General features: G+C 75.3%; 79 protein-coding genes. 29 read left to right on the top strand and 50 right to left on the bottom strand.

What is annotated here, in order from left to right:
- The first annotated feature begins 149 nt into the window (after positions 1-149).
- From ACI78S_RS18170 to ACI78S_RS18185, 4 genes are all read left to right on the top strand, one after another.
- Positions 150-1,085: a carbohydrate ABC transporter permease gene (locus tag ACI78S_RS18170; protein WP_456975882.1), complete on the top strand. Its 936-nt coding sequence runs from the start codon at positions 150-152 to the stop codon at positions 1,083-1,085.
- Complete coding sequence (locus ACI78S_RS18175) at positions 1,082-1,909, top strand: carbohydrate ABC transporter permease (protein WP_456975884.1); 828 nt, start codon at positions 1,082-1,084, stop codon at positions 1,907-1,909. Before ACI78S_RS18170 ends, ACI78S_RS18175 begins: the two co-directional genes overlap by 4 nt.
- A 111-nt stretch (positions 1,910-2,020) precedes the next feature.
- Positions 2,021-4,600, top strand: a complete 2,580-nt coding sequence (locus ACI78S_RS18180; RefSeq protein ID WP_456975886.1) for a glycoside hydrolase family 78 protein — start codon at positions 2,021-2,023, stop codon at positions 4,598-4,600.
- Positions 4,597-4,851, top strand: coding sequence for a hypothetical protein (locus tag ACI78S_RS18185; RefSeq protein ID WP_456975888.1), 255 nt, complete (start codon positions 4,597-4,599; stop codon positions 4,849-4,851). Before ACI78S_RS18180 ends, ACI78S_RS18185 begins: the two co-directional genes overlap by 4 nt.
- Before the next feature lie 15 nt (positions 4,852-4,866).
- Here the strand turns inward: ACI78S_RS18185 and ACI78S_RS18190 are convergent, their stop codons facing one another.
- From ACI78S_RS18190 to ACI78S_RS18200, 3 genes are all read right to left on the bottom strand, one after another.
- A complete protein-coding gene (locus ACI78S_RS18190; protein WP_456975890.1) occupies positions 4,867-6,030 on the bottom strand; it encodes a LacI family DNA-binding transcriptional regulator in 1,164 nt (387 codons plus the stop codon).
- A gap of 174 nt (positions 6,031-6,204) precedes the next feature.
- Positions 6,205-6,906: a GAF domain-containing protein gene (locus ACI78S_RS18195; RefSeq protein WP_456975892.1), complete on the bottom strand. Its 702-nt coding sequence runs from the start codon at positions 6,904-6,906 to the stop codon at positions 6,205-6,207.
- 28 nt (positions 6,907-6,934) lie between these two features.
- Positions 6,935-8,233 (bottom strand): HupE/UreJ family protein, encoded by a 1,299-nt coding sequence (locus ACI78S_RS18200; protein WP_456975893.1) that lies wholly within the window; start codon positions 8,231-8,233, stop codon positions 6,935-6,937.
- Positions 8,234-8,409: 176 nt separating this feature from the next.
- Between ACI78S_RS18200 and ACI78S_RS18205 the strand changes: the two genes are divergently transcribed.
- Positions 8,410-8,985 (top strand): hypothetical protein, encoded by a 576-nt coding sequence (locus tag ACI78S_RS18205; protein ID WP_456975895.1) that lies wholly within the window; start codon positions 8,410-8,412, stop codon positions 8,983-8,985.
- Between the two features lie 12 nt (positions 8,986-8,997).
- On the opposite strand, the gene ACI78S_RS18210 is transcribed toward ACI78S_RS18205, so the two are convergent.
- Positions 8,998-9,252 (bottom strand): hypothetical protein, encoded by a 255-nt coding sequence (locus ACI78S_RS18210; protein WP_456975897.1) that lies wholly within the window; start codon positions 9,250-9,252, stop codon positions 8,998-9,000.
- Between the two features lie 287 nt (positions 9,253-9,539).
- Here ACI78S_RS18210 and ACI78S_RS18215 point away from each other — a divergent pair, with 287 nt between their 5' ends.
- Both ACI78S_RS18215 and ACI78S_RS18220 read left to right on the top strand, forming a co-directional pair.
- A complete protein-coding gene (locus ACI78S_RS18215; protein ID WP_456975899.1) occupies positions 9,540-10,823 on the top strand; it encodes a 3-deoxy-7-phosphoheptulonate synthase in 1,284 nt (427 codons plus the stop codon).
- Positions 10,824-10,900: 77 nt separating this feature from the next.
- On the top strand, positions 10,901-11,113 hold the full coding sequence (locus ACI78S_RS18220; RefSeq protein ID WP_456975901.1) for a hypothetical protein: 213 nt from the start codon (positions 10,901-10,903) through the stop codon (positions 11,111-11,113).
- 98 nt (positions 11,114-11,211) lie between these two features.
- Here ACI78S_RS18220 and ACI78S_RS18225 read toward each other — a convergent pair whose 3' ends face one another.
- The 6 genes from ACI78S_RS18225 to ACI78S_RS18250 form a co-directional block, all read right to left on the bottom strand.
- A complete protein-coding gene (locus tag ACI78S_RS18225) occupies positions 11,212-12,834 on the bottom strand; it encodes a fibronectin type III domain-containing protein (protein ID WP_456975903.1) in 1,623 nt (540 codons plus the stop codon).
- Positions 12,835-12,973: 139 nt separating this feature from the next.
- On the bottom strand, positions 12,974-13,624 hold the full coding sequence (locus tag ACI78S_RS18230) for a hypothetical protein (protein ID WP_456975905.1): 651 nt from the start codon (positions 13,622-13,624) through the stop codon (positions 12,974-12,976).
- 8 nt (positions 13,625-13,632) lie between these two features.
- Entirely contained in the window at positions 13,633-15,618 is a 1,986-nt protein-coding gene (locus ACI78S_RS18235) for a multicopper oxidase domain-containing protein (RefSeq protein WP_456975907.1), read from the bottom strand.
- Positions 15,619-16,004: 386 nt separating this feature from the next.
- A complete protein-coding gene (locus ACI78S_RS18240; RefSeq protein WP_456975909.1) occupies positions 16,005-17,528 on the bottom strand; it encodes a glycosyl hydrolase family 28-related protein in 1,524 nt (507 codons plus the stop codon).
- A gap of 172 nt (positions 17,529-17,700) precedes the next feature.
- On the bottom strand, positions 17,701-19,251 hold the full coding sequence (locus ACI78S_RS18245; protein WP_456975912.1) for a glycosyl hydrolase family 28-related protein: 1,551 nt from the start codon (positions 19,249-19,251) through the stop codon (positions 17,701-17,703).
- 41 nt (positions 19,252-19,292) lie between these two features.
- A complete protein-coding gene (locus ACI78S_RS18250) occupies positions 19,293-20,819 on the bottom strand; it encodes a sugar transferase (protein ID WP_456975914.1) in 1,527 nt (508 codons plus the stop codon).
- A gap of 146 nt (positions 20,820-20,965) precedes the next feature.
- Here ACI78S_RS18250 and ACI78S_RS18255 point away from each other — a divergent pair, with 146 nt between their 5' ends.
- Together ACI78S_RS18255 and ACI78S_RS18260 are read left to right on the top strand one after the other, a co-directional pair.
- The gene (locus ACI78S_RS18255) at positions 20,966-21,889 is read left to right on the top strand and encodes a sulfotransferase family protein (protein WP_456975916.1); all 924 of its coding nucleotides are present in this window, start codon (positions 20,966-20,968) and stop codon (positions 21,887-21,889) included.
- The gene (locus ACI78S_RS18260; RefSeq protein WP_456975918.1) at positions 21,886-23,082 is read left to right on the top strand and encodes a glycosyltransferase; all 1,197 of its coding nucleotides are present in this window, start codon (positions 21,886-21,888) and stop codon (positions 23,080-23,082) included. Before ACI78S_RS18255 ends, ACI78S_RS18260 begins: the two co-directional genes overlap by 4 nt.
- Here the strand turns inward: ACI78S_RS18260 and ACI78S_RS18265 are convergent.
- Genes ACI78S_RS18265 through ACI78S_RS18280 form a run of 4 tightly spaced genes read right to left on the bottom strand, consistent with a single transcriptional unit; the run spans position 23,045 to position 27,949 of the window.
- Positions 23,045-24,214 (bottom strand): glycosyltransferase family 4 protein, encoded by a 1,170-nt coding sequence (locus ACI78S_RS18265; protein ID WP_456975920.1) that lies wholly within the window; start codon positions 24,212-24,214, stop codon positions 23,045-23,047. The two genes, ACI78S_RS18260 and ACI78S_RS18265, sit on opposite strands and share 38 nt — an antisense overlap.
- Positions 24,211-25,137: a sulfotransferase family protein gene (locus ACI78S_RS18270; RefSeq protein ID WP_456975922.1), complete on the bottom strand. Its 927-nt coding sequence runs from the start codon at positions 25,135-25,137 to the stop codon at positions 24,211-24,213. The genes ACI78S_RS18265 and ACI78S_RS18270 overlap by 4 nt, the downstream gene beginning before the upstream one ends.
- Positions 25,137-26,540 carry a lipopolysaccharide biosynthesis protein gene (locus tag ACI78S_RS18275; RefSeq protein WP_456975924.1) on the bottom strand — a complete coding sequence of 468 codons (1,404 nt, stop codon included), beginning with the start codon at positions 26,538-26,540 and terminating at the stop codon, positions 25,137-25,139. Before ACI78S_RS18275 ends, ACI78S_RS18270 begins: the two co-directional genes overlap by 1 nt.
- Positions 26,537-27,949, bottom strand: coding sequence for a hypothetical protein (locus tag ACI78S_RS18280; protein ID WP_456975926.1), 1,413 nt, complete (start codon positions 27,947-27,949; stop codon positions 26,537-26,539). The genes ACI78S_RS18275 and ACI78S_RS18280 overlap by 4 nt, the downstream gene beginning before the upstream one ends.
- Before the next feature lie 170 nt (positions 27,950-28,119).
- Between ACI78S_RS18280 and ACI78S_RS18285 the strand changes: the two genes are divergently transcribed.
- Both ACI78S_RS18285 and ACI78S_RS18290 read left to right on the top strand, forming a co-directional pair.
- A complete protein-coding gene (locus tag ACI78S_RS18285; RefSeq protein WP_456975928.1) occupies positions 28,120-28,971 on the top strand; it encodes a hypothetical protein in 852 nt (283 codons plus the stop codon).
- 46 nt (positions 28,972-29,017) lie between these two features.
- Positions 29,018-29,941: a hypothetical protein gene (locus ACI78S_RS18290; protein WP_456975930.1), complete on the top strand. Its 924-nt coding sequence runs from the start codon at positions 29,018-29,020 to the stop codon at positions 29,939-29,941.
- Between the two features lie 12 nt (positions 29,942-29,953).
- On the opposite strand, the gene ACI78S_RS18295 is transcribed toward ACI78S_RS18290, so the two are convergent.
- From ACI78S_RS18295 to wrbA, 5 genes are all read right to left on the bottom strand, one after another.
- Positions 29,954-30,907: a UDP-glucuronic acid decarboxylase family protein gene (locus tag ACI78S_RS18295; protein WP_456975932.1), complete on the bottom strand. Its 954-nt coding sequence runs from the start codon at positions 30,905-30,907 to the stop codon at positions 29,954-29,956.
- Between the two features lie 13 nt (positions 30,908-30,920).
- The gene (locus tag ACI78S_RS18300; RefSeq protein ID WP_456975934.1) at positions 30,921-32,627 is read right to left on the bottom strand and encodes a peroxidase family protein; all 1,707 of its coding nucleotides are present in this window, start codon (positions 32,625-32,627) and stop codon (positions 30,921-30,923) included.
- A 183-nt stretch (positions 32,628-32,810) separates the two neighbouring features.
- The gene (gene katG / locus ACI78S_RS18305) at positions 32,811-35,009 is read right to left on the bottom strand and encodes a catalase/peroxidase HPI (RefSeq protein WP_456975936.1); all 2,199 of its coding nucleotides are present in this window, start codon (positions 35,007-35,009) and stop codon (positions 32,811-32,813) included.
- On the bottom strand, positions 35,002-35,493 hold the full coding sequence (locus tag ACI78S_RS18310; RefSeq protein ID WP_456975938.1) for a Fur family transcriptional regulator: 492 nt from the start codon (positions 35,491-35,493) through the stop codon (positions 35,002-35,004). The genes katG and ACI78S_RS18310 overlap by 8 nt, the downstream gene beginning before the upstream one ends.
- A 263-nt stretch (positions 35,494-35,756) precedes the next feature.
- On the bottom strand, positions 35,757-36,401 hold the full coding sequence (gene wrbA / locus ACI78S_RS18315) for an NAD(P)H:quinone oxidoreductase (protein ID WP_456975940.1): 645 nt from the start codon (positions 36,399-36,401) through the stop codon (positions 35,757-35,759).
- A 130-nt stretch (positions 36,402-36,531) separates the two neighbouring features.
- Here wrbA and ACI78S_RS18320 point away from each other — a divergent pair, with 130 nt between their 5' ends.
- Positions 36,532-39,462: a BTAD domain-containing putative transcriptional regulator gene (locus tag ACI78S_RS18320; RefSeq protein WP_456975942.1), complete on the top strand. Its 2,931-nt coding sequence runs from the start codon at positions 36,532-36,534 to the stop codon at positions 39,460-39,462.
- Positions 39,459-39,950 carry a GNAT family N-acetyltransferase gene (locus tag ACI78S_RS18325; RefSeq protein WP_456975944.1) on the top strand — a complete coding sequence of 164 codons (492 nt, stop codon included), beginning with the start codon at positions 39,459-39,461 and terminating at the stop codon, positions 39,948-39,950. The genes ACI78S_RS18320 and ACI78S_RS18325 overlap by 4 nt, the downstream gene beginning before the upstream one ends.
- A gap of 6 nt (positions 39,951-39,956) precedes the next feature.
- Here the strand turns inward: ACI78S_RS18325 and ACI78S_RS18330 are convergent, their stop codons facing one another.
- The 7 genes from ACI78S_RS18330 to ACI78S_RS18360 all read right to left on the bottom strand — a co-directional run bounded on the left by ACI78S_RS18330 (position 39,957) and on the right by ACI78S_RS18360 (position 47,874).
- On the bottom strand, positions 39,957-41,312 hold the full coding sequence (locus tag ACI78S_RS18330; protein WP_456975946.1) for an MDR family MFS transporter: 1,356 nt from the start codon (positions 41,310-41,312) through the stop codon (positions 39,957-39,959).
- 181 nt (positions 41,313-41,493) lie between these two features.
- Entirely contained in the window at positions 41,494-42,438 is a 945-nt protein-coding gene (locus ACI78S_RS18335) for a helix-turn-helix domain-containing protein (RefSeq protein ID WP_456975948.1), read from the bottom strand.
- A gap of 69 nt (positions 42,439-42,507) precedes the next feature.
- The gene (locus tag ACI78S_RS18340; RefSeq protein ID WP_456975950.1) at positions 42,508-43,233 is read right to left on the bottom strand and encodes an SDR family NAD(P)-dependent oxidoreductase; all 726 of its coding nucleotides are present in this window, start codon (positions 43,231-43,233) and stop codon (positions 42,508-42,510) included.
- A complete protein-coding gene (locus ACI78S_RS18345) occupies positions 43,230-44,354 on the bottom strand; it encodes an alcohol dehydrogenase catalytic domain-containing protein (RefSeq protein ID WP_456975952.1) in 1,125 nt (374 codons plus the stop codon). The genes ACI78S_RS18340 and ACI78S_RS18345 overlap by 4 nt, the downstream gene beginning before the upstream one ends.
- The gene (locus ACI78S_RS18350; protein WP_456975954.1) at positions 44,351-45,652 is read right to left on the bottom strand and encodes an MFS transporter; all 1,302 of its coding nucleotides are present in this window, start codon (positions 45,650-45,652) and stop codon (positions 44,351-44,353) included. Before ACI78S_RS18350 ends, ACI78S_RS18345 begins: the two co-directional genes overlap by 4 nt.
- Before the next feature lie 25 nt (positions 45,653-45,677).
- Positions 45,678-46,211, bottom strand: a complete 534-nt coding sequence (locus ACI78S_RS18355; protein WP_456975956.1) for a 2,4'-dihydroxyacetophenone dioxygenase family protein — start codon at positions 46,209-46,211, stop codon at positions 45,678-45,680.
- A gap of 127 nt (positions 46,212-46,338) precedes the next feature.
- Positions 46,339-47,874, bottom strand: a complete 1,536-nt coding sequence (locus ACI78S_RS18360; RefSeq protein ID WP_456975958.1) for an LLM class flavin-dependent oxidoreductase — start codon at positions 47,872-47,874, stop codon at positions 46,339-46,341.
- Between the two features lie 72 nt (positions 47,875-47,946).
- Here ACI78S_RS18360 and ACI78S_RS18365 point away from each other — a divergent pair, with 72 nt between their 5' ends.
- Positions 47,947-48,444, top strand: coding sequence for a MarR family winged helix-turn-helix transcriptional regulator (locus ACI78S_RS18365; RefSeq protein WP_456975960.1), 498 nt, complete (start codon positions 47,947-47,949; stop codon positions 48,442-48,444).
- On the opposite strand, the gene ACI78S_RS18370 is transcribed toward ACI78S_RS18365, so the two are convergent.
- From ACI78S_RS18370 to paaA, 10 genes are all read right to left on the bottom strand, one after another.
- Entirely contained in the window at positions 48,441-49,184 is a 744-nt protein-coding gene (locus tag ACI78S_RS18370) for an MBL fold metallo-hydrolase (RefSeq protein WP_456975962.1), read from the bottom strand. The genes ACI78S_RS18365 and ACI78S_RS18370 overlap by 4 nt on opposite strands.
- Before the next feature lie 5 nt (positions 49,185-49,189).
- Complete coding sequence (gene fahA, locus ACI78S_RS18375) at positions 49,190-50,386, bottom strand: fumarylacetoacetase (RefSeq protein ID WP_456975964.1); 1,197 nt, start codon at positions 50,384-50,386, stop codon at positions 49,190-49,192.
- Between the two features lie 85 nt (positions 50,387-50,471).
- Positions 50,472-51,677: a homogentisate 1,2-dioxygenase gene (locus tag ACI78S_RS18380; protein ID WP_456975966.1), complete on the bottom strand. Its 1,206-nt coding sequence runs from the start codon at positions 51,675-51,677 to the stop codon at positions 50,472-50,474.
- An 85-nt stretch (positions 51,678-51,762) separates the two neighbouring features.
- On the bottom strand, positions 51,763-54,285 hold the full coding sequence (locus ACI78S_RS18385; RefSeq protein WP_456975968.1) for an FAD-dependent monooxygenase: 2,523 nt from the start codon (positions 54,283-54,285) through the stop codon (positions 51,763-51,765).
- 9 nt (positions 54,286-54,294) lie between these two features.
- Positions 54,295-55,635, bottom strand: coding sequence for a cytochrome P450 (locus tag ACI78S_RS18390; protein WP_456975970.1), 1,341 nt, complete (start codon positions 55,633-55,635; stop codon positions 54,295-54,297).
- A 6-nt stretch (positions 55,636-55,641) separates the two neighbouring features.
- The gene (gene paaE / locus ACI78S_RS18395) at positions 55,642-56,724 is read right to left on the bottom strand and encodes a 1,2-phenylacetyl-CoA epoxidase subunit PaaE (protein WP_456975972.1); all 1,083 of its coding nucleotides are present in this window, start codon (positions 56,722-56,724) and stop codon (positions 55,642-55,644) included.
- A gap of 5 nt (positions 56,725-56,729) precedes the next feature.
- Complete coding sequence (paaD, locus tag ACI78S_RS18400) at positions 56,730-57,242, bottom strand: 1,2-phenylacetyl-CoA epoxidase subunit PaaD (protein WP_456975974.1); 513 nt, start codon at positions 57,240-57,242, stop codon at positions 56,730-56,732.
- On the bottom strand, positions 57,239-58,147 hold the full coding sequence (gene paaC / locus ACI78S_RS18405) for a 1,2-phenylacetyl-CoA epoxidase subunit PaaC (RefSeq protein WP_456975976.1): 909 nt from the start codon (positions 58,145-58,147) through the stop codon (positions 57,239-57,241). Before paaC ends, paaD begins: the two co-directional genes overlap by 4 nt.
- Positions 58,148-58,218: 71 nt before the next feature.
- Complete coding sequence (gene paaB, locus ACI78S_RS18410; RefSeq protein WP_456975978.1) at positions 58,219-58,584, bottom strand: 1,2-phenylacetyl-CoA epoxidase subunit PaaB; 366 nt, start codon at positions 58,582-58,584, stop codon at positions 58,219-58,221.
- Positions 58,581-59,537: a 1,2-phenylacetyl-CoA epoxidase subunit PaaA gene (gene paaA, locus ACI78S_RS18415; protein ID WP_456975980.1), complete on the bottom strand. Its 957-nt coding sequence runs from the start codon at positions 59,535-59,537 to the stop codon at positions 58,581-58,583. The genes paaB and paaA overlap by 4 nt, the downstream gene beginning before the upstream one ends.
- Positions 59,538-59,739: 202 nt before the next feature.
- On the opposite strand from paaA, the gene paaK reads away from it, so the two are divergent.
- The 3 genes from paaK to paaZ are packed head-to-tail and all read left to right on the top strand — an operon-like array spanning position 59,740 to position 63,816.
- On the top strand, positions 59,740-61,095 hold the full coding sequence (paaK, locus tag ACI78S_RS18420) for a phenylacetate--CoA ligase PaaK (protein ID WP_456975982.1): 1,356 nt from the start codon (positions 59,740-59,742) through the stop codon (positions 61,093-61,095).
- On the top strand, positions 61,092-61,691 hold the full coding sequence (locus ACI78S_RS18425) for a TetR family transcriptional regulator (protein ID WP_456975984.1): 600 nt from the start codon (positions 61,092-61,094) through the stop codon (positions 61,689-61,691). Before paaK ends, ACI78S_RS18425 begins: the two co-directional genes overlap by 4 nt.
- Positions 61,692-61,737: 46 nt before the next feature.
- Positions 61,738-63,816: a phenylacetic acid degradation bifunctional protein PaaZ gene (gene paaZ / locus ACI78S_RS18430; RefSeq protein WP_456975986.1), complete on the top strand. Its 2,079-nt coding sequence runs from the start codon at positions 61,738-61,740 to the stop codon at positions 63,814-63,816.
- On the opposite strand, the gene ACI78S_RS18435 is transcribed toward paaZ, so the two are convergent.
- Positions 63,809-64,249 carry an ATP-binding protein gene (locus tag ACI78S_RS18435; protein WP_456975988.1) on the bottom strand — a complete coding sequence of 147 codons (441 nt, stop codon included), beginning with the start codon at positions 64,247-64,249 and terminating at the stop codon, positions 63,809-63,811. The two genes, paaZ and ACI78S_RS18435, sit on opposite strands and share 8 nt — an antisense overlap.
- Entirely contained in the window at positions 64,246-66,396 is a 2,151-nt protein-coding gene (locus ACI78S_RS18440; protein WP_456975990.1) for a SpoIIE family protein phosphatase, read from the bottom strand. The genes ACI78S_RS18435 and ACI78S_RS18440 overlap by 4 nt, the downstream gene beginning before the upstream one ends.
- A gap of 148 nt (positions 66,397-66,544) precedes the next feature.
- Here ACI78S_RS18440 and ACI78S_RS18445 point away from each other — a divergent pair, with 148 nt between their 5' ends.
- Both ACI78S_RS18445 and ACI78S_RS18450 read left to right on the top strand, forming a co-directional pair.
- Positions 66,545-67,129: a hypothetical protein gene (locus ACI78S_RS18445; protein WP_456975992.1), complete on the top strand. Its 585-nt coding sequence runs from the start codon at positions 66,545-66,547 to the stop codon at positions 67,127-67,129.
- 89 nt (positions 67,130-67,218) lie between these two features.
- Positions 67,219-69,009, top strand: coding sequence for a feruloyl-CoA synthase (locus ACI78S_RS18450; protein ID WP_456975994.1), 1,791 nt, complete (start codon positions 67,219-67,221; stop codon positions 69,007-69,009).
- 6 nt (positions 69,010-69,015) lie between these two features.
- On the opposite strand, the gene ACI78S_RS18455 is transcribed toward ACI78S_RS18450, so the two are convergent.
- A complete protein-coding gene (locus ACI78S_RS18455) occupies positions 69,016-69,591 on the bottom strand; it encodes a TetR/AcrR family transcriptional regulator (protein WP_456975996.1) in 576 nt (191 codons plus the stop codon).
- Positions 69,592-69,657: 66 nt separating this feature from the next.
- Here ACI78S_RS18455 and ACI78S_RS18460 point away from each other — a divergent pair, with 66 nt between their 5' ends.
- Entirely contained in the window at positions 69,658-71,181 is a 1,524-nt protein-coding gene (locus ACI78S_RS18460) for an MFS transporter (protein WP_456975998.1), read from the top strand.
- Here the strand turns inward: ACI78S_RS18460 and ACI78S_RS18465 are convergent, their stop codons facing one another.
- Positions 71,182-71,796: a TetR/AcrR family transcriptional regulator gene (locus tag ACI78S_RS18465; protein ID WP_456976000.1), complete on the bottom strand. Its 615-nt coding sequence runs from the start codon at positions 71,794-71,796 to the stop codon at positions 71,182-71,184.
- A gap of 130 nt (positions 71,797-71,926) precedes the next feature.
- Between ACI78S_RS18465 and ACI78S_RS18470 the strand changes: the two genes are divergently transcribed.
- Both ACI78S_RS18470 and ACI78S_RS18475 read left to right on the top strand, forming a co-directional pair.
- The gene (locus ACI78S_RS18470) at positions 71,927-73,420 is read left to right on the top strand and encodes an APC family permease (RefSeq protein ID WP_456976002.1); all 1,494 of its coding nucleotides are present in this window, start codon (positions 71,927-71,929) and stop codon (positions 73,418-73,420) included.
- On the top strand, positions 73,417-75,027 hold the full coding sequence (locus tag ACI78S_RS18475; RefSeq protein ID WP_456976004.1) for an amidohydrolase: 1,611 nt from the start codon (positions 73,417-73,419) through the stop codon (positions 75,025-75,027). The genes ACI78S_RS18470 and ACI78S_RS18475 overlap by 4 nt, the downstream gene beginning before the upstream one ends.
- A gap of 740 nt (positions 75,028-75,767) precedes the next feature.
- Here ACI78S_RS18475 and ACI78S_RS18480 read toward each other — a convergent pair.
- From ACI78S_RS18480 to ACI78S_RS18515, 8 genes are all read right to left on the bottom strand, one after another.
- Complete coding sequence (locus ACI78S_RS18480; protein WP_456976036.1) at positions 75,768-75,932, bottom strand: hypothetical protein; 165 nt, start codon at positions 75,930-75,932, stop codon at positions 75,768-75,770.
- 71 nt (positions 75,933-76,003) lie between these two features.
- A complete protein-coding gene (locus ACI78S_RS18485; protein ID WP_456976006.1) occupies positions 76,004-76,357 on the bottom strand; it encodes an MGMT family protein in 354 nt (117 codons plus the stop codon).
- Positions 76,358-76,362: 5 nt separating this feature from the next.
- Positions 76,363-76,944 carry a TIGR03086 family metal-binding protein gene (locus ACI78S_RS18490; RefSeq protein WP_456976007.1) on the bottom strand — a complete coding sequence of 194 codons (582 nt, stop codon included), beginning with the start codon at positions 76,942-76,944 and terminating at the stop codon, positions 76,363-76,365.
- Positions 76,945-77,013: 69 nt separating this feature from the next.
- Positions 77,014-78,174 (bottom strand): adenylyltransferase/sulfurtransferase MoeZ, encoded by a 1,161-nt coding sequence (gene moeZ, locus ACI78S_RS18495; RefSeq protein WP_456976009.1) that lies wholly within the window; start codon positions 78,172-78,174, stop codon positions 77,014-77,016.
- Positions 78,175-78,279: 105 nt separating this feature from the next.
- The gene (locus ACI78S_RS18500; protein WP_456976011.1) at positions 78,280-79,905 is read right to left on the bottom strand and encodes a hypothetical protein; all 1,626 of its coding nucleotides are present in this window, start codon (positions 79,903-79,905) and stop codon (positions 78,280-78,282) included.
- A complete protein-coding gene (locus ACI78S_RS18505; RefSeq protein WP_456976013.1) occupies positions 79,902-80,804 on the bottom strand; it encodes an ATP-binding cassette domain-containing protein in 903 nt (300 codons plus the stop codon). The genes ACI78S_RS18500 and ACI78S_RS18505 overlap by 4 nt, the downstream gene beginning before the upstream one ends.
- Positions 80,805-80,911: 107 nt before the next feature.
- The gene (locus tag ACI78S_RS18510; RefSeq protein ID WP_456976014.1) at positions 80,912-81,766 is read right to left on the bottom strand and encodes a DUF3152 domain-containing protein; all 855 of its coding nucleotides are present in this window, start codon (positions 81,764-81,766) and stop codon (positions 80,912-80,914) included.
- Between the two features lie 260 nt (positions 81,767-82,026).
- Positions 82,027-83,010, bottom strand: a complete 984-nt coding sequence (locus ACI78S_RS18515; protein ID WP_456976016.1) for an alpha/beta fold hydrolase — start codon at positions 83,008-83,010, stop codon at positions 82,027-82,029.
- A gap of 71 nt (positions 83,011-83,081) precedes the next feature.
- Between ACI78S_RS18515 and ACI78S_RS18520 the strand changes: the two genes are divergently transcribed.
- Both ACI78S_RS18520 and ACI78S_RS18525 read left to right on the top strand, forming a co-directional pair.
- Positions 83,082-83,711 carry a TetR/AcrR family transcriptional regulator gene (locus ACI78S_RS18520; protein ID WP_456976018.1) on the top strand — a complete coding sequence of 210 codons (630 nt, stop codon included), beginning with the start codon at positions 83,082-83,084 and terminating at the stop codon, positions 83,709-83,711.
- 93 nt (positions 83,712-83,804) lie between these two features.
- A complete protein-coding gene (locus ACI78S_RS18525) occupies positions 83,805-84,041 on the top strand; it encodes a DUF3107 domain-containing protein (protein WP_456976020.1) in 237 nt (78 codons plus the stop codon).
- Between the two features lie 151 nt (positions 84,042-84,192).
- Here the strand turns inward: ACI78S_RS18525 and ACI78S_RS18530 are convergent, their stop codons facing one another.
- Entirely contained in the window at positions 84,193-84,843 is a 651-nt protein-coding gene (locus tag ACI78S_RS18530) for a ferritin-like fold-containing protein (RefSeq protein WP_456976022.1), read from the bottom strand.
- A gap of 467 nt (positions 84,844-85,310) precedes the next feature.
- On the opposite strand from ACI78S_RS18530, the gene ACI78S_RS18535 reads away from it, so the two are divergent.
- From ACI78S_RS18535 to ACI78S_RS18550, 4 genes are read left to right on the top strand one after another with little or no spacing between them, the layout of a single operon-like run.
- Positions 85,311-86,780: a DEAD/DEAH box helicase gene (locus tag ACI78S_RS18535; protein WP_456976034.1), complete on the top strand. Its 1,470-nt coding sequence runs from the start codon at positions 85,311-85,313 to the stop codon at positions 86,778-86,780.
- A gap of 8 nt (positions 86,781-86,788) precedes the next feature.
- Entirely contained in the window at positions 86,789-87,943 is a 1,155-nt protein-coding gene (locus ACI78S_RS18540) for an outer membrane protein assembly factor BamB family protein (RefSeq protein WP_456976024.1), read from the top strand.
- Positions 87,944-87,986: 43 nt separating this feature from the next.
- Positions 87,987-88,916: an alpha/beta fold hydrolase gene (locus tag ACI78S_RS18545; RefSeq protein ID WP_456976026.1), complete on the top strand. Its 930-nt coding sequence runs from the start codon at positions 87,987-87,989 to the stop codon at positions 88,914-88,916.
- Positions 88,913-89,758, top strand: coding sequence for an oxygenase MpaB family protein (locus tag ACI78S_RS18550; protein WP_456976028.1), 846 nt, complete (start codon positions 88,913-88,915; stop codon positions 89,756-89,758). Before ACI78S_RS18545 ends, ACI78S_RS18550 begins: the two co-directional genes overlap by 4 nt.
- Here the strand turns inward: ACI78S_RS18550 and ACI78S_RS18555 are convergent.
- Positions 89,737-90,621, bottom strand: coding sequence for a LysR family transcriptional regulator ArgP (locus ACI78S_RS18555; RefSeq protein WP_456976030.1), 885 nt, complete (start codon positions 90,619-90,621; stop codon positions 89,737-89,739). The two genes, ACI78S_RS18550 and ACI78S_RS18555, sit on opposite strands and share 22 nt — an antisense overlap.
- Before the next feature lie 70 nt (positions 90,622-90,691).
- Between ACI78S_RS18555 and ACI78S_RS18560 the strand changes: the two genes are divergently transcribed.
- On the top strand, positions 90,692-91,321 hold the full coding sequence (locus ACI78S_RS18560) for a LysE/ArgO family amino acid transporter (protein ID WP_456976032.1): 630 nt from the start codon (positions 90,692-90,694) through the stop codon (positions 91,319-91,321).
- The last annotated feature ends 123 nt before the right edge of the window (positions 91,322-91,444 follow it).

Genomic DNA, 91,444 nt, shown 5'->3' on the forward strand with positions numbered 1-91,444 from the left:
CCCCCCCCCCCCCCCCCCCCCCCCCCCCCCCCCCCCCCCCCCCCCCCCCCCCCCCCCCCCCCCCCCCCCGCCCCCGCCCCCCCCGCCGCCCCCCCCCCCCGCCCCCCCCCCCCCCCCCCCCCCCCCCCCCCGGGCTCGGGGGAGCCTCCATGGCCACAGCGATCCGCACCGCGGGCACCGAGCATGCGCCCGCCACCGGCGAGGGCAAGCGCCTGCGAGCGAGGGGGCGGGCGAAGAACCCCTACCCCTTCTGGTTCTACCTGCCGGCGGGCGTCGTCTACGGGGTCCTGTTCCTCGTGCCGACCGTCATCGCCTTCTACTTCAGCCTCACCCGGTGGGGTCTGTTCTCGCAGGAGTTCATCGGCTTCGACAACTTCGCCCAGTTCTTCCGTGAGCCGGCGCTGGTCACCGGCCTCAAGAACTCCCTGATCTACGGCGTGGTCACCTCGGCGCTCAAGGTGGTCCTCGGCATGCTGCTGGCGGTCCTGCTGACCTCGCAGATCATCGCCCGCGGCTGGCTGCGCTCGGTGATCTTCTTCCCGGTCCTGGTGAGCACGATCGGCGTCGGGCTGACGTTCGTGGTCCTCATGGACCCGCAGGACGGCATGATCAACGAGGCGCTGGCGGCCATCGGCATCGACGGCCCCGACTGGCTCACCGACCCGGGCCTCGCGTTGTACTCGGTCGCCCTGGTGGACGTCTGGAAGGGCGTCGGCCTCGCCACGGTCATCTACATCGCCGGCATCGTGTCGATCCCGCGGGACTACTTCGAGGCGGCCGAGATGGACGGCGCCGGACCGTTCCAACGGTTCCGGCACATCATCCTGCCGCTGGCCCGCCCGGCCACGGTCACGGTGATCATCCTGTCGCTGATCGGCGGGCTGCGGTCGTTCGACCTCATCTGGGCGATGACCCGCGGTGGACCCGGCTTCAGCTCCGACGTCATCGCCTCGGTCATCTACAAGCAGTACCAGGCCGGCTTCTACGGCCTGTCGACCGCCGGCAACGTCGTCCTCTTCCTGGCGGTGTCGCTGATCATCGTGCCGCTGTTCTGGTGGCTGAACCGGAAGACGGTGGAGCTGTGAGGCACGCGTCGCGCTACTGGCTCGGCGGAGCGGCGCTGCTCGTCACCGCCGTGGTCTTCCTCGTCCCGTTCGCCTTCATCCTGCTGACCGCGTTCAAGGACCAGCAGCAGTCGTCGCGGCTGGACTTCTCCTGGCCGGCGTCGAACAACCTCGTCTCCAACGTCGTCGAGGTCGTGCAGGCGCGCGACTACATGCTGCTGACCGCCTTCTTCAACAGCACGGTCCTCACCGTCGCCAGCGTGGCCGGCATGGTGGTCCTCGGCGCGATGGTGGCCTACGTCCTCCAGCGCCGGCTCACCCGCTGGAACCGGGTGGTCGAGCTCCTGGTGCTCTCCGGGCTGATCATCCCGCCGGCGGTGGTGCCGACCATCTGGGTGCTGCAGGAGATCGGCCTGTTCCGCACGCTGCCGGGGCTGATCCTGGTGGAGATCGCCTACGGGCTCTCCTTCACCATCCTGCTGTTCCGGGCGTTCATCTCGACCATCCCGCGCGACCTCGACGAGGCGGCGGTCCTGGACGGCGCCGGCCCGCTGCGGGTGTTCTTCCAGGTCATCTTCCCGCTCCTGCGCTCGGTCGCGGTGACGGTGATCGTCGTGCAGTCGGTGTTCGTGTTCAACGACTTCGTCAACCCGCTGTACTTCCTGCCCGGTGACGAGAACGCCACCGTGCAGCTCACCCTGTTCAACTTCCAGAGCCAGTTCACGCAGCAGTACAACCTGCTGTTCACCGACATCCTGCTGATCACGATCCCGCCGCTGATCCTGTTCGTCTTCTTCAACCGGCGAATCGTCGAAGGCATGACCGCGGGCGCCGTCAAGGGCTGACCCCGCGGCCCCCGAACCGCTGCGCCGACGAGGCGCGGCTCGACGGCCGGCGTCGCTGCGCCGTGCCGTGAGCTCCTCACGCAGTCCCCGACTCCTCGAGAAAGGCCCCGCATGCCGACGACCGTCACCGTCTCCGCACCGCGCTTCGAGCACCACCGGGAGGCGCTGGGCATCGGGGAGGCGGAGCCGCGCCTGTCCTTCCGGGTGCAGGCCCCGGCCGACTGGCGGCAGCAGGCGTACGAGGTCGAGACGACGTCCGAGTCCGGCCGCTGGTCCAGCGGCCGGATCCCGGGCGCCGAAAGCGTCCTCGTCCCGTGGCCGGCCACGCCGCTCGCCTCCCGGGAACGGCGGCTCGTCCGCGTGCGGGTCTGGGGGGCGGAGCAGCAGCCCTCCGCGTGGGGTGAGGCCGCGTCCGTGGAGGCGGGCCTGCTCCACGCCGGCGACTGGGTGGCCGAGGCCGTCTCGCCGGCCTGGCCGGAGGACCGGGACGGTGACAACCCGCCACCCCTGCTGCGCACCACGTTCACCGTCCGCGGCGAGGTCGAGCGGGCCCGGCTGTACGTGACCGCGCACGGTCTCTACGAGGTCGAGCTGAACGGGAGCCGGGTGGGGGACGAGGCCCTGGCGCCCGGCTGGACCAGCTACGCGCACCGGCTGCGCTACGCCACCCACGACGTCACCGCGTCGCTCCTGCCGGGGGAGAACGCAGTGGGGGCGTGGCTGGCCGACGGCTGGTTCCGCGGGCGCTTCGGCATCCACGGAGGGACCCGCAACCTCTACGGGGACCACGTGGCGCTGCTGGCGCAGCTGGAGATCCGCTACACCGACGGCAGCACGCAGACCGTCGCCACCGGGCCCGGCTGGCGCGCCGCCCTCGGGCCGATCACCTCCTCCGGCCTGTACGAGGGTGAGCGGTACGACGCCCGCCAGGAGCTCGACGGCTGGTCCTGCCCCGGCTTCGACGACGCGGGCTGGTCGGGCGTGACGACGGTCGCGCGCGACCCGGCCACGCTGGTCGCCCCGCTCGGGCCACCGGTCCGCTGCACCGACGAGCTGCGGCCGGTGTCGATCACCCGGTCGCCGTCGGGCGCCACGATCGTCGACTTCGGCCAGAACATCGCCGGACGGCTGCGCATCCGGGTCTGCGGCGCCGCCGGCACGACCGTGCGGATCCGGCACGCGGAGGTCCTCCAGGACGGCGAGCTGTACACCCGGCCGCTGCGCACCGCCTCCGCCACCGACGAGTACACGCTGCGGGGCGAGGGGGTGGAGACGTGGGAGCCGCGGTTCACGTTCCACGGGTTCCGCTACGCGGAGATCACCGGCTGGCCCGGCGAACCGGGACCGGAGGACGTGGTCGCCCGCGTGCACCACACCGACATGGCCCGGACCGGTTGGTTCGAGTGCTCCGACCCGCTGATCAACCGGCTCCACGAGAACGTGGTCTGGAGCATGCGGGGCAACTTCGTCGACGTCCCGACCGACTGCCCCCAGCGCGACGAGCGGCTCGGCTGGACCGGTGACCTCCAGGTCTTCGCGCCCACCGCGACCTTCCTCTACGACTGCGCCGGCATGGTGAGCTCCTGGCTGCGCGACGTCGCCGCCGAGCAGTACCCGGACGGGACGGTCCCCTGGTACGTGCCCGAGGTGCCGGGCGGGGAGTGGACGCCGGCCAACCCGGGCGCCGTCTGGGGCGACGTGGCGGTGCTGACCCCGGCCGTGCTGTACGAGCGCTTCGGGGACACCGGCGTGCTGCGGGCGCAGTACGCCAGCGCCAAGGCGTGGGTGGACTGCGTGGCCGCCCGGGCCGGCGACGACGGGCTGTGGGACGAGGGCATGCAGCTGGGCGACTGGCTGGACCCGACTGCACCCCCGGAGGACCCCGCGGCGGCCCGGACCGACCGGTACCTGGTGGCCACCGCGTACCACGCCTGGTCTGCCCTCCACCTCAGCCGCATCGCGGGCCTCCTGGGCGAGTCGGAGGACGAGAAGCGTTACGGCGAGATGGCCGCGCGGGTGGCCACCGCCTTCGCCGCCGAGTACGTCACGCCCACCGGCCGCGTGGTCAGCGACGCCCAGACCGCCTACGCGCTGGCGCTCGTGTTCGACCTCCTCCCCTCGTCCGCGCAGCGGGAGCGGGCCGGGCGGCGGCTCGCCGAACTGGTGGCCGAGAGCGGCAACCGCATCGCCACCGGCTTCGCCGGCACGCCGCTGATCACCGACGCCCTCAGCTCCGTGGGCAGGGACGACGTCGCCTACGCCCTGCTGACCGAGCGCGGCTGCCCGTCGTGGCTGTACCCGGTGACCCAGGGCGCCACGACGATCTGGGAGCGCTGGGACAGCCTGCTGCCCGACGGGACGGTCAACCCGGGGGAGATGACCTCGTTCAACCACTACGCCCTCGGCGCCGTCGCGGACTGGCTGCACCGGGTGGTGGCGGGTCTCGCCCCGGAGGAGCCGGGCTACCGGCGGATCCTGGTCCGCCCCCGTCCCGGCGCCGGCCTGACCAGCGCCCGGGCCAGGCACGAGACGCCCTACGGCCCGGCCGAGGTGTCCTGGGAGCTCACCGGGGTGGACCTCGCCGTCCGCGTCGAGGTGCCGACCGGGGCGACGGCGACGGTGGACCTCCCGGGGCGTGAGCCGGAGCTGGTCGGCCCCGGCGTCCACACCTTCGCGGCCCGGGTGCCGTGAGCGGCCCGTCCCTCGAGGACCGGGTGCGCGCCCTGCTCGACGACTTCTCGCCGGCCGAGCGCACCGCCCTGGCGCCGGGGGACTGGACGCCGCTGACCGCGCGGGGCCTGCCGCACCCGCTCGACCGGCGGGCCGTCGTCGACGGGACCCACCGGCTGCGCGTGGCGGGGGACTCCGCCGACCCGGGGAGGCCGCTGGTCCTGGAGGTGCTGGGGGGTCGTCCGCGGTCGGTGCGACGCGGGCACGCCTGAGCCGGGGCGGCGTCCTCAGCCGAGGGTGCTCGCACGGGGGATGAGGACGGGCTCGAGCGTCACCGTGCGGCGCTCGTGCCCGTCCGGGACGTCCAGCTGGGCGAGCAGCAGTTCTGCCGCGACGCGGCCGAGCTCCTCGCCCGTCTGGTCCAGCGTGGTGATCGGGATGACGCTGCTCCAGGCCCAGCGGTTGTTGTCGTAGCCCACGACCGCGACGTCGTCCGGCACCTGCAGCCGGCCGTCCAGGAGCACGGCCTGGACGAAGCCCAGGGCCAGCAGGTCGGCCGCCGCGAAGACGCCGTCCGGACGGTCGGACGCCGGCCGGAAGAGGACCTCGGCCGCCACCGCGCGGCCGTCCTCGACCCGCACCTCCGGCGTCTCGATCCGCTCGACGGTGACCGCCTCGCCGGCCTCCCGGGCGGCCCGGGCCGCGCCCTCGAACCGGTCGCGCACCACGGGGAACTCCGTCGGTCCGGCGAAGAGCAGCCGCCGGCAGCCGCGGTCGATGAGGTGCCGGGCGGCGAGGTAGCCACCGTGCTCGTTGTCGGTGGTCACGGCGCAGACGTCGATGTCCGCGGCGGGATCGTTCAGCACGACGACGGGCACGCCGCGGTCCAGCAGGGGGCCGATCTGCCCGACGCTGCCCCAGTGCGGCGCCAGCAGGATCCCGGCGACCCGCTCCTCCTCGAACACGTCGAGGTAGGCCTGCTGCTTGCCGGCGTCGGACGCCGAGTTGGCGAGCAGCACGTTCATCCCGGCCCGGCCGGCCACCTCCTCGGCACCGCTGATCATGTCGAGGAAGTACGTGTTGCTCAGGTCCTGCACGACGAACCCGAGCGTGGAGCTGGTGCCGGCGCGCAGCGACCGCGCGGCGGCGTTGCGGACGAAGCCCAGCTCGGCGATGGCGGCCTCGACCCTGGCCCGGGTGTCCGGGGCCACCCGCGCCGGGTCGTTGAGGACGTTGGACACGGTGCCCAGGGAGACGCCCGCCGCCCGGGCCACGTCGACCATGCTCGGGGCCGACGAGCTCCGCTGCGGCGCGCCGTTGCGGACGAAGCCCAGCTCGGCGATGGCGGCCTCGACCCTCGCCCGGGTCTCCGGAGCCACCTTGCCCGGGTTGTTCAGGACGTTGGACACGGTGCCCACGGAGACACCCGCCACGCGGGCGACGTCCACCATCCTCGGGAACGGCCTCCGCACCTGGCTGACGTGCCCCTTCCGGTGTCCGCTCGGCTGTGACGCAGACGATAGACGCCGGGATCCCCGCCGGGCCCCGGGTGCGGACCACCGCTCCTCCCGAAGGGGGGCGGGCGGCGGGAGGCGTCGGCGGCCGCCGAGCTCATCGGTCCCCGGCTACCGGTCGGCGTCGTCCTCCGGGTCGAGCCGGCGCGGGTCGAGACGGCCGTCGAGCAGGTCGGCGGCCAGCTCGTCGGCGGTGCGGCCGTCGGCCCAGGCGCGGCCGCGGAGCAGCGCGAGGGCGTCCGGCGCCGGCAGCCGCAGGGCGAGGGTGAGCACGCCGACGGCCATCCACAGCCGCTCCCGCCGGAGCGCGTCCGCCGTCCGCAGCAGGACCGGACGGCGGGCGAGCGGGGCGAGCCGCCGGGACACGGACGCGGCGACCCGCTCGACCTCCTCCAGGTCGACGGCGACGGGCCCGACCGGGGCGGTGAAGTACAGGCTCAACCCGCCCCGGGCCCGGGTCGGACCGGGCAGCGGCACGGCCAGGGTGCTCCGCAGGGGCGTCCGGGTGACCAGCAGGTGGTGCAGCCCCGGCCAGCGACGGGCCAGCAGCCGCTCGGTGGCGGGCACGGGCGCGCCCGTCCGCAACGCCTCCGCGTCCGGCCCGCTCCCGGCGGTGAACTGCAGGCTCTCGGCCAGCGCGACGGCGGGACCGCTGGCGGCCAGCGGCGCCGGCACACCCGTGCCGGCGTGCACCGTCAGGCCGACGCCGTCGACGGGGAGCACGGCGGCCACGGCGCGGACGAGCCGCGCCGCGTCCGGGGGAGCCGGCGGTGCGCTGCCGCGGAGGCGGCGCAGGGGGTCCCGCCGGCTCATCGTCGTCCTCTCGTGGTCTCCGGTGCCGTCAAGCCTCGTACACCTCCCTCGGCCGCTCCTGCACGCCGGCTGTGAGAAGGCTGGACGCCGGCCTGGCCGGTCGGCGGTCGAGCAGCCGGCACGCCACGGCGACCAGGGCGAGCGCCAGGACGACGGACCAGGGGTGGTCGATGACCGCCTTCTCGGCGCCGGCGAGCGGGTTGGCGACGACGCCGAGGCGGTCGAGCGCCCAGCCGGTGGCGGCGGCCAGCGCCACGCAGGCGCCGACCACGCGCACGGCGGGGTAGGCGCGGGTGCGGGAGACCAGGTACAGCGACGGGAAGACCAGCGCGACGGTGAGCAGCTGGGCGAGTTCGACCCCCACGTTGAAGGCCAGCAGGGACAGCACCGAGGCGGAGCCCGCCAGCCCCAGGTCGGCGAGGATGCCGGCGAAGGCCAGCCCGTGCACGAGCCCGAAGCCGCCGGCGATCAGGACCTCGCCGCGGCGGGCGAGCGGCCGGATGGCGTGCACCGCCGCGACGCCGACCGACGCGGCGATGAGCACCTCGACCGGCGCGCTCGGCACCGACACCCATCCCAGCGCGGACGCGACGAGCGTCAGGGAGTGCCCCACGGTGAAGGCCGTGACGACGCCGAGGACCCGGCGCAGCGTGGGGAGCACGCCCTCGCGGCGTCGCCAGCGTCCGGCGACCGCGACCAGCGGTGCGACCAGCAGCAGGGTGAGCAGGAACAGCAGGTGGTCGGCGCCCTCGAGCACGTGGTGCAGGCCGTAGCCGATCATGTCGGCCAGGCCGGTGGAGGCGACGTCGCCGATGGCCAGGCTCCCGGTGGACGCGTCGAGGACGCCCGCGGTGGAGATGTCGCCGGCCGCGTCGGTCAGGACGACGACGGCCTCGTGCGTCTCGTCGGCCTCGATGACCGCGTCGTAGGCGAGCGTGAAGCTCGAGGGGTCGGCGCCGCCGGGGTCGAGGGTGACGTCGACGCTCAGGGACTCGATGCCCTCCACCGACTCCAGCACGACGTCCGACCACGTCTCGGACCACGTCGCGCCGTCGGCCCCCGTGGCCGCGAGGTGCGCGTCGAGGTAGGCGACGACCTCGTCGGCCCAGGAGGCGGTGTCGGCGGTGGTGTGGTCGGTGCCGAGCGCCTCGTCGAGCGTCTCGAGCGCGATGCTCACCGTCGCGTCCACCGAGTCCTCGTCGACCCGCACCGACAGCGTGCTGCTGTCGAGGCTGTGCGCGGCGGCGACCGACGGCGTGAGCAGGACGAGGCCGGCGGCGAGGGCGGCGCCGGCGGCGAGCGTGCGACCGCGGAACAGGCTGGGCATGGCGACCGAGCCTGCGGACGGTGGCTGTGAGCCACCCGGGAGCCGGCTGTGCAGACATCACGTTGCGCGACGGCTCGGTGTCACAGCGTTCCCACAGTCGACGGCCAGCAGCGCCATGGCGACGGCACGCAGCGTGGAGCCCGACCGACTTCCCCGACATCCGAGAGAAGCCAGAGATGAAGCTCCGCAAGACCCTCGCCGCCGTCGTCCTCGCCGCCGTCGTCCCCGTCGCCGCCGCCTGCGGCACGACCGCCGAGGCTGCCTCGACCACCAGCAGCACGAGCTCGACCACGACCGACACCGGCACCTCGCTCGACGCGGCCGCCCAGGACGGCGCCCGGGGCGGTGGCCCGGGCGGCGTCGACGTCTCCTCGGTGTCCACCGAGGAGGAGCTGGTCGCGCTGGTGCAGGAGGCCTACGGCGACGCGGGCCTGGGCCTGCACCGCGGCCACCAGCCCGTCGAGGACGTGCTCGACGAGGTCCTCACCATCAGCCACGACGAGCTGCACGTGCGCATGGACGCCGGGCAGAACCTCGCCGCCGTCGCCGAGGACATCGGCGTCGACCCGCAGGAGCTCGTCGACGCGCTGGTCGAGGCGTGGAGCCCGGCGATCGACAGCGTGCTCGCCGCGGGCGAGATCACGTCGGAGGAGGCCGAGCAGTACCGGGCGGCCCTGGAGGAGGCCTTCACGTTCCGGGTGAACTGGGACGGCGAGGAGGCGACGCCCACCTTCTCCGGGCTCGACGCCTGAGCCGCGGCGCGGCTACCGCGCCAGGCGGAGGGCCGGCGCGGCGGGGGCGGGACCGCCGGTCCCGCCGGCGCCTCCGCGGAGGAGCACCAGCGGGGGACGGGTGCCGGCCGGGAGCGGTTCGCCGAGCCGGTCGCGCAGCGACGCGTTCGCGTAGCCGGCGGGCAGCCGGTGGCACTCGTCGCGGGGCTGCGGCGGCGCCGTCGGCTCGGCGCGCTCCTGCCCGAGGTGGACGTAGGTGATGCGGTCCGCGGGGTCGTAGGTCCTCATCTCGTCCTCGCTCGTCCCGGAGGAGGTGCCGGCGGTGCTGTCCGGACACGCACAGCATCGACCTCGGGTACGACAGGAATCAGACCCCGATGCGGGGTCGCCGGGCACCCACACGTGGGGGTCCGGCGGCGCACCGCGGGGTACCGCTGCGGGGTGAACGGGCACGGTCGGGACGGCGACCGGGTGACGTCGACGCCGTGCCCGCCTAGCCTGCCGCGGTGACCGGCGCGCCGTGCCCGGCCGGTCGTCGCGCGTGCGCGGGAGCGGGCCGAGGAGGAGTGCGCAGGATGGTCCAGCACGAGGACGTGCCCGCCGGGGCGCTGCTGGAGGTCGCCCAGCGCATCGCCGACCACCTGCTGGAGGTGCAGCGCCGGGTCAACGAGCGGGTGGACGCCCTCCAGGCGGAGCTGCTGCCGCAGGTGCGGCAGCGGCTGGGCCCCGTCGGCGCCGACCCCGAGGCCGACGACGTCGACCTGACCGGCCTGGTGAACACCCGCATCGCGGGGCTGAGCATCGTCGTCACCCCGGAGGCGGTGGCGACCGTGCTGCCGCTCTCGCCCGCGTCGGCCGCGACCACGCGGGCCGGGCGCCGTGCCGTGACCGACATCCTCGGCGGGACCGACGGCCGGCTCGCCGTCATCGCCGGCCCGTGCTCGATCCACGACCCGGTCGCCGCGCTCGAGTACGCCGACTTCCTGCGGCGCATGCGCGACAGGCACGCCGACGACCTCGAGATCCTGATGCGCACCTACACCGAGAAGCCGCGGACCGAGGTGGACTGGAAGGGCTTCGCGTACGACCCCTACCTCGACGGCTCCAACCGGATCAGCGTGGGGCTGATCGCCACCCGGATGCTCATGGGCCGGATCACGGCGACGGGCGTACCGGTGGCCGCGGAGCCGCTCAACGCCCTGACCCCGCAGTACGTCAACGGCCTGGTCACCTACAACGGCGTGGGGGCGCGCAACGTCACCGACCAGACCGCCCGGGAACGGGTCTCCGGGTTCTCCGCCGTCGTCGGGTTCAAGAACTCGCCCGAGGGCAGCATCGAGGCCGCCGTCCAGGCCGTCGTCACCGCGCGCGCCCCGCACGAGTTCCTGGGCGTCGACCGCCACGGCATGTCGGCCCAGCTGTCCACGACCGGCAACGAGACCGGGCACGTGATCCTGCGCGGCGACAAGCACGGGCCGAACTACTCCGCCGCGCACATCGCCGACACCCGCGACCGGCTCCGCGCCCGCGGGCTGCCGGAGGTCGTCGTGGTGGACGCCTCGCACGGCAACAGCCAGAAGGACCACCTGCGCCAGATCGACGTCGTCGGCGACCTGGCCGACCAGGTGGCCGGGGGTGAGACGGCGATCCGCGGCGTGATGCTCGAGAGCAACCTCCGCGCGGGCCGGCAGGACCTCGACCAGCGGCGGCCCGAGGCCCTGGAGCACGGCGTGAGCGTCACCGACGCCTGCGTCGACCTGGCCACGACCGAGCGGCTGCTCGACGAGCTGGCGGCCGCGGCCCGGGCTCGGCGCAGCCGTTCGGCCGCCGGCGACGCCGTCGCCCCCGGCCGCGGGTGAGCGGTGACCGGGCGGGCGATCCGGGGCAGGATCGGTCCCCGACCTCCGCGGAGGGGACCGACCATGCACGGGCTGCCGTGACGCCCCCCGTCTCGCGCCGCGAGATCCGCTCGGCCCGCTTCCCCCAGGGGTTGCCGGACCGCTGCGACGACACCGTCGTCGAGGCGTTCGACGACGGCTGGCTGCTGCTCGAGCGGACCGAGTCCGGTTACCGGATCCTCGGCGTGGCGGAGGACTACCGGGCCGCCCGGGCGTGGCTGGTGGCGCCCGAGGAGGGAGCCGGGTCCTGACCCGCGGACGCCCCGAGGGCCCGCCACCCGGGGGGAGGTGGCGGGCCCTCGGTCGTCCGGTCACCCCGCGAGGGGGTGCTCCGGCCGGTCGGTGCGGGTCACGGTGCCACGGGGGTCACCGTGACCGGAGCGGACGACGGTCCGGTGCCGGCGCTGTTCACCGCCCGGACCCGGACGGTGTACCGGGTGCCGTTGAGCAGGTCGGTCACCGTCGCTTGGAGGGTGTCCGGGTTGGCCGTGGCCCGGAACACGGTGCCGGCCGGGTCGACCGCGGTCACCAGGTAGCGGATCAGCGGCGACGAGCCGGTGCTGGCCGGCGCCGTCCACGTGACCGACACCTGCCCGTCCCCAGGGGTGGCCTGCACGCCCGTGGGGGCGCCGGGGAGAGCGGCCGGGTCCGGCGTGGTGGTGCCGCCGCCGGACGGGCTGCCGGCGCCGCCGACGACGGTGACCGGGAGGGTGGCCGCGGTGCCGGCGGCGTCCTTGACCGTCACGGTCGCCGGCGGGGCGAGGCTGGGGATGGCCAGGGGGGCCGCCGAGGTCAGCTTGACCGCGGCGCCGTTGGCGTCCTTGAAGCCGACGACCTCGAGCGGGTAGGTCGCCGGGGCGATGGCCGTGGCGGCGACCGTGAGGTTCGTGCCGTCGTAGGTCGCCTGGTTCACCGTGATGCCGCTGATCTTGTAGGTCTTGGTGCTGACCGGGACGTCACCGAGGTTGCGCACGGTCACCTCGGTGGGCAGGGCCGCGCCGGCCTGCAGCGGGATGCGGGCGTAGAGCCGGTCGCTGCGGGGGTCCTTGACCATCGCGGTGGTGGCGAAGCGCCCGTCCTGCCCGACGACCTCGAGCTGGCTGCCCTTGCTGGTGGCGAACACGTCGAGGAAGCCACCGGTGACGCTGGCCCGGTCGACGGTCAGGCCGGTGTTGGTGGCGATCTTGCCGGAGATGCTGAACAGGTCGGTGGTGCCCTCCTGCAGGGTGCCCTGCCAGGCGGTGAACCGGTTGAAGGCGAACGGGCTGCCGGTGACCTGGTGCGGCACGTTCGGGTCACCGACGTAGCCGGCCGGCGGGTTGGGGAGGACGCCGGGCCGCCAGCGCAGGAACGGGCCGAAGTTGCCGGCGAGCGGGGTGTCGAAGTTGTTCAGGGCCGGCGAGATGTCCTGGACGAACCGTCCCTCGCCGTCCGCGTCGGTGTCGACGGTCAGCTCGCCGAACGGGTGCTTGAACCGGTAGGTCGTGCCGGGGGCGGCGTCCTCCACGTCCACCCGGACGCGGGCGAACACGGTCTGGTCGCCCGGCTTGACCTCCTCGTTGAGCCAGGCGCCCTCGAGGCCGAGGACGAGCTGCGCCGTGCCCCCGCCGCGCAGGGCGACCTCGGCCTCGACCAGCTGGTAGAAGAACTCGGCCGGCCAGTTGCTCGGGAAGGCGACCGGCGCCGAGGGGTTGGGGACCTCGTCCACCGGGATGCCGCACAGCGCGTTCAGGTGGTCGGTGCAGGGCTCGAGCCGCAGACCGTTCTTGTCCTCGTACCAGGCCGGGAACCCGTTCGCGGGGTTGACCGGTCCGGTCTGCGCCAGCCCGCCGGGGTTGGTGACGGTGATCTCCGTCGCGGCGTTCGACGACGTCATGAACGTCAGCGGCAGCAGCGCCGCGGCCACGAGCGGCACCACCAGCCGGCGGTACCGCAGGGAGCCGGAACCCCGGCGTCGGGCGGAAAGCTTCATCGGATGTCTCCCCGTTGCACGTGGTCGAATTCCGGTACCGGGCGGGTGCCGGGTGGTGGTGCCAGCCTCGTGAGGAGGCGGTGGCGCGGGCAGCCGCGAGTGAGGGGGGCCGCACCGCCCAATCTGCGGGGTCTGCGAGCTAGCCGAGGACGCCGGTGAACCACAGCGCCCAGGCGAGGCCGCCCAGGACGAGCAGTCCGTCGACCGTGCGCCGCCGCCACCGGGCCGGCTGGAGGGCGGCCAGCGCGGCGATCAGCAGGACCTCGGCGGCGACGGTCACCGGGCCCAGGACCCCCGGTGCGTGTCGCGCGGTGGTCGTCGCCTCGCCCGCCATGGGCGTCGGCGTGGCGGACCGGTTCGCGACGCCGTCCGAGAGGTCGACGCCGGTCACGGGGTCGAAGCCGGGGTCGTGCGTCGAGGCGCCGTGCCCGTCGTGCGCGGCGTCGTGCACGGCGAAGGCGTCGAGCAGGCTCGTCGTGTGGGCCACGACGTAGAGGCCGATCAGCGCCACGGTGCCCAGCAGGGCCAGGCTGACGAGCCGCCGGTCGGGCCGGAGGCCCGTCCAGCTGGTCATCAGCAGCCAGCACGCCAGGCCCACCTGGGCGAACGCCGTGAGCAGGAAGAACCCGACGGCCAGCTCCCCGGCCTCGAGGTGGTCGACCGCGACGGCGATGTGCAGTCCGCCGGCCGCCGCGGCCCCGAGCGCGCCGAGCCGCAGCCAGGCGCGCAGCGCCCGGCCGGAGCCGTCCTCGGCCACCGGGGTGGCCGGGGCGGCCTCGGGGACGGTCACCGGCGCGCTCACGGGGTGCCGCCGGTCGTGGTGCCGCCGGTCGTGGTCGTCGTGCCGGTCGTGGTGCCGCCGGTCGTGGTCGTCGTGCCGGTCGTGCTCTCGGGGGCCGGCGGGGCGGCCGTCTCACCCGTGGAGGTCTGGACCGTGGACGTCGACCCCGTGCTCTCCCCCGCCGGCTGGGTCGCGGGCGGCGTGGGCCGGATGTTCGCCGGCAGGTTGTTCAGGTCCAGCGCCGGCGCGGGCAGCGCCTGCGGCGGCGCACTGTTGATCGAGTCGCAGTCGACGTCGTGATGTCCCACCTGGTACTGGAACATCATGTCGTGGTCCTCGTGCGAGAGGTTGTGGCAGTGGATCATGTACCGCCCGTCCTCGTGCTCGAACTTCATGAGGAGGCGGACCGTCTCCTCCTCGCCGACGTAGACGACGTCCTTCGGGCCGCGCTCCTCCGGCCGCGGCGGCTGGCCGTTGCGGCTCAGCACGCGGAAGTCGACGAGGTGGACGTGCAGCGGGTGGAACCACCCACTCGACTCGTTGGTCACGTCCCAGATCTCGATCGCGTCGCGAGCCGGGTTGCCGAAGGTGTACTCGTAGTTCGACTTGACGACGTCGTCCCACGTGAGGTCGTTGATCTTCCACAGGCCGTTGCTGCGGTGCAGCCGCATCTGGCGGACCGCGGACCGGTCGGCCGCCTTGAGGGTCATCACCGGGTGGGCGCCGCCGAGGCTGTTCGGCGCCTGGTTGCCCTCGAAGCTGGTGACGCCGCTGAGCACCTCGAACTGCATGACCTTGCCGGTGTGGTCGAAGTCGCGAGCGTTCGGGACGCCGTCGTTGAGCAGCTGGACCTTCTGGCCCTTGAGGTCCTTGAAGTCGACGATGATCTCGTACCGCTCGGCCATGCCGATCGTGAAGCTGGTGACCTCCTGCGAGTACTGCATGAACCCGCCGTCGGTCGCGATGATCTTGAACGGCATGTTGTTGCTCATGCGGAGCCTGAAGCCCCGCGCGAGGGTGCCGTTGAGGATCCGGAACCGGTACTTGCGCGGCTCGACCTTCATGTTCGGCCAGGGCACCCCGTTGACCAGGATCACGTCGCCGTAGACCCCTGACTCGCCGTCGTCGTCCCACAGGAGCTGGCCCTGGGCGCTGAAGATGGCGTCGCTGAGGATCAGCGGGACCTCGTACTGCGCGCGGTGGTAGGTCGGCAGCGCCGGGTTGAACCGCGGGATCTGGAGCGCCTTCTCGAGCTCGGTGTCGACGACGTGGTACTGCGCGGCCAGCCCCATGTAGACGTTCTGGGCCGTGTGGTGGACGCCGTGGTCGTGGTACCAGAGCGTCCGCGGGCTGCAGTTGTTCGGGTACTGGTAGTGCTTCCACTCGCCCGGGTTGGTCAGGTCGCCGGCGTAGCCGTCGTACTGGGGCTTGGACGGCGAGCCGTGCAGGTGCAGGGAGGTCCAGGGCACGTAGCCGAGCGTGGGGTGGCGCGGCGGCAACTCGTTGGCGACCTGCATGACGGTCCGGCGAGGGATCTTCTTGCCGGGGTTGTCGGGGTCGGGCTGCAGGTAGGTGCGGATCGTCGGGCCCGGCACGGAGCGGATCACCGAGCCGTCCGGCATGTGGCCGGCGTAGCACCACAGCTTCGTCCAGAAGCCCGGGACGATCTGGGCCTGGACGTTGGTCTCCGTGACCTTGTAGTAGTCGGTGCCGAGGTACGCACCGCCGCGGATCGGCTCGCCGGGGTAGTGGGCGCTCCCGGGCTGCGGCACGTAGTCGTCGGGGACGTACCCGTAGACGTCGCTGCGCACGTTGTCGCTCACGACGGGCTGCAGCACGGGCGGCGCCTTGAACTGCTGCGTGAAAGGCGTCGGCATCTGGCTCGGCGACAATTGCGACGCGGTCGCCGCCGAGAGGACCGATTGGAAGGGGATGGCCATTGCGGCCGTGCCCGCAGCCGACAGCTTCAAGACGTCCCGTCGGTTGAGGCTGGGCGATTCCATCACTGCGCTCCCTCGAGCTGATCCCCGTGCTAAGTCCAGGTAAAGGGTGCTGGTGGAACCCCAGGTGTCACAGCCGACGCAAGGGGGGAGGGGGGACCCGAAAATTGGGGGGCAACCCGGACGCCGGGGCATCAGACCTCACTGTGGGCGACCGACCGCTGCCGTTGCGTCCTCGACCGGCTCTCGGACCTGCATTGCTGCACCCGGCGGTACTGGTCGCACCGGAGTCGTGAACGAAGCACGCGCGCGATCAGGCGCATTCCCCGAAATGGGGAAAAGGCGTGGCGGAAAGGAGTTCGCCGGCATTCGGCCGGGAGCGGCCCGCCATTCCGGGGTCCGACGACGGCCCGCCGCGGGGAGCTCTGGAACGGCCCCGCGCGCCGCGGTCAGGCGTCGCGGTTGTCGCGGACGACGGTGTCCGACGCGTTGTCGGTGATCTTCTGGGCGGCGGTCAGGCCGGTGAGGTCGTTGCCCTCGACCACCACGGCGGTGCACCCCGCCGCCACCCGGACCGCGCGGGCGGTCGTCGCCCCGGCGGCCTGCCGGAAGGTGGAGCCGGCCACGCGGGCCCCCGCCGCGCCGACCAGGTCGACGCCCCAGATCCCGTTCCCGATGTCGGTGAACGAGCAGTCCTCCACGGCCAGCGCCGTCACGGGCGCCGTCGGGCCGGCCACGAGCAGCCGCTTGCCGCGGGTCCCCGCGAAGGAGGAGCCCAGCATGCGCACGCGGTCGGCCTGCTCGACGACGGCGACGACGTCGGCGCTGCCCGAGGGGGCGGCGAACGTGCAGCCGTCGAAGGTGATCCCGCTGACGTTCGGTCCCCCGATGCGCAGGACGCCGTTGACCGGCCGGGTGATGTTCGTCCGGGTGAACGTCACGTCGCGGACGGAACCCCCGGCGGCGGGGTCGGTCTGGATGCGGATCTCCTGCGTGCCGGCGTCCGCGCTGCGCGCCATGTCGACCGAGCAGTCGGTGAACGCCAACCTCTGGATGGTGCCGCTGCTGTGCGTGTTCTTGACGACGATGCCCCGGTCGGTGCCGGCCCCGCGGCAGTTGCTGAAGGAGCAGTCGGTGACCGAGGCGCGCATGCCGCCCTCCCCGCCGGTCCACTCCAGCAGGGCGACCAGGAACCGGCTGACCGTGCTGACGCCCGTGCAGCCGACGAACCGGCCGCGCGTGATGCTCATGTCGCGCAGCAGCGCGTCCGGGGCGCCGATCGGCACGAACTGGAAGCAGTCGTCGCCGGACTGGACGTCGCAGGAGGTGGCGAGGAAGTCGGCGCCCCCGATCACCCGGATGCCGCCCGTGCCGGTGGCCACCGCGCTGTTCCGGACGCGCACCCGGTCCACCCGGCCCCGGTCGCCGGCGTACATCACGGCCTGCCCGCCGGCGTAGGTGTCGATGGTGAGGTCCTGCAGCACGACGTCGTGGCCGTGGAGCGCCACGATCACCCCGGTGCGGCTGTGGTCCCGCGCCCCGATGGTGCCCGGGCCGGTGATGCGGACGCCGTCGGACCGCACGGCGAAGTCCCGGTTGCGGAGGAACGCGTTGGCGAGGCCGGGGGTCGTCGCCCAGTCCTTGAGCAGGCGCGCGCCGCTGGCGAGCTGCAGCTGCGCGCGGGCGGGCAGGAGCAGGCTGCGCGTGCAGCGGTAGGTACCGGCGGGCAGCACGCCCACGGCGGCCTGCCGCGCCGTCGCGTCGACGAGCCGCTGCACCGCGGCCGTGTCGTCGGTGGTCCCGTTCCCGGTGGCCCCGAAGTCCCTGGCGTTCAGCGTCACGGCGGCCGCGGGCGTCGCGGTGGCCAGCCAGCCGAGCGCCGGGACGGCGGTCAGCCCCGCGACGCCGGCCACGGCGAGGGCGGTGCGGCGGCTGACCGGCGGGCGGGGGTCGGTGTGCGATCGCTCGTCCACGGGGGGCCTCGATCCCGAGGCGCACAGGCGTGCGCGGTCCGCGAGGCCCGCCCCCCGACGACCCCCGACGGCGGCCTCGGACGACCGCCGCGCGGGTCAGGATGAACCCGTCCCGGGTCCGTCGCCAGTGGTGGGACGACGGACCCGGCGGTACCGGTTCGCGGCGGCGGGATCAGGCGCCGCTGTTGCCGCTCACGGCCGTGTCGGCGGCCCGGTCGGCGACCGGCTGGGCGTGGGCGATGCCGGTGAAGTCGTTGCCCTCGACCACCACGCCGCTGGCCTCCGGCGAGATCCGCAGCGCGCGGGCGGTGGTCGTCCCGGCGGCCGCCTGGAAGGTGGAGCCGGTCACCCGGGCGCCGGTGGCCTTGAGCACGTCGACGCCGAACGCGCCGTCGGCGATGCCGGTGAACCGGCAGTCCTCCACTGCCAGCGCCGTCACCGGGGTCGCGGGCCCGGCCACGAGCATCCGCTTGCCCGGCGCGCCCACGAAGGTGCACCCGCGGAAGTGCGGCCGGTCGGTGCCGTCGACGACGACGGTGAGCGGTGCCGCGCCCGACGGCGCCGTGAACGTGCAGCCGTCGAAGGTCAGGCCGCTGACGTTCGGGCCGCCGACCCGCAGGGTGCTGTTCACGGCCCGCTTGACGTCGGTGCGGGTGAACGTCACGCCGCGGATCGCCCCCTGCGACGCCGGGTCGGTCTGCACCCGGATCTCCTGGGTGGAGGCGTCGGCGGCGCCGGACATGTCCACCGTGCAGTCGGTGAACGCCAGCCGCTCGATGGCGCCCTTGCTGTGCGTGTTCTTCACGACGATGCCGCGGTTGACCGCCGAGCCGTGGCAGCTGACGAACGAGCAGTCGACCACCGAGGCGTCCATGTCCGTCGTCCCGGGCTCCCCGCCGGTGAACTCCAGCAGCGCGACCATGAACCGGCTCACCGAGCTGGCGCCGGTGCACCCCTCGAAGCGGCCCCCGGTGATCGTCTGGTTGTAGAGGGTCGGCTCCGCCTCGGGGTTGCCGATCGGCACGAACTGGAAGCAGTCGTCGCCGGACTCGACGTGGCAGTCGGTGCCCAGGAAGTCGGCGCCGCCGATCACCCGGATGCCGCCGGTGCCGGTCTCGACGGCGCTGTTGCGCACCGTGACCCCGTGGACGCGGCCGCGGTCGCCGCCGTACATGACCGCCTGGCCGCCGGCGTAGGTGTCGACGGTGATGTCGCGGATCTCCGCGTCGTCGCCGTAGAGGGCGAGCACCACGCCGGTCCGGCTGTGGTCGCGGGCGCCGATGCTGCCCGAGCCGGTGATCCGCACGCGGTCGGCCTTCTCCGCGAAGTCGGCGTTGCGCAGGAAGGCGTCGATCATCCCCGGCGGCGCCGCCCAGTCCTTGACCAGGCGGGCGCGCCGGTCGAGGTGCAGCTGCACGCCCGACCGCAGCAGCAGGCCGCTGGTGCACCGGTAGGTGCCGGCGGGCACGAACGCGACGAGGCCGCGCCGCGCCGAGGCGTCCAGCAGCCGCTGCACGGCCCGGGTGTCGTCGGTGGTGCCGTTGCCGCGCGCGCCGAAGTCGCGGCGCAGGTCGAGCACCTCGTCGTCGTCCCCGGCCGGGCGCAGGCCCGGGTGCGTACCCGGTCCCGAGGTGCCGAGGACGGGCACGCTCGCCAGCCCGGCCAGGCCCAGGAGCAGGGCGTTGCGGCGGCTCAGCCGGGGGACCGTCGGCTGCTGGTCCATGTCTCTCCCCGTGTGCTCAGGTCGTGGGGTCGGTCGGGGGGTCAGCGGCTGGTCGCCGTCCGCAGCGCCGTGTTGAAGACCTGCCGCTGCACGGCAGCCACGGTGCGGACGAGGATCACGAGATCCCGCCAGAGCGACCAGTGCTCGATGTAGGAGTTGTCGAAGCGGGCGCGCTCCTCGATGGAGGTGTCGCCGCGCAGGCCGTGGACCTGCGCCCACCCCGTGAGGCCCACGGCCAGCCGGTGCCGGTCGCGGTAGCCGTCGACCGAGGCGGCGAACTGGGCGGCGTACCGGCACTCCTCGGGCCGGGGGCCGACCAGGGACATGTCACCGCGCAGGATGTTCCACAGCTGCGGCAGCTCGTCGAGGCTGGTGCGGCGCAGCAGGTTCCCGATCCGGGTCTGCCGCTGCTCGACGTCGATCTGGCGCGCGTGCATGGTGCTGCGGGTCGAGCGCGGGGCCGCGTTCCCGGCCGTCGACGCGGCGGGGGCGGCCACCCGGAGCGTGCGGAACTTCAGCATCTGGATCTCGGCGCCGTCGCGCCCCGTGCGCGGCTGCCGGAAGAGCACCGGGCCGGGGCCGCTGACGCGCACCGCGCAGGCGACCAGGGCCATGACCGGCGCCAGCAGGGTGAGCGCCACGCCGGCCACCGTCACGTCGAGGAGCCGCTTGACCCGCCAGGCGCCGCGGCGCAGCGCGGCCCGGCGCACCCGGTGCAGCGGGATGCCCCACAGGTCCTCCACGTCGGGACCACCGGGCGTGAGGCCGACGTCGAAGAACCGGGGGACGAGGTAGACCTCGACGTCGCGCTGCGCGGCGCTGCGGACGAGGCCGACGAGCTCGGCCTCGCGGGTCGGCCCGTAGGCGACGATCACCGTGCGGACGCCGTAGGTGTCGAGGACCAGGTCCAGGTCGTCCAGCCCGCCCAGCGGCTCGCGCTCGTCGAGGGGGCTGCCGTCGGTGAGGAAGCCGACGCCGCGCAGACCGAACTCGGGGTGGTCCTGCAGGGTGGCGAGCAGGTCCATGCCCAGCCGGCCGCCGCCGACGACGAGGGTGGCCTCGCCGACCAGCCGGTGCCGCCGCGCGCTGCGGAGCGCGGCGTAGCCGACCGCGCGGCCGGCCACGAAGCAGGGCACCGCCCACAGCGCGTGCACGGCGAGCGAGAGGTCGCCGCCGGCCAGCGACGCGAACGGGGCGACGAGGAGCAGCGCGAGCGCCAGCCGGGGCAGGTGCCGGGGCGCCTCGTCCAGCGCGCTGGGGGTGATCCGCGGGCGGTAGGCCCCGGTGACGGCCAGCACGAGGACCGCGGTGACGACGAGCGCGGCGCCGGTGGCCGCGGGACCGGTCGTCCAGGTCATCGGCAGGGCCAGGGCGACGGCGTCGAGGGCCAGCAGCCCGGCGCGGACCAGCGCCCCGTGACCCGAGGGCTCGCGCTCCGGCAGGAACAGGTCGGTGGCGTCGGCCGGGTGGGGCGCGGGCGACCACGTCTCGCCGATGGCCACCCCGGGCAGCAGGGCGGGAGCCGGACGCCGGCTCTGCGCCTCGTCCCGGTACGACACCTCGGTCATCGCCACCTGCCCTCCTTCTACGGGACACCAGGGTCAGGTCCGACCCCCCTCTCCCGGCACTCCCGGGCGTGGGAGGCACCCACCCCCCGAACCAGGGGGTGCGGCGGGGAACGCGTCGGCCCGGCGGGGATCGGTAGCATCCGCCCGTGGCCGACGCCCCGGACTTCCTGGTCATCGGGGCGGCACGGTCGGGGACGACGGCGCTGACCTCGTTCCTCGGGGAGCACCCGGACGTCTTCGTGTCCACGCCCAAGGAGCCGCACTTCCTCGCCTTCGCCGGCACCGCGCCGCGGTTCACCGGCCTCGGCGACGACGACCTGGTCAACCGCGGCGCGGTGCGCGACGAGCAGACCTGGCGCGGGCTGTTCCGGGGCCGCACCGAGCGGCGGCGCGGCGAGGGGTCGGTGACCACGCTGGCCTACCCCGAGGCGTCGGTCCCCGCCATCGGGCGGTACTGCGCGCCGGGCTGCCGGCTGGTGGTCATGCTGCGCGACCCGGTCGACCGCGCGTTCTCCAGCTGGCTCTACCTGCGCTCGCGCGGCTACGACGCCGGCTCGTTCGAGGAGTGCCTGGCGGCCGAGGAGGAGCGCACCCGCGACGGGTGGAGCCACATGTGGCAGCTGGCCCGGCTGAGCCGGTACGCCGAGCAGCTGGCGCCGTTCGCCGCCGCCTTCGGCGACCGCCTGCTGGTGGTGGTGCAGGAGGAGTTCACCGCCGACCCGACCGGGCAGCTGCGGCGCGTGCTGGAGTTCCTCGACGTCGACCCCGACGTCGACATCGACCCGTCGCGGCAGGTCAACGCGTCGGGGCTGCCCCGCAGCCGGGCGGTGACCTCCGCGCTGAACACCCTGCGGCGCTCGCCGGCGCTGCGCCGGCTGGTCACCACGGCGGTGCCGCAGCGGCACCGGGAGCGGATCCGCTCGGCGAACCTCGACCGGACCGCGGTCGACCCGGCGACCCGCGCCCGGCTGGCCGCGGCCCTCGCCGACGACGTGCGGGACCTGCAGGAGCTGCTCGGGCGCCGGATCCCGGCCTGGCCGACGGCGCGGGCGGCGGAGGGCGGGGCGTGAGCGACCGGGTCCGGGTGCTGCAGCTGACCGGCATCACCGTCGGCGGCTCCGCCGAGCACCTGCTGCAGCTGGCCACCCTGCTCCCGCCGGACCGGTTCGAGACGACGATCGCGCTCTCCGGCGGCGGCCCGCTTGACGACGCCATCCGCGCCAGCGGGCTGCCCGTGGTCGACTACGCCCCGTCGCACGGGGCGGGCCACTTCAAGCAGGCGACGCCGGACGGTCCGGTCGAGCTGCTCCGCCAGTTCCTGCGGATCCGCTCCCACATCCGCCGGCACCGCTACGACGTCGTGCACACCCACACCTCGGTGGCCGGGGCGATGGGCCGGGTGGCGGCCTGGTCGGCCGGGACGCCGGTGCGGGTGCACATGCTGCACGCCTACGCCGGTCACGCCGGGGTGCCGCAGCCCAGGCGCTCGCTGTTCCGGCTGGTCGAGCGGGCGCTGGGGCTGTTCACCACGCACTACGTGGCCGGCTCGCGGTTCATCCGCGACGTCGGCGTGCGGCACCGGATGTTCCGGCCCGAGCAGGTCACGGTCATCCCGTACTCCAGCCGCATGACCGTCGGCGACGCCGACGACGCCGCCCGCGCCCGCCTGCGCGCCGGCCTGGGGCTGCCCGCCGACGCGCCGCTGGTCGCGCTGGTGGGCCGGATCGAGGACCAGAAGGGCGTCGACCTGCTGGTGCGCGCGGTCCCGGCCGTGCTCGCGCAGGTGCCGCGGGCCCACGTCCTGGTGGTCGGCGACGGCACCCGCCGGACGCAGGCCGAGGCCCTGGCCGCCGAGCTGGGCGTGTCCGGCTCGGTGCACTTCACCGGCTGGCGGCACGACCTCGCCGACGTCATGCGGGCCATCGACGTGCTGGCCCTGCCCTCGCGGTGGGAGGCGTTCGGCATCGTCAACCTGGAGGCGATGGCGGCGGCCAAGCCCGTGGTCGGGTTCGCCGTCGAGGGCATCCCGGAGGTCGTCGTCCACGGCGAGACGGGGCTGCTCTCACCGGCGGGCGCCGTCGACGACCTGGCCCGCGACCTCGTCCGCGTGCTGAGCGACCCGGCGCTGGCCGCCCGGCTCGGCGCGGCGGGGCGGCGCCGGTTCGTCGAGCACTTCACGCCCGAGCGCATGGCGCAGGCGCACGTGGAGCTCTACGAGCGGCTGCTCAGCCGGCGTCGAGGACGCCGCGGACGAGCCGGCTGAAGGTGCGGCCGAGGTCCTCGACCCGGTAGTGCGCCCGGACCAGCGCCGCCCCGGCGGCGCCCATGGCCGCGCGGTCGGCCGGGGTCAGCGCGGCCAGCTCGGCGATCCGCTGCCGCACCGACGCCGGGTCGCCGGTGCGGGCGAGCAGCCCGTCGCGGCCCTCCTCGAACACCGGCGGCCGGCCCGAGCAGTCGGTGAAGACGGTCGGGCAGCCGGCCGCCATGGCCTCCATGACCGCGAGCGGCAGCGCGGGGCCCTCCCAGCGGGCGGTGTGCACGTAGCCGTCGGCCGCGGCCAGCAGCCGCGGCACGTCGTCGCGCCAGCCGAGGAAGGTCACCCGGTCCGCCAGGCCGAGGGCGCGGACCTGCCGGTGCAGGCCGGCCGCGTAGTCCGCCGTCCGCCGGGCGGCGACCGAGTCACCGGCCGAGCCGACCAGCGCCACGTGCACCGGCGCGTCGAGGCCGGCCAGCGCCTCGAGCAGCACGTCCTGGCCCTTCTGCGGGTCGAGCCGGCCGACGTTGAGCAGCAGGAGGTCGTCCGGGCCGACCCCCGTCGCCGCCCGCAGCCTTGCCCGCTCCGCGCCGGTGAGCTCCACCGGCGGCGCCACGGAGATGCCGTTGGGCAGCACGACGGTGCGCTCGGCGGGCACGCCGAAGGCGGTCATCTCGTCGCGCACGACCGTCGAGGTGCAGACCGCCAGCGTGGTGGCGCGGGCGACGACGGTGCGGTAGCTGCGCCGCTTCAGCGCGGCCAGCGGGCGCGGGCCCCAGAAGTGGTGCTGGTTCTGCACCATCAGCACGCCCGGCACGCCGGCGCGGGCGGCGGCGAGCAGGGCCGGGACGCGGTCGCGCTGGTTGACGCCGATGACGCAGCGGGCGGCGTCGTGGCGCACCCGCGCGGCGAGGGCCGGGACCAGCCGCGGGTCCCAGGGCCGCTCCAGCCGGGGTTCCAGCACGGTCGTGACGCCCACGTCGGCGAGGTCGGGCAGGATGCTCGGCCCGGTCCGCGGGACGGGCCCGTGCACGAGGGTCAGGTCGAAGCCGTCGGCGCGCAGCGCCCGCCCGAACTCCAGCGCCATCTTCGCCGCACCGGTGCGGTCCGGCAGGCGCAGGGTCATGACCAGTCGGGTCATCCGCGGCTTCCGGCCCGGCGCTCGGGGGCCCGCCACGCGGCGACGTCGAGACCGGTGACCTGCTCGAGCACGTCCAGGTCGGGGCCGAAGGTCTCGAGCAGCGCCCGCCGCGTCTCGGGCCGGTAGCTGGTCCGCACCACGTTGCGGGCGACGATCTGCCGCCGCAGCCGCCGGCGCAGCGCCGTCGGGACGACGGGGGAGAGCAGCTTCTTCAGCGGGTGGTGGGTGCTCACCACGCGGCCGAGGAACCGGCTGCGGGGCTCGCCGGAGCGGTGCGGGTCGGGGTCGACGGTGCGCCGGACGGGCGGCACCCCGAGGTGGGCGTAGACCCGGGCGAGGACGGCGTCGGGGTCGGCGGTGAGGTCCTCGTGCCGCAGCAGCAGCAGCTGCTCGCGGGGGAAGACCTCGAGCACGTGCCGCAGCTGCTCGCCGTACCGGCTCATGCCGGTGTAGTGCCAGATGTGGTGCCACCCCTCGGCGACCCGGCGGGGCTCGTCGGCCAGCGCCTCCTCGAAGGTCGCGCACGGCTCCCACCCGCGGGTGCGCATGAAGCCGTACGCGGAGAAGGCGCGGTCCACGGGGTCGCGCAGCATGCACACCAGCCGCGCGTCGGGGAACTCCTCCCGCAGCCGGGTCACCGCCTGCGGGAAGTACATCGTCGACACCGAGCCCTCGCCGCGTACCTGGTCGGGCCGGGCGTCGCGGTACAGCCGCAGGTAGGCGTCCCGGTCGGTCACCGCCAGCCGGTTGATCGTCTGCCGGTCGCCGGGGCCGGTGAACGCCGGCGTCGTCCCGGCCAGCGCGAAGTAGTGCGGCTCCTTGGGCTCGGTGAGGAACAGCCGGGGGTGCTCGGCGAGGTACTGGAACAGCGCCGTCGTCCCCGACCGTGCCGCACCGATGACGAGGAACTGCGGGCCGGGCATCAGGCCCCCTTCCGTGTCGGGAACGCGATCGTACGGATCCCCAGCGTGCGGTGGGCCGCCCGCGCCAGGTGCAGGTTGCGCCCGCTCATGGCCACCGCCGCCGCGGCGGCCACCCCCGTGCCGCCCCAGGTGGCGCCCCACCAGGTGGCCAGCCCGGCGAACGCCAGCGCGGCGACCAGCGCGCCGGCCGCGACGGTGCGCTGCCGCCCCGCGTGCGACAGGAGCACCGAGCAGGGCCCGGTCCAGGCGTTGACCAGGACGCCGGCGCACATCACCAGCGCCGGGGCCAGTGCGGCGCGGTACCCGGCGCCGAAGACGGCGGGCAGCAGCACCGGCCCGGCCGCGGCGAGCGCGAGCACCGCCAGCGCCGTCGCCGCGGTCGACCAGACCGCGAACCGGCGGATCGGCTCGGCCAGCGACGCCAGCCGGCCGGCGGCCGAGGCGGCGGCGATCCGCGGGGCCAGGGTGCGCATGCCGATCGCGGTCGGGACGGCGACCAGCACCGCGATGCGCACCGCGACGGAGAACACCGCCACCTCCTCGACCGGCGCCACCGCCGCGAGCAGCCACACGCCGGCCTGCGGCACGGTGACCGAGGCCAGCGCGGCGAGGGCGAACGTGCCGCCGAAGCGCAGCAGCCCCCACGGCGAGCCGCCCGGCACCGCACCGCCGACCCGCACGCTGCCGGCCTGCACGGCGCCGGTCCACCCCGCACCGGTCCGCCCGGCCGCGTGCCGGCCGTTCCCGCCCGGGGCCACCACCCAGGCGACGAGCAGCAGGCAGACGAGGTAGACGGCGGTCTCCGCGACGACGGTCCACCCCAGCGCCGTCCGCGCGGAGGGGGTGGCCGCGCCGGCCGCCGCGGCCAGCAGGACCGCCACGAGCAGCACCCGGCGGACGTGCTCGCCGAACACGAGGGCGTGCCCGAACCGGTCCCGCGCCCGCAGGACGTTGACCAGCACCGGGCCGACCGCCGCCGCCGGGAGGAGGAGCGTCACGAGCAGGACCAGCGGCCGGTACACCGACGGCGGCGTGCCCGCGGCGGCCGCCGCCGGTCCCACCACCCACTGCCAGAGCGCCGCGGTGACCAGGATCCCCACGGCCTGCGCCGCGAGCAGCCGCCGCAGCAGGGCGCCGTGGGTCCGCCGCTCCTCCTGGGCGACGACGACGGTGGCCACCTGGGTGAGCCCGAACTGGGCCAGGACCGCCAGGAAGGTGAGCCAGCTCAGCGCCCACGACAGGGCGCCGAACTCGGCCGCTGGCAGCACCCGCGCCCCGACCAGCGTGACGAGGAAGGCGCTCCCCACGGCGGCCAGCTGGCCGACCGCGACCAGGCCGGTGTCACGGCGCAGCGCGGACCGCTGCCCCGCGTCGCCCGCGTCCCGGTCGAGCGGTGTGGTCAACGAGCGGACGCCGTCCGTCGCGGGTCGGCGCCGTCCCCGCCGACCGGCAGCGGATCGGCGGCGGGCCCGGTCCGGGGCGCGCCGGTCTCCCGCGCCCGGCGGACGAAGAGGTTCACCAGCACGGTGAACGCGATGAGCGGCAGCCCGAGGGCCACCCACTTCGGCGCCGAGGTCGCCCACACCCCGCCGGGGAAGATGCGGACGACGAACACCAGGCTGAAGCCCCAGACGAGCGGGTCGCGCAGGAAGCGGCGGAAGGCGTGCTGGGCGGCGCGCGCCACCAGGCCGCTGAGCAGCCCGCCGAGGACCACGCCGGCGATGCCCAGGTTGACGTACCAGTCGCCGACGGCGGTCGCCGGGAAGCCGTTGTTGCGGTCGATGTAGGTCTGCGCCAGCTGCACGGCGGGGGAGACGAACGGGTCCTGCGGCCCCACCAGCACCGAGGGCACCGCGGCCACCGAGCCCTCGACGAAGTCGGCGCCGCCGGTGAAGTCGAACCGGTCGGGCCAGTCGTCGACGTAGAGCAGCAGCGCGTCGTAGAAGGTGTTGTTGGTGGCCACCGCGACCTGGCGCAGGGCGCTCTGCCCCTCGATGGTGGGCGCCAGGTCGCCCCAGAGCACGGTGTCGCGGGCGGTGCGCAGGGTGAACGCCAGCAGCAGCGCCAGCACCGGCACCAGCAGGAAGCGGCGGCGCCACCGGGGGTCGCGCAGCCACCGCCCGTCGGGCCGGCGGGCGGCGTTGCGCCCGGTCCGGCCGAAGATCAGCGTGCCGGCCAGCAGGGCCACCGCCGAGAGCACCGGCACGTCGCGGGCGCCCCACGTCCAGCTGAGGTAGCCGTCGACGGCGACCAGCCCGAGGACGCACAACCGCAGCAGCGGGGCCCGGCGGTAGGAGAAGAAGGCCGCGACGCCGACCAGGGCGGCCAGCATGGGGATGGCCCGCAGCGCCCGGCTGTCGGCGATGTCGCGGTCGACCTTCGACGCCTGCAGCAGCCCGGCCGGACCGCCGTAGCGGATCCACAGCGCGACGGTCGCGGCGAAGGCGGCGGCGGTCAGGACGGCGGTGAGCACGACCAGCGTCCGCGGGGACAGCGGGCCTCGGGACTGCGGGAACAGCACGGCCACCGGCCGCACCAGCGGCGTCAGCAGCCGGGCGCCGGCCCACAGGGCGAGCAGGAACAGCACGACCACCGCCTGGCCCTGCAGGAGCAGGACCTCGGGGTCGCGCTCGTCGAACAGCACGGTGGGGAAGGGGGTGTCGAGCCCGGTCGCCAGCACCAGCGGCCGCCACAGCAGCTGCAGCGCCAGGTAGTAGAGGGTGATGGCCATCGCGTCGAGCGGATGGCGGACCAGGTTGCGGAAGACCAGCGCCCAGACGGCGACGGAGGCGACCACCGCGAGCAGCGGCACGACCATCACCGCCGCGTCTCCGCTCCGTACGAGGGACCCACCGCATCCTCCGACCGTCCGCCGTCCTCCGGCAGCGGCACGGCGGGGCGAGGGTAGCGCAGCGGACCCCCGTTCCCGGGCCGTCGCGCCCTACCATCCCCCGAATGCGTGCCGGGCCGAGGCTGATGATCGTGGGGGCTCCCAAGAGCGGGTCCACCGCCCTGTTCCAGTACCTGGCCGGGCATCCCGACGTCCGCAGCCACGTGCACCGGGAGATGCCGTTCTTCGGCCGCGACGACGAGTTCGCCCGCGGCTGGGAGCACGCCGTCGGCAAGTACTACCCGCCGTCGGTGGGGGACGCCCCGCTGGTCGCCAAGCACACGATGGCCATGTACGACCCGGCGGCGGTGCGGCGCGTCGTCGAGTCCACCGACGCCGTCGTCGTCGCCGTCCTGCGCAACCCGGTGCCGCGGGCGTACTCGCACTTCCACTACGCCCGGCTGCGCGGCTGGGAGGACGCGGCGACCTTCGAGGAGGGGCTGGCGCGGGAGGCGGGCCGGGCGGTCAGCTCGCCGCCGCAGGCCCGCGACATGCAGTACGTCGGCAACGGGATCTACGCGCCGCACGTCCGTGCCCTGCTGGACACCGTGCCGCCGGAGCGGTTGCGCGTCTACCTCTCCGACGACCTGCGCCGCGGCGCGCCGGAGATCTGCGCCGAGCTGTTCGACCTGGCCGGCCTCGCGCCCCACACGCCCGACGTGACGCAGGCGCACAACGAGGGGCGGGCGCCGCGGTCGGCCCGCTTCGCCCGGGCCTTCCTCGCGGTGCAGCGACCCGGCAGCCCGCTGCGCCGGCTGGCCGCCCGCGTCCCGAGCCGCACCAAGTACCGCGTCCGGCACCTGGTCAACCGGCTGAACGAGGGCCCGGCGTCCTTCCCGCCCATGGCCCCCGACACCGCCGCCCGCCTGCGCGAACGCTTCGCGGAGCCCAACGCCGAGCTCGCCGGCCTGCTCGGGCGGTCGCTCACCGCATGGGACTCGTGACGCGTTCGAGACCCCGGACCGCGCCGGAGCCCGGTACCTTTCCGCCGTGCTCGAGACTGCCGACGAGACGTCGCGCACGTCCCCGGACCGGGACGGCGCTGTCCGCAGGGACGACGCGTCCTACGACTCGGGACCGGGGCTGCGCGAGTACCTCCGCGCGCTCCGGCGCTTCTGGTGGCTGGCGCTGCTGACCTTCCTCGTCGTCCTCGGGATCTCCATCGGGTCGCTGTACGTCATCGACCCGGTGTACCGGGCCGAGGCCGAGGTGCTGGTCCGCACCGAGGACAGCCAGCAGCTCTTCCCGCGCACCAGCGGCGGCTCCGGCGCGGCGCTGGTCCGCTCGACCGGCTCGGAGCTGATCTACGTGCAGGGCGACGCCTTCGAGGAGCTCGCGGTCGAGGCCGCCGGGGACGACGCCGAGGTCGAGGTGCGCAGCGCGCTGGAGTCCAGCGCGCTGGTCTTCTCGGCCGAGGCCGGCGACCGGCGCACGGCCCAGGAGGCCGCGCAGACGTGGGCGGAGACCTACGTGGCCGCCCGGCACCAGAGCGACGTCGACCAGGCCACGAGGCTGCGGGACCTGCTCGTCGCCGATCGCGACGCGCTGGCGGCGCGGCAGCAGGAGATCCTCGCGCCGGTCGCCGCGCTGGACGAGGCGGTGGCCACGGAGACCGACCCGGTCGAGCTGTCCCGGCTGCTCAACCAGCGGCTGCAGATCCAGCGCACGCTGGCGCCGGAGCTCGAGCCGGTGGAGACCGAGCTGCGCCGGCTGAACACGCAGATCTCGAGCCTGGGCGTCGACCTGCGGGTGATGGAGGACCCCGCGGCCCTCGCCTACGTCAGCAGCGCGGCCGAGCTGCCGGAGGAGCGGGCGAACGGCTCGATGACGCAGAGCGTGCTCGTCGGGGTCGTCGCCGGGCTGGTCCTCGCCGGCGGCGCGGTCGCGGCGGCGCAGGCCCTGCGCCGCCGCTAGGCGAACCCCTGCTCAGCGACCGGCGCCGACGACGTCCGGGTGGTGGGAGAACCACTCGATGGTGCGCTTGAGGCCCTCGTCCAGCGGGACCTGCGGCTCCCAGCCCAGCGCGCGGCGGGCGAGGCCGATGTCGGGCTGGCGCACCGTGGGGTCGTCCTCGGGGCGCGGGACGAACTCGATCGGCGAGTCCGACCCGGTCAGCTCCCGGATCCGCCGGGCCAGGTCGAGCACCGGGATCTCGTGCGGGTTGCCGATGTTCATCGGCCCCGGCTCGTCGGACAGCAGGAAGCGGATCAGCCCGTCGACGAGGTCGCTGACGTAGCAGACCGAGCGGGTCTGGCTGCCGTCCCCGGCGACGGTCAGGGGCTCGCCGGCCAGCGCCTGCCGGATGAACGTCGGGATGGCCCGGCCGTCGCGCGGCCGCATGCGCGGGCCGTAGGTGTTGAAGATCCGCACGATCGCGGTGTCCACCCCGTGCGTGCGGCGGTAGGCCGAGGTCAGCGCCTCGGCGAAGCGCTTGGCCTCGTCGTAGACCCCGCGCGGGCCCACCGGGTTGACGTTGCCCCAGTAGGTCTCCGGCTGCGGGTGGATCAGCGGGTCCCCGTACGCCTCCGACGTCGAGGCCAGCAGGTACCGGGCGCCCTTCTCCTTGGCCAGGCCCAGGGTGTGCAGGGTGCCGATCGAGCCGACCTTCATCGTGTGGATGGGCAGCTCGGCGTAGTCGATCGGCGACGCCGGCGAGGCGAAGTGCAGGACGTGGTCCACCGGGCCGGGCACGTGGACGTAGTCGGTGACGTCGGCGCGCACCAGCCGGAAGCCCGGGTGCTCGAGCAGGTGCGCCACGTTGGCCGGGGTCCCGGTCAGGAAGTTGTCGAGGCACAGCACCTCGACGTCGCGGTCGAGCAGGGCTTCGCACAGGTGCGAACCGAGGAAGCCAGCCCCACCTGTCACGACGGCACGGGTCATCGGGACGTTCCTTTCACTCCACCAGGGACAGCGAGTCGACCGGGGACGTGGCCTCCGGGTTGATCTGCTCGTCGGGCTCCAGGGGCAGCGGACCGGTCTCCTCGACCTCGTCCTCGGGCTGCACGATGCGCGAGCGCGGGTCGAGCGCGTCGGCGAGCAGGATCAGGTCGCCGACCGTCTTCTTCTCCTGCCACTGGAAGGCCGGCTTGAGGTTGAAGTAGGACTCCGGGTCCAGCGCCATGATCCCGAGGATCACCTCCGCGACGATGCGGCCGCCGACCGGGCCGAGCTTGCGGCCCCGGTTGACGATCTCGGCCTCCTTGAGCACGTAGTACCAGAGCGGGGCCTTGCCCGCCCAGCCCGGCTGCTTGAGGCCGAGCTGCTCGTTGGTCAGCGGCGTGACGCCCATGGCTCGGGCGACGTCCTGGCCGCAGGGCAGGCCGAGCCGCTTGCCGCGCAGCAGGTTGCGCTCGGCCAGGGCGACGATCGCGGTGCTCGTCGGTGCCACGACGGTCGACGGCAGCGTGAACAGCGGCAGCGACAGCTGCGCGTCGATCAGCCGCGCCATGTTCCGGTCGTCCGGCGGCTCGAGACCGGGGATGTCGAAGAAGTAGTTCCAGTCGCACCACAGGTTGGCCGGGATCGGCCGGTTGCCGCGCAGGTCCTCGAACCCGTCGGCGCCGAAGATCGGGACGGTGTGGCCGTCCTGCATCTCGTACTCGGCCCGGATCATGCTGTGCCCGAACCGGTAGGCGGCACCCGAGTACTCGACCGGCATGTACGGGTTCTCGGGGTGCTGCGGCTTGTAGAACGTGCCGAAGAACTTGATCGTCCCGTCGCGCTTGATCAGGCTGCTGACGACGTCCCTGCCGACGATGCGCGGCAGGTAGTCGTTGACGATGAGCCACTGGTAGTGCCAGCGGGTCTGGCGCTGGGCCTGGGCGAACGTCATGCCCTGGCTCATGAACTTGTTGTGCAGCCGGATGAAGACGGTGTGCAGCTGGGCGACGATGAGGTTCTCGTCGTTGCGGGGGTCGCCGAGGTAGGCCGCGCCCACGTCGTCGCGCGGCAGGTCGACCAGGCCGTCGTGCTCCCAGACCTTGAGGTAGCCGTACCGGGCCGGGTCCTGGTCGTACAGGTCGGGGCTGCCCTTGATGCCCTTGCCGTAGACGCTGCCCAGGTCGAACCACGGGGTGTCGTAGTTGCGCATGGCCAGCGGGTCCTGCAGCCGATGGGTCAGCGGCGTCTTGTCCAGCGTCATGTCGTGGTCGACGAACTGGCCGAAGTAGATGTAGCCGGCCGGGATGCCGGGGTTGTCGAAGGCGACGTCGCTGTCGCGGACGTCGGAGAGCGGCGCCTTGCCGTCGTTCATGCTCTCCGCCAGCCACCTGAGCAGCCCGTCGGTGGGCGCGTAGGCCGGCAGGTCCTTGAACATGAGCCCGAAGCGGGCCTCCGCCCGCCGGTCGACCTTGACGGCGACGTCCGCGCCGCGCGGGTCGCCCACCGCGTGCGCCGCGGTCTCCGCGGGCGCGGTGGTCGTCGTCGTGGGGTCGGGCGCGGGGGCGGTCTCCTCCGCCCGCGCCGTGCCGGCGAACCCGCCCACGGCGGGCACCATCCCGGTGGCCACGGCCCCGGCCAGGAAGCCGCGGCGGCTCACGCCGCGCGTCGTCGTCGCCCCGCTGAACGGGCAGACGCCCGCCGATCCGTCGTCCTGTCGCACGTTGCCGCTCCCACGTCCGTGAGGCCCCCCCGGGCCAGATGCGCAGCAGCATCGCGGGGAGCGGCGTGACCTGGGCAGACGTGTCCGTGGGGTCGGCAGCCCCCCAAATCGTGGGGCCGCCCGGCACGGGGAAGGCCCCCGACCCGGCGCATCCGCCGGGTCGGGGGCCTCCTCGGGCTCGGCTCAGCGCAGGTCGAACCGGTCGAGCTCCATGACCTTGGTCCACGCGGCCACGAAGTCGCGGGCGAACTTCTCCTTCGCGTCGTCGGCCCCGTAGACCTCGGCCAGCGCCCGCAGCTCGGAGTTGTGCCCGAACACGAGGTCGACCGCGGTGGCGGTCCAGCGCACCTCGCCGCTGGCCCGGTCGCGGCCCTCGTACACGTTCTCGGCCGTCTCCGAGACCTTCCACTCCGTGCGCATGTCGAGCAGGTTCGCGAAGAAGTCGTTGGTCAGCGTCCCCGGCCGGTCGGTGAACACGCCGTGCCCGCCCAGGCCGACCCCGAGCGCCCGCAGGCCGCCGACCAGCACGGTCATCTCCGGCGGCGTCAGCGACAGCATGTACGCCCGGTCCACCAGGAGGGTCTCCGGCGAGAGCTTCTCACCGGCCCGCAGGTAGTTGCGGAAGCCGTCGGCCCGCGGCTCGAGCACCCGGAAGGACTCGACGTCGGTCTGCTCCTGCGTGGCGTCGGTCCGCCCCGGCGAGAACGGCACCGTGACGTCGAGCCCGGCGTTCCGCGCCGCCTGCTCGACCCCCGCGCAGCCGGCCAGCACGATCAGGTCGGCCAGCGACACCTTCGTCCCGTCGGACTGGGCGGCGTTGAAGTCCTGCTGGATCTGCTCGAGGACCGGCAGGACGGTGTCCAGGTCGGCCGACTCGTTGACCGCCCAGTCGCGCTGCGGCGCCAGCCGGATCCGCGCCCCGTTCGCGCCGCCGCGCTTGTCGGTGTGCCGGTAGCTGGCCGCCGCGGCCCAGGCGACCGTCACCAGCTGGGCGATCGACAGGCCGGAGCCGAGGATCCGGCCCTTGAGGGCGGCGACGTCGGTGCCGCCGATCAGCGGGTGGTCGACCGCGGGGACCGGGTCCTGCCACAGCTGCGGCTCCGGCACCCACGGGCCCAGGTAGCGCGAGATCGGGCCCATGTCGCGGTGCAGCAGCTTGTACCAGGCCTTGGCGAAGGCCTCGGCGAACTGCTCCGGGTGCTCGAGGAAGCGCCGGCCGATCTCGTCGTAGACCGGGTCGAAGCGCAGCGCCAGGTCGGTGGTGAGCATCGTGGGCTTGCGCGCCGGCTGGTTGGTCTCCGGGTCGGGGATGACGTCCTCGGCGTCCTTGGCCACCCACTGCTTGGCGCCGGCCGGGCTCTCGGTGAGCTCCCACTCGTAGCCGTACAGGTTCTCGAGGAAGTAGTTGCTCCACCGCGTCGGCGTCTGGGTCCAGGTGACCTCGAGGCCGCTGGTGATCGTGTCGCGGCCCTTGCCCGTGCCGAAGGTGTTCTTCCAGCCGAGGCCCTGCTGCTCGATCGGCGCGCCCTCCGGCTCGGGGCCGAGGTACTCGGCGGGCGCGGCGCCGTGGGTCTTGCCGAAGGAGTGGCCGCCGGCGATGAGCGCGAACGTCTCCTCGTCGTTCATCGCCATCCGGCGGAAGGTCTCGCGGATGTCCCGGGCCGCGGCCAGCGGGTCGGGGTTGCCGTTCGGCCCCTCAGGGTTGACGTAGATCAGGCCCATCTGCACCGCGCCCAGCGGACCGGACAGCTCGCGGTCACCGCTGTAGCGCTCGTCGCCGAGCCAGGTGTCCTCGGGGCCCCAGTAGATCTCCTCGGGCTCGTAGATGTCCTCGCGGCCGAAGGCGAAGCCGAACGTCCGGAAGCCCATCGACTCCAGCGCGACGTTGCCGGTGAACACCAGCAGGTCGGCCCAGGAGATCTTGCTGCCGTGCTTCTGCTTGACCGGCCAGAGCAGCCGGCGGGCCTTGTCGAGGCTCACGTTGTCGGGCCAGCTGTTGAGCGGGGCGAAGCGCTGCGCGCCCGACCCGCCGCCGCCGCGGCCGTCCTCGATCCGGTACGTGCCGGCGGAGTGCCAGCTCATGCGGATGAACAGGCCGCCGTAGTGGCCGAAGTCGGCCGGCCACCAGTCCTGCGAGTCGGTCATCACCGCCATGACGTCGCGCTTGAGCTCCTCGACGTCGAGCTGCGCGAACGCCTTCTTGTAGTCGAAGTCCGGCCCCATCGGGTTCGCCGCCGGGTTGTGCTGGCGCAGGACCGAGAGGTCCAGCTGGTCCGGCCACCAGTCCTTGTTCGTCTGCGGCCGGTGCGGCTTCGGCTGCGGCGACGGGATCCCCGGGTTCTCGCTCTCGCTGACGCTGCGCGTCGCGTCCTTGTCAGGCACCTGCGTCCCTCTCCTGTTCTCGGCTTCCCTCGGACACCTGTGGGCCGCGGGCCACCAGCCGGGAGGCGGCGGCGCAGGCGGGGCAGCGGCCCCACCAGATCACCTCGGCCTCGTCGATCTCGTAGCCCGCGTCGTCCGACGCCGTCAGGCAGGGGGTCTCCCCGACGGCGCAGGCGACGTCGACGATCGCCCCGCACGAGCGGCAGACGACGTGGTGGTGGTTGTCGCCGGTGTGCACCTCGTAGCGCGCCACCGACCCGGTGGGCTGGAAGCGCCGGACGAGGCCCGCGTCGGTCAGCGCGCGCAGCACGTCGTAGACGGCCTGGTGGGAGACGTCGCCGGAGTCGCGGCGGACGGCGGCGAGGATCGAGTCGGTGTCGGCGTGCGGGTGCTCGTGCACCGCCGCCAGCACCGCGATCCGGGGACGCGTCACGCGCAGCGCGGCCGCGCGCAGCATGCGCTCGAGGTCAGCGGTGGCCGGCACGGTGCGAAGCTTGGCCCCGATTCTGGAACCGATCAAGCCTTGACTTCGACCGTGCCGGCGCACCCGGTCAGCACGCCCGTCGGGGTGCCGGCGTCGCCCCGCGCGGGACGTTCCGGGCCCGCAGCCGGGTCCGCGGCGAGTCGTTCGCGTACCCCCGGGGGAGGCGGTGCTCGGAGGGCGGGACGGGGGAGGCGACCGTCCCGGTGAGGTGCACGTAGCGGATGCGGTCCGCCGGGTCGTAGGTGCGCATCGTCGGTCGCCCCTCATGCCGCCGCGCTGCCCAGGAGCAGCCGCTCGGTCACGGTGGCCACCCGCCGGCCCAGGTACGCGGCCGCCGCGGTCTCGACCTCCCCGACCGGGGTGGCGCCGTCGTCGGTGACGTGGCTGACGCCGTAGGGGTTGCCGGCCTCGAACTGGACCGGGTCGGTGTAGCCGGGCGGCACGATGTAGCCGCCCCAGTGGTAGAAGGTGTTCGCCAGCGCCAGCAGGGTCGACTCCTGCCCGCCGTGCCGCGTCGCGCTGCTGGTGAACGCCGCGTAGACCTTGTCGGCCAGCAGGCCCTGGTCCCACAGCGCGCCGGTCCGGTCGATGAACTGCTTGAGCTGCGCGGCCGGCAGACCGTACCGGGTGGGGGTGCCGAGGACGACGGCGTCGGCCCAGAGCAGGTCCTCCTTGGTCGCCTCCGGCACGTCGCCGGTCGCGGCCACGTGCGCCGCCCACGCCTCGTTCTTCCGGATCGACTCCTGTCCCGCCAGCTCGGCGACCTTGCGCAGGCGGACCTCCGCGCCGGCCTTCTCGGCGCCTTCGCGCACCGCCTCGGCGAGCGCGTGGACGTTCCCCGTGGCCGAGTAGTAGATGACGGCGACCTTCGGGCTCGGGCCGAAGGCGCGGTCGGTGGTGTCGGTCATCGCTGTCCCTCCCGGTGGAGCTGCCTGGTCCGGCAGGGCCGCACGTCGCGGCCGGGACCAGAACACCGCTCCGGCCTGCTCCGGACCTTTTCCGGACCTGCTCCGGCCGGACAGGCCCTAGGCTCCGGCCGTGGACTTCTCGGTCCTCGGCCCCCTGCAGGTCCGGGTGCGCGGCGAGCTCGCGCCCGTCCGCCGGGGCCTGCCGCGCGTCCTGCTCACCTACCTGCTCCTGCACCCGGGGGAGCCGGTCGCGGCGCCGCTGCTGGCCGACCGGGTGTGGGACGGGCTGCCGCCGGCCGACGCCGGCAACGCGGTGCACCGCGTGGTCTCCTACCTGCGCCGCACGCTCGGCGCGGGGGAGCCGCTGCCGCTGCGCACCGCGCCCGGCGGCTACGTGCTCGACGTGCCCGCGGACGGCGTCGACAGCGTGCGCTTCACCCGGCTGGTCCGGGGCGCCGCCGGCGACCCGGCGCAGGTCCTGGCCGCGCTGGACGGGGCGCTGGAGCTCTGGCGGGGGGAGCCGCTCGCCGACGCCGCGCACCTGCCGTGGGCCGCGCCCCCGGTCGCGGAGCTGGAGGAGCTGCACGTGCAGGCCCACGAGCGACGCCTGGCCTGCCTGCTCGACCTCGGCCGCCACCTCGACGTCGTCCCGCAGGCGCAGGCCCTGGTGGCGACCCACCCGCTGCGGGAGGGCCTGCGGGCGTCGCTGATGACGGCGCTGTACCGCAGCGGGCGCCAGGGCGACGCGCTCGCCGAGGCCGCGGCGCTGCGCCGCACGCTCGCCGAGGAGCTGGGCCTCGACCCCGGCCCGGCGGTCCTCGACCTGGAGCGCCGCATCCTGGCCCAGGACCCCGCCCTCGACCGGCCGCCCGCCGGGCCGGTGCACGCCGTCCGGGCGGCCGCGGTCGCGCCGCGCACCGCCCTGCCGCGCGCCGTCACGTCGCTGGTCGGCCGGGACGCCGAGGTCGCCGCCGTCGGGACGGCGTTCGAGGCCGCCGGTCTGCTGACGCTCACCGGGCCCGGTGGTGCCGGGAAGACGCGGCTGGCGCTGGCCGTGCTCGCCGGGGCGCCGGAGCGCGGCCCGGTGTGGTTCGCCGACCTCAGCGGCGCCCACGACGACGCGGCCGTCGCCGGCGTGGTGGCGGCGGCGACCGGGACCCCGACGTCGCCGGGCACCGACGTGGTGGAGGCCGTGGTCGCTCACCTGCGCGACAGCGCGGGCGTGCTCGTGCTCGACACCTGCGAGCACGTCGTGCAGGGGGCGGCCGCCCTGGCGACGGCGGTGCTGCACGGCTGCCCCGGCGTGCGCCAGCTGGCCACCAGCCGCCGCCCGCTGGGCGTCACCGGGGAGGTCGTCCGCCCGGTGCCACCGCTGGGGCTGCCGGCGCCGGACGCCCCCCTCGAGGAGGTCCGCGCCGCCGCGGCGGTCGAGCTGTTCGCCCAGCGGGCCGCCGCGGTCGCGCCGGACTTCCGGGTCGACGGCACGAACGCGGCCGACGTCGCCGCCGTCTGCCGCCTGCTCGACGGGCTGCCGCTGGCCATCGAGCTGGCCGCGGCGCACACCGACGTGCTCAGCCCGGGCAAGATCCGGGCGCGGCTGGACGACCGGTTCGCCCTCCTGGTCTCCGGGACGCGGGACGTCGTCGCGCGGCAGCGGACGCTGCGGGCGGCGATCTCGTCCAGCGTCGACCTGCTCACCGCCGACGAGCGCGCGCTGTTCCGCGACCTGGCGGTGTTCGCCGGGAGCTTCGACCTCGACGCGGCGGTGGCGGTGGCCCCGCCGCTGCCCGAGGAGGACCGCCTGCGCCTGCTCGCCTCGCTGGTCCGCCAGTCGCTGGTGGCGCGCGCCGGTCCCGACCGCTACCGCCTGCTCGACTCGGTGCGCGCCTACGCGGGCGAGCTGCTCGCGGGGTCGGCGGGCGCGGCCGAGGTGCGCCGGCGCCACGCGGAGCACCACGTCGCCCTCGCCGAGGCCGGCGACCGGCAGGTGCGGACGCTGGCGCAGCAGTCGTGGCTGCCGCTGCTCCGGGAGAGCGGCCCCGACCTGCGGGCGGCGCTGCGCTGGAGCCTGGACGGCGGCGCGCCGGAGCTCGGCGCCCGGCTGGCCGGCGCGCTGGCGTGGTTCTGGACGCTGGAGGGGCAGCTGGCGGAGGCCCGCGCCTGGCTGGAGCGGGCGGAGCGGGCCCGCGTGGAGGACCCCCGGGTGCGCTCGCGCGTGCTGCTCGGGGTGGGCTTGGTGGCGGCCCCGCTCGGCGACCTCGTCGAGGCCCGCGACGCGTGCGCGGAGGCGGCCGAGCTGAGCCGCTCCGCGGGCGACGACCGCGGCACCGGCGACGCGCTGATCACGCTCGGCGTCGCGCTGTGGGCGCTGGGCGACCTGGACGCGGCGGCGGCCGCCCACGACGAGGCGGTCGAGCGGTTGGCCGGCGAGGCGGAGCCGTGGCGGCGGGACGTCGCGGTGGTCCTCCGGGCGCGCACCGCCGTGGACCGCGGCGACCCGGACGCGACCGACCGGGTGGCGGCGGCGGTGGCCGCCGCGCGCCGCAGCGGTGACGCCCACCTGCTGGGCCTGGCGCTGAGCCAGCGGGCGCGCGACGCGCTGCGCACCGGCCGGCGGCGGGTGGCGGCCGAGGCGGCCGAGGGCGCCCGGGACGCCTGCCGCCGGATCGGCTACCGCGAGGGCGAGGCGGGGGCCCTCACCCTGCTGGCGCGCGCCCGGCTGGCGGAGGGCTCGGTCGGCACCGCCGCGGCGCTGGCCGAGCAGGCGATCGGGGTGGCCGCGGCGATCGGCCACCGCGGCGCGCTGTGCTCGGCCGCGGAGGCCCTGGCCGCCGTCCGCGCGGCGGCGGGGGACGACCGCGGGGCGCTGGTGCTGCTGGAGGTCGCCGCGGCCGAGCGGCGGCGTCGGGGGATCCCCGACGCCCCGGTGGAGCGGGCTCTGACCGCGCGCCTCCGCGAGGGGCTGCGCACCCGGCTGGGTCCGGCCGGGGAGGCGTCGGCGGCGGACGAGCGGGCCGGCGGGCTGGACCTCGACGACGTCGCTGCCATGATCGGCCGGTGACCCGCACGGACGTCCGCCCGCTGACCCTCGACGACGCCGTCGCGCTGACCACCGGTGCCGAGGAGTTCGGCCGCCGGACCGGCCTCCGCCTCGCCGACGGCTACCTGGCGTTCCCCGAGGCGCTGCCGGCGACGGTGGCGGCGCTGCGCGCGGGGATGCCGCCGGAGTGGTTCAGCCACCTGCTCGTCGACCCCGACGAGGAGCTGGTCGTGGGGCTGGGCGGCTACACCGGCCCGCCGGAGGACGGCGTCGTGGAGATCGGCTACAGCGTCGCCCCGGCGCACCGCGGCCGCGGGCACGCCACCCGGGCCGCGGCGGAGTGGGTGGCGCGGGCGGAACGGGCCGGCGTCGCCGTGGTGCGGGCGCACACCCTCGCGGAGGACAACGCGTCGACGGCGGTGCTGGCGCGGCTGGGGTTCGCCCGCGTGGCCGAGCTGGTCGACGAGGAGGACGGCCCGCTCTGGCGGTGGGAGAAGGAGCTCGCCTGAGCCCGTTCAGCCGGCCGCGGCCCGGTCGCGGGGCATCAGCGCGACGGCCGCCAGCATGACGACCGCGACCCCGGTGGTCGCCAGGAAGACGTGGTGGACGGCGGTCGACAGCGGTCCGGGCTGCACGTCGCCGGCCTCCACCGAGGCCGTGCCCAGGGTGGCGTTCACGATCGCCCCGAACGCGGCGACCCCCACCGCGCTGCCCAGCGAGCGGAAGAACATGTTGGAGGCGGTCACCACCCCGCGCTGCTCCCACGACACCGCGGACTGCGCGGCGATCAGCGTCGGGGCGGCGCAGAAGCCCATGCCCAGGCCGATCACGAAGCAGGTGGCCCCGACCTGGAGGACGCTCGTGCCCTGGTCGAGGAGCAGCAGCAGCGACGCGCCGAGCAGCGCCACCGCGGCGCCGATCAGCGACGTCCACCGGATCCCGATCCGCAGGTACACCCGCCCGGCCTGCGAGGCCGACAGGGGCCAGCCGAGCGTCAGCGCGGCGAGGGCGAACCCGGCCACCAGCGGACCCGTGCCCAGCGCCACCTGGGCGAAGGTCGGCACGTAGGAGGTCAGCCCCAGCAGGACCGCGCCCACGCACACCGCGACCAGGCTGGTCGTCACGATGAGCCGGTCGCCCAGCAACCGCAGCGGCACCACCGGGTCGGTGGCCCGCCGCTCGACCAGGACGAAGACGCCGAGCAGGAGCACCCCGGCCCCGAGCACCGCGACGCTCGGCACCGACGCCCACGCCCACGCCTGGCCGCCCTCGAGCAGGCCCAGGACGAGCAGCGTGAGCGCGACGGTCAGCACCGTCGCGCCGGCGTAGTCGATCCGCGGCCGGCGCCGCTCCACCCGCTCGGTGAACCGGAGGGCGATCGTCGCTCCGGCGACCAGGCAGAGCGGGATGTTGACGAGGAAGATCCACCGCCAGCTGACGTACTCGGAGAAGACGCCGCCCAGCGTCGGGCCGACGACCGCGGAGATCGCCCAGACGCTGGCCACGTAGCCCTGCACCCGGGCGCGTTCGGCGAGGGTGTAGAGGTCACCGACGATGGTCATCGACATCGGCTGGACGGCGCCGGCGCCCAGGCCCTGGACGGCGCGGAAGGCGATGAGCGCCCACATGTTCCAGGCCAGCCCGCACAGCACCGAGCCGAGCAGGAACAGCCCGATCCCGGCCAGCATCACGGGCTTGCGGCCGAACAGGTCGGCGAGCTTGCCGTAGACCGGAACGGTGACCGCCTGCGCCAGCAGGTAGATCGAGAACAGCCAGGGGAACTCGGCGAACCCGCCGAGGCTGTCGACGATCGACGGGACGGCGGTGGCGATGATCGTCGAGTCGATCGCCACCAGGCCGGTCGAGAGCATGACGCCGATGAGGACCGGCCCGCGCTCCGACCGGAACCCGACCCCGGACGGCGTCGGGCTCCCCGTCCCCGGGGAGCCCGACGGTGCGCTGCGTGCGGCGAGGCGTCTCACGACGTCATTCGTACCTGCCGCCGGGGGCCGCGGGGTGGCCGGTGCCCCGACGACACCGGGCGGGACCGGGTCAGCGCGACGCGCGCACCTCCGACGGCGTGCGGCCGAACCGGGCGCGGAACAGCTGGGTGAAGTGGGCCTGCGAGGCGAACCCCCAGCGGGAGGCGATGTCGGCGATCCGGTAGTCGGCCATCGACGCGGCCTCGAGGTCGACGCGCGCGCAGTCCAGCCGGCGCCCCTTGATGTACTGCGCCACGGTGGTGCCCTCGGTGGCGAAGGCCCGGTTGAGGTGGCGCGGGGTGACCCCGAGCGCCCGGGCGACCGCGTCGGTGCACAGCCCCGGCTCCTGCAGGTGCTCCGTGATCCACGCCTTGGCGGCGAGCAGCCGCGAGGCGCTGCCCGGGGACTGCTGCCCGCTGGCCATGACCTGCACCAGGTCGAGCAGCTGGTCGCCGACGCCGTCGCGGGCGACCACCGGGTCGGCCACCAGCCCCAGCAGCGCCTGGCGCAGCGCGCGGGCGGTCGCGCCGCGGACGCCCGGACCGTCGCCGGCCACCCGCAGCGGGGTGCGCAGGTCGACCGCGCCGCAGTGCTCGCGGAACAGCGGGCGGGGGACGTCGACCAGCACCTGCCGCATCGCCGTCGGGAAGCCGAACAGGTAGGGCGTGTCGGTCTCGTAGACGATCACGTCCCCGGCGGCGAGGGTGTGGCAGCCGCCGGGGTGGTAGAAGAACGCCTCGCCCTCGAGCAGGAGGGTGATGAACGTGGCGTCCTTCGGCCGGGCCCGCACCAGCCCCGGGGCGCGCTCGATGACGTGCGCGTTGCCCGCGATGTCGGCGACCCGCACCCCGCCCACGTCGAGGTTGAGCTGCCGGGCCACGAGCCCTTCGGGCTGGTAGGTGCTGCAGGTGAGCCCGACGAGCGCCTCGGCGTTGTAGTGCTCCCAGAACGCCAGGCGTTCCCCGGCGTCGACGGTCGACGTCGACACCGACGACAGGACGGTGGCTGCGGGCACGGTCGACCTCCGTTGGTCAGCCAGGGGGTGAGCGCGGTCACGATACCTGCGGGCTGCGACCGCGCCGTGTCACACGGTCAGGTAGCCGCCGTCCACGGGGAGGACGGCGCCGGTCACGTACGACGCGGCCGGCGAGGCCAGGAAGACCACGGCCTCGGCGACGTCGGCCGGCGCGCCCCAGCGGCCGAACGGCATGCGGCCCAGGACGTGGCCGCTGGCCTCCGGGTCGGCCTGCAGCCCCTGCGACAGCGGCGTGTCGATCCACCCCGGTGCCACGGCGTTGACCCGCACGCCCTCGGCCGCGTACTCGGCGGCCAGCGAGCGGGTCAACTGGGCGATGCCGCCCTTGCTGGCGCTGTAGGCGGGGCGGTCGGCGGCGCCGAAGAAGCTGTACATCGACGCGGTCGTCACCACGCTGCCCCCGGTGGCGGCGAGCAGCGGGCGGGCCGCCTGCGCCGCGCGCATCGTCGCGGTGAGGTTGACCGCCAGCACCCGGGTGAACGTGCCGAGGTCGTACTCGGCGCGGTCCCGGCTGATCCCCGCGCAGCAGACGAGGACGTCCAGGCGGTCGAGGCCGGCGACGTACCCGTCGAGCGCGGGGCCGTCGGTCACGTCGACCTCGGCCACCCGCACCCGCGGGTGGGACGGGGCGTGCGGCCCGCCGGCCCCGAGGCCGATCGCGTGCACGGTGGCGCCGAGCTCGGCGAAGCGCAGCGCCGTCCCGGCGCCGATGCCGGACGTGCCACCGGTGACCAGCACGGTCCGGCCGGCGAAGAGGTCGGGCAGCCAGCTCACGGGGTGACCTCCGGGGGTGCGCAGCGGATCAGGGTCTTGACGCCGTCGGTGCGCCCGGCGGCCATGGCGAGCAGGGCCGCCGGGGCGTCGGCCAGCGGGACGACGTCGGTGACGAGCGCGGCCAGGTCGAGCCGCCCGGCCCGCAGCAGCGCGACCAGCTCGTCGTGGCAGTCGCGGTAGCCGACGCTGGTGGTCAGCCGCAGCTCCCGGTTGACCATGTCGAAGGCGGGCAGCACCAGCCGGTCGGTGAGGCCGAGCAGCAGCAGCTCGCCGCCGGTGCGCAGGGCCGCCAGCGCGGTGTCGGCGGTGGTCTGGGCGCCGACGACCTCGAAGGCCACGTGCACGCCGTCGCCGCCGGTGAGCGCGTCCACGGCCGCCCGGACGTCGTCGTCGGGGGACAGGGCCCGGTCGACCCCCGACGCCCGTGCCAGCTCGCGCCGGGCGGCGACGGGGTCGACACCGATCACGCCCGCGGCGCCGGCCTCCCGCAGCAGCGCGCAGACCAGCAGCCCGACCGGGCCGAGCCCGACGACGAGGGCGGTCTGCCCGGCGGCGAAGGTGGAGCGGCGGATGCCGTGCAGCGCGACGGCGGCGGGTTCGAGGACCGCGGCCGCGGCGAGGTCGGTGCCCTCGGGCAGCGGCCGCACCATGTACGCCGGGACGACGGCGTGCTCGGCCATCCCGCCGTCGCCCATCAGCCCGGCGAAGCCGAAGCCGGCGCAGACCTCGTAGCGGCCCTCGCGGCAGGCGGTGCAGGCGCCGCAGCGGTAGTTGGGCTCCACGGCCACCGGCCGGCCGGGCTCGAGGCCGGTCACGCCCGCGCCGACCGCCACGACGGTGCCGGAGAACTCGTGGCCCAGGGTCAGCGGGGCCACCGCTCCCGACAGCGGGTGCGGGCGCCCGACCGGGATCGCGTGCGGGCCGTCGGCGATCTCGTGCAGGTCGCTGCCGCAGACGCCGCAGTAGGCCACGGCGACCAGCACCTCACCCGGGCCGGGGGCTCGGACGGCGACGTCCTCCAGGCGGAGGTCCCGGGGCCCGTGCCAGCGGACGGCCCGCGCACGCCGGGGGACGGGGGCGCCGGCCGGCGCCCCCGCCCCGTCGAGCAGCGTGCCGGTCACGCGGCCGGCGCCCGGGCGGCCCGCCGGGCGACCTTCGCCGGCGCCGTCTCCACCAGGCAGAACCCGAGGAGGACGACGACGGCGGCGGCGCCCGAGGAGATCAGCATCGTCGCGTCGAGCCCGAAGCTGTCGGAGAGCCGGCCGGCCAGCGACGGCGCGACGAACCCGCCGATGATCTCGCCGACCCCCATGATCAGGCCCAGCGCGGTGGCCATGACCGCGCGGGGCACGGTCTCGGCCGGGATCGTGGCCATGAACAGGGTGAAGCAGCCCAGGCCGGTGTAGGTGAGCACCAGCGCCCCGAAGAGCAGGCCGGGGCTGTCGATCCCGATGATGGCCAGCGGCGAGAGCACGGCCAGGACGCTGAACCCGATCAGCGACGGCTTGCGCCCGATCCGGTCGGACAGCCCGGGGACCACCGCCCCCCACAGGACCCAGGCGACGCCGATGCCGCTCAGGACGAACCCGAGGTCGCCGGGGCCGAAGCCCTTGACCTCGGCCAGGTACAGCGGCGTGAAGGTCTGCGTCGTGGCGAACCAGGTCAGGTAGAAGATCGCGATCGCCAGGCAGACGACGACGTTGCGGGTTCGCAGGACCGCGCCGAGCCCGGTGACCCCGTGCGTCTCCGGTGCATCGGTGTCCATGGCGAGCGTCGCCGGGTGCCGCAGCCGCAGGTCGCGGACGAGCTTGAGCACCAGGGCGGCCATGAGCAGGCCGGGCAGCACGGTCGCGTAGAACGCCGTCCGCCAACCCCAGGTCTCGGCCAGCCAGACCGTGACGATCGGGCCGAGGACCCCGCCGAGCAGCCCGGCCGACGACCCCTGCAGCAACCCCATGTTGAGGCCGCGGCGGCGCGGGGTGGACGAGTGCAGCATCAGCGGCTGGGACAGCGGCAGCACCGCCCCCTCCGCGGCCCCCATGAGCGCCCGGAACAGCAGCAGGCTGGCCAGCCCGCCGACCAGGCCGGAGAAGGCCGAGAACAGGGTGAAGGTGAGGATCGCGGCGATCAGCAGCGGCTTGCGCCGGTCGAGGCGGTCGGAGAGGAAGCCGACGCAGATGCCGGCCACCGCCCAGGTGAGCGCGGGGACGCCGCCGAGCAGGCCGATGTCGGCGTTGCTCAGCCCGAGCTCGTCCTTGAAGTAGGGGGTGAGGAAGTTCAGCGCCAGCCGGTCGAAGAAGACGAAGCCGAAGGTGCTGAACAGCACGGCCAGCAGGACGTTCTGGTAGTGCCCACCCCGCGGCGGCGGGGTGTAGTCCGACTCGGCCCGGCCGGTCGGAGCGGGGACGGTGGTGGCCATCGCGGGCTCCTGGTCGGGACGGGCGTCAGCGGATGAGGGTCTCGACGAAGTCGGCACCGATGCCGACGCGGTCGTAGTGCTCGCGGCACAGCGCCAGGTAGTCGTGGACGTCGAAGTAGCCGGCGCCGTTGCCGTCCTCGTCCAGCCAGACGAGCGGGCCCTTGACGACGAAGAAGGCGCGCATCGGCTCGTCGGACTCGTAGGCGACCAGCGTGTGGCCCTCACCGGGGGTCTCGAAGACGAACGAGCCCTGCGTCGCCGTCCACGGCTGCTCGAGGTAGCCCCACTTGCCGCTGATCGTGTAGGCGAACACCTCGTGCGGGTGGTAGTGCCGGTTGACCAGGCCGGCCGACCTCGCCCACAGGATGTCGGCCCAGCGGTTGTCCCGCGGGGAGATCCACAGCGGGCGGGAGCCGACGGTCTCGCTCAGCGGCACGTAGTAGCGCTCGTCCTCGACCGGGGCGTACTGGTGGAAGACCTCGGGCTGCGCGTCGGGCTTGAGCGCGTTGACGATCGGCTTGAGGTCGCGCCAGAACTCGTTCGTGGGGGCCTCGGGCATGGGTGGTCCTCCTCCGGGGACTGGGTGCTGCGTCACACCTGCGTGACGCCGGAGGGGAGTCAATGGCACCGCGAGCCCGGGGTCTTCCGTGTGCCGGACACCCGGTTGTCGCGTTCCGGACACCCGGTCAGGAGACGCCGAGGCGGGCGATCGGCTCGACCAGCTCCCGCTCCTCGTAGGACAGGTGCGACAGCAGCGTGTCGCCGAGCAGGTCGACGGCGGCGCGCAGGTCGTCGATGCCGCCGTCCCCGGACACCAGCGCGACCAGCGCCCGGTCGACGCCCTCGAGGACGTCGTGGATGACGGCGTGCTCCTGCTCGAGCCGGTCGATCACCGGCGCCAGCCGGGGGTCGCCCGCCCGCAGGTGCGGGAACAGCGAGCGGTCCTCGAGGGTGTGGTGGGTGGTCACCACGCGGCAGTACGCCTCGCAGTAGGTGCCCAGCGTCCAGTTGTTCTGCCGCATGGTCATCGTGCTGACGTGCGAGCGGGCGGTGCCGACGTCCAGCGTCCCGGCGGCGACCTGCTCGACGAGGTCCCGCACCTGGGCGAGCTCGGCGCGCAGGTGGTCGTGGACGTCGATGAGGTGCTGGCCGGCCGCCTGCTCGTGCGGGGTGTAGGTGCGCTGCGGGTCGCGGGCCGGACCGGTGGGGCGCTCGGTCTCGTCCCACAGCCGGGTGCCGCTGCGGCGGGTGCCGTCGTCGGGGGTGGGGACGACGGCGAACGCGCCGCCCGTCACCGCCGGCCGCGGCGCCGGCGCCTCGGCGGCCCGGCCCCCCGACCGCTCGGCCGCCACCAGCTCGCGCACGCCCGGGGCCACCTCGGCGGCGAAGCGGCGCAGGTCGTCGGGGTCATCACTGCCCAGGATGAACGCGCTGACGCCCTCCCGGAGGGCCAGCTCGGCCAGTTCCTCGGCCCACTGCTCGGCCGGGCCGTGCAGCTGCCCGCGTCCGGCCGTGGTGAAGCGGCCGCTGACGTTGAGCAGCCGGCGCACGTCCGCGGGCTTCCGCCCCGCCTCCAGCGCGGCGTCGTCGACGATCGCGTTCCCGGCGGCGAGGTCACCGGGCTGCAGGTAGGACAGCGACGGCAGCCAGCCGTCGGCCCGGCGGCCGGTGAGGGCGAGCATCTTCGGCTTGTAGGCGCCCAGCCAGATGCCGACGTCGTGCGCGGGCGCCGGGCCGCGCTTGGCACCCACCACCCGGTAGTGCTCGCCGTCGACGCGGACGCCGCCGCGCGCGTCGGCGTCCCACACCTGCCGGATGACCTCGATGGCCTCCTCCAGCGCGCGCACGCCCTGACCGGCGGTCAGCCGGCGGCCGCCCATGGCCTCGACGGCGTCCCGGAACGCGCCGGCGCCCAGGCCGAGCTCGACCCGGCCGCCGCTGAGCAGGTCGAGGCCGGCCACGCTGCGGGCCAGCACGGCCGGCGGCCGCAGCGGCAGGTTGGTGACGTTCGCCGCCACGTGCACGCGCTCGGTGCGCGCCGCGACCCAGGACAGCAGCGTCCAGGTGTCGAGGAAGGCCGGCTGGTACGGGTGGTCCTGGAAGGTGACCAGGTCCAGCCCCGCCTGCTCGGCGAGGACGGAGAGCCCGACCACCCGCGCGGGATCGGCGGCGGCGGGGGTGAGGAAGGCGCCGAAGAGGAGGGCGTGGCCGTGGTCGGGCATGGGGTGCCAATCGTCTGCGGGACAGAACATCTGGAATGTACAACGTCTGGCGCGCCGCGCTAGGCTGGTGCGGTGACCGACGACGGCCGCCTCGACGCCGACCTCGGCTGGATGCTCGGCGTCGTCTTCCGCGGCTACGCGCAGGCCGCCGGGCACGTGCTCGCCGACCTGCCCGGCGGGCCGCGCGGCTACCAGGTGCTCACCGCCGCGGTCGACGAGCCGGTGCGCAACCAGGGCGCGATCGGGGCGGAGCTGGGCATCGACCGGACGGTCCTCACCTACCTGATCGACGACCTCGAGCGGCAGCACCTGGTGGAGCGCCGGCCCGATCCCGCCGACCGCCGCAGCCGCCTCGTCGTCGCCACCGACACCGGCCGGGCCGCGTGGCAGGACCGCCGCGACGCGCTGCGGCGGGTGGAGGCCCACGTGCTGGGCCCGCTGCCGCCGGCCGAGGCCGAGACGTTCCGCGCCCTGCTGCAGAGGGTCGCCTGCGGCTGGCAGGCCCTCGACCCGCTGCGCGACCTCTGCGCGGTGGTGGAGGCCGCCGAGGAGCAGCGGCCGGCCAGCTAGCGGCCGGCCAGCGCCCGGTCGACGGCGTCGGGCAGCGGTCCGCGGAACTCGGGCCCGTGGCCCGGGACCAGCGTGTCCGCCGGCAGGGTGCGCAGCCGGTCGAGGGTGGCGACCATCTGCCGCTCGTCCTCGTTGAACACCCCCGGCAGCAGCTGCGGCCCCTCGGGCAGGCGGGAGAGGGGGTGGCCGGTGACCAGCGCGTCACCGGAGAACAGCACGCCGGCTGCCGGGTGCAGGTAGGCGGTGTGCCCGCTGGTGTGGCCCGGCGCCGCCACCGGGACGAGCCGGCCGGGGACGTCGAGCGGGACGTCGGCGGCCACGGCCGCGACGTCGGGCAGGGCCATCCGCGCGTGCGGGAGCACGGCCCGCAGGGTCTGGCCGACCCACGTGGCGCCGCGCCGGCTGCGGCACTGGAGCAGCATCTCCAGCGGCGTGATCTGTTGCAGGTGCTCCCGCCGGGCGTGCCGGGCCTCCTCCGTCCCCGTGCACACCGGCGCGCCCGACCGGCGCGCCAGCGCGGGGATCCCGCCCATGTGGTCGAGGTGCGCGTGGGTCAGCACGATCGCGGCGACGTCCTCGGGACGCCGCCCGACCGCGGCCAGGGACCGCACGACCGACGCCACGTCGTTGGGGTAGCCGGCGTCGACGAGGGTGACGGCGTCCCCCTCGACGACCAGCGCCCAGTTGACGTTGGTCCCCGTCACCATGTGGACGTCGTCGGTGATCCGGGTGAGCTCCACCGCGCTCACCCCCGCACGCGCGCCGGTTCCACCCGGCCGGCCACCTCGCCGAGGGAGATCCGCCCGCCGGCGGTGCCCGGCGCCGTCGCGGCGATCACCACCTCGTCGCCGTCCTCGAGGAAGGTGCGGGTGGAGCCGTCGGCGAGGGTCAGCGGCTCGGCGCCGCCCCACGAGAGCTCGATGAACGAGCCGCGCTGGTCGCGCTCCGGGCCGCTCACGGTGCCGGAGGCGAACAGGTCGCCGGTGCGCAGGCTCGCGCCGTTCACCGTCAGGTGCGCCAGCTGCTGGGCCGGCGTCCAGTACATGCCGGCGAACGGCGGGCAGCTGACCAGCTCGCCGTCGAGCCGCACCTCCAGCCGCAGGTCGAGGCCCCACGGCTCGGCGGCGGCGTCGTCGAGGTAGGGCAGCAGTGGCACGTCCCGCTCGGGTGGGCGCACCCGGGCCGCCTCCAGCGCCGCGAGCGGCACCACCCAGGGCGAGACCGAGGTGAGGAAGGACTTGCCGAGGAACGGGCCGAGCGGCACGTACTCCCACGCCTGCAGGTCGCGGGCCGACCAGTCGTTGACCAGGCAGACGCCGAAGACGTGCTCGGCGAGGTCGCCCAGCGGCACCGGGGTCCCGAGTTCCGAGGGGACGGCGACGACGAACCCGACCTCGGCCTCGATGTCCAGCCGCTCCGAGGGGCCGAACGTCGGACCGCCGTCCCCGCGGCGCTGCCCGCAGGGCCGCACCACCGGCGTGCCCGAGACGGCCACCGTGCCGGCGCGGCCGTGGTAGCCGATCGGCAGGTGCCGCCAGTTCGGCGTCAGCGGCTCGGAGTCGGGCCGGAACATGCGGCCGAGGTTCTCGGCGTGGTGGCGGGAGCTGTAGAAGTCGACGTAGTCGGCCACCTCGACCGGCAGGTGCAGCGCCACCTCCGCGCGCGGGATCAGGTGCGGCTCGACCGCGCGCCGGTGCGAGGGCCCGGTGAGCCAGTCGGTCACCTGCTCGCGCTGCTCCCGCCAGGCCCGCGGCCCCAGCGCCAGGAACTCGTTGAGCGAGCCGGTGCGGTGCACCGGGTCCTCGGTCAGCCCGCCCAGGTCGAGAACGTGCTCACCGACGGCGATGCCCGTGCGGCGGGGACCGCCCCGGGCGGAGAAGACGCCGTAGGGCAGGTTGTCCAGGCCGAAGCCGGTGCCGTCGGGCAGGTCCAGCCAGGTCACGCCGCCCCCTCCCCGCCGAGATCGGCGGTCTCGCACGGTGTCGCGGTCGACGGCGTGCCGGACCGCCGATCTCGCCGCCCGGCCGTCACGCCGACGGCCCCCGGCCCGACCAGGTCCAGGCGTAGCGGCCGTCGTCCACCGCCGTCCCGCCCTCGCCGAGCTCGAGCGGCCGGAAGGTGTCGACCATGACCGCCAGCTCGTCGAAGAACTCGACCCCGAGCGCGCGCTCGACCGCGCCCGGCTGCGGGCCGTGGCTGTGCCCGCCCGGGTGCAGGCTGATCGAGCCCTTGCCGATGCCCGAGCCCTTGCGCGCCTCGTAGTCGCCGTCGACGTAGAACATGACCTCGTCGCTGTCGACGTTGGAGTGGTAGTACGGCACCGGCACCGCCAGCGGGTGGTAGTCGACCTTGCGGGGCACGAAGTTGCAGATCACGAAGTTGGACCCCTCGAAGACCTGGTGCACCGGCGGGGGCTGGTGCACCCGCCCGGTGATCGGCTCGAAGTCGGCGACGTTGAAGGCGTAGGGGTAGAGGCAGCCGTCCCAGCCGACGACGTCGAACGGGTGCTCCGGCACGACGTGCACCGTGCCGGCCAGCCCGCCGGGCCCGGTGCCGCGGTGCTTGACGTACACCTCGACGTCGGTGCCCTCGACCAGCAGCGGCGCAGCGGGCGCGCGCAGGTCCCGCTCGCAGTACGGCGCGTGCTCGAGGAACTGCCCGTAGCGCGACAGGTACCGCCTGGGCGGGGCGATGTGGCTGTTGGCCTCGATGGCGTAGGTGCGCAGCGGCTCGTCCCCGGTGGGGAGCCACCGGTGCGTGGTCGCCCGGGGCAGGACGACGTAGTCGCCGCGCCCGACCTCGAGCGCGCCGAACACCGTCTCCACGGTGGCGGCCCCGCGCTCGACGTAGACGCACTCGTCGCCGGTGGCGTTGCGGTAGTAGGGGCTGGGCAGCGACGACACGGCGTAGGAGATGCGGACGTCGCCGTTGCCGAGCACCAGCCGCCGCCCGGTGACCGGGTCGACCGCCTTGTGCTCCTCGCCGGGGAACAGGTCGTGCAGCTTCAGGTGCCGGGGCACCAGCGGGCTGTTCGGGGTGGTCGCCTGGTCGGGCAGCTGCCACGGGCGGGCGTCGACCATCGCCGAGGGGATGCCCCGGTGGTAGAGCAGCGAGGAGTCCGAGGAGAAGCCCTCCTCGCCCATGAGCTCCTCGGAGTACAGCCCGCCGTCGGGACGGCGGAACTGCGTGTGCCGCTTCGGCGGGACCTCGCCCACCTGCCGGTAGAACGCCATCGGGACACCTCCGGGGATCGGGGGCTTCCGGTACCGGAAGCCCCGCGGCGACGGGGGCCTCCGGTACCGGAAGCCCCGACAGGGGTTACGCGGGGACGGGGACTGGTCGGGCGAGGAGCCGGGTCACCGCGGGGGCGACGTCGGCGGCGCGGGTGCAGACGGCGGCCACGTGGGCGTCGGGGCGCAGCACCCACAGCTCGTCGGGGCGGGCGCCGAGGGCCTCGCGCAGCGCGGGGGTCGGGTCGAGGTCGGCGAGGCGGTGCACGGCGACCGGCGGTCCGGCCGGCAGCCCCTCGGGCGGCGCGGCGTCGTCCCCGACCAGCACGGTGACGCCCTCGCGGGCGAGCCGCCGCAGGCGGACGACGTCCGGCCGGCCGGGCACCGTGACCGGGCAGTCGGGCACGAGCACGCCGGGGGCGGGGACGGGGACGTCGCCGCGGGCCGGGCGGCCGGTGGACGGGCGGCGCGGGTCGGGGGTGGTCAGCGGCGAGCCGACGTACCAGAACGGCTCGGCCAACCGCCCCGAGTCCACCCGCGCCCGGGCGGCGGGGTCGGTCGCGGCCCGCTCGAGCACGTCGGCCCGGTGCCGGGCCTCCTCCTCGGTGCCCGGCACGAGGAAGCGCATGGTCGCGCTGGTGACGTCGAGGTTCTCCAGCGCCGCGGCGTGCCGCTCGGCGGAGTAGCTCTCCAGCAGCTCGGCCGGCGCCCAGCCCCGCGCGACGAAGGCGATCTTCCAGGCGGCGTTCTCCGCGTCGAGGACGCCGGAGTTCAGGCCGCGGGCGCCGAACGGCGCGTACACGTGCGCCGCGTCGCCGGCGACCAGCACGCGGCCCACCCGCATGCGGTCGACCACGCGGGAGGAGAACCGGTAGACCGACTTCCACACGACCTCGTGGGGCCGCTCGCCGATCACCCGGCGGATCCGCCGGTCCAGCCCACCGCAGGCCTCCTCGGCGGCGAGGTCGAAGTCCGGCGGCACCTGCCAGTCGATGCGGAACGTCGAGCGGGGGCAGGGGTGCACGAGCACCTGCCGGCCGGGGTTCCACGCCGGGTCGAACCAGAACCGGCGCTCGGTCTCCCAGCCGGGGAGGTCGGTGCGGACGTCGCAGATGAGGAAGCGATCACCGAACGAGCGCCCCGGGAACGTCAGGCCCAGCGCCGCCCGCACGTCGTCGCTGCGCGGCCCGGTGCAGGCGACGGCGAACGACCCGCGCACGGTCGCGCCGCCGGCGCAGGCGACCGTCACGCCGGAGTCGTCCTGCGCGATGCCGGTGACCCGGTGCCCCCAGCGCACCTCCACCAGCGGCTCGTCAGCGATCCGCTCGTCGAGCAGCTGCTCGGTCTCGCACTGGGAGATGTTCACGAACGGGGGGAAGGGGGAGCGGCCGCGGTCGGCGAAGGTGACGGAGAACAGCTCGCGGTCGCGGTGGAAGGTGCGCGCCGTCGTCCAGGTGACGCCGCGGCGGGCGATCTCGGCGCCGATCCCGACGGCGTCCCACACGTCGAGGACGTCGCGCTGCTGGCAGATCGACCTGCTGCCGACCAGGTCCCGCCGGGGGCGGGCGTCGAGGACGACGACGTGCAGGCCCCACCGGGCCAGCAGCAGCGCCGCGGTCTGCCCGACCGGCCCGCAGCCGAGGACGAGGACCGGCGGGGTCATCCCTGCAGCTCCGCCCAGACGGCGCGGTCGCGCTCCGCGGTCCAGATCACCGGGCGCTCGACGCCCTCGAGCTCGTCCCACAGCCGGGCGACGTCGAAGGGCAGGCAGTGCTCGAAGATCGGCCAGGCGCCGTACCGCGGTGCGGGCGGCGGCGAAGGCGTCCCCGAGCGTGCCGCCGGAGCGGTGGACCTCGCCGGCGGTGCGCTGCATGGTGAGCAGGAAGTCGCGGGTCTGCTCGATCGCGGCGTCGACCTGCGCGCGGCCGCGGGCGATGGCGCCGCGGCCGCCGACCAGCTGCTGCGCGCCGAGGGCCGCGACCCGGTCGAGGGTGTCGCCCGCCCAGTCGAAGTGGAACGCGTCGCCGGTGTAGAGCGCGGCCTGCGACTCGACGAGGTCGCCGGCGAACAGGATCCGCTGCTCGGGCAGCCAGGCGACGACGTCGCCCTCGGTGTGCCCGCGGCCGAGGAACGCGAGCACCAGCCGGCCGCGGTCGCCGCCGAGCTCGATGGTGAGCCGGTCGCGGAAGGTCAGCGTCGGCCAGGTGAGGCCGGGGATCGACCCGGGTTCCTCGAACAGCCGGGGCATGCGGCCGTACTCGCTCTCCCAGTCCTGCCGCCCGCGCTCCGCGATGAGCTGCCGGGTCTGCTCGCTGCTGACGATCACCTCGGCGTCGAACGCGCTCGCGCCCAGCACGCGGACGGCGTGGTAGTGGGACAGCACCAGGTAGCGCACCGGCTTGTCGGTGTGCTCGCGCAGCCTGGCCAGCCAGCGCCGGGCGGCGACCGGGGTGGCGAGGGCCTCGAAGCAGACGAGGAAGTCCTCGCCCTCGATCGCGCCGATGTTGGGGTCGCCCTCGGCGGTCAGGGCGTAGACGCCGTCGGCGAGCACCTCGAGGGTCTGCTGCTTGACGCCGAGGTCGGCGGAGGACGCGAACGGCGTGGCGGCCATGCGGCGAGCCTAGGCAGTCCGTGACGGGGGCCACAGACCGTCGGCCGCGGTCCAGCGCAGCGGCAGCCGCTTGACCCCGCGCTGGAAGTTCGACCGCAGCAGCGCCGGCTCGCCGGCGAGCTCGAGCGTGCTCGTGCGGCGCAGCAGGGCGCCGAACAGCGCGCGCATCTGCGCCTTGGCCAGCTGGGCGCCGAGGCAGAAGTGCGGGCCGTGGCCGAAGGACAGGTGCGGGTTGGGCGCGCGGCGGACGTCGAAGCGGTCGGGGTCGGCGAACACGGCCTCGTCGCGGTTGGCGGAGGTGAAGGAGACGACCACCTTGTCGCCGGCCCGCACGTCGACGTCGCCGAGGCGCACCCCGGTGGCGGCGGTGCGGCGGAACACCATGACCGGCGTCCACCAGCGCAGCATCTCGTCGACCGCGCCGGGCAGCAGCGAGGGGTCGGCGCGGACCGCGGCCAGCTGCTCCGGGTGCCGCAGGAGCGCGATCAGCCCGCCGGGCAGGCCGTTGCGCAGCGTCTCGTTCCCGGCGACGGCGAACAGCCAGAACATGTTCTCGAACTCGGCGTCGCTGACCCGGCCGCCCTCCTCGTCCCGCTCCGCCAGCAGGACCGACATGACGTCGTCGCCGGGGGAGCGGCGCTTCTCCTCGGCGAGCAGCCGGGCGTAGAGGTAGAGGTCGGGCATTCCGGCGCGGGTGCGCGGGTCGGGCATCCGCCCCTCGGCGTCGGGCCGCGGGCGCGCCGCGAGCGCCTCCCGCGCCATCGCCGTCCCGCCGGTGCCGTCGAAGGCGGCGGAGACCGCGTAGTCGGGGTCCTGCCAGCCGATGACCCGGTTCGACCAGTCGAACAGCAGCCACCGGTCCTCGGCCGGCACGCCGAGGACGTCGGCGAGGGTGAGCAGCGGCAGGTCGGCGGCGACGTCCTCGGCGAAGTCGGTCACCCCCTCGGCGGCACCGCCGATCGTGCGGGCGACCAGCCCCTCGGCCGTCGCCTCGATCGACGCGGTGAGAGCGGCGACCGCCCGCGGGGTGAACGAGCGCGCCAGCAGCCGCCGCAGCCGGGAGTGCTCCGGCGGGTCCATGTTGAGCATCATCCGGCGCACCCAGGCCAGGTCGGCGGCGTCGCGGACCTGGGTGGCGCCCAGCCAGGAGGAGAACGTCGCGGGGTCGCGCAGCACCCGCTCGACGTCGGCGTGCCGCAGCACCAGCCAGAACCCCGGCCCGGCGGGCAGGCCGTGCAGCGCCGGCTCCGGCACCCAGGTGACCGGTGCCCGCGCGCGCAGCTCGCGCAGCAGGGCGAACGGCGGGCCGTCCTCGTAGGTCGCCGGGTCGACGAGCGGGACGGGGTCCATCGGCGCTCAGGCGTCGAAGTCGACGGTGACCGCGTCGGTGACCGGCAGCGACTGGCAGGTGAGCACGTAGCCGGCCGCGACCTCCTCGGGCTCCAGGGCGTAGTTGCGGCGCATCTCCACCTCGCCGTCGGTGACGCGCGCGCGGCAGGTGCCGCACACCCCGCCCTTGCAGGCGAACGGCAGGTCGGCGCGCACCCGCTGGGCGGAGTCGAGGATCGGTTCGTCGCGGGGGAGGGTCAGCGGCGTCGAGCGCCCGTCGAGGACGACGGTCACCGCGCTGCTGGGGCCGGTGACGGTCTGGTCGTCGCCGCGGACCGGCTGCGGCGGGACGTCGTCGACGTAGAACAGCTCCTGGTGCACCTTCTCCCGCGCAACGCCGAGCTCGGCGAGCAGCGCGCGGGCGTCCTCCACCATCCCGTGCGGCCCGCACAGCCACCAGTGGTCGACGTGCTCGACGTCGACGAACGCGTCGACCAGCGTGCGCAGCCGCTCGCCGTCGAGCCGGCCGGTGGTGAGCTCGGCGTCGCGCGGCTCGCGGGAGAGCACGTGCACCAGCTGCAGCCGGGTGCCGTAGGCGTCCTTCAGGTCGGCCAGCTCGTCGGCGAACATCACCGTGCTCGTGCGCCGGTTGCCGTAGAAGACGGTGACCGTGGACTCGCCGTCGCGCAGCACCGAGCCGGCCAGGCTGATCGCCGGCGTGATGCCCGACCCCGCGACGACGAAGACGTGGTCGCCCGGCACCGACAGGTCCGCGGTGAAGGTGCCCGACGGCGGCAGCACCTCGATCTCGTCGCCCGGCCGCACCTCGTGCACGAGGTAGGAGGAGAAGAAGCCGCCCGGCACCTCGCGCACGCCGACCCGCGGCGGCGCGCCCACCGGGGCGCAGATGGAGTAGGAGCGGCGCTCGTCGCGGTCGTCGACGACCCGGCGCAGGGTGAGCGCCTGGCCGGGCCTGAACCGGTAGTCCTCGGCCAGCTCCTCGGGGACGTCGAAGGTGACCGCGACGGCGTCGTCGGTGAGCCGCTCGACCTTCGCGACCCTGAGCGGGTGGAACCGCGGCCGGCGGCGCGTGCTGGTCGGTGCGGTCACGGCGCTCAGATCTCCTTCACGTGCTCGAACGGCTCGCCGCAGGCGCGGCAGCGGCGCAGGGCCTTGCAGGCGGTGGCGCCGAACTCGCTCAGCTCGACGGTGTCGCCCGACCCGCACTGCGGGCAGGCGGCGGTGCGCCGGGTCGGGCCCAGCCGCAGCGGCACCGGGCCGGCGCCGCGCACCGGCGCCCTCCCCGGCGGGGCGATGCCGCCGGCGGCCAGCTTGCGGCGGCCCTCGTCGGTGATCCAGTCCGTCGTCCAGGCGGGGGAGAGGACCGTGCGCACGTCGACGTCGGGGAAGCCCGCCGCGTGCAGCGCGTGCACCAGGTCGGCGCGCATCACCCCCATCGCCGGGCAGCCGCTGTAGGTGGGGGTGATCTCGACGACGACGGTCCCGTCCTCGACCCGCACGTCGCGCAGCACGCCCAGGTCGGCCAGCGTGAGCATGGGCAGCTCGGGGTCGGTCACGGTCTCCGCGACCGCCCGGGCGTCCACCGAGATGGCCGTCTCGGTGGTCACCAGGTGGCCGCCGGGTGCCGGCGGGCCAGGCCCTGCAGCTCGGCGAGCAGCTCGGTCAGCTCCTCGCCGTGCCGCCCGTGGCGCCCGGCCGGCTCGGCGTCGGCCGGCCACCCCGGCACCCGCAGCGTCGCCCGCTCGAGCACCTCGGTGAGCACGTCGTGCACCTCGCCGCGCACGTCGGCCGGGTCGACGGCGACACCGGCCGCGACCAGGCGCCGCTCGACGTCGGTGGCGGTGAAGGCGTCGGCCAGCAGCGGCCAGACCGCGTCGGCGCCCTCCTGCGCCCGCCGGTGCGACTCCGCCGTCCCGTCGCCGAGGCGCAGCACCCACCGGGCGGCGTGGTCGCGGTGGTAGGCCAGCTCGTTGACGCCCTTGGCGGCGATCGCCGCGAGCACCGGGTCGCGGGACCCGCGCAGCCGGGCGAACACCGCCAGCCGCACCGTCGAGGCGGCGAGCAGCCGGACCACCGTCCGCGCGAAGTCGCCGTTGGGCGCCTCGACCAGGCCGCTGCTGCGGAACTCGTCGGCGTCCCGGAAGTACGCCAGCGCGTCCTCGTCGGGGATCGAGTCGGTGGCCCGCTCGCGGGAGCGGCCGAGCGCGCCCGCCGAGCCGGCGCGGGCCAGCAGCAGCCGCGCCTGCCCGAGCAGGTCGAGGGCGATGTTGCCGATCGCCACCTCCTCCTCGAGCTCCGGCGCGTTGGTGATCCACTGGGTCAGCCGCTGGGCCAGCACGAGGGCGTCGTCGCCGAGCATGAGGCAGTAGGCGCCCAGGTCGGCGGCGTCGACGCCGTCGGGGACCGTGGTGTCCACCCCGGCGAGCGGGTCGTCGAAGCCGGTGCCGAACGCCCAGTGCCCCGCGTCGTCGTGCGCGTTGGCCAGCGCGTCGTAGACCGTTTCCTCATGCATGGGAGCGCCTTCCGGCCCCCTCCCAGGGGTCCCGCGCCGAGGAACGAGGTGCGGGGGAGGGAGGGGGTCCTTCACATGTGGGGGACGTTCTCGGGGATCTCGTAGAACGTGGGGTGGCGGTAGACCTTGTCGCCGCTCGGGGCGAACATCGGGTCCTTCTCGTCGGGGCTGGACGCGGTGATGTCGGCGGCCTTGACCACCCAGATGCTCACGCCCTCGTTGCGCCGCGTGTAGAGGTCGCGCGCGGCGTGCACGGCCATCTCGTCGTCCGGCGCGTGCAGCGACCCGACGTGCACGTGGTTGAGCCCGCGCTTGCCGCGCACGAAGACCTCGTACAGCGGCCAGTCGCGCCGCGACGCGGCCGGCCGCGGCTCGACCGGGACGTCGGCCGACGTGGGGACGGCGCCGTGCCCGCCCTCGGCCGTCATGTCGCTCATGCGCCGTGCTTCTCCGCGTAGGCGGTGGCCGCCTCGGTGACCCAGGCGTTGTCGTCGCGCGCGGCCCGGCGGCGGGCCAGCCGCACCCTGTTCATCGGCCCGTCGCCGCTGACGACCTTCTTGAACTCGGCCCAGTCGATCTCCCCGAACCGGTAGTGGCCCGTCCCCGCGTCGTAGGAGAGGTCCGGGTCGGGCAGCGTGACGCCGAGGAACTCCGCCTGGGGCACGGTCATGTCGACGAAGCGCTGGCGCAGCTCGTCGTTGGTGTGCCGCTTGATGCCCCACGCCATCGACTGGGCGGTGTTGGGGCTGTCGGCGTCGGGCGGGCCGAACATCATCAGCGACGGCCACCACCACCGGTCGACGGCGTCCTGCACCATCGCCCGCTGCTCGTCGGTGCCGCGCATCATCGTCATCAGCAGCTCGTAGCCCTGCCGCTGGTGGAACGACTCCTCCTTGCAGATGCGGATCATCGCCCGCGCGTAGGGCCCGTAGGAGGAGCGGCACAGCGGCACCTGGTTGCAGATCGCCGCGCCGTCGACCAGCCAGCCGATGACGCCGACGTCGGCGTAGGTGAGCGTCGGGTAGTTGAAGATCGAGCTGTACTTCTGCCTGCCCTCGACCAGCTTGTCGGTGAGGTCGGCCCGGTCGGCGCCGAGGGTCTCGGCGGCCGAGTACAGGTACATGCCGTGGCCGGCCTCGTCCTGCACCTTGGCCAGCAGGATCGCCTTGCGCCGCAGGCTCGGGGCGGCCAGCAGCCAGTCGCCCTCGGGCTGCATGCCGATGATCTCCGAGTGCGCGTGCTGCGCGATCTGGCGGATCAACGTCCTGCGGTAGCCCTCCGGCATCCAGTCCCGCGGCTCGATCCGGTGGTCGGCGGCGATCGTGGCGTCGAAGTGCCGCTGCAGCGCGGTCTCGTCGACGGCGGGGCGGTCCAGGGGAGGCGCGGACATCTCGTTCCCTCGGGGTGCGACGGCGATCGGCCAATTACTGACCGGTTGGTCGGTAATGAGTCTGCCGCAGGGTGACGCGGGGCACAAGTGCGGCTTGACAGCGCTCGGCGGGAGGGGTTGGTTACTGACCGTCCGGTCGGTATTTGGGGACGACGCCCGCCGACCGCCCGGCGACGACGCTGCCGACGACGAGAGGCAGGCCATGACGGCTGCGACCAGCGAGAACAGCACCGCCGAGAGCTCCCGGCCGCTCGGCGAGGCGCCCCCGCCGGCCCTGCTCGACGACGCCGAGCGGCTCGGGGTCGACGAGCTGCGCGCCCTCCAGCTGGACCGCCTCCGGTGGACCCTGCGGCACGCCTACGAGAACGTGCCGCACTACCGCCGCGCCTTCGACGAGGCCGGCGTCCACCCCGACGACTGCCACGAGCTCGCCGACCTCGCGCGGTTCCCCACCACCAGCAAGGCCGACCTGCGGGACAACTACCCGTTCGGCATGTTCGCCGTCCCGCGCGAGCAGGTCCGCCGGGTGCACGCGTCGTCCGGCACCACCGGCAAGCCGACCGTCGTCGGCTACACCGAGCGGGACCTCGCCACCTGGGCGACGGTCATGGCGCGGTCGATCCGGGCGGCGGGCGGCCGCGCGGGCGACGTGCTGCACAACGCCTACGGCTACGGGCTGTTCACCGGCGGCCTCGGCGCCCACTACGGCGCCGAGGCGCTCGGCTGCACGGTCGTGCCGGTCTCGGGCGGCATGACGCCGCGGCAGGTGCAGCTGATCACCGACTTCGAGCCGCGGATCATCATGGTCACGCCGTCGTACATGCTCACCGTCCTCGACGAGTTCGAGAAGCAGGGCCTCGACCCGCGGGCGTCGAGCCTGCGGATCGGGATCTTCGGCGCCGAGCCGTGGACCGAGCAGATGCGCCGCGAGATGGAGGAGCGGGCCGGCATCCACGCCGTCGACATCTACGGGCTGTCGGAGGTGATGGGCCCGGGCGTGGCCCAGGAGTGCGTGGAGACCAAGGACGGCCTGCACGTCTGGGAGGACCACTTCTACCCGGAGGTCATCGACCCGATCACCGGCGAGGTGCTGCCCGAGGGCGAGCGCGGCGAGCTGGTGTTCACGTCGCTGACCAAGGAGGCCGTGCCGGTCGTCCGCTACCGCACCCGCGACCTCACCCGGCTGCTGCCGGGCACCGCGCGGCCGGGCATGCGGCGCATGGAGAAGGTCACCGGCCGCACCGACGACATGATCATCCTGCGCGGGGTCAACCTCTTCCCGACCCAGATCGAGGAGGTCGTGCTGCGCACGCCGGGGCTGTCGCCGCACTTCTCGCTGCTGCTCACCACGCGCGGCCGGATGGACCACCTCACCGTGCAGGTCGAGGCCCGCCCGGACTGCCCGGCCGAGCGGCGGGCGCCGGCGGCCGACGAGGTGGCGACGGGGGTCAAGGACACCGTGGGGACGACGGTCGAGGTCGTCGTCGTGGACCCCGAGACGCTGCCGCGGTCGGTGGGGAAGCTGCAGCGGCTGGTCGACCGGCGGGACCGCGGATGACGGCGACCGCACCGGCCCGCCGCGGGCGGCCGGGCCACTCGCTGGACTCGCTGCTCGAGGTCGCCGTCGCCGCGTTCAACGAGCGCGGCTACGACGCCACGAGCATGGACGAGCTCGCCGCGCGGCTGGGCGTCACCAAGTCGGCGATCTACCACCACGTGCCCAGCAAGGTGGAACTGCTGCGGCTCGCGCTGGACCGCGCGCTGGACGGCCTGTTCGCCGTCACCGAGGAGCCCGGCGCCACCACGGGCCGGGCGATCGACCGGCTGGAGCACGTCGTCCGCGGCTCGGTGCGCGTGCTCGTCGACGAGCTGCCGTTCGTCACCCTGCTGCTGCGGGTGCGCGGCAACTCCGACGTCGAGCAGGCCGCGCTGGCCCGCCGCCGCGAGTTCGACCGCATCGCCACCGAGCTCGTGGCGGCCGCGGAGGAGGAGGGCGACGTCCGCCCCGACGTCGACCCCGCCGTCACCAGCCGGCTGCTGTTCGGCACCGTCAACTCGCTCACCGAGTGGTACCGCCCCGACCGCGGGCTCGACGCCGACGCCCTCGCCGACGCCCTCGTCGCCACCACCTTCGACGGCCTGCGCACCCGCTGACCCCGAGGGGCTTCCGGTACCGGAAGCCCGGGAGGAGGAGCACCTCGTGACCGCACCCCCGCTCGAGAGCCCCCTGCTCGAGAGCCGCCTGCTCGAGAGCTACGCCGCCGGCCGCTGGTACGCCGCGCCCGACGACGGCACCCCGATCGCCGACGCCGTGACCGGCGAGACCGTCGCGCGGATCAGCAGCACCGGCCTGGACGTCGGCGCGATGCTCGAGCACGCCCGCACCGTCGGCGGCCCGGCGCTGCGCGAGCTGACCTTCCACCAGCGGGCCGCCCTGCTCAAGCAGCTGGGCCTGCGGCTCATGGCCGGCAAGGACGCCTTCCACGCGCTCTCCCGCCGCACCGGCGCCACCGACCGCGACAGCGCCGTCGACGTCGACGGCGGGTTCGGCACCCTGCTGTCCTACGCCAGCAAGGGTCGCCGCGAGCTGCCCGACGACACCGTCGTCCTCGACGGCCCGGTCGAGCCGCTGGGCAAGCGCGGCACCTTCGTCGGCCAGCACCTCTACACCCCGCTGCGCGGCGTCGCGGTGCAGGTCAACGCCTTCAACTTCCCGGTCTGGGGGTTCCTGGAGAAGTTCGCGCCCGCGTTCCTCGCCGGCGTCCCGACGATCGTCAAGCCCGCCAGCCAGACCGCGTACCTCACCGAGGCCGTGGTGCGCGAGATCGTCGACTCCGGCCTGCTGCCCGAGGGCTCGCTGCAGCTGCTGGCCGGCAGCCCGGCCGGCCTGCTCGACGGGCTGGCCGGGCAGGACCTGGTGTTCTTCACCGGCTCGGCGGCGACCGCGCGCAAGCTGCGCAGCCACCCCGCGGTGGTGGCGAACTCGGTGCGGTTCAACGCCGAGGCCGACTCGCTCAACTGCGCCGTCCTCGGCCCCGACGCGACGCCGGGCACGCCCGAGTTCGACCTCTACGTCGACCAGCTGGTCACCGAGATGACCGTCAAGGCCGGGCAGAAGTGCACCGCGATCCGGCGGGCGTTCGTGCCGCGCGAGCTGGTGGACGACGTCGTCGAGGCCACCCGCGAGAAGCTGGCGCGGGTGGTCGTCGGCGCGCCGGGCGCCGAGGGCGTGACCATGGGCGCGCTGGCGAGCCTCGACCAGCGCGAGGAGGTGCTGCGCTCGCTCAAGGCCCTGCGCGGCGTCGCCGAGCTCGTCGCCGGCGACCCCGAGCACTTCGACGTCGTCGGCGCCGACCGCGACCGCGGCGCGTTCCTGCCGCCGCTGCTGCTGCGCTGCGACGACCTCGGCGCGGCCGAGCCGCACGACGTCGAGGCGTTCGGCCCGGTGAGCACGGTGCTGCCCTACGACGGCGTGGCCCACGCGGTGGAGCTGGCCGCCCGCGGGCAGGGCAGCCTGGTCGGCTCCGTGGTCACCCACGACCCGGGGTTCGCCCGGGAGTTCGTGCTCGGCGCCGCGCACGCGCACGGCCGCATCCTGGTGCTCGACCGGGACGACGCGAAGGAGAGCACCGGCCACGGCTCGCCGCTGCCGGTGCTCGTGCACGGTGGCCCCGGCCGCGCCGGCGGCGGCGAGGAGCTCGGCGGCGTCCGCGGCGTGCTGCACCACATGCAGCGCACCGCCGTGCAGGCCTCGCCCGACCAGCTCACCGCCATCGGCGGCCGCTGGGTCACCGGCGCGAAGCGCACCGACGACGGCGTCCACCCGTTCCGCAAGTCGCTGGCCGAGCTGCGCATCGGCGACTCGGTCACCGCCGGGCCGCGGACCGTCACCCTCGAGGACGTCGAGCACTTCGCGGAGTTCACCGGCGACACCTTCTACGCCCACACGGACGAGGAGGCCGCCCGCGCCAACCCGCTCTTCGGCGGCCGGGTGGCGCACGGCTACCTGATCGTCTCGTGGGCGGCGGGGCTGTTCGTCGACCCGGCGCCCGGGCCGGTGCTGGCCAACTACGGCGTCGACGACCTGCGCTTCCTCACGCCGGTCAAGCCGGGGGAGGAGCTCACGGTCACCCTCACCTGCAAGCAGATCAGCCCGCGCGGCGGCGCCGACCACGGCGAGGTCCGCTGGGACGCCGTCGTCGTGAACGGCGAGGGCAGGCCGGTGGCCACCTACGACGTCCTCACGATGGTGGCGAAGACCTGGCCGCCGGTCAGCTGAGCGCGCTGCGCACGAACGCCCAGACGTGCTTGCGGCGGCCGGCCTCGTCCCACCAGCCGTGCGCGGCGCTCAGGCGGGCGACGAGGTAGAGCCCGAGGCCGCCGTGCGCCGGGTCGCGGCCGACCGCCGGCGTCGGGCTGCGCTCGGCGGCGGCGTCGGTGACGTCGACGAGCCAGCCGTCGTCGTCCTGGCTCACGGTCACCCGCACCGGCGGCCGGCCGTGCCGGAGCCCGTTCGAGGCGAGCTCCTCGAACGTGAGCAGCAGGCGGTCGACGTCGCCCTCCCCGGCCGCCGCCGGGGGCGTGCGGCGCAGCACCTCCCGGTGCAGCCGCCCGCGGCCGATCGTGAGGTCGGCGGGGGTCGCCACCTCGCCGGTGAAGATCACCGTGCGCAGGCGCGGCGGTCGCGCCCGCCGCCACAGCGGCCGGCTCACGAGCCCGTGGCCCGGTCCGACGGGACCTCGTCGGGCACGCGGTTCGGTCCGGCCTCGGCCGGCCGGGGCCGGTCCTGGCGGTGCAGCCGGACGGCGACCAGCGCGACGTCGTCGTCGGGGCGGCCGTGCACGAGCCGGTCGAGCACGGCGTCGCAGAGCTCCCCGAGGGGCAGGTGCGCCAGCTCGCTCAGCGCGGCCCGCAGCTGGGCCAGCCCGCTGTCGAGGTCGGCGTCGCGCCGCTCGACGAGGCCGTCGGTGTAGAGCAGCACGGTCGCGTCGCGGTCCAGGCTGACGACCGACTCGGTGCGCGGCACGTCCGGGTCGACACCCAGCAGCCGCTCGGCGGGGACTGTCGCCAGGACGGTGACCTCCCCGGCGGGCGTCACCACGAACGGCGGCGGGTGGCCGGCGTTGGCCCACCGCATCCGGGTGACCCCGCGGGCGAGCTCGTCGGGCGTCTGCTCGAAGCGGGCGACCGCCGCGGTGGCCAGCGTGCGCACCTGGAGCAGGGACATGGAGCTGTCGAGCTTGCGCAGCAGGTCGGCCGGGCCGGCGTCGCTGCTGGTGGCGATCCCGCGCAGGAGGCTGCGCAGCTGGCCCATGGTCGCCGCGGCGGCGGTGTCGTGGCCGGCGACGTCCCCGATCACCAGCATCGTGGCGCCGTCGGACTGCAGGAACGCGTCGTACCAGTCGCCGCCGACGGCGGCCGCCTCGGCGGCGGGCAGGTAGCGGACGACGATCTCGGCGTGGTCGGGCTCGGGCGGCGCGGTGAGCATCGACCGCTGCAGCTGCAGGGCCAGCTGCTGCTGCTGGCCGTAGAGGCGGGCGTTGTCCAGCGCCAGGCCGGTGCGGTCGGCGACGTCCTGCGCCGTGGCCAGGTCGCCGTCGGCGGGCCGGCGGCCCTTCTCGTAGAGGAGGCTGAGCAGGCCCAGCGTGCGGCCCCGGCCGCGCAGCGGCAGCGCGACGGCCGAGGTCGGCCCCAGCTCGGTGAGCAGTTCCCGGGCCTCGCCCTCCGGGGTCAGCCGGAGCGCCTCCTCGCCGGTGACGTCGATCGCCTCGCCGGTCTCGAACGACCGCGCGACGGGCGCGATGGTGGGCAGCGCCTCCAGGCGGGCGCGGCCGTAGCGGGCCAGCAGGGACCGCGCGTTCGGGTCGCGGTGCCAGGTGCCGACCGCGCGCGGGTGGCCGTGCCCGTCGAGGACGCTGACGATGCAGGCGTCGGCCAGGGTGGGCACCGTCAGCCGGGGGATCCGGCGGGTGGCGACGTCGGCGGTGAGCGAGGCCGCCAGCTCGCTGCTGACCTGCGCCAGCAGCGCCAGCCGGGCGCCGGCCCGCTGGGCCTCCACCTCGGCGCGGCGGCGGTCGGTGACCTCGAGGAAGTAGACCGACAGGCCCTCCGGGCTGGGCCAGGCGCGCAGCTCGTACCAGCCGTCGAGCGGGGGCGGGTAGTAGGCGTCGAAGGTCACCGGCTGCTGCGAGGCCACGGCCCGGCGGTAGCTCTCCTCGAAGATCGAGCCCTGGGCCGCGGGGAAGGCCTCCCAGATGACCGCGCCGAGCAGCTCGTCGCGGCCGCGCCCGAGCAGCCGCTCGGCCTCGGCGTTGACGTAGGTGAAGCGCCACTCCCCGTCCAGCGAGTAGAAGCCGGCCGGCATCGCCTCGAGGACGCGGGCGACCCGCAGGTCGCCGCCGCGCTGCTCGGTGACGTCCGAGGCGACGCCGAGCAGCCGGCCGGCCGTCCCGCCCTCGTCGCAGAGCGCCCGGCCCCGGGCGGACACCCAGCGGGTCCCGCCGTCGGGCAGGACGACCCGGTAGACGGCGTCGAAGTCCCCGCACGTGCGGATGGCCGACTGCAGGGCGGCCGACACGTCGGGGAGGTCGTCGGGGTGGACGCGGGCGTTGAAGCCCTCGATGCTGCGGTCGAACCCCTCGTCGGGGCCGTAGCCGAAGATCTGCAGCAGGCGCTCGTCCCAGTCGAGCTCGCCGGTGACGAGGTCCCAGTCGAAGGTGCCGGTGCCGGCGGCCTCCAGCGCGAGCTCCCCCCGCAACCGGGCCGCGAGGTCGTCGAGGCGGAACTCGCCGTTGCCGGGTGCGCCCGGCCCGCGGGCCGCCGTCCTGTCCCCGGCCCTCGCGCTCGTGCTCTCGTCCACTCCAACCCTTCTGCACCCGGCCGCGGCCGGCGGTCACGCGCCCGTCGGCCTCCCGAGTATCCACGCCGGGTGCCGCGCATGCCGTTACCCGTCGGGCGGCCGGGGTAGGGCCGGGGAACCGCACACCGCGAACCCTGGGGGGGACGAGATGACCGGCACCGACAACCACTGGGTGGCGCAGGCGGTCCACGACCTGGGCTCCGCGCTCTGGCTCGGGGGATCGGTCATGGGCATCGCGGGGGTGAACAAGTCGGGCAGCGAGCTCACCCAGGGCATCGACCGCATCCGGGTGGCGAGCTCCGCGTGGACCCGCTTCGCCCCGGCCCAGTGGGCCGGCATCGCCGGCACGCTGCTCGCCGGGCTGCGGTTGACGCAGGTCGGCGGTCGGCGGCTGGCGCTGCAGAAGGGCTTCGGGACCGTCGGTGCCGTCAAGGCCGGGCTGGCGGTCGCCGGCGCCGGCGCCACCGCCTACGCCGCGTACACCGGCAGCCGGATCGGCGCGCTGGCCGAGGAGGCGCAGCGCCAGGGGACGCCGCTGGAGGTCAAGGACGCCACCCTGCCGGCACCGGGCACGCCCGAGGAGATCCGCACGTGGCAGCGCCGGCAGCGGCTGACGCAGTTCGCCGTGCCGGTGCTCGCGGGGGCGAACGTGGTGTGCAACTCCTGGCTCGTGCAGTCCTACCGGGCCGGCTCGACGCTCAAGGGCGTGGTCGGGCGCCTGCTGCCCGACTGAGCCGGCGGGCGCCGGACCGTCTTGATCCGGCGCCCCGCGGGTGGGTGGATGGCGGGGACCACATGCGTGCTCCCGCAGGAGGCCGCCGCGTGACGACCACCCCGACCGCCGAGCGTCCCGCCACCTTCGCCGCGCCGCGGATCGAGGCCGAGCAGCGCCCCGACGGCCGGCTGCTCGTCCGCTCGACCCAACTGCTGGGCGAGCACCCGGTCAGCGTCGTCCACTCCTTCCGCGCGCACAGCGAGGCGCACCCCGACCGGCTCCTGGTGGCCGAGCGCGGGCCCGACGGCGAGTGGGCGAGCTGGACGTGGGGCGAGGTGCGGGTCCTCGCCGACCGGCTGGCCCAGGGGTTCCTCGACCGTGGGCTGACCGGCCGGCCGGTGATGGTGCTCTCCGGCAACTCTCGGCTGCACCTGGCCGTCACCCTGGCCGCGCTGACCGTGGGCGTGCCGGTGGTGCCGACGAGCGTGGCCTACTCGCTGCAGAGCGCCGACCACGCCGAGCTGCGGGCGATGGCCGACCTGGTCGACCCCGGGCTGGTCGTGGCCGAGGACGCCTCCTTCGCCGCCGCGGTGGCGGCCGTGGGGCAGGGGCGGCAGGTGCTCAGCCGCGACGGCGTGCTCACCCCCGAGACGTTCGGCGCCGACCCGACCGCCGAGGTGGACCGGCGCTGCGCCGCGCTGGAGGGGACCGACGTCGCCAAGATCCTCTTCACCTCCGGCTCCACCGGGGCGCCGAAGGGCGTGGTCAACACGCACGGCATGCTCGCGGCCAACCAGCAGCAGATGCGCCAGGTGTGGCCGTTCCTCGACGAGGAGCCCCCGGTGCTGCTCGACTGGCTGCCCTGGTCGCACACCTTCGGCGGCAACCACGACCTGAACATGGTGCTGACCCACGGCGGGTCGCTGTGGATCGACGACGGCCGCCCGGCGCCGCCGCTGATCGGCCGCACCGCGCGCAACCTGGTCGACGTCCGGCCGACGCTGTACTTCAACGTCCCCGCCGGCTACGCCGCGCTGCTGCCGCTGCTGGAGGACGACGCCGACCTGGCCCGGGCGTTCCTCGCCCGGCTGCGCCTGGGCTTCTTCGCCGCCGCGGCGCTGCCGCAGCAGCTGTGGGACCGGCTCGAGGCGCTCAGCACCCGGCACGGTGGCTCCATGCGGATGACGACCTCGTGGGGGCTGACCGAGACCGCCCCGGCGGCGACGAGCGCACACTTCCCGATCACCCGCAGCGACGTGCTGGGCGTGCCGCTGCCCGGGGTGGAGGTGGCGCTGGTCCCGGTGGGGGAGAAGCGGGAGATCCGGGTGAGGGGCCCGAACGTCACGCCCGGCTACCACCGCGCCCCCGACCTCACGGCGGCGGCGTTCGACGAGGAGGGATACCTGCGCACCGGCGACGCCGGAGCGCTCGCCGACCCGGACGACCCGGCCGCCGGGCTGCTGTTCCGCGGGCGCATCGCCGAGGACTTCAAGCTGTCCACCGGCACCTTCGTCAGCGTCGGCACGCTGCGGCCGAAGCTGCTCTCGGCGTCGCGGGGGCTGCTGGCCGACGCGGTGCTCTGCGGTCAGGACGGCGACTTCGTCGGCGCGCTGGTGTGGCTGGCCCCGGCGCACGCCGGCCGGGTGGGGGAGGACGGCGTGCCGGAGGAGCCCCTGCGTGCCGAGCTGGCGGCGACGCTCCAGCGGCTGGCCGACGAGGGCGGCGGCTCCTCGCAGTCCGTGGAACGGCTGCTCGTGCTCACCGAACCCGCCCAGCTCGACGCCGGGGAGGTCACCGACAAGGGCTACGTCAACCAGGCCGCCGTCCGCGACCGCCGCGCCGGCCTGGTCGCGCTGCTCACCGCCGACCCGCCGCCCCCGCGGGTGGTCGTCCGCTGAGGCCCGTCAGGCGCCCTCGACCAGCGGCCCCTCGCCGCGGGTGAGCGCGAGCAGCAGCGTGCGGGTGGCGGCCAGCTCCTCGCGGCTGAGCGGCCCCTCGAACAGCGGGGCGATCGAGGCGCCGTCGCAGGCACGCAGCACGACGGTCACGCGCTGGGGATCGACGCCGTCCTCGGCCAGGGTGTCGTTCCAGCGGCGGTAGCGCTCCTGCGACCGGCGGGCGGCCTCGGGGAACGAGCCGAGCGTGGCCATGAGCGTGGCCAGCTCGACGGCGTCCTGGCCCCGCTCGAGGTCGTCGAAGGTCGCGTGCACGTAGGCGCGCAGCCGCCGCCCGGGGGCGTCGTCGTCGGGGTCCACGTGGTCCTCGACGGCGCGCGAGAACTGCTCGAACAGGTCGTCGGCGAGCGCGGCGAGCAGCTCGTCCTTGCTGCGGTAGTGGTGCATGAGGCCGCCCTTGGAGACCCCGGCCTCCCGGGCGACCGCGTCGAGGCTGACGCCGGCGCCGTGGACGACCACCGACCGCGCGGCGGCGTCGAGCAGCGCGCGGCGCGTGCGCGCCGCGTCCCGCACCGGTCCTGGCACGGCCCACCTCCCTCCCGCAGGGTATGTCGCTCGCTAACAAACCGTCTGGTCGGTACGCTACCCGCCATGAGCACCGCCGCCCGCCCGGCCGAGGCCCCCCTCCTCCCCGAGGAGGAGCCCCGCCCGGCGGGTCCGCGCGAGTGGGCGGCGCTGGCCGTGCTCGTCCTCGCCGTGGTGCTGCTGTCGGTCGACGGGACGGTGCTGGCGCTCGCGGTGCCGGCGCTGACCGCCGACCTGCGGCCCACCGCCGGCGAGCTGCTGTGGATCGGCGACGTCTACGGTTTCGCGCTGGCCGGGCTGCTGGTGCTCATGGGCGGGCTGGCCGACCGGTTCGGCCGCAAGCGGGTGCTGCTCGTCGGCACGGCGGCGTTCGGCCTGGCCTCGGCGGTCGCGGCGTTCGCGCCGGACCCGGCCACGCTCATCGCCGCCCGGGCCACGCTCGGCGTCGCCGGCGCCACCCTCATGCCCTCCACGCTGTCGCTGATCCGCAACCTGTTCCCGGTCGCGCGTCAGCGGACCCGGGCCATCGCGCTGTGGAGCGCGGCGGCCTCCGGCGGCGCGGTGCTGGGCCCGCTGGTCGGCGGCGTGCTGCTCGAGCACTTCTGGTGGGGATCGGTCTTCCTCGTCAACCTGCCCGTGGTGGCCGTGCTGCTCGTCGGCGGCTGGCTCCTGCTGCCCGAGTCGCGCGACCCGCGGCCGGGCCGGCTCGACGTCCTCGGCGCCGTGCAGTCGGTGGTCGCCGTCCTGGCCGTGGTGTACGCGGTCAAGGAGCTGGTCGGGCACGGCCCGACGCCGGTCGCGGGGGCGACCGCGTCCGTCGGGGTGCTGACGGCGGTGCTGTTCGTGCGGCGGCAGCGGCGGATCCCGTCGCCGCTGGTCGACCTCCGGCTGTTCGCCAACCGCGCCTTCTCCGGCGCGCTGGCCAGCCAGCTGATCGCGCTGGTCGCGCTCATGGGGCTGCTGTTCTTCTTCTCCCAGTACCTGCAGCTGGTGCGCGGGCACACCGCCCTCGAGGCGGGGCTGCGCGAGCTGCCGCTCACCCTGGCCTCGCTCGCCGTCCTCGTGGTGGTCGGCCCGCTGGTCGCTCGCGCCGGGCTGGGCCGCGCGATCGGCCTGGGCCTCGGCCTGTCGGCGGCCGGCATGCTGGCCCTGGCCGGCGCCGAGGCGCTGCCGGGCTACGCCTGGCTGGCCGCGGCGCTCGTGGTGCTCGGTACCGGGTTCGGGCTGGCGTTCACGCTGAGCACCGACGCCGCCGTCGGCGCGGTCGAGCCGCACCGAGCGGGCACCGCCTCGGCGCTGTCCGAGACCTCCTACGAGCTCGGCGCCGCGCTCGGGATCGCGCTGCTGGGCTCGCTGCAGACCGTGCTCTACCGGGCGCACCTGCCCGAGGACCTCGGCGCCGCGGCGCGGGAGTCGCTGGCCCGCGCCGGCGAGGTGCTGGACGAGGCGGCGCTGACCACCGCCCGCGAGTCGTTCACCTGGGCCATGCAGGTCACCTCGGTCGGCGCCGCGGCGCTGCTGGCGGTCGCGGCCGCGACGGCGTGGCGGGTGATCCCCTCGGTGCGGAGCCGCGCGCGGCACCCGGCCTGATCAGGCCACCGGCAGGCGGGCCCGCAGGCCGGTGAGCAGGGCGCCGAGGCCCAGGTCGAACGCCTCGTCGGCGCGCGCCCGCCCCCGAGGGCCGGTGCGCACGGCCTCCTCCAGCGCGGGCAGGTCGCCGTCCTCGCTGCGCCACACGTCGTCCGGGGCGACGAGGTCGAGCGCGGCGCCGAGCGCGTAGCTGTCGAGCACGCCGAGCCAGAGGACGACCTCGGCGGACGGGACGCCGGCGTCGCGCAGGAGGGCCGCGACCCGGTCGTAGCCGAGGAGCACCGAGCGCGCCGTCATCGTGTGCTCGTTGAGCAGCGGGATCAGGTTCGGGTGGGTGGCCAGCGCCCGGCGGTAGGAGTGCATCCACGCGGCGAGCTGCCCGCTCCAGTCGGTGCCGTCCAGGGGCACGGGGGTCATGGTCTCGGCGACGACCCGCTCGCGCAGGAGCTCCACGATCGCCGCCCGGCCGCTGACGTGGTGGTACACCGACGACGCGCTCGTCCCGAGCCGGCCGGCCAGCTCCGCCATGGTGAGCCGTCCGGACTCGTCGATGCAGGCGAGCGCGGCGTCGAGGATCGTCTCGACGTCGAGCAGGCGCTTCCGTCGCTGAACCATGCCTACTCCACGGATTCCTTCGCGTTCTCGTTCCAGATGAGCGGAAACGCTTGACCGGTGTGGCGTGCCTCACCCATGCTAACCGAACGTCGTTCGGTTAAGGATCCCGAGGCCCCGAGAGGACCCCGTCGTGACCGCCTCCTCCGCACCACCTCCCGCCCCCCAGGACGCCGGCGAGGGTCACCTCAAGCGCGGCGTCCTGGGCACCGGCAGCCTGGTCTTCATGGTCGTCGCGGCCGCCGCGCCGCTGACCGTCATGGCCGGCGTCGCCCCGCTGGCGATCCTGGTCGGCGGCGTCGGCGCGCCGGTCGGCTACCTGGCCGCGGGCCTCGTGCTCACCGTGTTCGCGGTCGCCTTCACCCGGATGACCAAGCACGTCGGCAGCGCCGGCGCCTTCTACGCCTACATCGCCAGGGGGCTCGGCCGGGCATGGGGGCTGGCCGCCGCGCTGCTGGCCCTGCTCGCCTACAACGCCCTGCAGATCGGCGTGTACGGCCTGTTCGCCGCCCAGACGGCCGCGACGCTGGAGGACGTCTTCGGGGTGAGCGTGCCGTGGCCGGTCATCGCGCTCGTCGCGGTCGCGCTGGTCCTGCTCGTCGGCTGGCTGGGCATCGACGTCGGCGCCAAGGTGCTCGGCGTCCTGCTCGTCCTCGAGTCCGGGATCCTGCTGCTCATGGCGATCGGCGTCCTCGCCGACGGCGGCGCCTCGGGGCTGGACGGCGCCTCGTTCACCGCCGACGCGGTGTTCGGCCCCGGGATGGGCGGCGTGCTGGCGTTCTGCTTCGCCGCCTTCATGGGCTTCGAGTCGACCGTCCTCTACCGCCGCGAGGCGCGCGACCCCGAGCGGACGATCCCGCGCGCCACCTACGCCGCGGTGGGGTTCATGGCGGTCTTCTACTGCTTCATCGTCTGGTCGGTCATCCAGGCCTTCGGCAGCGACCGGGCGGTCGAGGCGGCCGGCGGCGACATCGCGGGCATGTTCTTCACGGTCATCGAGACCTACGTCGGGCCGTGGGCCAGCACGCTCATGCACCTGCTGGTGATCAGCAGCGTCTACGCCTCGCAGATCGCCTTCCACAACGCGATCAACCGTTACACCTACGCGCTGGCGCAGGACGGCGTCCTGCCGGCCTGGGTCGGGAAGGTGCACCCCCGCTTCGGCTCGCCGTACCGCGCCGGGATCGCGCAGACCGTGCTCGCGGTCGTCGTGATCGCCGTCTTCGCCCTGGTCGGCGCCGACCCGTACACCGGCCTGCTGCTGTGGGTGAACACCCCGGGCGTCGTCGGCATCCTGGTGCTGCAGACGCTCACCGCGATCGCCACCGTCGTCTACTTCACCCGCCGCAACCCGGCGGCGAGCACCCCGCTCGCGCTCGCCGCGGGCGTGGCGTCGTCCGTGCTGCTCGCCGTGGCCACCTACGTCCTGGTCCGCAACGTCGACCTGCTCACCGGCGCGCCGGCGGCGGTCAACGTGCTGCTGGTCAGCATCGTCCCGCTCACCCTGCTGGTCGGCGCCGGGTTGGCGTGGTGGCTGCGCGGCCGGCGGCCGGACGTCTACGCCGGCATCGGTGCCGGCGAGGACGCCGAGCAGGCCGCACCGGTGCGCGAGGGGGCCGCCGCGTGACCGCCGACCTGGTCGTCTGCGCGGACACCGTCCACACCCTCACCGAGGGCGCCCGGCCCGTGCAGGCGGTGGCGATCGCCGACGGCGTCGTCGTCGCCACCGGCAGCCGGGACGACGTCCGCGACTGGCGCGGCCCGCGCACCGAGGTGCTCGATCTCGGCGACGCCGTCCTCACCCCCGGGCTGACCGACGGCCACATGCACCCGGTCATGGGCCTGCAGCTGACCGCGGACGTCGACCTCTCCGGGGCCCGCTCCCTCGACGAGGTGCACGCCCTGCTGGCCGCCGCGGCCGAGGGGCGCGGCCCGGAGGAGTGGGTGCAGGGCTGGGGCCTGGACCCCAACGTGTTCGCCGGGCGGCCGGTCACCGACGAGCCGATCGAGGCGGCGGTCGGCGGGCGCCCGGCGTTCGTCCGGCTCTTCGACGCGCACTCGGCCCTCGCCACCGGACGCGCGCTCGCGATCGCCGGGGTCGACGGGCCGCGGTCGTTCGCCCAGCGCTCGAGCGTGGTCTGCGACGACGCCGGCCGCCCGACGGGGCTGCTGCTGGAGTCGGCCGCCATGGAGCTGGTCCAGGAGGTGATCCCGCTCGACCCGGTGCCGGTGCGCGCCGCCCAGCTGCGCGCGCTGCTCGCCGGGATGGCCGCCACCGGGCTCACCGGGGGGCACGTGATGGACCTGCTCGGCGACAGCCGCGCCGTGGTGGAGGCCGCCGAGGACGCCGGGGAGCTGCCGCTGCGGCTGCGGTTCGCCCCCTGGTGCGTGCCCGGGGCGGACGCCGACGCGCTCGCCGAGCTGGTCGACCTGCAGGGCCGCGGCGGCCGGCGCTGGTCGATCGGCGGCGTGAAGTTCATGGTCGACGGCACCATCGACAACGGCACCGCGTGGCTGGAGCACCCCGACGCCCTCGGGGAGTCGACCGCGAGCTTCTGGCCCGACCCCGAGGCGTACACCGCCGCCGTCCGGGCGCTGGCCGCGGCCGGCGTGCCCACCGCGACGCACGCCATCGGCGACGCCGCCGTCCGGCACGCCCTCGACGCGCTCGACGGGCTGCCGCGCGGGTCGGCGCCGCACCGGGTCGAGCACATCGAGACGCTGCCGACCCCGCTGATCGGCCGGTTCCTCCGGCAGGGCGTGGTGGCCAGCATGCAGCCGACCCACTGCACGCACTTCACCCGCGCCGACCACACCGACAACTGGTCGGCCCGGCTCGGCGACGAGCGGGCCGCCCGCGCCTGGCGCTGCCGCGACCTGCGCGACGCCGGGGTGCCGCTGGTGCTCGGCTCCGACTGGCCGGTCGCGCCGTACGACCCGCGCCGGGTGCTGGCCGACGCGCAGCTGCGCCGGCCGGCGGGGGAGCCCGACGTCCCGCCGGTGCAGCCGCACCAGGGGCTGACGGCGCTGATGGCGCTGCAGGGCTACACGAGCCAGGCGGCCGACGTGGCGGCCGAGCCCGCGGGCCGGATCGCGGGAGGCCGGCGGGCCGACCTCACCGCGTTCGCCGTCGACCCGCTGCGCGCCGACCCCGACGAGCTGGCCGACGCGCCGATCGCGCTGACCGTCGTCGACGGCGCGGTGGTGCACCGGGGAGCGGCCGTCGACGGGTGAGGCGGCGAGGGCGTCAGCGCCCGGGGGGGGGGGGGGGGGGGGGGGGGGGGGGGGGGGCCGCCCCCCCCCCCCCCCCCCCCCCCCCCCCCCCCCCCCCCCCCCCCCCCCCCACCCCCCCCCCCCCCCCCCCCCCCCCCCCCCCCCCCCCCCCCCCCCCCCCCCCGCCCCCCCCCCCCCCCCCCCCCGGGTTGGGGCCCAGCGCGGGCGCGCCCGCGCGGACCGGCTCCGCGGCCACCAGCCGGTAGACCGGCGCGGCCCCCTCGTACGGCGCGGCGTGGGGGAGGTGTCCGCGCGCTGCCACGCCTGCGATGGAAGCACGGCGGCCCGACACTGCTGCGCACCTCTGTGACGGGTGTGGCGGCTGAGGCGCCCCCGCGGAAGGTCACGTCCCGGTCTCGGGGTCACCCGTCGGACCCCGCGGACGGCGTGCGCGCCGGTGTCTGCAGCGACGGGAGGGGCGGCGTGCGCGAGCGTCGCGGCGTTCGTCGCCCAGCGGTCGCCGGCGCTCCCGCGGCGCCACCGGCAGGCAGGACGTGCGCGTGGGTGTCGTGCCCGACGACGCCCCCGACGACGTCGAGGTGGCGTTCGCACCGCTGACGACCGAGGACGGCGTCGACCTCACCACCGTCGGGACGGGCGAGGAGGACGTGCTGGTCCGGGTCGAGGTGCAGCGCGCCGGGCCGCTCGTGGCCACCGCGCCGGCCGAGGGGTTCGACTCCTCGCGGCTCGCCGACCGGGGATCAGGCCCGCAGCGTGCCGGTGAGCCCCGCCTCGAGCATCAGGTCGGCGGCCGTGGTCAGCCAGCCGGCGACGAGGAGCAGCGGGAAGGCCGCCTCCACGTCCAGGGACGCCGTCCCGGCGGACAGCCCCGCCTGGGCCACCGCCCTGCACGCCATGGTGTTCACGCTCCTAGCGTCGGCAGCCGGCGCGTGGACCTGAAGGGCTCGTGACGAACGTTTCCACGCCGGTAACACGGTCAGCCGGGCCAGCCGACGACCCGCAGGTCGACGCGGCCGCCGGGCGCGGGCACCCCCTCCGCCGCCAGCAGCTCGAGCTGCCGGGCGCGGACGGGCTCGGCGGCGGTGCCGTCGGCGCGCAGCACGCGCCACCACGGCACCGCCCCACCGCCGCCCGACAGCGCCCGCGCCACCCGGCGGGGGCCGACGCCGACCAGCCGGCCGATCGCGCCGTAGGTGCTCACGCGGCCGGGCGGGATCCGCTCGACGACGTCGAACACCGCCTCGTCGACGTCCCGCGGGTCGATGCCACCCGGGCCGATGCCACCCGGGTCGGGGTCCCGCGGGCCCGCGTCCGGCCCGGCCGCGTCCACCGCCGCTACAGCGGCCGGCGGCCGAACCGGGCGAGCAGGCGCTGCTGCGGCGACGCGGTGGCGGAGACGTCCAGCGGCGGGTCGAACAGGCCCGGGACGCCGTCCTCCGGGATCGCCTCGCCGATCAGCAGCGCGGCGGTGACCAGCTGGCCGTCGAGCTCGGTGTCGCCGTCCGTGGCCCGCGCCAGGTCCCAGGAGTGCACGGTCAGGTCGGCGATCAGCTCGAGGATGTACTGCGTCGCCGGCGTCGGTCCCCGCTCGAGGTGGACGGTGCGCACCAGGGCGTCGTCCTCGGCGAACGCGGACAGGGCGTTGTCGGCCGCCGACTCCCAGCCGGTCATCGGGTCGTCGCCGAGCAGGTCGGTCGTGGCGTCGGGGAAGCGGCCCTCGGCGTACGGCTCACCGGCGACCAGCGGCGGCACCCAGAGCATCTCGGTCACCATGTGCGCGACGAGGTCGGACACGGTCCACTCCGGCAGCGCCTCGTCCTCCCACTGGTCGGGGTCGACGGCGTCGACGCGGTCGGTGAACGACGCCTGGGCGCGCTGGAACAGTTCGAGCAGCTCGGTGGGTGCGATCTCGGCCATGGGCGTCAGTACACAACGCGAGGGTCCGGCCCGCCCCCTGGGGGAGGCGGGCCGGACCCTCGCGTCCGCTCAGTAGGTGGGGAGCGTCTTGTCGATGCGCGTCGCCCAGGCGGTCACGCCGCCCTGCACGTGGACGGCGTCCTTGAAGCCGGCGTTCTTCACCGCGGCGAGCACCTCGGCGGAGCGCACGCCGGTCTTGCAGTGCAGCACGATCGGCTTGTCGTTGGGCAGCCGCGAGAGCGCCCGGCCGGAGAGGATCTCGTCCTTGGGGATGAGCGTCGCGCCCGGGATGGACACGATCTCGTACTCGTTCTTCTCCCGGACGTCGATCAGCTCGAAGTCCTTGCCGGCGTCCATCATGTCCTTGAGCTCGTCGACGGTGATCGTCGAGCCGGCGGCGGCCTCCTGGGCCTCCACCGAGACGACGCCGCAGAAGTTCTCGTAGTCGATGAGGCCGGTGATCGGCTCCGCCTCGGGGTCCTTGCGCACCTTGATGGTGCGGAAGGTCATCTCCAGGGCGTCGTACACCATGAGGCGGCCGAGCAGGCTCTCACCGGTGCCGGTGATCAGCTTGATCGCCTCGGTGGCCTGGATGGAACCGATCGTGGCGCACAGCACGCCGAGCACGCCGCCCTCGGCGCAGCTCGGGACCATGCCGGGCGGCGGCGGCACCGGGTAGAGGTCGCGGTAGTTGGGCCCGTGCTCGTCCCAGAAGACCGACACCTGGCCGTCGAAGCGGTAGATCGAGCCCCAGACGTACGGCTTGCCCAGCAGCACGCAGGCGTCGTTGACCAGGTAGCGGGTGGCGAAGTTGTCGGTGCCGTCGACGATGAGGTCGTACTGGCTGAAGATCTCCAGCACGTTCTCGTTGTCCAGCCGGGTCTCGTGCAGGCGGACGTCGACGTAGGGGTTGATCTCGCGGATCGAGTCGGCGGCGCTCTGCGCCTTCGACCGGCCGACGTCGGACTTGCCGTGGATGATCTGGCGCTGCAGGTTCGACTCGTCGACGACGTCGAACTCGACGATGCCGAGCGTGCCGACACCGGCCGCGGCCAGGTACATCAGCACCGGGGAGCCGAGCCCACCCGCGCCCACGGCGAGCACCTTGGCGTTCTTCAGGCGCTTCTGCCCGTCCATCCCGACGTCCGGGATGATCAGGTGGCGGCTGTACCGGCGGACCTCGTCGATCGACAGATCGGCGGCGGGCTCCACCAGGGGTGGCAGGGACACGATGGCTCCTCCAGCGTTCGCGGACAGCGGCGCGGGGCCGCGTGCTCGTGCGCATAACAGCGTGGCACGGCTGCCTGTTCCCCCCGCGCCCGCGTGGTGGAGGTCTCAGCCGCGCAGGTCCCGGCGCGCGTACCCGACCAGGCCGACGCCGGCCAGCAGCAGCGCGGCGGCGCACGTGCCCGCGGCGCCGGCGAAGTCCGCCGGGACGGCCGGCACCGACGCCAGGTGGGCGAACGGCGACCACCACCGGACGGCGTCCGGCCAGTCGGACGTGTCGGCCAGCACGAGCAGCAGGTAGCCACCGGCCGCGGGCAGCACCCCGATCGGCAGCACGGCCGCCGGCGCCCAGCCCAGCGCGGCCAGTCCCGCACCGAGGCAGAGCAGGGCCACGGGGACGACGTTGAGCGCACCGGCCAGGGCGCTGCCCACGCCCAGCCCGGCCCCGACCGCGGCCGCGCCGGCGGACGTGGCGAGGCCGGCGACCGCGGCGAGCAGGACGGCGCCGAGCGCGACCGCCGCGGCCTCGATGACCGCCCACCGCGTGCGCGTCACGGGACGGCTGTAGAGCAGCGCCAGCCGACCGGCGGTCTCGTCGTGCGCGGTGGCCGCCACCCGCGCCGCGGCGAAGGCGCCGACCGGGACGGCCAGCAGCGAGAACAGCGCCGAGGCGTAACCCTCCACCGAGCCGAGCTGCGGGAACCCCGCCTGGGCGGCCAGGCGGGCGAACACCGGGTTCTCGCGGAGGAAGTCGACCATCGCCTCCGCCAGGACGCCGATGAGCACGAAGTACGCCGCCACGCCGGCGCCCCAGCCGAGCAGCGCCCGGCGGGTGCGGTGCACGGCGAGGCCGGGCAGCGAGCGCAGCAGCCGGCTCGGCGCGGCGACGTGGTCACGGCCGCGCAGCCGACCGCTGCCGACGTCCCGCCGGTCGACCAGGTGCACCGCGGCGAGGGCGACCAGCGCCGCCGACCCGGCGAGGACGGCGAGGCCGGCGGGGTCGTCCTCGGCGAAAGGTGCCACCTCCTCGAGCAGCCCGAACGGCGTCAGCCAGCGGAGCCAGCGCAGCGCGGGGACGCCGTCGGCCACCATGCGCGCGAGCAGCCCGCCGAGCAGGACCGCCACCGCCAGACCGGAGGCCGACCGGCGGTCGGCGAACAACTGGGCGGTGAGGACCCCGAGCGCCGCGCCCGTCGTCCCGGACCCCACGACGACCGCGCCGAACAGCAGGGCACCCACCACGCCGGTGCCCGTGGCGAGGAGCCCGGCGGCCGCGGCCAGCCCCGGCGCGGCCGCCGCGCACAGCAGGACGACCAGCTGCCGGAGGACCAGCGTGCGCAGGGCGAGCCGACCGGCCAGCAGCAGATCAGCCCGGCCGGCCTCCTCCTCGCCCCTGGTGATCCGGGTGGCCGTGAGCGCGGCCCAGACCGCGACGAGGACGCACAGCATCGTGCCGGTCCGCCACACCGCGAACCCGCCGGCGTCGCCGAGGGCCACGGGCACGCCGAACAGCGTGCGGATCGCCGGATTGCCGGCCAGCGCGGCCAGGGAGTCTCCTGTGACGGCGCCGCCCAGCCCGCGGTACTGCACCACCACGACGGCGGGCAGCACCCCCGCGAGGACGGCGACGACCGCCGTCCCCCGGCGGACCTGGTGGGCGACCGACCGGGTGATCGGCCCACCGGGCGACCGGCGCCGCAGCGCCGTCACCGGCCGGGTGGCCGTCGCCGTCACGCCGGCGCCTCGCCGTAGTAGTCGAGGAAGATCTCCTCGAGCGACGGCTCGCGGACGTCGATGCGCGCCACGTCGGCCTCGCCGAGGGCGCGCAGCACCGCACCGGGCGGCCCGCTGAGCGACAGCGCCAGCCGGTGGGCGGAGATCCGGCGGAGGTCGGTCACCCCGGGCAGGTCGGCGAAGTGCGCCAGGCCGGCGACCGGCGTGGCAAGGTCCACCACGACCTCCGAACGGCGCAGCCGGCGCAGCTCGTCGAGCCCGGCGACCTCGGCGAGCCGGCCGCTGCGCACGATCGCCACGCGGGCGCAGACCGCCTCCACCTCGGCCAGGTGGTGCGAGCTGAGGAGGACCGTCTGGCCGCGCTCGGCCGCCTCCGCGATGCAGCGCCGGAACTCCCGCTCCATGAGCGGGTCGAGGCCGCTGGTCGGCTCGTCGAGGACGAGCAGCGGCGCCCGGGTGGCGAAGGCGGCGACGAGGGCCACCTTCTGCCGGTTGCCCGTGGAATAGGTGCGGGCGCGGCGCCCGGGGTCCAGGGCGAAGCGCTGCACCAGCTCGTCGCGGTAGGCGACATCGGTCCCCGGGCCGACGCCGGCCAGCAGCTCGAGGCACTCCTGCCCGGTCATCGCCGGCCAGAGCGCGACGTCGGCCGGCACGTAGGCCAACCGACCGTGGGCCCGCTCCACGTCGCCGGCCGGGACGCCGAAGACCCAGGCGCTGCCCCGGGTCGGGCGCAGCAGCCCCAGGAGCAGGCGGATCGTCGTCGACTTCCCGGCACCGTTGGGGCCGAGGAAGCCGAACACCTCACCCGGCGGGACGGTGAGCGACAGGTCGTCGAGCGCGACGGTCGCGCCGAAGTGCTTGGTCAGCCCCTCGGTGCGGAGCGCGGGGGTGGCGGCCACGGCGAGGCCCTCTCGATCGCAGTCGGACTCCGACTGCCGACCAGGCTTCCCGGCGCACCGGGGCCGACCCTAGCGCCGGACGTCCCGCGCGGACAGGGATCGGTGCCTCAGGGGTAGGGCCAGGCGTTGCGGACGCAGCCGTCGAGGCCGAGGGTCTGCTGCTGCATCACCGGGGCGACGGCGCCGGGGCCGGGGCACGCCTCGTGCCCGTGCCCGAGGGCGTGGCCGACCTCGTGGTTGACCACGTACTGCCGGTAGGTCGCGATGTCGCCCTCGTAGTGCGGGACGGCGGTGGCCCAGCGGGCGAGGTTGATGACCGCCCGCTCGCCGTAGCGGCAGGAGGTGTAGCCGCCGGTGCCGACGCCGGGGCAGTACCGCTCCATGTTCCCGGGGCTGACGAGGGTGACCTTGAACTCGTACCCGCCGGCCGCGGCCTCGGCGGCGCCGACGCGCTGGAAGGACATCCGCCCACCGCTGCCCCACGAGCGGGGGTCACCCAGCGTGGCCTCGACGGCCTGGGCGAACTGCAGGCCGTCGACGCCGATGCCGTCCTCGACCTCGACGACGAACCGGTGCAGCGGGCCCGTCCCGTGGACCGGCGAGGCGCCGTCGACGACGGTGACGGTGCCGGCGCCCTGCTCGACGTAGGTGGTGGCGGCCGGGGCGGCCGCGGTCTCGGCCGGGCCGGCGTCACCCGCGGCGGACGGCTCCCCCGCGACCGGGGGCGACGGCTCGGCCGCGGCGCTCGACGTCGGCGGCGCGGCGGAGGTCGAGGTGGCGGAGGTGGCGGTCGCCGCCGCGGTCGCCGCCGAGGAGGAGGACGGCGACGTCCCGGTCAGGACGATGTCGACCAGGGTGGCCAGCGTGGCGACGGTCAGCAGCGGGATGGCGTAGGCCCGCCACCCCCAGCGCCGGACGAAGGCGCGCACCCGGCCGGGAGGAGGCAGCTCGCGCCCGCCCACCGGTCCACGGGCGCGGGGCGGCGGGACCGGCCGCTCCGGCCGTGCGCCCGGACCGCCCGGGCGCGCGGCGCGCGGCGGGACGGGTGGCCGCCCCCGGCCGGCACCGCGGGGGGCCGACGGCGGGGGCGGGCCCGGCCGGCGACGGGGGACCGAGGGACGGCCGGGTGGGGCGTCCGCCGGAGTCACCCGGCCAGAATGTCACGCAGCGTGGTCCTCGTGCGACAAGTCGACACGTCGGCATGCCGCACCGGGCAGGTGCCTCACGGGCGCTCCGCGACCTCCTCGACCAGGCCCAGCACCGCCCGCGCCGTCGGCTCGGGCGCCTCGAGCATGGCCACGTGCCCGACGCCCTCGAGGACCAGCAGCCGCGCGTCCGGCACGGTGGTGGCCAGCCGGGGCGCGAGGCGCGGGTCGACCAGCCGGTCGCGGTCACCCCACACCACCAGCGTCGGCGTGCGCAGCCGGGCGGCGATCCGCCAGGCGCCGTTCACGTTGAGGTACGAGGTGATCAGGCCGCGCATGCTGCGCACCAGCGCCCGGTCGGCCCACGGCTGGGCGGCGCGGTCGCGCATCTCCGCCACCGCCTCGTCGATCCGCTCCCGGGGGACCCGCCGCGGGTCGCCGAAGCACATCTCGACCATCCCGCGCACCTGCTGCTCCGGCGCGACGCCGGCCATCCGCTTCTCCGCCAGCCCGGCGACCCCGGGGACCAGGAGCAGGAGCAGCTGCCGGCTGAACGCCGCCGGGACCCGGTACACCGGCATGGCCGGGGAGATCAGCGTGAGCGAGGCGACCAGGTCGGGCCGGCGGGCGGCGACCAGCAGGCTCACCAGCCCGCCCAGCGAGTTGCCGAGCAGGTGCACCGGCCGGCCCCGCGCCTCGCCCGGCAGGCCGGTCACGTGCTCCAGCAGCCCGACGACGGCGCGCGCGTGGCCGCGGACGGTGTAGCGGTGCCGCGGCGGCGGGGCGGAGCGCCCGAAGCCCGGCAGGTCGAGCGCCCAGCCGTCGAAGCGCACCCGCAGCAACGCGGCCAGGTCGGTCCAGTTGGTGGAGGCCCCGCCGAGGCCGTGCACGTACACGGCGCGCTCGCGCGGGGCGTCGTCCGCCGCCCCGTCGACCGGCCCGCCCCAGGGGGTGCGGCGGACGAACAGCCCCCCGATCTCCTCTCCCGGCCACGGCGGCGGGACGACGTCCGGCGACGGCAGCGGCACCTTGGACGGGGTGGCGGGGACCGGGGCGGGCACCCGCTCGACGGTAGCCCCGGCCGGTGTGGACTGCGCGTTCCCGGTGACCCGCCGGTAACATCTGCCGCGCCATGCAGAACCCCCACCAGGCGCCCGCCCCCGCCCGCCGCACGGCCCGCCTCCCCCGCGGCGCGCGGCGGATGCAGCTGCTCCAGGCCGCCCAGGACGTCTTCGTCGCCCAGGGCTTCCACGCCGCGGCGATGGACGACATCGCCGACCGCGCGGGGGTCAGCAAGCCGGTGCTGTACCAGCACTTCCCCGGCAAGCGGGAGCTGTACCTGGCGCTGCTGGAGACGCACGTCGACGAGCTCACCGAGCGCGTGGCGCAGGCCATGGCCGACACCGAGGACAACCGCGCCCGCGTCGACGGAGCCGTCGGCGCCTACTTCGACTTCATCGACGCCGAGGGCGAGGCCTTCCGGCTCGTGTTCGAGTCCGACCTGCGCAACGACGACGACGTCCGCGCCGTCGTCGACCGCGGCACCCGGGCCTGCGTCGAGGCGATCGCCGAGGTGATCGCCGGCGACACCGGCTCCGACCCCGAGCGGGCGCTGCTGCTGGCCTCCGGGCTGACCGGCCTGGCCGAGACCAGCGCGCGCTGGTGGCTGCCGCGCAAGGGCACCGTCTCCCGCGACGAGGCCGTGGCCCTCATGTCGGCGCTGGCCTGGCGCGGCATCTCCGGCTTCCCGCGCGTCGACTGACGTTCGCTGTCGGCGCACCTCCACGGCGGGTCCTGCGAGCGATCGCTGGGCTAGCGTGAGGACAGCCGCGCTACTCGAGGAGGCATCCGCCCCGTGGAAGTCAAGATCGGTGTTCAGCACTCCCCCCGGGAACTGATCATCGACAGCCCGAAGACCCCCGACGAGATCGAGGCCGAGGTGTCGGCGGCCATGTCCGGCTCGTCCAAGACCGGCCTGCTGACGCTGGTCGACGAGCGCGGTCGCCGCGTCGTCGTCCCGGTCGACCGCATCGCCTACGTGGAGATCGCCCAGGCCGACCAGCGGCGCGTGGGCTTCATCGCGGGCGCCTGAACCACCCGTCCCGTGCCCTCCGGCGCGGAGGCCGCCGGCCTCCCGCCGGAGGGCACGGTCGCGCTCGGCGCAGGATCCGGCGGCACCCGGCCCCGGAGTCCTCCTTCAGGGGTTGAGGCCTTCAGGGGTTGGGCCTTCAGGGGTTGGGCCTTCAGGGGTTGAGACCGAGCCGCTTCATCCGCTCGGTGTGCGCAGCCGTGATCCGCTCGATCAGCCGGCCCACGCCGGCCAGGTCGCCGGTGCCCTGCACGATCAGCTCGGCGAGCTGGTCGCGCTCGGCGATCACCGACTGCGACTGCGACATGGCCTCGCCCACCAGCCGCCGGCCCCACAGCGCCAGCCGGCCGGCGACCTTCCGGTCGGCCCGGATCGCCGCCCGCACCTCGCGGACGGCGAAGTCGGCGTGGCCGGTGTCGGCGAGCACCTCGAGCACGAGCGCGCGGTCCGGCTCGGGCAGCAGCGCGGCGATCTCGCGGTAGAAGTCCGAGGCCAGCCCGTCGCCTACGTAGGCCTTGACCAGCCCCTCCAGCCACGTGCTGGGGCGGGTGCGCTCGTGGAAGGTGTCGAGCGCGCGGACGAACGGCGCCATCGCCTCGGCGGGGTCGGCGCCCAGCTCCGCCAGCCGCTCGGTGAGCCGGCCGTGGTGGCCGATCTCCGCGGCCGCCATGCGGGCGAGGGCGGCGCGGCCGTCGAGCGTGGGCGCCAGGCGGGCGTCCTCCGCCAGCCGGTCGAACGCGATCAGCTCGGCGTAGGCCAGCGCGCCCAGCAGGTCGACGACGGCACGGGTGTCGTCCTCGCCCACGCGTTCTCCCCTCGCAGTGTCACGAGCCACATCCGTCTCGCGGCCCGCAGAGGCTAACCGGTCGCTCCGCTAGCATGGGAATCGGCGAGCCACTCGGCTTGCTTGTACATGTATCTGCGCGCTGACGAACGCCGAGCGACGCCCCCCGGGGCGAGCCACCAGGGCCTGTTCCCCGATGCCCGGTCCGCTGGCGGTGTCGGCGCTGGAACTGATCCCGCGACACCGAACCCGGGACGGGACAGGTCCGGCGGCACCCGCCGCGGGACCGCCTGCCCCCCAGCAGACCTGAGGCGAGAGAACTGACCACCGAGAGCACCCCCACCGCCCCCGAGCTCGAGCACGCCGAGACCGGCGCCCCGGCCCCCGAGGCCATCGAGCAGACCGTCGAGCAGCTCGGCGGCGCCCCGGTCGAGGAGACCGCGCCGCTGTTCAGCGACTTCGACGTCCACCCCGACATCGTCGCCGCCCTGGCCGAGGCCGGGATCACCCGCACCTTCGCCATCCAGGAGCTCACCCTCCCGCTGGCCCTCGGCGGGCACGACCTGATCGGCCAGGCGCGCACCGGCACCGGCAAGACCCTCGGCTTCGGCGTCCCGCTGCTGCAGCGGGTCGTGCCGCCGGCCGAGGGCGGCGACGGCGTGCCGCAGGCGCTGGTCGTCGTCCCCACCCGGGAGCTGTGCGTGCAGGTCGCCCGCGACCTGACCACCGCCGGCAGCAAGCGCGGCATCCGCGTGCAGGCCATCTACGGCGGGCGCGCGTTCGAGCCGCAGGTCTCGGCGCTGCAGGCCGGCGTCGAGGTCGTCGTCGGCACCCCCGGCCGGCTGCTCGACCTGGCCCAGCAGGGCCACCTCATCCTGGGCAAGGTCCGCGTCCTGGTCCTCGACGAGGCCGACGAGATGCTCGACCTCGGCTTCCTGCCCGACATCGAGCGGATCCTCGGCATGGTCCCCGCGCAGCGGCAGACCATGCTGTTCTCGGCCACCATGCCCGGCCCGATCGTCACCCTCTCCCGGTCGTTCATGACCCAGCCGACGCACATCCGGGCGCACGGCAACGACGAGGGCTCGACCGTGCCGCAGACCACGCAGTTCGTCTACCGGGCGCACAACCTCGACAAGCCCGAGCTGCTCTCCCGCGTGCTGCAGGCCCGCGGCCGCGGCCTGGCCATGATCTTCTGCCGCACCAAGCGGACCGCGCAGAAGGTCGCCGACGAGCTCGTCGAGCGCGGCTTCGCCGCCGCGGCGGTGCACGGCGACCTCGGCCAGGGCGCCCGCGAGCAGGCGCTGCGCGCCTTCCGCAGCGGCAAGGTCGACGTCCTGGTCGCCACCGACGTCGCCGCCCGCGGCATCGACGTCACCGGCGTCACCCACGTCGTCAACTACCAGTGCCCCGAGGACGAGAAGACCTACGTGCACCGCATCGGCCGCACCGGCCGGGCGGGGGCCGACGGTGTCGCGGTCACCCTGGTCGACTGGGACGACGTGCCGCGCTGGCAGCTGATCAACAAGGCGCTCGACCTGTCGTTCGACGAGCCGGCCGAGACCTACTCGACGTCGCCGTGGGTCTACAGCGACCTCGACGTCCCCGAGACGGCCACCGGCCGCCTGCCCCGCGCCCAGCGCACCCGCGAGGGCCTGGCCGCCGAGGAGCTCGAGGACCTCGGCGAGACCGGCAGGAAGAACCGCGGCGGTGGCGCCGGCGGTGGCCGCGGCCCGGCCCGCGACGACGCCGGCGAGCAGCCCGACCGCCCGCGCAAGAGCCGCCCTCGCCGCCGCACGCGGGGTGGCGGGTCCGCCGCGCCGGCCGCCGGCTCCGGCGAGGCCGCGCCCGCGCCGGTCGCCGCCTCCGGCGAGGAGGGCTCGGCGCCCCAGCCGCGGCGCCGTCGTCGCCGCCGGGGCGGCGCGAACCGCGGCGGCGGCTCCGAGTCCGCGGCGTAGCAGCCGCGGTGCCGGGGCTGCGACGCCCGCCGCTGCGGGTGTGGGTCTGGACGGCGGCCACCCTGGCGCTGGTCGTCGTCGCCACCCTGCTGTGGCGCGGCTCGGACGCCGCGGCGACCGACCGCTCGACCGCCCCGCAGGCCGCCGTCCCCAGCGGGACGCCGGCCGCCGAGCCGGCGCAGGCCTGGTCGGTGCCCGCGGGACCGGTGCCCGAGGAGGCCGTCGAGAGCCACCGGGTCGTCGTCGGGGACCGGCACGGCGTCACCGCGCTCGACCCCGCGACCGGCGAGCCGGTCTGGCACTACACCCGCAGCAACGCGCGGCTGTGCGACGTCACGGCGACCGACGGGGTCGTCGTCGCCGTCTTCCGCACCGAGGTCCGCTGCGACGAGGCGGTCGCGCTGCGCGCCGACACCGGCGTCTACGCCTGGACCCGCAACGTCAGCTTCGACTCCGACGTCACGCTGTCCAGCCGCAGCGGCCTCGTGCTGGCCACCAGCCGCGGCAGCGTCGTCGTCATCGACCCGATCGGTGACAACATCCGCTGGCGCTACACCCCGGACGACTGCCTGATCGACGGTGCGGTGCCCGGCTCGTCCGGCGTCGCCGTGCTGCTGCGCTGCGAGGGCGTGGCCGGCCTGCGGGTCCGGCTGATCGACAGCGGCCAGGGCAGCGCGGTCTGGACCCGGGACCTCCCGGCCGGGGACGGCCCGGAGCCCGCCCTCGCCGGCGCCGACTGGGGCGTCACCGTGGTGGTCGGTGACGAGCTGCAACTGCTCGCGGCCGCCGACGGCGCCGTCGTGACGACCGCGCCGCTGCCCGCGGCCGGGGACGACGAGCCGCCGCCCCGGGCCACGGACGTCGGCGCCGTCGTCCTGGTGTGGGCGCGCGGGACCCTGACCGCCCTGGAGAGCAACGCCGGCACCGTGCTCTGGCAGCAGCCCGCGGTCGGGTTGCCCACCGCCGAGCCGCTGCTCAAGGTGGGCGTGCCGGCGTCCGCGCTCTACGTGCCCGAGGAGGGCGGCTTCGTGCAGCGCGACCCGGCCACCGGCGCCGAGCTCGGCCGCGCCGCCGTCGACGGCCTGCCCGCCGGCGGGGTGAGCACCGTGGTCGGGGACGTGGTGGTCTACCGGCTGGCCGACGAGGTGCGCGGCTACCGGTGAGGACCCCGACCGGGGCCGCCCGACCGTGAGGTTCACTGGGGTCATGGTCCTGCCCGGTGGTACGTCCGACGCCGTCCCGCTCTCGATCGCCCCCACCGACCTGCGCCAGCTCGCCGAGCACGACGCGGCGCGCCGCACCTTCGCCGGGGGCGCCGGCCCGCTGGCCGCGCTCGACACCGGGCCGGCGGACGGCGCGACGGTCCTGCTCGTCGCGGGCTACACCGGCAGCAAGGAGGACTTCGCCCCGCTGCTGCGGCCGCTGCGCACCGCCGGGTACCGGGCGGTCGCGATCGACCAGCGGGGGCAGTTCGAGTCGCCCGGCCCGGCGGACCCCGGGGCGTACACGGTCGCCGAACTGGCCGCCGACGTCGTCCGCGTGGCCCGCGAGCTGCGCGCCGAGGGCCCGGGACCGCTGCACCTGCTGGGCCACAGCTTCGGCGGGCTGGTCGGCCGCGGCGCCGTCCTGGCCGAACCCGGGCTCTTCACCTCGCTGACGCTGCTGGGCTCGGGGCCGGCGAAGCTGGAGGGCCGGCGCGCCGTGCTCCTCGAGTTCATGCGCCCGCTGCTGGCCGACGGCGGTGTGCCCGCCGTGCACGAGGCGATGGAGCAGCTGGCCATGACCGACCCCAAGGCGCAGGCCGTGCCGGCGCCGACGCGGGCGTTCCTGTCCCGGCGGTTCCTCGCCAACGCCGAGGGCGGCCTGCTCGGGATGGCCGACGCGATGACGTCGGAGCCGGACCGGGTGGCCGAGCTGGCCGCCACCGGGCTGCCGGTGCTGGTCGCGCACGGGGTCGCCGACGACGCGTGGACGCCCGAGGCGCAGGCGGAGATGGCCGTGCGGCTCGGCGCCCGCCACGAGGTCATCCCGGGGTCGATCCACTCCCCCGCGGTCGAGAACCCGACGCGCACCCTGGAGGTGCTGCTCGACTTCTGGGGCAGCGTGGCGGCGTCCGGCGCGGAGGCGGCCTCGTGAGCCCCACCGACGGAAGCCCGACCGACGCCGAGGACCGGCTCGGCTTCTTCGGGCCCGAGAGCGTCACCTGGCGGGTGCACAGCGACCCGTCGTTCTCCGTCGGCGGGCTGCGCGCGCTGCTGCTGCAGGCGCTGCACCCGGTCGCGATGGCCGGCGTCGCGCAGAACACCACCGCCCGCGAGGACCCCTGGCCCCGGCTGGCGCGCACCGCCGCCTACGTCGACACGCTCACCTTCGGCACCCGCCGCGAGGCGCTGCGGGCGGTGCGCCGGGTGCGCGGCATCCACCGGCGGCTCGGGGGCGTCGAGGAGACCACCGGGCGGCAGTACCGCGTCGACGACCCCGACCTGCTGCTGTGGGTGCACTGCTGCGAGGTGGACTCCCTGCTCTCGGTCGCCCGCCGGGCCGGGGTGCCCCTGACCGACGACGACGCCGACCGCTACGTCGCCGAGCAGGTCACCGCGGCCGTGCTGGTCGGGGCGGTCGAGGCGGAGGTGCCCAGGTCCGTGGCGGCCCTCGCCGGCTGCTTCGAGGACCAGCGCCCGTCGCTGGCGCTCACCCCGGCCGCGCGGGACGCGGCACGGCTGGTGCTGCTGCCGCCGATGCCGGCCTGGGTCCGCTTCCTCACCCCGGCCCGGCCGGCGTGGGGCACGCTGGCCTCCCTCGGCTTCGCCACCCTGCCTCGCTGGGCCCGCCGCATGTACTCGATGCCGGGGCTCGGCCTGACCGACGCGGCGGCGACCGCCGGGCTGCGCGCGTTCCGGCAGACGATGCTGGCGCTGCCGCAGCGGGTGCAGCGCTCACCGATCGTGTGGGCGGGTCACGAGCGCGTGGCGGCCTGATCCAGCTCGCGGCGGGCGGCGGCCTGCACCGCCTCCCGGACGCGGTCGAGCCCGGCCGAGCGCAGCCTCCACTGCTGCCAGTGCAGGACGACGTCGACGGCGCCGTCCGCGTCGAGGACCACCAGGTCGGCGTCGCGCACCTGCTGGTCGGGCAGCATGCCCCAGCCGAAGCCCAGGGCCACCGCCGCGAGGTAGTCGGCCGAGGCGGGCACGTAGTGGGTGGGGGGGCCGGCGTCCGGTGCCCGCTCGCGCAGGTAGCGGTGCTGCAGGTCGTCGTGCCGGTCGAAGACGACGACCGGCGCCCGGCGCAGCGCCTCCGCGGTGGGCCCGTCGGGGAACCAGCGCCGCGCGAAGGCCGGCGCGGCCATCGGGCGGTAGCGCATGCCTCCCAGCCGTGTGACGGTGCACCCGGGCACCGGGGAGGCGTCGGTGGTGACCGCGGCCATGACGGTGCCGGCGCGCAGCAGGGCGCTGGTGTGCTCCTGGTCCTCCCGGTGCAGGTCGAGGACGTACTCGCCGGCGAGCGGGGCGAGGGCGGGCAGCACCCACGTGGCCAGCGAGTCGGCGTTGACGGCGACGGGCAGGACCGGCAGCCCGGCGTCCCCGTCGCCGCCCAGTTCGCGGACGGCGTCGGCGGTGAGCAGGTCGACCTGGCGGGCCAGGCGGAGGACGGCCTGGCCGGAGTCGGTGACCTGCACCGGCTTGGTGCGCACCAGCAGCACGCGGCCGGTGGCCACCTCCAGCGCGCGCAGCCGCTGGCTGACCGCGGACGGCGTGACGTGCAGAGCGCGGGCGGCCGCCTCCAGCGTGCCGGCGCGGACGGTGGCGTCGAGGGCGCGCAGCTGGGCCAGGTCGAGGTCCATGAAGCAACGCTAACGTGCCTGAAGAATCATGACCTGGACTGTCGCCCCACCGGTTCCTACCGTCGGAGGCGTGTTCCACACCCCTGCCCTCGTCGCCACCCTGTCGGGACTCGCCCTCGGTCTGGGGCTCATCGTGGCGATCGGCGCGCAGAACGCCTTCGTGCTGCGGCAGGGCCTGCGGCTGGAACACGTGACCGCCGTCGTGGCGGTCTGCGCCGTCTCGGACGTGGCGCTGATCGCGGCCGGCGTGCTCGGCGCCGGGGCGGCGCTGTCGCGGGTGCCGTGGCTGGTGCCGGCGGTGTGCTTCGCGGGGGCGGCGTTCCTGATCGCCTACGGCGTCCTCGCGTTCCGGCGGGCGCTGCGGCCCGGGGTCCTGCTCCCCGACTCGGCCGGCGCGCGCACCGGGCTGGCGGTCACCGTCGGCACGTGCCTGGCGCTGACCTGGCTCAACCCGCACGTCTACCTGGACACCGTGCTGCTGCTCGGCTCCACGTCGTCGACCTTCGGCGAGCAGCGCTGGTTCTTCGCGGCCGGCGCCGGCGTGGCCAGCCTGGCCTGGTTCGCCGGCCTGGGCTACGGCGCCCGGCTGCTGCGGCCGGTGTTCGCCCGGCCGACCGCGTGGCGGGTCCTCGACGGCGGGATCGCCGTCGTCATGACCGCGCTCGGGGTGTCCCTCGCCGTCCGCGGGTTCGCCGGCTAGGGAGTGTCTGGCGGATCATGGAATCCACGTGAGTAGCGCGGCGAGGTGGAGCGCGCCGGCGTAGTTGCGGGCGTGCTTGTCGTAGCGGGTGGCCAGGCCGCGCCACTGTTTGGCCTGGCAGAA

This window comes from Geodermatophilus sp. SYSU D00815 (assembly GCF_054050035.1).

Coding starts and splice junctions, on each gene's coding strand:
- ACI78S_RS18170 (WP_456975882.1), top strand. CDS start 150: ATGGCCACAGCGATCCGCACCGCGGGCACCGAGCATGCGCCCGCCACC.
- ACI78S_RS18180 (WP_456975886.1), top strand. CDS start 2,021: ATGCCGACGACCGTCACCGTCTCCGCACCGCGCTTCGAGCACCACCGG.
- ACI78S_RS18190 (WP_456975890.1), bottom strand. CDS start 6,030: ATGGTGGACGTCGCCCGCGTGGCGGGTGTCTCCGTGGGCACCGTGTCC.
- ACI78S_RS18195 (WP_456975892.1), bottom strand. CDS start 6,906: ATGAGCCGGCGGGACCCCCTGCGCCGCCTCCGCGGCAGCGCACCGCCG.
- ACI78S_RS18200 (WP_456975893.1), bottom strand. CDS start 8,233: ATGCCCAGCCTGTTCCGCGGTCGCACGCTCGCCGCCGGCGCCGCCCTC.
- ACI78S_RS18205 (WP_456975895.1), top strand. CDS start 8,410: ATGAAGCTCCGCAAGACCCTCGCCGCCGTCGTCCTCGCCGCCGTCGTC.
- ACI78S_RS18210 (WP_456975897.1), bottom strand. CDS start 9,252: ATGAGGACCTACGACCCCGCGGACCGCATCACCTACGTCCACCTCGGG.
- ACI78S_RS18215 (WP_456975899.1), top strand. CDS start 9,540: ATGGTCCAGCACGAGGACGTGCCCGCCGGGGCGCTGCTGGAGGTCGCC.
- ACI78S_RS18225 (WP_456975903.1), bottom strand. CDS start 12,834: ATGAAGCTTTCCGCCCGACGCCGGGGTTCCGGCTCCCTGCGGTACCGC.
- ACI78S_RS18235 (WP_456975907.1), bottom strand. CDS start 15,618: ATGGAATCGCCCAGCCTCAACCGACGGGACGTCTTGAAGCTGTCGGCT.
- ACI78S_RS18245 (WP_456975912.1), bottom strand. CDS start 19,251: ATGGACCAGCAGCCGACGGTCCCCCGGCTGAGCCGCCGCAACGCCCTG.
- ACI78S_RS18250 (WP_456975914.1), bottom strand. CDS start 20,819: ATGACCGAGGTGTCGTACCGGGACGAGGCGCAGAGCCGGCGTCCGGCT.
- ACI78S_RS18265 (WP_456975920.1), bottom strand. CDS start 24,214: ATGACCCGACTGGTCATGACCCTGCGCCTGCCGGACCGCACCGGTGCG.
- ACI78S_RS18270 (WP_456975922.1), bottom strand. CDS start 25,137: ATGCCCGGCCCGCAGTTCCTCGTCATCGGTGCGGCACGGTCGGGGACG.
- ACI78S_RS18295 (WP_456975932.1), bottom strand. CDS start 30,907: ATGACCCGTGCCGTCGTGACAGGTGGGGCTGGCTTCCTCGGTTCGCAC.
- wrbA (WP_456975940.1), bottom strand. CDS start 36,401: ATGACCGACACCACCGACCGCGCCTTCGGCCCGAGCCCGAAGGTCGCC.
- ACI78S_RS18330 (WP_456975946.1), bottom strand. CDS start 41,312: ATGCTCTCGACCGGCCTGGTGGCGATCGACTCGACGATCATCGCCACC.
- ACI78S_RS18350 (WP_456975954.1), bottom strand. CDS start 45,652: ATGGCCACCACCGTCCCCGCTCCGACCGGCCGGGCCGAGTCGGACTAC.
- ACI78S_RS18355 (WP_456975956.1), bottom strand. CDS start 46,211: ATGCCCGAGGCCCCCACGAACGAGTTCTGGCGCGACCTCAAGCCGATC.
- ACI78S_RS18360 (WP_456975958.1), bottom strand. CDS start 47,874: ATGCCCGACCACGGCCACGCCCTCCTCTTCGGCGCCTTCCTCACCCCC.
- ACI78S_RS18380 (WP_456975966.1), bottom strand. CDS start 51,677: ATGGCGTTCTACCGGCAGGTGGGCGAGGTCCCGCCGAAGCGGCACACG.
- ACI78S_RS18385 (WP_456975968.1), bottom strand. CDS start 54,285: ATGGCCGCCACGCCGTTCGCGTCCTCCGCCGACCTCGGCGTCAAGCAG.
- ACI78S_RS18390 (WP_456975970.1), bottom strand. CDS start 55,635: ATGGACCCCGTCCCGCTCGTCGACCCGGCGACCTACGAGGACGGCCCG.
- paaC (WP_456975976.1), bottom strand. CDS start 58,147: ATGCATGAGGAAACGGTCTACGACGCGCTGGCCAACGCGCACGACGAC.
- paaB (WP_456975978.1), bottom strand. CDS start 58,584: ATGAGCGACATGACGGCCGAGGGCGGGCACGGCGCCGTCCCCACGTCG.
- paaA (WP_456975980.1), bottom strand. CDS start 59,537: ATGTCCGCGCCTCCCCTGGACCGCCCCGCCGTCGACGAGACCGCGCTG.
- paaK (WP_456975982.1), top strand. CDS start 59,740: ATGACGGCTGCGACCAGCGAGAACAGCACCGCCGAGAGCTCCCGGCCG.
- ACI78S_RS18425 (WP_456975984.1), top strand. CDS start 61,092: ATGACGGCGACCGCACCGGCCCGCCGCGGGCGGCCGGGCCACTCGCTG.
- ACI78S_RS18445 (WP_456975992.1), top strand. CDS start 66,545: ATGACCGGCACCGACAACCACTGGGTGGCGCAGGCGGTCCACGACCTG.
- ACI78S_RS18460 (WP_456975998.1), top strand. CDS start 69,658: ATGAGCACCGCCGCCCGCCCGGCCGAGGCCCCCCTCCTCCCCGAGGAG.
- ACI78S_RS18465 (WP_456976000.1), bottom strand. CDS start 71,796: ATGGTTCAGCGACGGAAGCGCCTGCTCGACGTCGAGACGATCCTCGAC.
- ACI78S_RS18490 (WP_456976007.1), bottom strand. CDS start 76,944: ATGGCCGAGATCGCACCCACCGAGCTGCTCGAACTGTTCCAGCGCGCC.
- ACI78S_RS18520 (WP_456976018.1), top strand. CDS start 83,082: ATGCAGAACCCCCACCAGGCGCCCGCCCCCGCCCGCCGCACGGCCCGC.
- ACI78S_RS18545 (WP_456976026.1), top strand. CDS start 87,987: ATGGTCCTGCCCGGTGGTACGTCCGACGCCGTCCCGCTCTCGATCGCC.
- ACI78S_RS18555 (WP_456976030.1), bottom strand. CDS start 90,621: ATGGACCTCGACCTGGCCCAGCTGCGCGCCCTCGACGCCACCGTCCGC.